104 protein-coding genes and 1 pseudogene (2 of these 105 cut by a window edge) are annotated in these 115,343 nt (G+C 43.1%); 93 read left to right on the top strand and 12 right to left on the bottom strand.

Translation table 11 applies throughout. The features are described 5' to 3' along the window. The 7 genes from NYE69_RS26490 to NYE69_RS26460 all read left to right on the top strand — a co-directional run. Window positions 1–1,022 carry the 3' portion of an MFS transporter gene (locus tag NYE69_RS26490; RefSeq protein WP_340928759.1) on the top strand. It extends 238 nt beyond the left edge of the window, so 1,022 of the gene's 1,260 nt are visible here — the last part of the coding sequence; its start codon lies off the left edge, out of view; it ends in the stop codon at window positions 1,020–1,022. A 25-nt stretch (window positions 1,023–1,047) separates the two neighbouring features. Further along, entirely contained in the window at window positions 1,048–1,479 is a 432-nt protein-coding gene (locus NYE69_RS26485) for an Lrp/AsnC family transcriptional regulator (RefSeq protein ID WP_340928757.1), read from the top strand. 15 nt (window positions 1,480–1,494) lie between these two features. Continuing rightward, window positions 1,495–2,124: a LysE family translocator gene (locus NYE69_RS26480; protein ID WP_340928755.1), complete on the top strand. Its 630-nt coding sequence runs from the start codon at window positions 1,495–1,497 to the stop codon at window positions 2,122–2,124. A 124-nt stretch (window positions 2,125–2,248) separates the two neighbouring features. Next, the gene (locus tag NYE69_RS26475) at window positions 2,249–2,689 is read left to right on the top strand and encodes a MarR family winged helix-turn-helix transcriptional regulator (RefSeq protein ID WP_326044331.1); all 441 of its coding nucleotides are present in this window, start codon (window positions 2,249–2,251) and stop codon (window positions 2,687–2,689) included. Window positions 2,690–2,709: 20 nt separating this feature from the next. After that, window positions 2,710–4,344, top strand: a complete 1,635-nt coding sequence (locus tag NYE69_RS26470; RefSeq protein ID WP_340928752.1) for an MDR family MFS transporter — start codon at window positions 2,710–2,712, stop codon at window positions 4,342–4,344. A gap of 161 nt (window positions 4,345–4,505) precedes the next feature. Further along, window positions 4,506–5,093, top strand: coding sequence for a response regulator (locus NYE69_RS26465; RefSeq protein WP_340928750.1), 588 nt, complete (start codon window positions 4,506–4,508; stop codon window positions 5,091–5,093). A gap of 84 nt (window positions 5,094–5,177) precedes the next feature. After that, the gene (locus tag NYE69_RS26460; protein WP_340928748.1) at window positions 5,178–5,657 is read left to right on the top strand and encodes a bacterial transcriptional activator domain-containing protein; all 480 of its coding nucleotides are present in this window, start codon (window positions 5,178–5,180) and stop codon (window positions 5,655–5,657) included. 21 nt (window positions 5,658–5,678) lie between these two features. Here NYE69_RS26460 and NYE69_RS26455 read toward each other — a convergent pair whose 3' ends face one another. Both NYE69_RS26455 and NYE69_RS26450 read right to left on the bottom strand, forming a co-directional pair. Then, entirely contained in the window at window positions 5,679–8,780 is a 3,102-nt protein-coding gene (locus NYE69_RS26455; RefSeq protein ID WP_340928746.1) for an ATP-binding protein, read from the bottom strand. A 98-nt stretch (window positions 8,781–8,878) separates the two neighbouring features. Continuing rightward, window positions 8,879–9,331: a flagellar brake protein gene (locus NYE69_RS26450; RefSeq protein WP_340928744.1), complete on the bottom strand. Its 453-nt coding sequence runs from the start codon at window positions 9,329–9,331 to the stop codon at window positions 8,879–8,881. Window positions 9,332–9,515: 184 nt separating this feature from the next. Here NYE69_RS26450 and rbsK point away from each other — a divergent pair, with 184 nt between their 5' ends. Together rbsK and NYE69_RS26440 are read left to right on the top strand one after the other, a co-directional pair. Beyond that, window positions 9,516–10,448, top strand: a complete 933-nt coding sequence (gene rbsK / locus NYE69_RS26445) for a ribokinase (protein WP_340928742.1) — start codon at window positions 9,516–9,518, stop codon at window positions 10,446–10,448. A gap of 339 nt (window positions 10,449–10,787) precedes the next feature. After that, window positions 10,788–11,159, top strand: a complete 372-nt coding sequence (locus NYE69_RS26440; RefSeq protein WP_340928740.1) for a DUF488 domain-containing protein — start codon at window positions 10,788–10,790, stop codon at window positions 11,157–11,159. A gap of 60 nt (window positions 11,160–11,219) precedes the next feature. On the opposite strand, the gene NYE69_RS26435 is transcribed toward NYE69_RS26440, so the two are convergent. Then, window positions 11,220–11,939 carry a gamma-glutamyl-gamma-aminobutyrate hydrolase family protein gene (locus NYE69_RS26435; RefSeq protein ID WP_340928738.1) on the bottom strand — a complete coding sequence of 240 codons (720 nt, stop codon included), beginning with the start codon at window positions 11,937–11,939 and terminating at the stop codon, window positions 11,220–11,222. 332 nt (window positions 11,940–12,271) lie between these two features. Between NYE69_RS26435 and NYE69_RS26430 the strand changes: the two genes are divergently transcribed. The 61 genes and pseudogenes from NYE69_RS26430 to NYE69_RS26130 all read left to right on the top strand — a co-directional run bounded on the left by NYE69_RS26430 (window position 12,272) and on the right by NYE69_RS26130 (window position 80,853). Further along, the gene (locus NYE69_RS26430; protein ID WP_340928736.1) at window positions 12,272–13,474 is read left to right on the top strand and encodes a hypothetical protein; all 1,203 of its coding nucleotides are present in this window, start codon (window positions 12,272–12,274) and stop codon (window positions 13,472–13,474) included. Between the two features lie 972 nt (window positions 13,475–14,446). Beyond that, a pseudogene (locus tag NYE69_RS26425) lies at window positions 14,447–14,650 on the top strand (RNA polymerase subunit sigma-70); the annotation flags it as partial. Window positions 14,651–14,999: 349 nt separating this feature from the next. Then, the gene (locus NYE69_RS26420) at window positions 15,000–16,568 is read left to right on the top strand and encodes a copper amine oxidase N-terminal domain-containing protein (RefSeq protein WP_340928734.1); all 1,569 of its coding nucleotides are present in this window, start codon (window positions 15,000–15,002) and stop codon (window positions 16,566–16,568) included. Between the two features lie 463 nt (window positions 16,569–17,031). Beyond that, window positions 17,032–22,290: a hypothetical protein gene (locus NYE69_RS26415; RefSeq protein ID WP_340928732.1), complete on the top strand. Its 5,259-nt coding sequence runs from the start codon at window positions 17,032–17,034 to the stop codon at window positions 22,288–22,290. Window positions 22,291–22,457: 167 nt separating this feature from the next. Then, window positions 22,458–22,802, top strand: coding sequence for a hypothetical protein (locus tag NYE69_RS26410; protein ID WP_340928730.1), 345 nt, complete (start codon window positions 22,458–22,460; stop codon window positions 22,800–22,802). Window positions 22,803–22,815: 13 nt separating this feature from the next. Beyond that, complete coding sequence (locus NYE69_RS26405; RefSeq protein WP_340928728.1) at window positions 22,816–22,971, top strand: hypothetical protein; 156 nt, start codon at window positions 22,816–22,818, stop codon at window positions 22,969–22,971. A 27-nt stretch (window positions 22,972–22,998) separates the two neighbouring features. Further along, on the top strand, window positions 22,999–23,823 hold the full coding sequence (locus NYE69_RS26400) for a hypothetical protein (protein WP_340928726.1): 825 nt from the start codon (window positions 22,999–23,001) through the stop codon (window positions 23,821–23,823). Beyond that, window positions 23,801–24,679 carry a hypothetical protein gene (locus NYE69_RS26395; protein WP_340928724.1) on the top strand — a complete coding sequence of 293 codons (879 nt, stop codon included), beginning with the start codon at window positions 23,801–23,803 and terminating at the stop codon, window positions 24,677–24,679. The genes NYE69_RS26400 and NYE69_RS26395 overlap by 23 nt, the downstream gene beginning before the upstream one ends. A 1,474-nt stretch (window positions 24,680–26,153) precedes the next feature. Next, window positions 26,154–26,327, top strand: coding sequence for a hypothetical protein (locus tag NYE69_RS26390; protein WP_340928723.1), 174 nt, complete (start codon window positions 26,154–26,156; stop codon window positions 26,325–26,327). An 85-nt stretch (window positions 26,328–26,412) separates the two neighbouring features. Next, entirely contained in the window at window positions 26,413–26,619 is a 207-nt protein-coding gene (locus NYE69_RS26385) for a DUF5348 domain-containing protein (RefSeq protein WP_340930541.1), read from the top strand. A 16-nt stretch (window positions 26,620–26,635) separates the two neighbouring features. Beyond that, window positions 26,636–27,190, top strand: coding sequence for a hypothetical protein (locus NYE69_RS26380; protein WP_340928721.1), 555 nt, complete (start codon window positions 26,636–26,638; stop codon window positions 27,188–27,190). A gap of 33 nt (window positions 27,191–27,223) precedes the next feature. Beyond that, window positions 27,224–27,916, top strand: a complete 693-nt coding sequence (locus NYE69_RS26375) for a hypothetical protein (protein ID WP_340928719.1) — start codon at window positions 27,224–27,226, stop codon at window positions 27,914–27,916. 28 nt (window positions 27,917–27,944) lie between these two features. Then, the gene (locus NYE69_RS26370; protein WP_340928718.1) at window positions 27,945–28,688 is read left to right on the top strand and encodes an HNH endonuclease; all 744 of its coding nucleotides are present in this window, start codon (window positions 27,945–27,947) and stop codon (window positions 28,686–28,688) included. A 1,290-nt stretch (window positions 28,689–29,978) separates the two neighbouring features. After that, the gene (locus NYE69_RS26365) at window positions 29,979–30,428 is read left to right on the top strand and encodes a hypothetical protein (protein WP_340928717.1); all 450 of its coding nucleotides are present in this window, start codon (window positions 29,979–29,981) and stop codon (window positions 30,426–30,428) included. A 16-nt stretch (window positions 30,429–30,444) separates the two neighbouring features. Further along, on the top strand, window positions 30,445–31,218 hold the full coding sequence (locus NYE69_RS26360) for a hypothetical protein (RefSeq protein ID WP_340928716.1): 774 nt from the start codon (window positions 30,445–30,447) through the stop codon (window positions 31,216–31,218). After that, window positions 31,199–31,909: a hypothetical protein gene (locus NYE69_RS26355; RefSeq protein ID WP_340928715.1), complete on the top strand. Its 711-nt coding sequence runs from the start codon at window positions 31,199–31,201 to the stop codon at window positions 31,907–31,909. Before NYE69_RS26360 ends, NYE69_RS26355 begins: the two co-directional genes overlap by 20 nt. Window positions 31,910–32,895: 986 nt before the next feature. Then, complete coding sequence (locus NYE69_RS26350) at window positions 32,896–33,456, top strand: hypothetical protein (protein ID WP_340928713.1); 561 nt, start codon at window positions 32,896–32,898, stop codon at window positions 33,454–33,456. Beyond that, window positions 33,453–34,562: a leucine-rich repeat domain-containing protein gene (locus NYE69_RS26345; RefSeq protein WP_340928711.1), complete on the top strand. Its 1,110-nt coding sequence runs from the start codon at window positions 33,453–33,455 to the stop codon at window positions 34,560–34,562. The genes NYE69_RS26350 and NYE69_RS26345 overlap by 4 nt, the downstream gene beginning before the upstream one ends. A gap of 266 nt (window positions 34,563–34,828) precedes the next feature. Then, window positions 34,829–35,125 (top strand): hypothetical protein, encoded by a 297-nt coding sequence (locus NYE69_RS26340; protein WP_340928709.1) that lies wholly within the window; start codon window positions 34,829–34,831, stop codon window positions 35,123–35,125. Window positions 35,126–35,148: 23 nt separating this feature from the next. After that, window positions 35,149–36,000: a hypothetical protein gene (locus NYE69_RS26335; RefSeq protein WP_340928707.1), complete on the top strand. Its 852-nt coding sequence runs from the start codon at window positions 35,149–35,151 to the stop codon at window positions 35,998–36,000. Between the two features lie 54 nt (window positions 36,001–36,054). Further along, window positions 36,055–36,471: a hypothetical protein gene (locus tag NYE69_RS26330; RefSeq protein WP_340928706.1), complete on the top strand. Its 417-nt coding sequence runs from the start codon at window positions 36,055–36,057 to the stop codon at window positions 36,469–36,471. 251 nt (window positions 36,472–36,722) lie between these two features. Then, on the top strand, window positions 36,723–37,124 hold the full coding sequence (locus NYE69_RS26325; protein WP_340928704.1) for a hypothetical protein: 402 nt from the start codon (window positions 36,723–36,725) through the stop codon (window positions 37,122–37,124). A gap of 43 nt (window positions 37,125–37,167) precedes the next feature. Next, on the top strand, window positions 37,168–42,708 hold the full coding sequence (locus tag NYE69_RS26320; protein WP_340928702.1) for a hypothetical protein: 5,541 nt from the start codon (window positions 37,168–37,170) through the stop codon (window positions 42,706–42,708). A 307-nt stretch (window positions 42,709–43,015) separates the two neighbouring features. Continuing rightward, entirely contained in the window at window positions 43,016–43,978 is a 963-nt protein-coding gene (locus NYE69_RS26315) for an amidoligase family protein (RefSeq protein WP_340928700.1), read from the top strand. Between the two features lie 77 nt (window positions 43,979–44,055). After that, complete coding sequence (locus NYE69_RS26310) at window positions 44,056–44,568, top strand: gamma-glutamylcyclotransferase family protein (RefSeq protein ID WP_340928698.1); 513 nt, start codon at window positions 44,056–44,058, stop codon at window positions 44,566–44,568. A gap of 122 nt (window positions 44,569–44,690) precedes the next feature. After that, window positions 44,691–44,963 (top strand): hypothetical protein, encoded by a 273-nt coding sequence (locus NYE69_RS26305; RefSeq protein ID WP_340928697.1) that lies wholly within the window; start codon window positions 44,691–44,693, stop codon window positions 44,961–44,963. Between the two features lie 23 nt (window positions 44,964–44,986). Next, a complete protein-coding gene (locus NYE69_RS26300) occupies window positions 44,987–45,178 on the top strand; it encodes a hypothetical protein (protein ID WP_340928695.1) in 192 nt (63 codons plus the stop codon). Window positions 45,179–45,458: 280 nt separating this feature from the next. Beyond that, entirely contained in the window at window positions 45,459–49,580 is a 4,122-nt protein-coding gene (locus tag NYE69_RS26295) for an InlB B-repeat-containing protein (protein WP_340928694.1), read from the top strand. 394 nt (window positions 49,581–49,974) lie between these two features. Further along, window positions 49,975–50,961 carry a hypothetical protein gene (locus NYE69_RS26290; RefSeq protein WP_340928692.1) on the top strand — a complete coding sequence of 329 codons (987 nt, stop codon included), beginning with the start codon at window positions 49,975–49,977 and terminating at the stop codon, window positions 50,959–50,961. 103 nt (window positions 50,962–51,064) lie between these two features. Next, window positions 51,065–52,111 (top strand): Kiwa anti-phage protein KwaB-like domain-containing protein, encoded by a 1,047-nt coding sequence (locus NYE69_RS26285; RefSeq protein ID WP_340928690.1) that lies wholly within the window; start codon window positions 51,065–51,067, stop codon window positions 52,109–52,111. 42 nt (window positions 52,112–52,153) lie between these two features. Beyond that, the gene (locus tag NYE69_RS26280) at window positions 52,154–52,819 is read left to right on the top strand and encodes a hypothetical protein (protein ID WP_340928689.1); all 666 of its coding nucleotides are present in this window, start codon (window positions 52,154–52,156) and stop codon (window positions 52,817–52,819) included. A 462-nt stretch (window positions 52,820–53,281) separates the two neighbouring features. Then, window positions 53,282–53,650 carry a YxiJ family protein gene (locus tag NYE69_RS26275; protein ID WP_340928687.1) on the top strand — a complete coding sequence of 123 codons (369 nt, stop codon included), beginning with the start codon at window positions 53,282–53,284 and terminating at the stop codon, window positions 53,648–53,650. Between the two features lie 367 nt (window positions 53,651–54,017). After that, entirely contained in the window at window positions 54,018–55,514 is a 1,497-nt protein-coding gene (locus NYE69_RS26270) for a CAP domain-containing protein (protein ID WP_340928685.1), read from the top strand. A 113-nt stretch (window positions 55,515–55,627) separates the two neighbouring features. Further along, window positions 55,628–55,807, top strand: coding sequence for a hypothetical protein (locus NYE69_RS26265; RefSeq protein WP_340928683.1), 180 nt, complete (start codon window positions 55,628–55,630; stop codon window positions 55,805–55,807). A gap of 372 nt (window positions 55,808–56,179) precedes the next feature. Next, complete coding sequence (locus tag NYE69_RS26260) at window positions 56,180–56,584, top strand: hypothetical protein (protein WP_340928681.1); 405 nt, start codon at window positions 56,180–56,182, stop codon at window positions 56,582–56,584. 187 nt (window positions 56,585–56,771) lie between these two features. After that, complete coding sequence (locus tag NYE69_RS26255) at window positions 56,772–57,182, top strand: hypothetical protein (RefSeq protein WP_340928679.1); 411 nt, start codon at window positions 56,772–56,774, stop codon at window positions 57,180–57,182. 137 nt (window positions 57,183–57,319) lie between these two features. After that, on the top strand, window positions 57,320–57,889 hold the full coding sequence (locus tag NYE69_RS26250; RefSeq protein ID WP_340928677.1) for a hypothetical protein: 570 nt from the start codon (window positions 57,320–57,322) through the stop codon (window positions 57,887–57,889). 646 nt (window positions 57,890–58,535) lie between these two features. Beyond that, on the top strand, window positions 58,536–59,030 hold the full coding sequence (locus NYE69_RS26245) for a hypothetical protein (protein ID WP_340928675.1): 495 nt from the start codon (window positions 58,536–58,538) through the stop codon (window positions 59,028–59,030). Window positions 59,031–59,514: 484 nt separating this feature from the next. Beyond that, a complete protein-coding gene (locus tag NYE69_RS26240) occupies window positions 59,515–60,099 on the top strand; it encodes a recombinase family protein (protein WP_340928673.1) in 585 nt (194 codons plus the stop codon). Beyond that, window positions 60,096–60,842 (top strand): hypothetical protein, encoded by a 747-nt coding sequence (locus tag NYE69_RS26235; protein WP_340928671.1) that lies wholly within the window; start codon window positions 60,096–60,098, stop codon window positions 60,840–60,842. The genes NYE69_RS26240 and NYE69_RS26235 overlap by 4 nt, the downstream gene beginning before the upstream one ends. A 36-nt stretch (window positions 60,843–60,878) precedes the next feature. Further along, window positions 60,879–61,547, top strand: a complete 669-nt coding sequence (locus NYE69_RS26230) for an EAL domain-containing protein (protein ID WP_340928669.1) — start codon at window positions 60,879–60,881, stop codon at window positions 61,545–61,547. Window positions 61,548–61,581: 34 nt separating this feature from the next. Beyond that, on the top strand, window positions 61,582–61,902 hold the full coding sequence (locus NYE69_RS26225) for a hypothetical protein (RefSeq protein ID WP_340928667.1): 321 nt from the start codon (window positions 61,582–61,584) through the stop codon (window positions 61,900–61,902). 31 nt (window positions 61,903–61,933) lie between these two features. After that, a complete protein-coding gene (locus NYE69_RS26220; RefSeq protein WP_340928665.1) occupies window positions 61,934–62,272 on the top strand; it encodes a hypothetical protein in 339 nt (112 codons plus the stop codon). Window positions 62,273–62,284: 12 nt separating this feature from the next. Beyond that, window positions 62,285–62,788, top strand: coding sequence for a hypothetical protein (locus tag NYE69_RS26215; RefSeq protein WP_340928663.1), 504 nt, complete (start codon window positions 62,285–62,287; stop codon window positions 62,786–62,788). A 498-nt stretch (window positions 62,789–63,286) separates the two neighbouring features. Further along, window positions 63,287–63,961, top strand: a complete 675-nt coding sequence (locus tag NYE69_RS26210) for an EAL domain-containing protein (RefSeq protein ID WP_340928661.1) — start codon at window positions 63,287–63,289, stop codon at window positions 63,959–63,961. Window positions 63,962–64,321: 360 nt separating this feature from the next. Continuing rightward, window positions 64,322–64,678 (top strand): hypothetical protein, encoded by a 357-nt coding sequence (locus NYE69_RS26205; protein ID WP_340928659.1) that lies wholly within the window; start codon window positions 64,322–64,324, stop codon window positions 64,676–64,678. A gap of 355 nt (window positions 64,679–65,033) precedes the next feature. Beyond that, on the top strand, window positions 65,034–65,621 hold the full coding sequence (locus NYE69_RS26200; RefSeq protein ID WP_340928657.1) for a hypothetical protein: 588 nt from the start codon (window positions 65,034–65,036) through the stop codon (window positions 65,619–65,621). A 325-nt stretch (window positions 65,622–65,946) separates the two neighbouring features. Next, complete coding sequence (locus NYE69_RS26195; RefSeq protein WP_340928655.1) at window positions 65,947–66,738, top strand: WG repeat-containing protein; 792 nt, start codon at window positions 65,947–65,949, stop codon at window positions 66,736–66,738. A 332-nt stretch (window positions 66,739–67,070) separates the two neighbouring features. Continuing rightward, entirely contained in the window at window positions 67,071–67,370 is a 300-nt protein-coding gene (locus NYE69_RS26190; RefSeq protein ID WP_340928652.1) for a recombinase family protein, read from the top strand. A gap of 260 nt (window positions 67,371–67,630) precedes the next feature. Then, complete coding sequence (locus NYE69_RS26185) at window positions 67,631–70,384, top strand: type I restriction endonuclease subunit R (RefSeq protein ID WP_340928649.1); 2,754 nt, start codon at window positions 67,631–67,633, stop codon at window positions 70,382–70,384. 110 nt (window positions 70,385–70,494) lie between these two features. Then, entirely contained in the window at window positions 70,495–71,085 is a 591-nt protein-coding gene (locus tag NYE69_RS26180) for a hypothetical protein (protein WP_340928647.1), read from the top strand. After that, window positions 71,082–72,635, top strand: coding sequence for a type I restriction-modification system subunit M (locus NYE69_RS26175; RefSeq protein ID WP_340928645.1), 1,554 nt, complete (start codon window positions 71,082–71,084; stop codon window positions 72,633–72,635). Before NYE69_RS26180 ends, NYE69_RS26175 begins: the two co-directional genes overlap by 4 nt. Before the next feature lie 3 nt (window positions 72,636–72,638). Continuing rightward, window positions 72,639–73,814: a restriction endonuclease subunit S gene (locus tag NYE69_RS26170; protein ID WP_340928643.1), complete on the top strand. Its 1,176-nt coding sequence runs from the start codon at window positions 72,639–72,641 to the stop codon at window positions 73,812–73,814. 176 nt (window positions 73,815–73,990) lie between these two features. Further along, window positions 73,991–74,596 (top strand): hypothetical protein, encoded by a 606-nt coding sequence (locus tag NYE69_RS26165; RefSeq protein ID WP_340928641.1) that lies wholly within the window; start codon window positions 73,991–73,993, stop codon window positions 74,594–74,596. A gap of 189 nt (window positions 74,597–74,785) precedes the next feature. Further along, window positions 74,786–75,619: a hypothetical protein gene (locus tag NYE69_RS26160; protein WP_340928639.1), complete on the top strand. Its 834-nt coding sequence runs from the start codon at window positions 74,786–74,788 to the stop codon at window positions 75,617–75,619. Window positions 75,620–75,766: 147 nt separating this feature from the next. Then, window positions 75,767–77,065: a hypothetical protein gene (locus tag NYE69_RS26155; RefSeq protein ID WP_340928638.1), complete on the top strand. Its 1,299-nt coding sequence runs from the start codon at window positions 75,767–75,769 to the stop codon at window positions 77,063–77,065. Next, window positions 77,062–78,360 carry a hypothetical protein gene (locus NYE69_RS26150; RefSeq protein ID WP_340928636.1) on the top strand — a complete coding sequence of 433 codons (1,299 nt, stop codon included), beginning with the start codon at window positions 77,062–77,064 and terminating at the stop codon, window positions 78,358–78,360. The genes NYE69_RS26155 and NYE69_RS26150 overlap by 4 nt, the downstream gene beginning before the upstream one ends. A 111-nt stretch (window positions 78,361–78,471) precedes the next feature. Next, window positions 78,472–78,834, top strand: coding sequence for a hypothetical protein (locus NYE69_RS26145; RefSeq protein ID WP_340928634.1), 363 nt, complete (start codon window positions 78,472–78,474; stop codon window positions 78,832–78,834). Between the two features lie 169 nt (window positions 78,835–79,003). After that, window positions 79,004–79,372, top strand: coding sequence for a hypothetical protein (locus NYE69_RS26140; RefSeq protein WP_340928632.1), 369 nt, complete (start codon window positions 79,004–79,006; stop codon window positions 79,370–79,372). Between the two features lie 16 nt (window positions 79,373–79,388). Beyond that, entirely contained in the window at window positions 79,389–79,709 is a 321-nt protein-coding gene (locus tag NYE69_RS26135) for a hypothetical protein (RefSeq protein WP_340928630.1), read from the top strand. A gap of 109 nt (window positions 79,710–79,818) precedes the next feature. Next, a complete protein-coding gene (locus tag NYE69_RS26130; protein ID WP_340928628.1) occupies window positions 79,819–80,853 on the top strand; it encodes a DUF262 domain-containing protein in 1,035 nt (344 codons plus the stop codon). Between the two features lie 186 nt (window positions 80,854–81,039). On the opposite strand, the gene NYE69_RS26125 is transcribed toward NYE69_RS26130, so the two are convergent. Next, window positions 81,040–81,738 (bottom strand): helix-turn-helix domain-containing protein, encoded by a 699-nt coding sequence (locus tag NYE69_RS26125; RefSeq protein WP_340928626.1) that lies wholly within the window; start codon window positions 81,736–81,738, stop codon window positions 81,040–81,042. Between the two features lie 273 nt (window positions 81,739–82,011). Between NYE69_RS26125 and NYE69_RS26120 the strand changes: the two genes are divergently transcribed. The 7 genes from NYE69_RS26120 (at window position 82,012) to sigK (ending at window position 89,141) form a co-directional block, all read left to right on the top strand. Next, window positions 82,012–82,914 carry a stalk domain-containing protein gene (locus NYE69_RS26120; RefSeq protein ID WP_340928623.1) on the top strand — a complete coding sequence of 301 codons (903 nt, stop codon included), beginning with the start codon at window positions 82,012–82,014 and terminating at the stop codon, window positions 82,912–82,914. Window positions 82,915–83,059: 145 nt separating this feature from the next. Then, window positions 83,060–84,415, top strand: a complete 1,356-nt coding sequence (locus tag NYE69_RS26115) for a hypothetical protein (RefSeq protein ID WP_340928621.1) — start codon at window positions 83,060–83,062, stop codon at window positions 84,413–84,415. Next, the gene (locus NYE69_RS26110) at window positions 84,402–85,115 is read left to right on the top strand and encodes a hypothetical protein (RefSeq protein WP_340928619.1); all 714 of its coding nucleotides are present in this window, start codon (window positions 84,402–84,404) and stop codon (window positions 85,113–85,115) included. The genes NYE69_RS26115 and NYE69_RS26110 overlap by 14 nt, the downstream gene beginning before the upstream one ends. A gap of 574 nt (window positions 85,116–85,689) precedes the next feature. Further along, entirely contained in the window at window positions 85,690–86,265 is a 576-nt protein-coding gene (locus tag NYE69_RS26105; RefSeq protein ID WP_340928618.1) for a hypothetical protein, read from the top strand. A 396-nt stretch (window positions 86,266–86,661) separates the two neighbouring features. After that, window positions 86,662–86,910, top strand: coding sequence for a hypothetical protein (locus tag NYE69_RS26100; RefSeq protein WP_340928616.1), 249 nt, complete (start codon window positions 86,662–86,664; stop codon window positions 86,908–86,910). Window positions 86,911–86,986: 76 nt separating this feature from the next. Next, window positions 86,987–88,705, top strand: a complete 1,719-nt coding sequence (locus NYE69_RS26095; protein WP_340928614.1) for a recombinase family protein — start codon at window positions 86,987–86,989, stop codon at window positions 88,703–88,705. Next, window positions 88,587–89,141: an RNA polymerase sporulation sigma factor SigK gene (sigK, locus tag NYE69_RS26090; protein ID WP_340928612.1), complete on the top strand. Its 555-nt coding sequence runs from the start codon at window positions 88,587–88,589 to the stop codon at window positions 89,139–89,141. Before NYE69_RS26095 ends, sigK begins: the two co-directional genes overlap by 119 nt. Before the next feature lie 80 nt (window positions 89,142–89,221). On the opposite strand, the gene NYE69_RS26085 is transcribed toward sigK, so the two are convergent. Then, entirely contained in the window at window positions 89,222–90,400 is a 1,179-nt protein-coding gene (locus NYE69_RS26085; RefSeq protein WP_340928610.1) for an MFS transporter, read from the bottom strand. A 147-nt stretch (window positions 90,401–90,547) separates the two neighbouring features. On the opposite strand from NYE69_RS26085, the gene NYE69_RS26080 reads away from it, so the two are divergent. Further along, on the top strand, window positions 90,548–91,426 hold the full coding sequence (locus tag NYE69_RS26080) for a helix-turn-helix transcriptional regulator (RefSeq protein ID WP_340928607.1): 879 nt from the start codon (window positions 90,548–90,550) through the stop codon (window positions 91,424–91,426). 139 nt (window positions 91,427–91,565) lie between these two features. On the opposite strand, the gene NYE69_RS26075 is transcribed toward NYE69_RS26080, so the two are convergent. Continuing rightward, window positions 91,566–92,330: a MurR/RpiR family transcriptional regulator gene (locus tag NYE69_RS26075; RefSeq protein ID WP_340928606.1), complete on the bottom strand. Its 765-nt coding sequence runs from the start codon at window positions 92,328–92,330 to the stop codon at window positions 91,566–91,568. A gap of 180 nt (window positions 92,331–92,510) precedes the next feature. On the opposite strand from NYE69_RS26075, the gene NYE69_RS26070 reads away from it, so the two are divergent. The 3 genes from NYE69_RS26070 to NYE69_RS26060 are packed head-to-tail and all read left to right on the top strand — an operon-like array spanning window position 92,511 to window position 95,985. Further along, the gene (locus tag NYE69_RS26070) at window positions 92,511–93,950 is read left to right on the top strand and encodes a PTS transporter subunit EIIC (protein ID WP_340928604.1); all 1,440 of its coding nucleotides are present in this window, start codon (window positions 92,511–92,513) and stop codon (window positions 93,948–93,950) included. Further along, the gene (locus tag NYE69_RS26065; RefSeq protein ID WP_340928602.1) at window positions 93,937–95,472 is read left to right on the top strand and encodes a sulfatase; all 1,536 of its coding nucleotides are present in this window, start codon (window positions 93,937–93,939) and stop codon (window positions 95,470–95,472) included. Before NYE69_RS26070 ends, NYE69_RS26065 begins: the two co-directional genes overlap by 14 nt. Before the next feature lie 15 nt (window positions 95,473–95,487). Beyond that, the gene (locus NYE69_RS26060; RefSeq protein WP_340928600.1) at window positions 95,488–95,985 is read left to right on the top strand and encodes a PTS sugar transporter subunit IIA; all 498 of its coding nucleotides are present in this window, start codon (window positions 95,488–95,490) and stop codon (window positions 95,983–95,985) included. A gap of 159 nt (window positions 95,986–96,144) precedes the next feature. On the opposite strand, the gene NYE69_RS26055 is transcribed toward NYE69_RS26060, so the two are convergent. Further along, window positions 96,145–97,635, bottom strand: a complete 1,491-nt coding sequence (locus NYE69_RS26055) for a glycoside hydrolase family 43 protein (protein WP_340928598.1) — start codon at window positions 97,633–97,635, stop codon at window positions 96,145–96,147. A 173-nt stretch (window positions 97,636–97,808) separates the two neighbouring features. On the opposite strand from NYE69_RS26055, the gene NYE69_RS26050 reads away from it, so the two are divergent. Next, the gene (locus tag NYE69_RS26050) at window positions 97,809–98,723 is read left to right on the top strand and encodes an ArsR/SmtB family transcription factor (RefSeq protein WP_340930539.1); all 915 of its coding nucleotides are present in this window, start codon (window positions 97,809–97,811) and stop codon (window positions 98,721–98,723) included. A 48-nt stretch (window positions 98,724–98,771) separates the two neighbouring features. Here the strand turns inward: NYE69_RS26050 and NYE69_RS26045 are convergent, their stop codons facing one another. Together NYE69_RS26045 and NYE69_RS26040 are read right to left on the bottom strand one after the other, a co-directional pair. Then, the gene (locus NYE69_RS26045; RefSeq protein WP_340928597.1) at window positions 98,772–100,052 is read right to left on the bottom strand and encodes a glycoside hydrolase family 27 protein; all 1,281 of its coding nucleotides are present in this window, start codon (window positions 100,050–100,052) and stop codon (window positions 98,772–98,774) included. Between the two features lie 108 nt (window positions 100,053–100,160). Beyond that, window positions 100,161–101,042: an AraC family transcriptional regulator gene (locus tag NYE69_RS26040; RefSeq protein WP_340928595.1), complete on the bottom strand. Its 882-nt coding sequence runs from the start codon at window positions 101,040–101,042 to the stop codon at window positions 100,161–100,163. 128 nt (window positions 101,043–101,170) lie between these two features. On the opposite strand from NYE69_RS26040, the gene NYE69_RS26035 reads away from it, so the two are divergent. The 9 genes from NYE69_RS26035 to bla all read left to right on the top strand — a co-directional run bounded on the left by NYE69_RS26035 (window position 101,171) and on the right by bla (window position 110,763). After that, entirely contained in the window at window positions 101,171–102,169 is a 999-nt protein-coding gene (locus NYE69_RS26035) for an MFS transporter (RefSeq protein ID WP_340928594.1), read from the top strand. A 276-nt stretch (window positions 102,170–102,445) separates the two neighbouring features. Then, a complete protein-coding gene (locus NYE69_RS26030) occupies window positions 102,446–103,258 on the top strand; it encodes an alpha/beta hydrolase (RefSeq protein ID WP_196427561.1) in 813 nt (270 codons plus the stop codon). Between the two features lie 164 nt (window positions 103,259–103,422). Then, window positions 103,423–103,875 carry an arginine repressor gene (gene argR, locus NYE69_RS26025; RefSeq protein WP_340928593.1) on the top strand — a complete coding sequence of 151 codons (453 nt, stop codon included), beginning with the start codon at window positions 103,423–103,425 and terminating at the stop codon, window positions 103,873–103,875. Between the two features lie 294 nt (window positions 103,876–104,169). Next, window positions 104,170–105,402 (top strand): arginine deiminase, encoded by a 1,233-nt coding sequence (gene arcA, locus NYE69_RS26020; protein WP_316560805.1) that lies wholly within the window; start codon window positions 104,170–104,172, stop codon window positions 105,400–105,402. A 24-nt stretch (window positions 105,403–105,426) separates the two neighbouring features. Then, a complete protein-coding gene (argF, locus tag NYE69_RS26015) occupies window positions 105,427–106,431 on the top strand; it encodes an ornithine carbamoyltransferase (RefSeq protein WP_316560806.1) in 1,005 nt (334 codons plus the stop codon). After that, complete coding sequence (gene arcD / locus NYE69_RS26010) at window positions 106,424–107,839, top strand: arginine-ornithine antiporter (RefSeq protein WP_036620880.1); 1,416 nt, start codon at window positions 106,424–106,426, stop codon at window positions 107,837–107,839. The genes argF and arcD overlap by 8 nt, the downstream gene beginning before the upstream one ends. Before the next feature lie 37 nt (window positions 107,840–107,876). Further along, window positions 107,877–108,839, top strand: coding sequence for a carbamate kinase (gene arcC / locus NYE69_RS26005; RefSeq protein WP_340928592.1), 963 nt, complete (start codon window positions 107,877–107,879; stop codon window positions 108,837–108,839). A gap of 147 nt (window positions 108,840–108,986) precedes the next feature. After that, on the top strand, window positions 108,987–109,676 hold the full coding sequence (locus NYE69_RS26000) for a Crp/Fnr family transcriptional regulator (protein WP_036620885.1): 690 nt from the start codon (window positions 108,987–108,989) through the stop codon (window positions 109,674–109,676). 148 nt (window positions 109,677–109,824) lie between these two features. Continuing rightward, window positions 109,825–110,763 (top strand): class A beta-lactamase, encoded by a 939-nt coding sequence (bla, locus tag NYE69_RS25995; protein ID WP_445744847.1) that lies wholly within the window; start codon window positions 109,825–109,827, stop codon window positions 110,761–110,763. Between the two features lie 38 nt (window positions 110,764–110,801). Here bla and NYE69_RS25990 read toward each other — a convergent pair whose 3' ends face one another. Both NYE69_RS25990 and NYE69_RS25985 read right to left on the bottom strand, forming a co-directional pair. After that, window positions 110,802–112,211 (bottom strand): HAMP domain-containing sensor histidine kinase, encoded by a 1,410-nt coding sequence (locus NYE69_RS25990; RefSeq protein WP_340928590.1) that lies wholly within the window; start codon window positions 112,209–112,211, stop codon window positions 110,802–110,804. After that, complete coding sequence (locus NYE69_RS25985) at window positions 112,196–112,879, bottom strand: response regulator transcription factor (RefSeq protein WP_340928589.1); 684 nt, start codon at window positions 112,877–112,879, stop codon at window positions 112,196–112,198. The genes NYE69_RS25990 and NYE69_RS25985 overlap by 16 nt, the downstream gene beginning before the upstream one ends. 185 nt (window positions 112,880–113,064) lie before the next feature. Here NYE69_RS25985 and NYE69_RS25980 point away from each other — a divergent pair, with 185 nt between their 5' ends. Then, the gene (locus NYE69_RS25980; RefSeq protein WP_340928588.1) at window positions 113,065–113,769 is read left to right on the top strand and encodes a YceI family protein; all 705 of its coding nucleotides are present in this window, start codon (window positions 113,065–113,067) and stop codon (window positions 113,767–113,769) included. A gap of 99 nt (window positions 113,770–113,868) precedes the next feature. Continuing rightward, on the top strand, window positions 113,869–115,044 hold the full coding sequence (locus tag NYE69_RS25975) for an oxalate decarboxylase family bicupin (protein ID WP_340928587.1): 1,176 nt from the start codon (window positions 113,869–113,871) through the stop codon (window positions 115,042–115,044). Here NYE69_RS25975 and NYE69_RS25970 read toward each other — a convergent pair. Then, window positions 115,041–115,343: the 3' portion of a hypothetical protein gene (locus NYE69_RS25970; RefSeq protein ID WP_316561843.1), read on the bottom strand. It continues 72 nt past the right edge of the window; the window shows 303 of its 375 coding nt (coding positions 73–375); the start codon falls outside the window, past its right edge — the gene reads right to left on this strand; it ends in the stop codon at window positions 115,041–115,043. The genes NYE69_RS25975 and NYE69_RS25970 overlap by 4 nt on opposite strands.

The raw sequence follows: 115,343 nt of genomic DNA, 5'->3' as shown, positions 1-115,343 counted from the left end.
TTCTGTTTGGCCCGGTTGTAGGCAGTATGGTTGACCGCTGGGAACGAAAAAAGTTGATGATCCTTACCGATATTTTAAGAGCGTTGCTTGTCGCTTTGATTCCGGTCTTACATTTTATGGGTCTACTGCAGATTTGGCATCTGTATGCCATTTCATTTGTACTCACGATACTCTCACTGATGTTTGATGTATCGATTGTAGCAATTATTCCATCTTTGGCTCCAAAGCAGTTGACCCGTGCCAATGCTTCTTACCAGTTCATCAATCAAATTGCGGAGTTGACGGGTCCTTTGCTGGCTGGGGTGCTGATCGTGTCCATTGGCGGGTTTAATGTTCTTTGGCTAGACGCCATTTCATTCTCGGGCACATTTATTGTTCTTATGCTGATGCCAAGCTTTAGTAAGCCCGAGTCATTGACAAGTGTTGCGCAAATTTTTAAAGATATCAAAGACGGGTTTTGGTGGCTGATTCGTTCCAGAATAAATTTATCATTTTCTTTACAAGCGATGATCGGAAATTTTGGGTTCAGTGCAGCATTCGGTGTGCTGATGTTCTATTTGCTCAACACACTTCAGTTGAACACGCAGCAAAGCAGCATGAACTATACGTTGCTAGGATTAGGAGGGGTTATCGGCAGTTTATTGGCCGTGCCGTTGGAGAAACGATTTCGCCGGGGGGCGTTAATCCCGGCTCTTCTGGGCATAGGAACATTGGGCTTTGTTTTTGCTTCTATCAGCCAATTCCGGCTGACGCCCGGTATAGCTTTTTTAGCGGTAACCGTGTGTAATGTCGCCTGGAATACGATCGTCACATCAGTCCGTCAAGAAACGATTCCTTCCGAAATGCTTGGCCGCGTGCTGGGATTTTCCTGGGTGCTGACCCGTCTAGCGATGCCTTTAGGTGCAATGATGGGAGCCGCGCTCGCGGAATGGACGGATCCACAAGTGGTATTCGCTGTTGCAGCTGGAGCAAAAGCTCTGAAAGTCGTTATAGCCCTTGTCACACCGATTCGAAAGCTTTAGTTTAAGGAGTTAGGAGGAGCAGAGAATGGATGAAATCGACCTGCAGATTTTGCAAATTTTAAAAGCTAATAGCCGTACTACCAGTTCCGACATCAGCAAAATGATTCATTTGTCCGTTCCTTCCATTGCGGAAAGAATCCGGAAATTGGAGAAAAACGGAGTCATCGATCAATTTACCGTCAAGCTGAACCGGCGGGCGATGGGGCAGCATTGTATCGTGTATATTTTCGTGCAGTTGGACGGTTCGGCGGAAACCCACAAATTTCGCGAAGCCATCGTTCAATCGGAACATGTGCGGGAATGCCATCACACCTCCGGAGAATACGATTATTTGCTAAAAGTGGCGCTTGCGGAAATTTCCGAACTTGAGGGGTTTATCATGCACACTTTAAAAGCTAACCACAATATCGTCAGATCCAACACCGTCTTTATTCTCTCCACATTGAAAGAAGAGTAGGGGGGAGTAGGCGGTATGGCTTGGGAATGGTTGTTCAAAGGCGTATTATTGGGTCTTGCGATTGCTGCGCCGCTCGGTCCGATCGGCATCTACTGCATTCAAAAAACCTTGTCATCGGGATTTAAAAGCGGACTGTTTAGCGGTCTGGGGGCGGCAACGGCAGATGCCGTTTACGGCAGCATCGCCGGGCTTGGCCTATCCTCCTTCATCAGTTATTTGATGGGGTATAAAGCCCTTTTTCAAGGTTTAGGCGGATTGTTTATTTGTTACCTCGGCATCAAATTTTTTATTAATACTCCACAAGTTCATCTCCAAAAACAACCGGTGCAAAAAAGCACACTAAACTCTTATACTGTAACCTTCCTTCTCACCTTATCCAATCCGATGACGATCGTATCTTTTCTGGGGATTTTCGGTGTTTCCGGCGTTGTTTCTTCATCGGCCAGCGGCAAAGGAATTCTTTTGCTGATCGGCGGTGTTTTCCTGGGATCGGTGCTTTGGTGGCTTTTTCTGGTAAGTGCGGTAAGTTTCTTCCGGGCAAAGATTCTAAATGGCCCCAGACTATCTATTTTCAACAAACTGTCAGGCCTCGTTATGTTAGGATTTGGCGTCAGCGCGCTCATCCAATTCATAAAAGGGGCATAAAAAATCGGCTTGACGTACCGTTTCAACAGCGCTATAGTATGTAAATGCTCTAATATTTAAGTTCTAAATTAATTAGTTATTAAATAGTTTTGAACTACCTCTAGAATGAAGGGAGGAGGAATGCATGGTCAAAAAAGAAGAGTTGTTCGAAGTGACCTCGATGTTCCGCACCCTGCTCAAATCGATCTCACAGGAATGGAACAAGCGCGGCGGGGAATATAACCTAAGTTTCCCGCAGTACAAAATGCTCTATATTCTGGATGTATCGGGAACGCAAAAAGTGTCGCAGCTTGCAGAGTGTCTTGGAATCACGCCGGCCGCCATCACCGGGATTACCGACAAACTGCTTACCGAAGGTTACGTTAAACGCGAACGCGCGGAACATGACCGCAGGGTCGTTAATATTACGATTACGGAACCGGGCAAAGAAATCATGCGGAAAGTGAACGAAAACCAAAAGGAGATGATTGACGGGATGTTCAATCAGCTCCAGGAGGAAGATTTGCAGCATTTACGGCGGATATTCGGCCAATTGCTTGCGAGCTTAGAGCAAACCAAAAATTAATGGAGATGAAACAGACAACAATGGAACACCTTTCTATAAAGCGGAAAATCACGATTATGATCGCCATTATGGCGGCGATGTTCTTCGCCGCGATCAACCAGACGATCGTAAGCACGGCGATGCCGCGGATTATTTCGATTCTTGACGGCATGGACTATTATACCTGGACGATCAACATTTACTTGTTAACCTCGACGATCGCCACCGTTCTGGTCGGCAAGCTGTCCGATATTTACGGGCGGAAGCCTTTTTTGTTGATCGGGATATTATTTTTTATGGCCGGGGCCTTCCTGACCGGGACTTCATCCAATGTGTTTCAGTTTATCGCTTACCGGGGGATTCAGGGGATCGGCGCCGGGATCATTCAATCAACGGCCTTTACGGCGGTCGGCGACTTGTTCCCGCCGCGTGAACGCGGTAAATGGATGGGCCTGATGACCGCGGTGTTCGGCTTCTCCAGCGTACTTGGGCCGACGCTTGGCGGATATTTGGTCGATCATATGGATTGGCATTGGCTGTTCTGGATTTTCCTCCCGCTCGGCATTGTGGCTTTCTTCATGATCCTTACTTTGTTTCCAAAAATGGAACGCGGCAAGTCGCAAGCCATCGACTACCTCGGTTCGCTGTTTATGACGACGACGCTCGTGCCGCTGCTGCTCACATTCTCTTGGGGAGGCACGGAATATGCCTGGAATTCGGCGCCGATTATCGGCTTGATCGCAGCCACGGTGATTTCCGCCATCATTTTCATATTCGTTGAATCCAAGGTGAAAAATCCGATCCTGCCGCTTCGCTTATTCAAAAACAGCATCGTCACCATCTCAAATATTATCGGCTTCCTGATGAACTTCGGGATGATGGGCGCGTTGGTTTATCTGTCCTTTTTCGTGCAAGGCGTGCTTGGCATTTCGCCGACCTATGCCGGTTACGTAACGATGCCGATGTCGATCGTGATGGTCGTATCCAGCGCGATTACCGGGCAGTTGATTGCCAGAAAAGGAAAATACAAATCGTTTGCTTTGATTGGGGTTCCGATCATGATTGCCGGCATGGCCATTATGATCTTTATGAACAACGTGCCGCTGGCCGTCCTGAGCATGATCGTGTTCGGCTTCGGGCTTGGCCTGGGGATGCCGGTGTTCTCGCTCGCTGCGCAAAACGCGGTGCCGCATCAGGAGCTTGGGGTCGTCACCGCTTCGACCCAACTGTTCCGTAACCTCGGGGGAACGATCGGGATCGCGGTCATGGGGATGGTGATGTCCAACAACCTGACGAAAAATTTGCAGGTGGCGCTGCAGTCCTCTTCCGCTCCGGATTTGAGCCAGGTGGATCCGAAAATGTCCGAGCAGATTCTGGCCTTTGCCAATCCGCAGACCTTGATGAACAAACCGCTGCTGGAGCAAACGCAGGCCGGCCTGCCCGCCGATGTGCAGCCGCTGTTCGCGCAGATGATTCAAGGGATCCGCGATGCGCTCGGAACGACGTTGTCCACGGTGTTTTTGACCGGGACGCTCGTACTCGTGGCAGCGTTTATTCTGGTGTTTCTCCTGAAGGAGCTGCCGCTGCGGTCCACGAACCAGACGCCAAGCTCATCGGCCGCCGCGAACGGTGGACCGGAAGGCGCAGTTCAAACCGCCGCCCCCAATCAAGCGTAAATAGGTTTTTGCATACGAAAGAGCCACGTCTTTTTGAGACGCGGCTCTTTTTTTCATAGGTATTTTTTCTTAATTTTATTTTGTTGAGAAATTGTCTAGTTCTATTAAATATATGTATACTTGATGTAATATATATCATATACATACTCGAGGAGAATAAGATGAATGTTGTCCTAATCGATGATGAGAACTTGGCTTTGAATTATTTGGAGCATCATTTGCAAAGCATATTCGGGATTCATGTCGCCGGCAAGTTTATCAACCCGGTCGAGGGCAAGGAATTCATTCTGCAAACGGACATCGATGTCGTGTTTTTGGATATTCATCTGCCCGAAATTAGCGGCATTGAACTGGCAGGACAGCTGCTGCAGTTTAAGCCTAGGCTTAATATCGTCTTCGTTACGGCCTATGACGACTATGCCGTTAAAGCTTTTGAGTTAAATGCGCTTGACTATGTCATGAAACCGCTGCGAAAAGAACGTCTGACGATCACCCTGGAACGAATCCGGGAGCGTCTGGAAGGAGTTCCGGCGGCGCCGCCCGCGGCCAAAGAAGAGCTGCACGTATGCTTGTTTCAGCAGCTGCAAATGACAGCGAAGGGCCGTACGTTTGCGCCGATCCGGTGGCGAACGTCCCGGGCTCAGGAGCTGTTCCTTTATATGCTGCAGCATCGCGGCCAGCTTGTGCGAAAATCGGCCTTGATCGAATTGCTCTGGCCGGAATACGAGCCGGGCAAAGCGTATTCCTAATTATATACGGCAATTTACCATATCCGGAGAACCATTGAGCCCTTTGGTCCTTATTTTCATATTTCGAACGCAACGGACGGGTACGTGCTGAGCCTGGACTGTGTACGGCTGGACGTGGAGGTATGGGAACGTTTCATCCTTTCGGGGTATCCGGTGAACGAAGCAACGATCGGCGAATACGAAGGAGTCATGGATTTGTATCAGGGAGATTATATGCAGAATTATGAGTACTGGTGGGCGGAGAGCGAAAGATTCCGGTTAAAGATGCTATGGCTCCGCGCCTCCTTCCAAATGGCCGAGTGGTACGATTCCAGCGGATACCGGGACAAAGCGGTCGAAAAATATCTGGAAATTTGCAACAGGTATCCCTTGGCGGAGGAAGCGCATTTTGCGCTGATGAAAATTTACGGCTCGCTGGATAATCACCTTTCCGTCCATCGTCAGTACCGTTTGTTGACCGCGATTCTGGCGGAGGAATTAAATGAACGGCCAAGTCCATACATAACCGAGTGGTACCGGCAGTGGGCCGGCGAAAACAAAAGGGCTCTCCCTGAACAGCTTTAAGCTGGGGGAGAGTCCTTTGGATTATGTCGGAATGCAAAAACGTACGGTCGTTCCTTGACCGGGGGCGCTTGCGATTTCCAAACGGCGGCCGTACAGCTGCGTAAGGCGCCGATCGGTGTTGCGGAGGCCAACTCCCATGCCGCGATGATCCGGCGAAGCAAAGACCTGGCGGATTCGTTCTTCGCTCATGCCGAGGCCGTCATCGCTGACGCACACCTCATATTCGCCGGCCGAACGCTTGATGCGAATCATCACTTTGCCGCCGCGGGAACGCTTAAGAATACCGTGATTCACGGCGTTTTCCACCAGCGTTTGGATGGACAGCGGCGGCAGGAAAAAGTGCAGATCCGGGTCCAACTCCCACTGTACCTGAAGCCGTTCGCCAAATCGTTCCTTCTCGATAAACAGATACGAGCGGACCAGGGAAAGCTCGCGGTAGACTGGAACCTCCAAGTCGAAATTGTGAAAATCGAAGCTCGTCCGCAAATAGTTGCTGAATTCCTCCAGCAGTGCCTGCATTTTGGACAGATCCATGGTTGCCAGCGCGGCGATGGAATTGATTGTGTTGTACAGGAAATGCGGTCTGATTTGGGCTTGCAGCCAAGCCGCTTCCAGGCGCAGCCGCTCTTCAATCGACAGCTTCAATTGCGTTAATGCCTGAACCCGCGACTTTAATTCCCAGGAATCCACCGGCTTGGTGACATAATCGTTGGCGCCCGACTGAAAGCCGGTAAAAATATCCTCCGCACGATTCCGCGCCGTAAGAATCAGGATCGGCAACTCGGAGATCGAAAACCGCTGGCGAATCGCCCGCGTCAATTCGTATCCCGACATGCCGGGCATCATGACGTCCGTAATGATGAGATCGAACCGCGCGTTGTCGAGAAGGGGCAGCGCTTCGTCGGCGCTTGCGGCCGTAGTGATGTTATATTGGACCGGCCCGAGAATGTCCGCGAGGATTTTCAGGTTCAGAAGGTCGTCGTCTATGATAAGTACCTTCGGTTTGTTGCCCGCCTCCAGCGGATGCTCCGCGTCACCTCCGGCCTCATTGCCCCGCGCGCTTCGGTTCCCGGCTTCATCGGCAAGCGCCGCCGCAGTTTTGGCATAAGAATAAAAAGGGACATGGGCGGGAACAGCTTGCACCGAAGCCTCGCCGTCTTCTCCGGCAGCCGGAAGCGTAAAGGTGAATTCCGATCCTTGGCCGAGAACGGACCGCACCGTAATCGTCCCACTGTGAAGCTCCACCAGCTGCTTGCAGATGCTAAGGCCCAGTCCGAGCCCCCCGCCGGCTCTTGCGGCGGTCGATTCCCCCTGCTCATAAGGCAAAAAGATCCGCTGCAGGGTTTCCTCATCCATGCCGATCCCCGTATCCCGGATGTGAATATAAGCCATACCGTCCACGACTTCCGCATCCAGGGAAATTTTCCCGCGGTCCGTGAACTTGATCGCATTGTGCAGCAAATTGAACAAAATTTGAATGAGCCGGTTTTCGTCCGCTTTTACGGCGGGAAACCGGTCCGAGATATTCACCTCAAGCTCGATCGTTTTACCGTTTAACATGAACCTGAGCATTTCAAAAATACCGCCGATAACGGATTGGAGGCGAACCGGTTTGATTTGCAGCCGGACGGTGTTTTGCTTCAGCCGGCCGATGTCCACCAGGTCGTCCAGCAGCAGCGACATGCGTCTGGCGACGGACAGCTGTATTTCCAGCCTTTGGCGGTGCTCTTCGCTCGTCTGGTGAACCGGATCGTCCAGCACGCTTTGCGTAATATTCATAATCCCGTGCAGCGGATTTCGCAGTTCATGCGACGTATTGACGAGAAAGTCGTCTTTCTGCCGGTTGGCCAGCTGCAGTTTGTCGGCGAGCCGCTTCGTTTGCGCCGTCGCCTTGAAAAACCGCCTGAACCAAAAGGCCGCAAAGGCCAGCATGGTAAAGATCAGGTCAAATGGATAAAACGTCATTTCAACGGAAAGCTTCGCCGCCGCAACGATCCAAACGATATTGTTTCCAAGAATGGTGCAGGCCAGCAGCAGGAAGAAGACATCCTTCTGCTTTCGGGCGGCGGCTTGCAGAATGTAAACGGCGATCGAGACGGACACCAGTAAAATCGGCGCCAAAAAAATTTTTTCCGACGGAATGACGTACTTTGGCGGAGCGATCAGCACAAACAGCGCGTAACATGAAGCAAAATAGGCAAACCAGCGAACTATTTTCAACTGGCCGTATTCGGGAAACATGTTTTTGATGAACGGCGGGATGAAGGAAACAACCCCGACATAAGACAACAGGACGATTTTAAGGTCGGCTGCATACGGCATGGACGGCAATAATATGAACAAAATCTTATCGTCAACACCCAAAACGCTGATCACCGCGCACACGATGACCGCCGAAAAGTACAACAGTCCCTTATTGGCCGCTCCCAAAAAATACAGCATTACGGCGTACAGGCCATGCACCAGAAAAACGACGCTAAGCAAGCCTTGCAGTGCCATGGAAAGCGTGGTTCGCTGATTGATCGCATCCAGCGTGCCGAACCGGATCGATTTGGTGATTCCTCCTTTACCGGCATGGTTTGCGGCCTGAATCACGATTTCGTAGGAATCGCCGCCTTTGGGAAGGTTTATGGTGTAAGGACGGTGCCCCGGCTTGTACGACTCGCTTTGAGCCGAAGGGTTCCCTTTGCTGCCGGCGGGTTGTCCGTTGATATAAACGGCGGAGGCCCGCGTTATTTCGGCGATTCGCAGCGCGAGCGTTTGGGAAGCCGGTTCGTCCAGGAAAATCCGCAGCCGGTATGTTCCGTAAGTATACCTCCCATGCTGATCGTCCGGAAAATATTTATCCCAAGCGCCAGGCACCGGAATAAAGACTTTCCCGGAGTTAGCGGATACAGGGTTCGTTGAGACCGAATCCAACGCCGAATCCGGTACGGATGTCAGCCTTTGATTCGGATAAAATTCCCACTCCCCGTTCAGTGTGATCGTATGGTTTGGGGGAAGCTTCCATCCCCGCAAATCGAGAATGCCGTTCTCGGCCGCCACCGGTTGCTCGATCGTTTGGTGGAAGCTGTTCCAGGTAACCCGGATTCCGTTGATCGCGGCAATAACAAGCAAAATCATGAATATCTGTTTTTTGTACGTTCTCATAATCTATGAAGATTCGACATTTGCGGCGGAATTCCTTTTGTCCCTGCTTGACGGCGGGCGTAAAACCGGGGTTATATGGGATAGTTTTTGAATTTATTGCGCATTTCCGTTTGTTTATACAAGCAAAAGCGGATGATGTCGGAACGAAAGGTGTCTTTGATTTCGACAAACTTCAGGGCAACGCGGTATTTCTGATCGGTATGTCTTGTGCAGCTGATTATTTTACCGGTAAACGGAATATGCTTCTGGTAGATGTTCGTTCTTAAATATACGGACCCTTGAACTTCTTTGCCCCGTTCCAACGGATCCGGGCAAAGAAACGAAAGACCGCCTCCACTGATGTCAAGGGTGGTCAAAACTAGCGGCTCATCCTTGCCGGCGGCGCGGTCAGCCGGTTTCGGCTGCAGCTTTAATTCGATCTCCAGAGCAACGCGAAAAAAATGGCGGTGCTGGTTTTTTTCCCGCTCGGTTTGAAGATGTCTCAAATATGCGAAATCGGCATCATCGCCTTCGCCGATGTTCATTGCGGCCCCTCCTTTTTCGTCTGTTTCATTTGGAAGCTGCAGACTATACTCTAGTAGACCATACGAAACTCGACAATTTCTAAAAAACGATCCGGCGAGCCGGCCTGGCGTGAATGGGGACGTTTTTTTTGATAAAATTACATATGTCATTCATGTACATTTAAATTTAAAGGAAGTAATGTTAATGAACCATACGAAAGTGGCGGTTATCGGCAGTCTGAATATGGATATCGTCGTGGAGACCCCGCGTCACCCGCAGGTGGGAGAAACGCTGCTTGGCGACCGGGTCCGGTTTGTTCCCGGAGGAAAAGGGGCCAATCAGGCGGTTGCGGCGGCACGCCTCGGGGCGGAAGCCGCGATGATCGGAGCCGTGGGGGACGACGCTTTTGGGCTGGAGCTGCTGAACGCTCTAGGGCGGGACGGTGTTGACGTAACCGGCGTAAAACGCTTGAGCGGGACGGCGACGGGCATCGCTTCGATTTATGTGAGCGAGGGCGATAACAGCATCGTGGTGGTCCCCGGGGCAAACGACCGGGTGCGGCCGGAGGACATCGACCGGAACGAGGCGAAGCTGAAGGAGGCGGACATCGTGATGCTGCAGCTGGAAATTCCGGTCGAAACGGCGCTATACGCCGCCCGGAAAGCGAAGTTGCTCGGCAAAACGGTCGTGCTGAACCCCGCCCCCGCGCAGCCGTTGCCGGAAGAACTGTTTCGCTGCACCGACTTTATGACGCCGAACCGGACCGAGCTGAGCGGCTATACCGGCATTGCCGCCGACGGAACTACGCTTGGTGCGGCCATGCGGCGCTTGAAGGAGCTGGGAGCCGCCAACGTCGTTACGACGCTGGGGGCCGGCGGATCGGCTTATTTGGACGAAAGCGGCGAGGTGCGTTTCGTTATGGGCCATCCGGTACCGGTGATCGATACAACGGGGGCGGGCGATTGCTTTAACGCCGCGCTGGCCGTTTCGATCGCACGGGGACGGAGCCTGCGGGAAGCGGTCGAATACGCCGGGCTGGCTTCCGCGCTGGCCGTCACCAAATTCGGCGCCCAGGCAGGGATGCCTACCCAGGAAGAAGTCCGCATGTTTGCGGCCAAGCGGAATGCTGGCGGGTGACTTCCTCCAGGTCCAGGGCTACTGGACCCTTAGCGGGGTCCTTTAGCGGGGACCCTTAGCAGGCCCAGGAGGAAGCCCCACGTTCCCATGGCCGTCCGAGAAAAAAATCCGGTTGTGAGCGTTGTTATCTGCTAAAATCTAAGCCCAAATCGCCGGGTTTTAGCTAAATAAGCGTTATGGCAACCGTTAGAATTTGAAAACGACGATATTGGAGCAAATAGCGGCTGTGGCAACCGTTAGCGTAGAGAAATTTAGCGTAGAAAGTTAGCGTAGAAAGTTAGCACAGAAGGTTAACTTAGAAGTTTAGTGCAAAAAATATGGAAAGGATGCGAATGTCGGATGGATTCAGCAATGGAAAGCCGGATTGCCGTGAAGCGTATTTACGAAGCGCCTGCTTCGGGGGACGGGTATCGCATTTTGGTGGACAGGCTGTGGCCGCGCGGCGTAAAGAAGGAACAAGCCGCGATCGACGAATGGATGAAAGCCGTCGCGCCCAGCCCCGAGCTTCGCAAATGGTTTAACCACCAGCCGGAGCGTTTTGCGGCTTTTAGCGATAGCTATGTCCGGGAATTGGAGACGGACCCGGAGCGGGCCGTACTTGCGGCCCGCATCCGCGAGTTAGCGGAGAAGCAGCGTGTGACGCTCGTTTATGCCGCCAAGGATCCGGCCTGCAATCATGCGGTTGTACTGCAGCGCTGGTTAACCGGCTAAGCGGGTTATCAGTGTCTCAAATACATATCGGTTGTATGACCGGCTTTGTGAAGGACGGTTTCATTGCTCTGGGCGGCACGCCTGCACGAATGCTTTAAAAAGCCGAAAGCTGCTGTCGTCGATGTTATAGTTGAATTCCGGATGCCACTGCACGGCCAGGACAAAGCTTTTGTCCGGCATAACGACCGCTTCGATCAGCCCGTCCTCCGCAACTGCGGCGGCCATAAGCTGCCCTGACAATTTTTTGATCCCCTGGTGATGGTAGCTGTTGACCTTTAAGGACTCGGTCTGTACGATCTCATACAGGACATTTCCTTTTTCGATGTGAACGTCGTGGACGGGGATGGTGTATGGCGGGGTTTGCTTATGTCCGATCCGCACGGCGCTTGCTCGCTGGGTTGGAAGGTCCTGGTACAGCGTCCCGCCGAGCAAAGCGTTAAACAACTGCAAGCCGCGGCAGATGCCGAATGCGGGCTTATCCTGCTCGATCGCCCGGTTAAACAGCAGCTTTTCCATAACGTCTCTTTCCTCGCACCTTGCCCCGCACACCGGCTCGACCTTCTCCCCGTAAATTTCAGGGTTAACATCATGCCCGCCCGTAAACAAAAAACCGTCAAACGTTTCGGCGATGCCTGCAATGGTTTCCGGGTCCGTCGTTAACGGAAGCATAAACGGAATCCCCCCGGCTTCCTCGACGCCTTTCATGTAACCGGGCAGCATCCAATAGCTATCCTTTTCCTCGTCGTACAACGGCAAAACCCCGATCAGCGGTTTTTTCATATAAATGCCCTCCCCACCCCTATAAGGGTCGAATCTATAAGTTTAGTAGATATTATACATGATTGGCGGGGATAAAGAGACGAGTTCATGGAGGACGGGGGGGTTTCACTTTACCGGACAGACAACCCTATCCATACACTTGATAATATGGTAGTCTATCTTGAAAGAATGGAGCGCAACGCGACTTTAGGAAAGGTGAACAGATGAAAAGTTACACGGTACTTCAAACCCTCTGCATCATAGGGATTATTTTAGCGGTTTGTATTCTGGTTGCCGGATGCTCCGGCTCGAGGGAGGCAAAGGAAAAACAAATAAAAAAAGAGTTGGCCCAAATGGCTCAAAATTACGTCATGGAAAAGTACGGGATGGACGATGCGAAAGTGGTGGAAGTGAAGTTGTCCTACGCCGGGCTGAACGGGCCGATTCCCGTTTTCAAGCGTGAAGTCCCCAAAAGCGGAACGGTTACGTTGGAGTTTAACGGTGCCTCTTTTCGAGTGTTGGCCGGCCCCACATGGAACCGGTACAGCGATGAGTTAAAAAATGTGCTTTCGGACAATTATCAAACTGAACGGATCAAAGCCGATATTCAAGAACAGCTGATTGACAAATTTAAAGTAACGGATGAGTATTACGTCCAAAAGTACAGCATCTCCAGCGAACTTGACTACGGAGGTATCGATTATTTTACGCTGAAGCAAAAATATGACGGGGATTTGGAGACATTTTTGCAGAACAGCCATTTCGGCTTGGAGCTGGAGATTTTCTTCAAAGGCGGCAAGGCGAATCAGAACCAATATTTCGATCAAACCAAGGAACTGTTTCACCAATTGGCAAGCCGTTTCAGCAACGGAGAAAGCGAGATTTCCCTATACGTCAACAAGGAAGACAAATATATGGACGCTAGAATGAAGGAAATTCTGGACATCAGAAATCCCCAAGCGATCGATCCGATTATTTATGGCCCCGCGTATAATTACTGCAGGCTCACTGGAGAAATTCATAACACCCAATACATAGAACGTATCAAGAAAGAATTTCCCGAAACCGACATGAAGCCGCTGGAAATGAAAGAAAACCGTTTTGAATATGTTGATGTCGGAGAGGGGATCAGCCTGGCCTCTATGCTGGAGAATGTAGAATTCCGAACTCCCGAAGACGTCGTTTTTTCCGCTCGACCGCTGACGGAAGACGATTCCTTTACAAAGGCCGATTATAGTGTCCTGGATCCGGACAAAGAAGATCAGTTTGACTACAAGCTGCTGAGCGATAACGTTTACCGCGTGAGCTATCCCAAGCAAGAATATAATGGCAACGAAGTAGACTGGGATGATCCGATTGCCGTAAAAATAAACCGAAGCCAAGTGCCTCAAACGGCCGATCGACTTTTTCTGGTTCACGGTGGAGTATCCGATGAAAACTCCGGGAATTTAATCATCGATTTGGATGATCCGAACTTTCTTACCAGCGCTGATTCCTGGATCGCCCCTGCGAGGACGGACAGCGATTTTGTGATCGTTTACCGGTCGAAGAAGTGAGCGGGGATCGACTAAATTATTGTGAAAGGGTCAGGTGAGCAAAATGAATAGTGAAACAAAAATAGGCCTAGGACGCCAAGAAAGTATTTTGCAATTTTTGTACTCGTTTGTATTCTGTCGAATATACTGCCAAGCGGCCGCGGCCGAAGAGCAGAGTTGCAGCTGATTAACCTGCACTTTGATAATGGTGTTGTCTGCTCTCTCCCCTTATGGAGAGTTTTTTTGTTCATCGCGAATATCAAAAAATTGTCGTTTACTTAAGGCTCAAAACTGAGATTAGTGCTTGATAAAATAAATTATGATAGCGTTCGTGGCTTGGTATCCCTGCATGCTGCTTTACACGATTATCCCTCTTGTTCAGGGGGGAGGAGGGGGCTAATCATATCACGGTCCTTTCCTTTTTCCCGGTGCCTTGCCCCCATTCCTCCCGTCAGGTCTGCTTCACTTCTCCTAAACCTCCTGCTCACAAACCTGTCTAACGATCTCGAACAGGTCTGCTTCTCCCAAACCTATTTTCTTCTCCTGAATTTATCTTCCTCTCTGCTTCCGGATCAAACGGGATAATCGTGCAAAGCGTCTGGACAGCGGATATTGATCTGCCGATATTTCTTGCTTATTAATAGGATTTTTTCAATACGTTTTATAGTCATTTCCAGTGTAAAATGTGTCTCGATCGAAGTTAAGCAATCGGTACTAAATTTAGAAAAGGAGAATTCAGTTTGAATAAATGGATTAAAATCCTTCTGTTTATATTGGTTATCTTTTGGCTTGGGGGGAGTAGTAACGGAACAGGTTGGGGAGCCACTCGTCTATGCTAAGAAAGAAGAAAAAGGATGCCGTCACCGGGCAATTAACCTAGTCAAAATTCCCCCCGTACAGGCACGGTTGGGCCTCTGCCCACATACAATGAAATGACCCAAAATGAAGCAGGTTTATTTTCATTGCCATGTGATTCAGCAGGAGGTGTCATCTATGCCAGGATTATTTACCGCCATAGCACTGTTCATCAAACAGTTGACGTTGCTCGTCTCTTACGTGAAAAACAACGCATTTCCCCAGCCGCTCACGGAGGAGGAGGAGACGAAGCATCTTCAGCGGATGGCTGAAGGGGATGCGGTTTCCCGCAACATTTTGATTGAGCACAATTTACGGCTTGTGGCGCATATCGTGAAGAGATTATAAACAAAGTCCGGCGTAAATTTTTTATGTTTACTGAGAATGTATTGATTAAGCGAGTTGGTAAAGAAAATGCTTTTGTATCAGGGTTTTAGGAACAAATTGAGATAGTTAGGTGTCATTATTTTGGCACCTTTATTGTTTTGGGGGTTGTAGCAAAAATTAACAATTTATAAGAGTAAATTATTGAGATGAGCATAGAATTACAGGATTAGAAATCAAAGAGAAGTGTTCTAATTATAGGGACATTTTTTTTTTTTTGATAGGAATTTTGTCTTAATTTTTAGATAAGAAAATTGATATTAATTACATTACATAAAGTACATGTTCGATGAAGGAGGTCAGCCTAATGAGAAACAAGCCATATGTAAATGAGGATGTTAAATTGCAGATGGAAGCTACGTATACTCGACATAGTAAGCCGAAACGTTCATTCGATCTCGTTATAAAGGGAATCCTGATAAGTTCGTTCATGCTGAGCAATTTCGCTATGGGAGGGGTATCCGCTTTTGCAACGACCTCACCCGATCTTCCCAATTCCCCAACCTCTGTTCAAGCTTCACAGCAAATCCAAGTCCAAGAAGATGAGCTTGTGGTCAATTTACGATTGGCGATCAAAGCCATCGAAGAGATCGGATGGAGTCCGAAGACTCTGCAAGCGATATCGAATAGCCTTCATGCTATTGATGACAAATTGAATGACGATATCAGCTATAGGTTCACATTTGGATTGAAGGATGCCATCTTGGACACTAAGTTAGTGATTGCTCAATATGGCGGGGATGGTTTGACGGAGCTTAGGGGAAAAGGGAATTCGATCAACGAGACATTACAAAGCATTGAGGCAAAAATGGGGATGTCCACTCCTTCAAATCATGCTACCCCACCGCCAGTTCGTAAAAAGGCTGAAGTACGAATCGCGTCCGTAGCCGAGAATAACGTCACCGTAGTCATGGACGGTCAGATCCAATCCTTCCCCCAACCTGCAGTTATCATCGATGGCAGTACGATGGTTCCAATGAGAGCAATCTTTGAGAAATTGGGAGCCGAGATCAAATGGGACGGGGAAACCCGAACTGTCACCGCAACCAAGGGCAATACCGTAATAAGATTAACGTTAGATAGAGACATTGCTTATATCAATGGTAGTCCGGTGAAACTGACCGCCAAGGCTCAGTCTTTGAACGGTCACACGATGGTTCCCCTCCGTTTCGTAAGCGAAGCCCTTGGCTCGGGGGTAAAATGGGATGGGTCAACAATGACCGCTTACATTGAAAGTGCAGGACATACCGATCAAGCTTCACAACAGGTAATTAACGGAATTAAGGTAAAGTATGGTCGTCATACGTATGGAGTATCAACTCAATCGGAATATGACCAGTCTCTCGCGATTGTAGAGGACGCTTTAAAGGGGTTTGACGATGTTGTCTTTGGTGGAATGTACAACGAGTATTTCGAGTTATTTCTTGAAGGTGAGAGATGGTCAGGAGACCGGAGGGATCGATCCGAACGAAATATTGGTCTTAAAATTGCTGAAGGAAGTATCGGTGAACTTGTTAAAGCGGGCGTTAGTAAAGATGTGATCAGAACAGTAAGTAAGGCATCAACAGTTGCAATTGATTTGCTCAGGGGTAAGACTGATCCGCTTGACGGCACACCTCGTTCTATCTATGATGCACTAATTTTGAACAGAATTGATTGTGATCCAATAGCCGAGACGTATTCAGCCGTTTTCGACAGTCTAGGCTTTAACACCATGATTATTGGTGGAAACAACCACGCAGAAGTGTTGATTCAAATCAACGGAGAATGGTGGGAAACGGGTTCGGGGGCATTTAGGAAAGCAGATCCTAAAAAAGCCATAGCCAACGGGTCATATGTTATTTCGCAGCCCACTTTTGGAACCATATTTGAATAGGGTAATGAGTACTAAGGCGATGTCTTGAGCGACATCGCCTTAGTATTTTCCGAAAAAATTCTTCAGAGATTTTTTCTACTTTTGGACATTGGAATTAAGTAGAAATACAAATAGTAACGATAGGACTGATTAATATTCAGTAGTACGAACAACGGACTTGATAAACAGGTTGAGACTTGGAACGTAATCGTGAACCAATATTTTCTCGAGGGGGTATATCCACCCGATTTTAGGATATTGCACTCAGTGCATTTTGCAAAGCAGATGTTGTTGAAGAAACACTTTACCCCGCATCCCGAGACGGTGTCCCACCCGGCACCGTCTTTTTCAATTCCCGATATTACATATGGAGTTCATTTACTTTTTCGAGATGAATTCCCATCAATTTTATAAATAGCAGGAAGATTAAATGCCTAATCTTCAAGGCATTCCAACCAATCAGATTTTTCGAGGAGGAGAGAGCATGAGGAAATTATGCAGCTTCATGGCTTCACTGGCTCTATGTTTCTCGCTGTTCTCAGCTTCAGCTTTCGCCGCTGAGTCAACCGGAAACATAGAGACCGCAGTTCCCACAAATCCCACTCTGACCAGTCTATCCAATCTGACGGACAATAGCCAAAGGGTTGTCACTGACGGTCTGTATGTGGACATTTACTACCCAACCTATACCAACACCTACATCCCCGAGTTCACCTTGGAGCTTTGGGATGTCCAGACCGACAAGTTGATCAGTACCGCCATAGGTAACAGCCAGAATTACCAAGACGGGAAGTACCGCCTGATCTTTAATCATCCGGGGTATCGACTTGGTGATGAATTGGCTTTAATCCTGCGAAAGACGGACGGCATCATCGAGGAGATTAACTTCAATGGCTACCATCTCAAATTGAACACTCACGTCAAGTTCACTATCGACTCCTTCGATTATTACGAGGGCGACAATGATGAGCGAGCTTTCCGAGACCTGACCGCAACCAAGCTCCACCCGCTCACAGCATCTTTGGTAACCAACCCAAAGAAGATTGGTCTGTCGCTCCAATCGGAGTCCGGCGTTCCGTTAAGGAAGACACCTGTCGAGATCAAGCTGTTGGAGGGTAAAGGTTCATTCCAAGCGACTTCGGACGACCACGGTATGATTTGGCTCGACACCGACAAGTTGACATGGAAGTTCCTCGTATCCGCAAAGGGGTTGACTGCATTAGACGGCTCCAATGGCAAAGCCGAGGTCGAGTTACCGGCACCAGTGGTTGCAGGAACACAGAAGTCTGCGGTCATCCTGCCCATCATTTTCAAATCGGCAACTTCTGAATCCGATAGCAAGATTGCTGTATCTCTATCGACCGATGCCAATACCGACTTGAGCAAAGCTTGGTCGGAGTTCGACCTCACCCTAACGGATGCAAATGGGGTGACGAGCACTCACACGCTCAATCTTGACAGCACGACCATCCAAGGATTAGCGGACGGTCAGTACAAACTCCAGGTTTCCAACGCCAAGTACGCCGATGTCAAGCTCGATTCCGCTTCCCTCACTATCCAAGGGGGTAAAGGGGGCATCAAGGGCACCATTCAGCCGAAACATGTTCTCGAAATCAGCAAGGATGGGGACCCTTATAACTTCTCGGTCATCAACGTCACCAAGATCGCTGACAAGAAGTACACGGGAACAAAGCCACAGACCTTCGCCGTAACACCAGGCGAGTCATACATGATCAAGGACAACGATACGGGTAAAGTGGAGACGGTCGCTATTGACGCCAAATCCCCGATTACCAAAGTCGTTTTAGGTGCTGGAGTGGTATTTGGAGGTTCAGCAAGCACACCGCATACCGGCGACCCAATCATTTATTTAGTCATCCTGTTCGTCATGGCAGCAATGGGAGCGTGTTTAATGATGATGGGGTATTTGAAGACCCGCAAAAAATCTGGACTTACAACCAAAACGATGAGTCTTTTATTAGCCGCGGCACTCTTAACCACTGTTTTTTCAGCGGTATCACCGACATCAGCTTTCGCCGCCGAGTCTACTACAAGTGTTAGCGAAGCAACTATCCATGTGGATGGGGGTAATATTCATATTCAGTTGTTTCTAGCTATCGCATTGATCGTAATGGTGATAGTAAATACTGCAATACTTATTTGGTATGTGCGATATCAGAAAAAGAGATTAAAGGACTTAGACGAACTCCGTAACATCCTTAATAACATTCGCAACACCAATGATCGTAAAGTGGTTGCTATACCCAGGGAGAAAGATTCCTCATCCAAAACCAAGTTACTGGGCTATTTATTGATTGCGACACTTGTAACTTCACTTTTTTCAGCGGTAATGCCGACATCAGCCTACGCATCAGATGCGAATGTCGGAGGAACTGATCCTGCAACAGGAAATGCGACTTCATCGACTCCAGCGGGAACATTCCAAGTATCAGATCAAATTGCAGTCCTTCAGTTCGGATTCATTCCTAACAAGGTAAAGCCAAGTGGCGAGAAGGTCTTATCGGCTTCCTCAGGGGTTGCTGATCTTGAAGATCCATTCAAGTTCGATTATGAAGACTTGATGTTCTACATGGCTCCAAGTAAGGTATCGGACACCCTGTGGAGAAAGCAAGGCTCGGGCTTAATCACCTTCAAACGGGGTATCGGAGTGAAGACCCTCTATGGAAATAACCCACTCTACCCGAATAGTCCTGCCGGAAAGAGCCATGAAGACTTGATGAAGCGCACATTAGAGTATGCCGACCTTGCTCGTAATAGAGATCCGAATTATAAAACCAACTACTTCAAACAGATTATTGGTGAGGTTCTCTACAACATTGATCCTAATAACCCGAATAGATCGTTATCCGGTCTAGGAAATGATCGGGTTATCGGTGAAGCCTTGAAAACCATGATCGAAGATTATATCACCAATCGGAAAGATGAAAGTGAAATCGATGCTCAAATCATTGGTAGTTTAATGTTTGGGGGGTATCTGGATCTTATTAAATCCAGAGGCATCCTAACTGGCGATGAATTTATCGCTTTTGAACAGTTGATGAGGGACAAATTTAAGAAGGGTGAGCTGATCTTTTTTGCTCAAGTCGTAGTGGGAATAAGTGTTAAGGACAATCGCTCTGCCTTTGACCGAGATTATGCCTTCATCCCAATGCACCAAGCGACCGACTGGTATCTTTGGACAAGACAAGTTGCTCGTCCGACCGATACGGTCGTTCAGGGGTTGACCGCAAATCGGGAATATGAAGCTGTATCGAAAGGCGGGGCTACCACCGCTGAACAAGGTTCACTTTCTCCGTACAAGGAAAATGGTAACCTGCCGTTCAGTTTCCGTACCTATGCGCGGGATTACTACGCCAGAACCTTAAAGCCGGTAACCGACAGCGTACCGATGTCGACCGATGCTTCCGTTAATCCGTTCGGTGGTTGGGGCTTCCAACCTTGGGGGTATGGGGATTCTGAGCAAGCCAATACGCCAGCAATCGATGCACAATTGAATGTCACAGTGGTCGATAAAGATGGCAATCCTACGAACGAGGTTTTCAATGTTCCAGTAAACGGATGGACGGAACATAGTGAAAGATATTTAGGTGTTCTTGGTGTCGGTAATGATTCGGATTCCGTGATTCGAGGTGGAATGGAAGTAACTTATAAAGGGAAGACTTATAAAATTCTCCCTGACGAAGACGCCAGATTTACATTAGTTGATAAGAAGGACAATGAGAATATCAATAAAGCGGTATTAACAAAGGAAGCTGTAGGCGAAGATTTAACCATTCCTGTTCCTTCTCCGGGGGCGAGTACTTGGGAGATCCGTTTGGGGTATGATACTCCCTTGCCGCTCGATCTGAACAAGTATTTGGGCGGAGACGAATCATCGGGATCGTCATCGGTAGAAAACAAATATGAAGGCACTGGTGAGTTCTCCAATGCTCAAATCACCTTATTCGTTCAAGCGCGAGAAGCCGCTCCAAAAAATGAAAAAGTCGAGAGCAAACTTGAAGTCCCGCAATGGCGACTGTCGAAGTATTGGGGAGATATTTCTCCATCGGCTAAGAATCCGGCAACGTTCAGTCTCCAACTTCCGATTGAGACGTTCAGAAACCCAAGCGTATCGCCATCAGATGTGACCTTTAAGTTACTCAATCCTAATCTGAGCCAAGTTCCTTGGGCGATCAGCCGAGCGAAGTTGTTCAACGACACACCGTATCGCAGCTTCTCGCCTTACAATACTTCAGCCGAGTTCAACCTTGCCGGAGACCTGTTAGCCCTAAAAGACAACGGCACAATCAGCAACAATAAATTTGCATCTTGGATAAACGACATCACCTTATTCGATAATCGTATCGGTTCTGCCAGTGTTGGTTCTCCAGAAGGACAAGCAACGGTAACCAAGAGCTTCTTGTTCCAATATGGGGTCGATAGCGGTGTTGATCCGTTCCGTTACACTGAGGACAAACAAGTTCCTGATTATTATCATGACACTCCATTCGGGGGTCACTGGCATTATAAGTGGGAGCCAAGAACCGCTAACGCCATAAGCAATTACGATACAGCGGACTATGATACAACCGTAACCTTCCAACGTTACATTCCGAAGGACAGCACCGCCCCGAAGACCTTTGAAAATGCTTCGGAGTCAGTCAACGGCAAGCATTGGGAGACGAATCAAAGTACGGAGACCTTGAAGGTTAATCCGGAAGTGTTGATGGCGTATGACGATCATAACGGTAACACGAGTGTCGCCTTTGTCGCAGGAGATAGACTTCGCCCGATCAAGCCAGTCACTTACAATGTGGCGCAGTTTGTTAACGTTGAAGTTGAACCGATGGTCACGGGAACTTCGGTAGCAACCGATTCGAATGCGAAGCAGTTGGCAACAAGCCTTAATGCATCAGGCAAAGAGGTTCTTTATAAAGGCAGCGGGGTAACCACGAGCTTCGATGTTAAAGGTCAGCTTGAACTGAAGACCTTCGCTTTGGACATTGGTAACTCCGCATTGAAAAATGCTTGGAATCCGGGCACAACCTACTCGACCGATGCAATCAATGAAGCTTTCGTATCCAAATATGCAACTAAGGATGAAGCTACGGGCAAGTGGAAGGTGATGCTCGATGCGGATGGAAAGCTGGTGATTGGCGGTAAGGAGTATGGTGGCAAACAAGGAAAAGTTGTGGCGGAGCAGTCGAATCAAGATGTAAAGATGTACGTTCTTGAAGTGCGCGGCGGTAAGTTGATCGGGGTAAATGGCAACCGCAACTTGGGCAGCTTGCCGACCGAATTGAAGGAAGCTTTGACTCGCATGCACATCATGGGTGAAGACAACATCTTTAACGCCTTTGAGCGTAATGCTGGTGCTGAACTGACAGAGGATATTGTAGCCAACCTTGGTAATGCAGTTCGAGGAACGAATGATCTTGCAGTCGATAAAGGTTTCTACAATGAAGATTCGACTGTCTTAATTGTAAAAGAGTATACTACGACCTTTAATCTTCCTTCCTACATGACAGTCGATAAAGTTCCGATGGAGATTGACGGTTTGGAAGTTCCGGTAGATAAGAACCAGTTCTTCTCTAAAGGAAAAACGGGGCATACTTTACTCCAGTACAAGGTGGCTGTTGTCGAAATGGTTGCCGATTCCTCCAAGGGTGATTTCGGGGTCAAGAAATCCACGCAGTTTGTGGTTGGCAACGCGAGTGTTTTAGACAGTTTCTCCAGTCCGTAATGGTTGTCTGTTCGGGGGTTGTAAAAGGCTTGGCATTGAATTGGATATAGCAGTCTTGAAATGAAGGTGTCGAAAAAATCGGCACCTTCTTTTCTTGCGATGATGTTTCGATTTACGGTATAGTACCACAACACCAATTTTTCTATTATTTTGCGAGGGGTGTTGTCATGTCCAGCATATCTGAATCAGATCTGCACACTCGATTTCCTTGGTCGAAACCGGTTTCTCCTTTGCTAACAGACCATGAAAAATCGGAAGGTTATTTCTGCGATCCGATCCCTTGGAACTTTGACGAACCTGTCTTAAGGTTAATCGAGCAAATGTTTACAGAGATCGAGGCGTACTTCTTCAAAAAGAATCAGCCTGTCGAAATTGCGATCTACGGGATGCATGAATTATTTGGCGAACTCCAGGTTGAAATGTACAGTCCTCATCCTGAAGTCTATCGGATCGTGAAGAAGTACCAAAGACTATCGAGGAATTTATTATCAAACGATGATGAAGTAGGTTAAAGGAAATCCACTGATGGGTGTCGTGAATAGCGGCGCCTTTTTTTTATGGGATGTCTTGAAGGGAGGGGGGGGAGCTGAAAAATATATTGAGGGAGATGAGATATATGTGACGGAGTTGAAATTAAGTTTTCGATCTGGATTAAGAGATTTTTTCTCTTCTAGTGAATAAAAAATTCACTAGTCGAGGTGGCTGGAAATGAGCAAAGTTAGTGTGGATTTAGATCAAGTGAAAGTTAAAAATGGAGTATTACCCAAACCTGATGAACTGAATACAAAAGAAGATGTGTTTCCTAAAGGCTTGCGGGAGATGGTTGAAGAAAATTTGCAAGTAGAACTCTTACATGTGGAGTACCCAAATTATGATGGTAAGATTTTTGTACCAAAGATAACCAGCGTATGGGGAGAGTCAAAACCGGTATTTTTCCCTCTCTCTGATCTAATAGATAAAAAGAAAAGAGAGCAAGTAGTCATTCAATTAGTGAATCGGGGTATTTTTGATCCCGAAAGAGACTTTGAACCCCTTTTGGAATATATTAGGTGTTTAATTCGTGCAGGTTTATATAAAACGCACGATACAGCATTTCAACATTATATTTCTGAAACTGAGGATCTTTCCGAAAACGAAGATAGCTTGGAGTATTACAAACTAGTTGTCGAATATATTGAGGAGAATCGTTCGGTATTTCCGAAAAGAAGTAGTAATGCCTTCAATAAAGAATGGTGTCATGGTGTTCAGTTAGATAAGCCGGAACAAGTGAAGAAATTTGGCAAAAATGCTTATGCGATCATACCTGAATACCTTCGTGAGTTATTTCAAATACCATATACTAATAAGTATGGTGCTATCCTTGATGACCTCGTTAAGAAAGGGCTTCTGTATTGCGGAGGGGGTAAAAAACCAAGAAAGGACATTGTGGTCTCGCTTTCTGATACGGTTGCGATGAAAGCATATGTCTTTAAGATTGATCCTTCAGTATCATCTGAAGGAGGGAATGTGGATGATAAAGATAAAGTTTATTAAAACACTAAAAACTATAGGCGGTAAGATCCGCTTATTGAAGAAGCTTATCCCTATCATTCGTTTTGTAGTGAAATCCTATCAAATGATTGGTGTACTCGATCTTTTTGGTGGAGGGAATAAGTTCATTCCACAATTAGATAGATTCTCAATACCTATTCGAATATACAATGAGCTAGACGAAGGTATCTCAAATTTGATGGCTTGTCTCGCTGATGAAAATAAAGCGAAAGCTGTGATTGATTTAGCATTTCAATTGCAGGATGAATATAAAACTAAAGAAGCATTTCATGAGGCGCGAAAGAAGAGACGTTCTAAGGACACACCGCAAATCGAATCAGCTGCACTTACACTTATTGTAGCAGAGTTCAGTAGAGCTGGAGATAGGATCAAGTATTATAGACCAAATGTTGAACGAGGAATAAAGCATAAGAGTCTAATGCGTTTTATGGAACTTGTCCCGATCATGCGAGATGTTTGTGTGACCTGTGCTAGTTATAAGATTTTCTTTGAGATTTATGGTCATAGAAGTGATTTTCTAGCGATTTTAGACCCGCCATATGTTAATGCTGACTGCTACGAAGATTCATTTCCTAACTGGATGCATGAGGAGATGGTCAGAACTATCGTGGACACCCAAATGAAGGTCATCCTTTGTGGGACTGATAACACTATATATGACTATCTTTCTCCAGAAAGAGGATGGTATAAGTATAAACTTGGGGAAATACCGCGAAGTAATGTAGGTAAGGCGGATACAGTACAGGAAGAATTTATTTGGACAAATTTTGTAATTCCGCACTTCTTACTTTCAAGGTTAGATATTCAACCAGTCTACCCAATCAATCCAATCAAATAAAATAGTTGAATGATATCCCCAAATCGGTTGTTTTACTTCGATTTGGGGATATCAACTTTGATAACAGTTTGATCGACAGGTTAAATAAGCATCGCTAAAATCACACTTGAGGATGACAGTTGGACAACAGGATCTAAATTCCACGCTAAAAGCACACTTGTGCCGGTATACTTGGACTCATTCTGACGGCATGTTGTCGCAAATCCGTCTTGAAATCGGGGTTAATTAACACATTCGGAGGTAAATTGTCAGTGATCTTGCGGAGCACTGTTGATATTTGTTGAAGAATGAGAGTTAAGGATCACTGCATCGAGGTTTTTATTATTCGCATTTTCGTAAACCGAATTTTTTCGTATTAGGTCAGGGTGATTTTTCTCCCCATATCGGGGGTCGTCCACGCCCTTCACAAAGGCTCCAAAATCGCCCTTACAACCCCCTCGGCTGTCATAGGTCTACCCCGCCTTCAAAAGCGTTACAAAACGACAGACAGGTGGCTCATACCGTTCGTTTGAATGGCGGCTCTGGTTCATTGTCGGCACTTAGCTTCATCCTGTTCGATTCCGAAAGGTTTAATCATGCTCTTTCTAAGGCAGTTGGCTTCAATCGGTGGATGGAAGGTCAAGGTTCAAATGGCTCATGCAACTCTGCAGCTTTTAGAACGTCCAGCAGCGGTTTTATAAAAACACCTGAAAGTTCAATGAAGTCCCCCAGGTTGATTTGGTAGTGGATGAGCTGTCAAGTCTGAATCTTACTGACAGCATGTTGTCGCAAACCTATGGTAAAAGCACAGTTTTCGCCAATACGGTTTTCGATAGTTCAGGACGCAGTAACGACATCAGGTTCTAAAAGCACACTTCTCGATGGAGGGGTTGCCATGACAAATGATTTTGCACAACCTGTCGTTGCGAGAGGAGGTATGGACAGAGGGTTAAATGCCATTTCGTGGAGTAAGATCTGCAATCTACAAAGGAAAAGGTACTCTGATCAACTTGAGATGATATAAATTTCGAGAGTTAACTTAAACCAAATCGATATTTGAATGTTCATCAGACGCTAAACTCGTATTTTTCCGCAATGGTATGAAATGGTATCTTAGTCCCCTCCCCCTTCATTACGGGGTCGCCCCTGTTCGCTTCTTGTTCGCCTTTTGCTCTGCCCTCCATATTTGCCCTCTGCGCCTTCTGCCCTCGCTTAGGGCTATGTCCTATTACCCTCCCCCTGAAAATCGTACACAGGGGCGTACAGGCTCGTCACGCGCTGTGGTCGCTTCTCGGTCGATGGTCGGTCGCCCAAAATCCAGTCGTATCAAGGGTTTTCGGCTCTTTGGTTTAGTCAAAATATTATTAAATTAGTTAAAAAACAACTTGCTTAGTGACTAAATCAGAGCTATACTCGTAATACGAACGAAATAGGTAAATTGTACTAGAAAAGGAAAAATAAAGAAAATATTATTGAGGGAGAAAGGATGATTGAAATGATGGAGCAATTGTTGATTATGTTTTGGGGTTTACTGAGCTTTTTCCTTGGGTTTCGTTTCTTCACCGTTGCGATGGATGATTTAGGCGAGACTGTTAGAGGACGCGTTTCAGGTGTGTTGGCATTTGGGTTCTTCATTATGATGATTGTTACCAAATTTCTCGTTGGTTGATTTGCAACAGTGAACGCACCTTGTTGTTAAAGAACACAAGTTGATTTGAAAGGAGGTGAGCAGTTCGGTGCAGAGAAAGGTTCCGATGTTTTACGATCCAGATACAGATCGCTGGTGTGTTGGACAAGATGGAGATAGTTATGGACTCCATTGTGGTGAATGTTTCGAGATCTATTTGGGCGAGAGTGCCATTCCTTGCCGGATTGAGATGGATCGAGACTGGTATCTGATCATTAATGGGGTTAGTTTTAACCTTCGGAAATCGAATAGATATCTGGTGAACATGAAATAAAAGTGAGGTCGAGAATATGGCAAGAGTTGGTTACCTTCGTGTAAGACGGAAACAGGAGATTGAAGAATTTGAGAACAAAGCAAAAGTGGACAAAATTTTTATAGACTTGACGGACGAGTTCGGGTTCACGAATGGTGAATCTTTGAAATCAATGTTGGAGCAACTTGAAGTTCAGGATACTGTCGTAATTCGTAATTTATGCGATGTTGCAGATGATGTTACCGAATTACGTAAATTTATTGTCACTTTGAGGGATATTGATGTAGCCTTGGTAATGCTTGAGTCGAATGATTTGAGTATCTTGACGCAACAGGGGTATGAAACACTTTCTATGATTGTAGAATTTCAAAAGGACAAGGCTAAGGGTCAACAATCGAAACAAATGAAAGCTGGTCGACCTTCCAAGCCTTATCCACCAAATTTTCTGGAGGTATATGAAGCCTACCGTACCAAGAATGTTAACGGATCAAAATCAGTAAAGGGATTATCGGGACCGGAAGCCGCAAAGAAATTGTCGATAAGCTACAATAAGTTCCGCGAATTGGTCAAGATTTTCGAATTAAAGGTTTAAGTTCTGCTTTTTAGAGAGAGAGGGGAAGGGAGAATGCGTTCGGTGATTAGCTTTTCTATCAATAAGACGGATAAAGAAGTATTTGAAGCATCAATGATTGCCCTTGGTTACAATCGGGAAAATCGGTCTTTGCGGGGTAAGGAATGGCAAAGCGAGGTCATTCTTGCCTGTCTTGAAAGAAGACTTGATAGTAGTGATTATGTCAATGTAGAAGGTTATTCGGTAAGATGCGAACACTATTCGAACCTTCAAAAGTTTAGTCGTGAGGTTAACTTTATTAATGATGATGAATGGGAACAGGGATATAAAGGCATCACTGAATCGACTTTTAGTAAAGGTTCAAGATTTAACAAAAAAACGGAAGTGGATCTTCTAATTGAGCAACTTGATAAGGAAATGATTATCGCTGAGTTCAATGAATTTGCATCAGAAGTGGCAATTGTTGATGGTAAGAACATTCGAACACTGCTAAGAAATGCCTTGACCACAGGGTATAAGAGATACATCAATCCGATTATCTTTCTGATTAAAAAGTATCAAAAGGAAGAACTGTTTGAGACAGTCCTTAATAGTAGAAAGTTAATGGATGCACTGGACATATTGGATGAAGACTATGAATTAAGGGCAGTCATAGGAGGTGATGATCGAAACGAAGCCGGTTATGAAACTTTAGGGCGGAGGAAGTATATCGTTGATGTTGATGAGAGGGGTAAGAGAGTGGTTTGAAAAAATAAAACATGAGGAGTGTTATCTTATGAATATCACAAATATTGTTAATACAATAACACTTCCCCGTATTGAAGATTGGGAAGTTAAAGAGCATTGGCGTAAAGAATGGACTCCAGTTTTAGATGAAAAGAGTACAGATATTGAAATCAATGATAACTATACGATAAAACAACGTGCACTTGCTTTAATGAGACGCCGTAAGACATGGTTGATGAATAGGGTTTATTCCACGTATTACGATGAGTACACACTTTTGGTTTGTTTTGATACAGGAGGGGTTTATTATTTCAATAATAAAAAGTACGAATTGGTAATTCAAAATAACCAGATTTATTTAAGAGATTATATAACGGGTGAAACCAAACTTGTGTATGATGGTGAGTTCTTCGATCCTACTCCGAAAAAATGGCTGATGAAAAGTAGTTCAAGATTAAGTAGGTCACATCGTTATGGAATAGAATGGGGGAAAAATGGTTTTAGAGCAGATAGAATTTTTATAAAGGATCATCAGCTAATTGCAGTTTTATATTTCGGACAAGAGGCGATATATGCTGTTGAAGAGTTTCATAGTTTAGTCGTAAACCATCGGAATCTAAATAAGCATGATAATCGTCCTGAAAACTTAGAGCTTTGTACAGATGAAGAAAATACTGAGCACTACCTTACTATGAAACCAATTCTTGAAGCAAAAAAGTTGGAGTTTACAAGATTAGTGGTAAGCACAATTCAACAAATGTATGGGAACGAGAGTCAACCTATTGTAAGTTAAATACTAACAAAAGGATAGAGGTATATGGCGAATGGTAATATTATGTAGTATTTGAAGCGCAGGATCAGGGTTGTTGATTCTGCGCTTTATAAATATAAACGTACAAGTTGTAAGGTTACGGTTTTTAACTCATAGGCAGAACAAGATTTGATTAGTAAACAAACCGAGAATCGGTTAGAAATCGATCATAAGCTCTAAATGATTATAACTTACTTTATTTTTCGGAGTTAACAAACAGCGCGGGGACATTATATTAACTCTTTAAATGTTAATCGGAGTTTTTCCTTTGAATCGTAAAAGTAGAAATAGTCGGGCGGTAATTCATTTTTATTACAAACTGGAGTGGTTTTAGCTCGACAATGAGAATCTATTAAAATATCAGGACTGGTTTTAGCTCACAAATGTGTATCTGTATAAAAATCAGGACTGGTTTTATAAAAAGAAAGACTTCTTTTAGAAAAAGTGTGAGTATTTTAGAACGATGCAGATTACTATTATAACAACAATGAGTGGATTTATAATATGTTAATACTTTTTAGAATTAGCACGACTTCGATTATAAAAAGACTGAGTTCTCTAATAAAATTGCGGAGTAGTTTTACAAAAGTTTCTGTTATGTCTTATTTTTGAACGAGTTATGCTTTGTATAGAAGGAGTGTTTTATAAAATTTTGGTTTTCAAGTATGGGTCATGCTGAGTACCGCATTCCAATTTGGGGTATGAATTGCATGTTTCTTCAAAAATGGTTGTTCCTTCGTTTAAGTTGCTTTTCCTCGGTTTCATCAATTTACCCCAAACGTAGACCTTCTATCAACAGAGATTAAGATTTCGTTCAAGTATTTTTCAGGTGTCTTACATGGAGCAAAGAACAAATGCGCTTTATTGTGTTGTTTTCTGCTTACTTCCTCAAGAATCCTATCTTCGATTGGTCACATCTAGTCATATTTCACCCCGTTTTTGATTGCGACATTCCCCGAGCAATAATTTTTATTTTCAAGGGCATGTTAGTTCGATTTAGACAGTTTGAAAGTGAGCAATTTTATATTACTGAGGGTTGGCTACTTGTATAAAATTATTCAGCTCATCCCCCTCGGGCGGTTTTCCCTTTATGCGTCTAGGAATTTCACGAAAATCTAAACCTCCACAAGCCTAAAAGTACGGCAAAAAACGATTATTTCCCTAAGTTGGGGGTCGGTTCAACATGTAAAGAGTTGATTTTGTTGTTTTCAGAGGACTTGATTGAGCAAAATTGGAGATCCATTTGAAAAACACCAGAAGGGATGTTGGGACATGACTGATGTGAGATCACAGATTGTGACCGATTTCAACTCGTTAGTTGAAGTTTCTTCACAGATTAGTGCCAAGTTGACTTCACCGAACCTGACAGACAATGAACGCCAACTCTATATATTAAAGCTCTCTGTAATAAAGATGATTACCGGATTTTTAAAGGCACTCATGGATCAATCGCCCAAGCTGAAGGCTCTAGTAATGATTTGTTTGACTGATGGCAGATGCAGCAGTGAAGAAGCGGAAAAACTAGGCTTTCGCAGTATCGGTCATATGCGTTTTGTTAGGGATCAGTTGAGGACTTTGTTGGCATCGTCTGTCTTGGAGACTGGAATCATAAATCTACTTTTTCGGACGAATTCCATTGCTGAGGTTCAAGAGATTATCAATTGGTATAAAGCAAATGTTATTGAAAATGTCCAATTAAGACGTTTTATCGCGCGGAATTAAGGGAGGGGGTATCATAATGGCACACCAACCCAATATCTTTCGTAAAGTAAGAGATGCCCGGCAAGATGTAATTAGTCGTTTGAATGATGAGATTTACAGTGATCAGTATGAATTGGAAAAGAGCAGATTAGATGCATTGGATGAGTTGATTCGGTATGTACGATCCCTTTCCTATATCAAACATAAGGATACGAAGAAGAGACTTGAGGAATATTTCAAGTCGGGTTTGAATTGCCGAACAACTGCAGCCCGACTTGGGATCGATAATATAAATGCTGTAGAGCAAACAGTCAAAAATGCTTCAGATAAGGTTAGACGAATCATTGAGCAGCCGTTAGACAATGTGATGCAAGCCAAAACTGTAGATGCCATCAATGAAGCTGTCCAAATGTTTCGAGTAAAAACGGATCAACCAGACACATACGGATACTTCTTACCGGGACTCTCGCGCTTTCTACCTTCGCCTAAGTACAATCCAATTTATAAGCTTAGGGATTGTGAGAAGGAGTTAACATGGCTTGGGGTATTTGCTCATTTTGCAGAATTTTTACTCACCCAGTTTTGTAATCCAGAAAAAATCGCTCATATTCTCTCTTTAATAAGCAGTCGTAACGGATCAGCCTTGGATCGTGAGGCATTAAAACTTTTCTTTAGCGGTAAGTTTAGCCAAAATGAAACGGGAAAACAACGCACCATCCAGCAACAGGTGAGCCATATGCTTGAGTGGCTCGAAAAACAGAATCCTTATATGAATGAGGAGGATGAGGTAAATGCGCCCGATGCGGATTAATGATTTATTGAAATACCGTTTTCCTTCTCCTGAAGAGGTGTATTTTCTTGATGGGGTATTGTTCGAGCCTTTAACTCCTGATCAAATGCTTCAATTAGCTTCTCTTCCTTATAGAGATGATTATTTTATTAGGTTGGCGTATTCTGTTTCGTATCGCTCACTTCGTCATTTTATTGATGAGGATTTTATTGAACTGATCAAGAAGATTCCACACGATTCAAGCAACTTTACGAGTTCAGTTACCGAGACACCAATTCGTTGCCTGACCATACTTACAAACCTAAAATCTCCGCTTTATCAAGTACGGGAAATGAAATGGATCAAAGGAACGTACCTTCTTGGTTGTTATGGAATGTATACTATTCAATGGGAGTTTGACTATAGTGAAGAATTATTGCTGATGGTAGCGACTCGAATTGTCCAGTATAGTTTGGAGTCTTGTAACCCTTACAAGCGACTGTTTATCGGTTTGATCGAACCCGATAACAGATGGCAGCTAATGTTAGTCAACATGAGTATTTCCCCATTTCTTATGCAAGATGGTGGTAGTCCCGTGAGTGCGTTAGTTCGGGTTTATGACCCAACAACTTTTGTTAAGATGGTTTCTGGTGAGTTAAATCCGAACGATGTTCCTTGTCAGGAACTAAGGCTAATCACAAAAGTGGCAGTAAGTTTACAGCATTTTAAGTAGCTGTTTTTAGTTGAATTATCGGCACTTTAATCCTTATGGTTGGAAATCTGGTTGTAATGAAAGATAAGATAAAAGTTCCATTAATGAAAGAATTTAAGTTGGTGATCAGTATAAGGATGATTAGTTTTTTATTGATTGTAGTCTTATCTTTAATGATGGAGGTTATGTAAGTACGGCTATTGATGCAACAGTCGTGGTTAACCAGATTGGGGTAAACCAGCGGTCGTAACTGACCTTTCTTTTATAATGGAGTTTTTCATCAAAGGTTGGAGAGTATTTTGTGGTTCGATACGAATAGAGAGAAGTTTTCGTATTATAATACATCTCCCTCTGGGTAGGTGTCATCCTCTCTTCCCTTCTCTTTAATCCACTCTTGCAGTTAAATCCGCGAGAGTGGATCTTTTTATGTGTTAAAGCTATCAGGATTCAATGAATTAGGGCGCAGTGGGCATTTGGGGGGGTTGAATGTTGAAAACTATTTTTGAAAATTGATTTTTACTCAGATTCTAAAGAAGCCCCTAAATTTTCGACTTATTATTTTTGAATAGGAGTTTTAATCAAGTGCGAAATCTATTCATGTCATTTTTATTAGGATTTTGTACTTATCAGGTGTTTAGGTCACATCAGTAACAATCGTGAGAGTGGGTTTCTGTTAATAATTAAGGACTTATCATTAAAGTATCGAATTTTCGATATGCAATCTGTTTTAAGCAAAGTGCCTTACCTTAATGGGGGTAAAGGCACTTTGTCTTTTTTGAATGACCGGATTCCAATTTGCTGTAACAATTTTTGTTCAGGGGATATTTTTTAACTTTTCGAGTTTATGACTAAGAAATTTTATAAGGTGTGAGTAAAAAGCAAGCTGTTCCTCCCTTGCTTTTTTACTCCCTCCTTTATATTCGTTTCACTTGCGGTTGACCTAACTCCAATCGCAAGTGAAACGCAAATTAAAACGGATGTTACTTTTGAAGGGAGAAGTGATGTGATTGAGTGCAAATGAAGCTGATCTTGCAAGGAAAAGAAAACGAAGGTGGATTATTGCACTGATCCTCTTGTTGTTGGTCACTCTGATCGGAGTGTTTGTCTTTGCTCCACAGGGGAAAGATAATCAGCCGGTGGATTCAATCGACCCTCCGAAGATGGAGGATCGAGGTTTTGGTGAAGATGGCGAACTGGATATGACCAACGCCGAGACCATTCGAGCTGGAGTTCAACAAAAAGCGGATGAGTCGATGGTTCGCTTCAAGATTAACACGAATCCGGTTTATTCGAATGGTGAGGTCAACTGGATGATCGAAAATCCCGCTCAAAATAAGTATTTGGCTCAAGTGGATATCATGAAAGACGGTGAAGTGATCTACAAAAGTCCAACTCTAAAGCCAAACCAAAAAGTCCAGAGCGATAAGGTTGATTTAAGCTTTTTGAGTCCAGGGACACATGAAGTTTTAGCGGTCTTTTATATTTACGACGAAGAGACCAAGTATTTGATAGGGAAACAATTCGTAGACAAAGTTAACTTAACCATTTCAGGAGGTTCAGGGGTATGAAAAGTGTAAATAAACTATTGGTTTTAGTCATGCTGTTTACTTTGGCTTTTGCGGGGAATGCATTCGCGGCGGAATCTGATTACAGTTATATAGATAATGGAGATGGAACAGCGACAATTACAGGTTATTCGGGGACAGATACAAATCTTGTTATTCCCAGTAGTGTGGGTGGTTTAACTGTAACAAGTATTGGTGCTAGTGCGTTTGAATTTCTAGGGATATCAGCGGTTACAATACCTAACACTGTACAAACTATTGGAAGTAGTGCATTTAAGAGTAATAGTTTAACATCGATCATTATTCCAGATAGTGTTATTACTATTGGTGACCGGGCGTTTGCAAAAAACTCTTTAACCAGTGTTACTATCCCTGAAAATGTTGCTAATATTGGAGCTATGGCATTTGCGGATAACCAGATTACAAGTGCAACATTTTTGAGCGTTTCCACAGTACTGCCTAATTCACCTGCTGATGATATATTTTCCAACAACGTAACGGTACCAAGTTATCTAACGATTTTTGGTTACGACGGTTCAACGGCTGAAACTTATGCAACATCAAATAGTTATACGTTTTCTTCACTTGGACCTGCACCTGCACCTGCACCAGAGCCGGTTTCCAAGGATGTAACTGTAACAGGTAATGTTTATGCTACCGTTCTTGATTTTTCTGTTCCGCTTGAAGTGACGTTTGTTATCGACCCTAACCAAAGCAATCCACAAGACCGATTCATTTCTCCTGTATTAACGGTTCAAAATTTAACCAATGCACCTGTGAAATTGTCGATTGCAAGTTTTGAAATGAAACAAGAATCTATCGATAAAGGATTTCAAAGTGTTGCTCCAAGTCTTTATTCGGATGACGTGTGGTCAAAATTAAACAAAGCGGACAGTAAAAAGTTGGCGGTTGGTATCAAGGCAAATAATAACTGGCAACATCTAGACAATGCAAGCTCACTTTATGCAAATGGTTTCTCTAATCAGGTAATTGGGACGATTGCAGCCAATGCCACAGCTGACTTCGTCTTTGAGGCTAAACACGGTAACGCCTTCGATAAAGCGGAAACGATTAAGTATACCGTTTCATTTGTCATTGAATTGGATTAATGGTGAGTTGAAAGCTGGCATCCCTCTCATTCGAGAGGGATACTCGCTTTAATAGTTGTTACGGTAAAGAATTGAGACGAAATGTCGACTATTTATACGAATCTTGAGTTTCTAAAAATTTCTTGAGTTTGAAAGTCTCGTCTTGATGTTTTTTATCACATTTATTTTTTTAATGCGGGATTTTATCTTACTTTTTCGAGTGAAAAGTGTAGAAACTTTACAGTTACTATAAGAAAAATCTTAATTCTAATGAGGAGGAAAGCATTATGCGTAAATTCTTATCAAAAGCGATTGTAGAGGTTATGTACAGTCAAAAAACGTGGAATGTTTACAAGACCGGTGTATGGTTGATGGAGACTGCATTGTTGTTTGTGGGGTTACTTGCTCTTTACGCAGGGTCATTGTTGTGCATGTACTTTACTAACATGCAATTGCCAAGCAACATATACAGTCCTGCGCACTTAGCATTATTAGCTGTGATTGCAGCAATTATTGCCTTCTACCGTTCACTTGGTTTCAAACCTGAGCAAAAGGTTCTTCAAGCATATCAGAAGAGTTCATAATTCTGAAAAGAAGGTGTGAAGGAATGACAAGAAAAATTCCTTTGATGGTTGTGTTGGTCGTGATCCTATCGTTCTGTTTCAGTGCTGTTGGGGTATTTGCAGCAGAAGAAGAAGCTGGAGTGAGAAATATTCTGATTCCTCCAGGTGATAGAAAGTATATGGAAGAAGTTTGGGCAAAAATGGGGGTTGATGGTGACTACCTTAGAATGGAATTCAAAGAGAACTCCCGAAATTTAAGTTCGGATACTCGATTATTGGTATACGACCAACAAAGGGGAGAATTAGAATTCCGTTTAGGGAATTTCCAATCTGCGACTGATGGATCTCGATTAAGAGCGTTGGAAATCTTCGTCTCCACTTTACAAGAGTCAAGGGTGTCCGCTCAAACACAACAAAATATCATTGATACAATGTCCGCAATGGATAGAGATGTTTCATTTCTGTTAATTCCGATTGTCATGGAGTCAACAAAAGCAGACGTCTACACGGCGATGAAATGGGTTAGTCCATTGTTGGGAATTATTCGTGTAATCTTCGGGCTTGGTGCTATTGTAATATCCGTTTTTTTAATTGCATCAACCATCTTAGATTTAGTTTTTATTGGGTTACCATTTGCTCGAGAAAGAATTCTTGATAGAAGTCAAGAAAAAGGGAAGACTAAACCGTTATTCATTACTACTGACGCTATGTCTGTGATTCAAGAAGTAGAATCATCATTAAATTCAAGCGGGAGCTACAAAAACGCGTACCTATTGTATTTTAAACGGAGATTCGTGACATACATTATCCTTTCAATATGCTTACTGTATTTAGTTCTTGGCGAGTTGAGCGGGTTCATTTCTTGGCTCCTGAAACTTGGAAGTGGTGTTTTTTAATACGAGTTACCCCTCTTTTGGGAGGGGTATTCTCATTAGAAGGGAATGATCAGCTTGAGATTTATAAAAAGTTTAGAGCAAGCTGAACAAATGCTTGTGAAAAGAATACATCAAAATATGTATGATACTCGAGCAAGAATGCTCGACACAACTAAATTACAAGCTATTCATGAGATTTCGGAGTTTGTATCGAAGAAGTTGATTGATTTACTTCCGAATGACATTTCAAAGTATCGGTTTTTGGTTTGGCAGAAGAACGGTCGCAATATCAAGGTGACTGCATCGGAACTTGGGGTGTCTGAAAGTGCAGTTCGGCAATCATTAAATAACGTAGATCAAAAATTAGAGTCAGCAGTTGGTCGGGATACTGTAAAGCAAGTATTAAAGAGTAAAGCTCCTGAGGCTATAAAGTATATTCTTGAACATGCTTTAAAGTATGCGATTATTTACTTTTTGAAGAAGAAACTATAAGGTATTTCTTTTGTTTTAAGGGGTTAATTTTCATTGAGTGTTTGTATGACCGCCTTTTTTAGGGCGGCTTTCTTTTTGGGAATTTTCGACTTTCAGTAAAGGTGCTTTTAGTTCTGGATGTATTTTTATATATCAATTCAAGTTTTGGATATGTTTTGGGATCGAATTCACAAGTATCAAAAAGAATTAGTCTTTTATTCACGCTTTCAGGTTACGTAAGAGGTCTTAATTTTGAGTAGGGGTGAGGATGAATGGTTAAAGAGAAAGTCGAAGTGTTTGTGACGATTATTGTTAACTATGAACAAGATGATACATCTAATGATCTGACTGAGTTCGAAGATTTGAAATTATGTAATGATCAGTTTAAGTTCGATGCTTTTAAATCAGGTAATGATCAGACTGAGGACGAAGCTTTGAAACCAAGCAATGATCAGACTAAGTTCGATACTTTGAAAACAAGTAATGAACTAACTTGGTGGCAAAAGAAATCAGGGGTTATGAGATTCGAAGAATTGACTAGATATCAACAGTGTGTAGTTAGAATTATTGATTACTTGAATAAGTTATTAGACTCTTGGTCTGATAAATGTGAACAAATGGCGGCATGGGCAAATGAGAAATTGGAGCAACAGAGAAGAAACAATGGTTATTGAGAATCTATAAATTTTTTCTGAATTACTCGGAGGGGTTGGTAAAATGATACTAAGATTGATTAAAAAGACACTTATATTATTTTGTTGCATATTAACTCTTTCTAGTAGTTTTATAACTACGAATTTTTCTTATGCCGCAGAGAATGCTAATGCCCTTGGTAGAGCTATGATGAATTTCTTTAGGCAAACTCAGACGGAGTTAGACCCGGCATCGGTATCAGATAGCGAATTATTGGTGTATGGGGTATTTATTTCTAACTTCTTTATACCGGGCAAGACTACTTTGAAGGATTTAGTTAAAATGGAAGGGGATGAATCAATCCCTAATCGTATTAGTTTGAAGTTTTTTGGGACAGGCGGAGAAAATGGGAATGCTAATCAAGTTTTGAAATTGAATGAGAAGTTGTTAAAGGGGATAAAGGACGGTTTTCGTTTAAGTAATAATTACTTTGGTCTTTTTAGTACAGGAAAATTGACTGATGCTTCAGTACCGATGAGTGGGGAAGACTTGCTTAAAAAATTAGCAGGTCTAGATTCTGACGGTAAAATTTACAACTCTCAGGGTGTTGCGGTACTTGATTTTAAGAATCCCAATAACCAAGCCGCTAAAGGGGCTTTTCAGATTCTGTTCGGTGTAATGCCGGATTTTGTTCTGTCACCTTCAGGTTTGAAGTCGATGAAGCATTTGTATATGGATGGTTTGGGTAATATTTGGGGTGCTTATGAGAAGGATGGAGCTTTGGTTTCTTTAGATGATTACGTGTTGGTTTTTCCTGCAGCTTTGAACCCTGCGGTTTTTAATGATAATATTGCTGATCAGCGACTTCCTTTGAATAACGTGTTTGCTATGGGGGGTATTGTTAAGTTAACCGACCCTTATATCTTATCGAATAAGCATTTTGCTTTTCCTTACTATAATCTTAAGGAAGCTTTGACTACGGGTTCGGCTGGTTCACATGGGTGGTTGAATAGAGAGAATTTTATGAGTATTTTTGGTATTGAGAGTGCTTCAAGATCTTATAAAGCGGGTGGAAGCTCTTATCCTGCTGTTGGAAATACTAATGGTGTGTTCTTCCATGCAACTGAAATAACTTCTAATCCTATTGCTGATGGTGCGTTACAGAGGTTTTTGAATAGTAATGATACTACAACTTTTAGTGAGTATGATTCGGCAATCATACTTACTTTTGACGCAAGTAAGTTTGGAAATTTAAATCTTTATTTTGATGAGAAGAATAAGGATACTGTAGTTTTTTCTGATAATGATGCTAGGTCAAATTTATTTAGTTATCTTTTTAGTTCTTCGGTATTCTCCTTCAGTCAGATCTCTGATATGATGTATTACTTTGATCTCACAGGCATGGGTTCAAGTTATAAAGGGGCTAGTGGTGATAATGGTAGTTGGTTTAAATCCGATTCTATCGATAACTTGGTTATCGGACAAAGGATGTTTGCGGAAGAGATTAAGAGTGAAACAGGTTCGTCTTATAAGTTGTATAATAATTCGTATGTTTCCTCGCCTTTTAATATCTTCATGAAGAATTTTTATAAGAGTCTTGATGAGGGGACTTCTTATTCTTATTTGTTAGATTATATCAATACTCACAATGGTCGAAATATCTCGAAGGGTTCCGGTACTTCGGTTTCTTTTGATAAGTTTATGGCTGATACACCTATCGATAATTTGAAGGGTGATTTACAAAATTTAAAGGCTTTGCATAGCTTTTTAGCAACAGGTAAGTTTGGTACAGATAAAGAAGAGATCATTGATAAAGCTTTAAATCTTTTATCGGATGCAGATGGCGATAAGTTTGTTATGGATACACTACCTCCAAGTCATCTTTCTTTGAGGGTGATGTTGGAGAAGCTTGGTTTTTGGGCGAGTTTATTTTCTTGGCTTACTGGAGCTAAGGATGATAAAACTCATATGAGTTGGGCTTTAACTGAGTATGATTCAATCTTGTCTAAGTTGTCTTTGAATTATTTGAAGGGTGATGATTTCAAGGTATCACCAACAGACGGAAATAGTTTGAAGGGGTTTACTCCTAATAGTAATCATGCATGTTTACAGTGGAGTCCCGGACCATTTCCTGTTTGTCTCTCAGAGCAAGAGCCTGAGGGTAAGCAAGGCGGTTTAGAGGGTATTCTAACTGATTTGAATAAAGAGGGTAAGACCTATCTTGTACCTGATAATCTGCAAAATTCTATTGCAGTTCTTTTGAATACTGCTCTTTCGTACAGACTGTTTAGCGTTAATAGTACTTTTGCTGAGGCATTAACACCTGATCTCTCTGAAAGTGCTTTAAGTTTAATTCCCGGAGAAAAAGTAGAGGGGTTAATCGGTACTTATAATGTAGAGACAGCCATTATAAATGGTGTCAATAACTATCCCGGTATTTTTTGGGGTTATATGGTTGATCTCCTTGATATTACTGAGGATTCTATTAAAAATAATGCATACCTCCAGTGGCAGAATGAGCTTCTGTTGTATATGCCTATTGAATCATCTAGTCCGGGGTTCAATATTGGTGACGCGATAGGATCAACAGGGGTTGTTGCTTCTGAAGAAAAAACTATGGAGGAAATGCAAAAAGATATCGTTAAGAAGGTCTATGGTCTTTTGACAGACGGACCGAGTGCTTATCGTGATAAGTTAGTGAAATCAACGCAGGATAGTTGGATCATTTCTACTCATAGAAGTATTACGGGATCATGGGTAGGGAATGTCCTTAGTGTGAGTGCAGGGGGTAATCACTCCTACGCTTCGATTGTAGGATATATCAATTCTCCAAGTTTACATGATTTACCGTTGACTTCATGGTTGTTAGATGATTACATGTATGTTTACCTGTTTTTCTACATTCTTATTCTTGTCATGGTTATTCTAATGGCGATATCTCATATAAGGTCTTTGAGAGAAGGCGTTTTAATTCTGATTTTAATGGCTTTCATTCTACTACTTCCTCAATTCTTTGTAGGTAATGTTATAAATATTTCGAATTCATTTGGAGATAAGATTTATTCTTCGAGATTTGATTATTGGGCTATAACTCAGCATCAGCAGTCTTTTGAGACTTTGTTGAATGCTCAAAGCAGTGGAGATGAATTGAATTATATTATTGCCCAAAATGCTATGAGTTTGGAGAACGTCTATACGACAGATGTAGGTGTTAGGGTCAAATGGATGGCTCCCAAGCGCGAGGGGGTATTTGATAGTCTGTTCACTGAAGGAAGTCCGGCTTCGAGTTTGACTTCTAATTTGACTGTATTTCGTTGGTTGTTTAATTCTTTCTTAAGTCAACAGGAGTATGTTTTTAATGATCCTTTGGCTACTTATCTTTATAGACCGTATAATGCGATAGCGGAGGAAGCAAGAGCTTCTTATGAATCTTTGGAAGCGTTTGATGAGAGTGTAATTTCACTCAATAAGGTTGCTTCCAATATTTCGACTCATTCTAACAAAGTAATGGGATTACCAAGCCATCGTTTTATGTTGTTTAATAGTCCCGAGGGGTTAGTACCTTATAGTGATGAGCAAAAAGAATTGATAAGTAGAGCCGCTGTGTTTCCGACTTCTGAATCAGGGGTTTTTGATGATAAGCTTAATAGGTACAGATTTTGGGCTTTAGGGAATGAGAACGTCACAAAGGCAATCTTTAATAGTGAGTTTACGTTAGATCCGACTGTAAGTGGTATTTCAGGTGATTTGAGTAATCCTTTCTATAAGGCTTATGTTTTATCTACAGAGAGTCCGTTTTATTACTTCTATAACGTCTTTAAGATGCGGTATTCTTCAGGGACATCAGGGTTACCTGACTTCAAGTCGGCTTTGTTGAAGAGAGAGGTTTTTCAGGTAGAAAATAGTGGTGATCCGAGAGTCGATGGTAAGCTTAGAGACTTCTTGGATTTAGAAGGTTTGTTTAAGTATGTCATACCGTATTTACATCAAGGTAACGAGTATGTTGATGGTTGGACAGCTCGGTTTGGGACGGATGTTCAGGGGTTTGATTTTGATAATGCGGAAAGTAGTGCTTCTCTTGGTCAATCTTCGGACTTCCAGTTCCAACAAAAGAAGAAACAAACCCTTAAAAATGTTTGGAATTTGTATGCACCTTGGGTAGATCAGTTATACGATTTGGATTCAGTCTCGCAAGAAATCGAAATCGCGGGTAAAAAGGTATATCTTGATGATACTTTGAATCCCGGTGCTTACGAGCTTTTGGGTCGCTCTATGATTTTCTCTCCTGCGGATATGGCGGCTAAGAGCTATCACTACGGGGATTTGACTGATGTTGAGAGAAGAATTCAAGCTACTTTGGAAGCTACCTATAAGGATCTTCTCTATTTAACAAATTATCGAGATTTCGACAATGAGGTCTTAATAACAGCTGCGGCTATGGCGGCTACATTTAATTTTAATAGGGAATTTTCGGAGTACAAGTTCTTGGGTGAGAGTTCAATTCTCTACCCTCAAAACTTCGAGTTGAAGAATTTCAACTATGATGCTTTCATGCGTTTGCTTTTGCTTAATGCAACTGGTGAGCCTTTGATGGCAGATAAGGATTTGTATGTGCGTATTTTGGATAAGACGTCTTTCTTTACAGGTTTGGTGTTACTTGCTTGCGATATAATGGCGGTTTTTGCTGTTCCTGCGTTTAAGGTTATAGTATTACTCCTTCTGTTATTGCTCAGTTTTGTTATCGCGGTATCGTGCGTATTATCCCCGCCACCTAAGATAGTAAGTGTTATTTTGAAGAATTTAGGGCTTCCAGCGGTGCTGTTTATGGTAGCAAGCACGATTTTTGCCTTTGTAATCTCGTTGTTCATGGGAGAAGGTCAAACAGCCTATGTTGGAGGAAGGGTTCCAAGTTTAGGGCTTACTGATCCGACAATAATGATGTCGTTAATGCTGGTAGTAGACGTGGTTTATTTGTACGTTCTTTGGAGAATTATTAAGCTCTTACTTGATTCCTTTAAGGTTCATTTGTCTACAACTTTCGCAAGTTCGGTGGCTCTATTTGCTAGTGCAGGAGCAATGTTAAAACAAATGAGTGGAAGGGTATTAGGGAACACCTTAGGTACCTTAGGTCCTTTAGGTACCATAGGTTATGGTGTGTATCGTCTTGCTAAATTCGGTAATAAGAGACGTAAGTTTAATAAGATCCATGATGCAGTAGAGAATGTTGGAGGGGTATCTAGTTCTCCTACTACGAGTAGCGCAGGTGGATCAGGTGGAGCAAGGGGTTCAAGAGGAGGATTCAAGTCAAGATCCACGAAATTTTCTAAATCTTCCGGTGGCTTCGGACAAGAGGATATCGATGCTTTGGCTTCAAAACCTGTTTATAATGAGAGCAAACCTTCTCCTTCAATACAAAAGCGTTCCATTGGTGAACGTGTAATTGATTTCAAATACGGAGTAAGGGATAAGTATCGTGATGTAAGAGATTCCGTTTCGGAGTTTAGTGGAAGCGTAAAAAGCACGAAGTGGTATATTCGTTCTAAAACTGAAAAGGTTATTGAACATAATAGAAAGTCGAAAATGTTAAGAAATAAGTTAAGATTAGATACCGAGTCTCAGGGTTAAGAGAATAAGAAATGCCAGTAAACTTTGTGTTGGTACAGTAAACAGATAGTGAAAAGAAATCGGATATGTGATTGTGTCAATTTTATTATTTTGTTGGTTAACCGCCTTATTTAGGGCGGTTTTTTATTGTTCTTTTTCCGCCATTACAATTTCTCTAACTTGACCTCCATTCTGTTTCAACGAAGAATCCTCTATTTCTTCAGATATTTTTTCAAAATCCTCTTGAGATGGCTTAAAAAAGGCATATGAAATCAGAGCTTTTTTACAACATACAGGAAGGAATTTTCTATGAAAGGAGCTTTGAAATGTGTCAGTTGATCTCTCGAGTCTTACGTTTGGCTTGGAGATCGAGTTCACTCGTATCCAAAGATATTTTGCCGCTAGAGTTATCGCGGACTTTTTTGACACCAGTCCGATCTCTCGAATGATGTGGGGATATGAAGTCTATGATATTCAAGATCGGTCAGGACGAATATGGAAAGTCATTCGTGATGCTTCAATTGAACCCGAGAGAAGGAGCGGAGGTGAAATTGTTATCGCTGATGACAATTATCAATGTGAGTTAGTTTCACCCATATTGAATTATTCTGATCTTCCAATGGTTCAAGAGCTTATTCGTCAACTTAGAGCAGCTGGAGCCAGAGTAAATCGATCTTGTGGGTTGCATGTTCATGTTGGAGCGGAGAAGTTCACACCGAATCAACTTCGAATCTTATGCAATATCGTATACGCTAAACAAGATTTGCTGATCAAAGCCTTACAAGTCAGAAGTGATCGTCAGCGATATTGCCAGAAATTATCCGAGGATTTCATTCGAAGGTTAAATATAAAGAAGCCTAAGACGATGAGTCATCTCTCCGATTGTTGGTATCACGGGGTTAGCGGAAGCAGATCTGACCGCTATAACCAAAGCCGGTATCGAGTATTGAATTTACACCAATTGTTAAGCGGCAGGCTCAAGACCGTAGAATTTAGACTTTTCAACAGTACATTGCATGCCGGTAAAGTCAAGTCCTATATCCAATTGAGTTTGCTTATTGTTAATCAAGCCTTGAATCAAAGAAAGGCTACCAGTCGAGTGACTGTATCGGGTTATGGGAATGACAAGTATACCATGAGAGTTTGGTTATTGCGGATGGGAGCGATATCGGATGAGTTCAAAACCATGCGGCTCCATCTGCTAAAGTTCCTTCAAGGTGATTCGGCTTGGAGAGATCCATTAAGACGTGTGGAGTTAGAAGATCCGGAATTAGAGGCGAGTTTAACCTGACTTAACCTGAATCGGGACTACACATTTCTGCGAAGAGTACGGTAAAGTAACATATCAAGCCAGAAAGGGTGTTGGAAATGAGAAGGAAGATCTATGCAGCTTACGGTTCGAATTTACATATCCATCAAATGAGGCGGAGATGTCCCGATGCTTACGTTATCGGACAAGGTTACATTGATGATTATGAGTTGGAGTTTCGAGGCGTTGCCACCATTAAACCTAGCCCAGGTCAAAAAGTTCCGGTAGTTTTATGGAGTATCTCCCAAAAGGACGAAGTAGCATTGGATCGCTATGAAGGGGTTGCCAGCGGTTTATATCGGAAAGAGACGCTTGAGGTGATTATGGAACTTGGAAAGAAAGGATCAAGTCAACAGTTTAAGAAAGTAGCGGCGATGGTTTATATCATGAATGTTAATGAATCGAAGCCCATCGCACCACCGAGTTCATATTACTACAATGTCATTCGAGAAGGGTATATGCATCATGGAATTCACCCCCATCCACTCGCAGTAGCGGCGATCTTGTCGGGAGCTAAATTCATCGATGAAGCAAATCCTAGTGCCCGGTGTCCATTTGAGAGAAATTTTTGAGTTTATATGTTTCGGATGGATTACTTTTCATATCCGACTATTACAAATGTCTAAATTTATGAGTTGTATGGTGCAGTATTACACTAATCTTGGATATGTTCTGTTAGAGAGGAGATAGGAAGTTGAGTTTTAGAATCTTTATGACACAAGGGGTCAACGAAATCGGGTGTAACGATTGGGACTTGACGATTCAGCTTATTTTTCAATTATATAAGCAAGGTAATGAATTCATCTCTTTCAAAAATGTTGATGGCAACACGGTTATCACAGATGGGGACGACAACCATTTGGTTACTGTCGATAACAAGCAATTATTTTCTGAGAAAGTATGGGCGATCTACGGTGACGATGGGAAGACAAAATACTTCACCATCATGCTTCCGAGTGAGTATTAAATCTTCATGTGGGGGTAATGAATTTGACAAAACCTGTTGCTCGTTTAATTGGAGAGAATGGAAACATCTACAACCTACTCGGTATCGCTTCTAGAGCTTTAAGAAGTGCCGGACTAGATGAGCAAGCAATCGAGATGAAGAAAAAGGTCTTTACCGAAGCACGCAGTTACGATGAAGCATTACGGATCATCATGGAATACGTTGAAGTTGAGTAGCATGGACAACCTGTCTAACAATACATCCCTTTATAATGTTTCAAAAGATCGACTTCGATTGTAAGCATCTCATATTATCATGAAAAGTAAAAATAATAGTAATGTGCTGTACTTCTTATCGGAGTGCAGCACTTTTTTTATGTCTAAACCTTATCGAAAGATCCCCTTGATGCTCCGAGCTATACCAGAGAATAAGAACATTTTTGCAGTTATTAACTGATTAATTTCACACCTTTATAGACCAGTGAAATGTTTATTCTATCGTGAGGGGATGATTGAAGTGTCAAAAAAGAGGAAGTTGTTTAGCGGTATTGCAATACTACTAGTCATTGCTTTAATGATATCTTTATTCCCGCTTGGGGTATTCGCTGATGGAGCAACCGTAACGGATGCTGTATATGGTGACAGCAGCGTTACCGATTCGGTCTACAGTAATCTGACGGTTACAAATGCGGTCTATTCTGACCCGAGTCATTTTAGTTACGAGATATCTGGATCTGATGCAATAATTACAGGCTATACAGGACCAGGTGGTAATATTGTTATCCCTGATTCAATAGAAGGATATTCAGTTGTTGGTATCAAAGGTTCATACCGTGGCACTTCGTATAAACCAGGCGCATTTGAAAATAATCCTAATATTGTAAGTGTTGTTATTCCTGATGGAGTAACATTTATTGGAGAAAATGCCTTTAGCGGAAGTGTAAATTTGACCAGTGTAACACTTCCAAGCACCTTAAATAATATTGCTGATGGTGTCTTTGCTAATACTTCGCTTACAAGTATTGTAATACCCTCGAATGTCACCAGAATCGGCATGAGCGCATTTAAAGGAACTAAACTTGAGTCAGTAGTAATCCCGCCAACAGTCACAGAGATTGGTATCGGTGCGTTTGAACATTGCTATAACCTGAAAAGCATTATTATTGAAAATCCAAACACAATTGTAAGCAGTTTTATTGGAACAATCCCACAGCAGACGACTATTGTAGGTCATGTTGGTTCATCTGCCGAAGAGTATGCTATCGCCAACAATATTAACTTTAAAGATATTACCACTGGCACTGATGTTCCTGAAATCGACAATGGCGGTCAAGATCCGATCTCAAGATATCATCGTGGGGAAGATGTAGCTATCAAAGATTTATTTGAAGACGAGGATTTAGCGACTTATTTTGCTGAATGGGTATCTTATGAATTTGGACAACAATGGTCGGTAACTGATTTGATCAATAAAGTAGATGTCGAAACAAGAATCATGGATTTATACATTGATAGTGGTTTCAGTTATGTTAGTTTCGGTGACCCTGCAAGCAATATGGGGGTCTCGAGCCTTGAGGGAATGCAGATATTTGACAAAGGACTTTTCAAAAATCCGCGAATTGCAAAGAATATTTACTTCCCGAACAGTAGTTTAACAGATGTTGATCCATTAAGCTTTTTGGAAGATGCCAAAAACATATTTTTAAATGACGGACAGCTTACTAATGTGGATGGATTAATCAATCTGCGGACAGTAGACACGCTGGATCTAGGACGGAATAAGTTGACCGATATTAGTGGCTTAACAAGCTTAACTTCAATTGACACGTTGAGGTTAAACGATAACCAACTAACAAACAATGATATGGCAACTTTAACATCAGTGTTCAACAGCGCGAATCCGAATTATGTGGATGCAGCTTATAACTACTTTGTCTTAGGCGATGCGGAGAGCACGCAATTTTTTAATAATCTGATGGAGATTACTTCATATGTCGGGGCTCGTAGCCCACAGTATAACTTTGAGTTCGTTCCAATTGGAAGTGTAAAGGTCGAATATCGAGACAGGGATACCAATGAAATCATTGATTCCGAAGTGTTTACAAATGTTGATATTTTGAAACCACAAACTTACTATGCGAAAGATATTGATGGATATTCCTTGGATGATGATTTTGAAAAAACGGTATCAGGATTCGATGCAACTGAAAGTGCAGTATTAACTCCAAAGTTTTTGCTGAGGGGTATCTATGCACCAAACCCTAATACTTCTGTGGACGGTCTTGTTGATTGGAATTCTGTCACTTATACAATAAAAGATAATTCCGTTTTGAAGTATGATGCAGTTAGTACAAATATCGAAGTGATTGGTTCTGGTAATACTGAAATTGATGTTTTTGAAAAAGGAGAATATCGAGGCACATATTCCGTTGATACAGGAGCATTTGGTAGTAATCCAGTAGTATTTTATTACAAAAAATTGCCACCGTCTCATTATACAGTAACAGTTCAAGTAGAAGGACAGGGAACAACAAATCCAAGTGCAGGAACATATCAGTATCCAGCTGGAGAATGGGTAAATTTAATTGCAATAAGTGCTGAGGATGGATATGTATTTGAAAAATGGGTAATCAATGGCAAGGAGTACTTCTTCAAAACGCCAGGTTTCACGTTGGATGAAGATATAGTGGCTATTGCTTATTTTAAGCCGACCGCATCAGAACAATATACGTTGACTGTTAATCAGATCGGAGATGGTAATGTCTCCCCTGCAGGTGTATCAAAATTTTATGAGTTTGAAACGGTTGAGTTGACTGCTAACCCTGCGGACGGATATAAATTCGTAAAATGGGTCGTTAATGGGCAAGATGTTTTGAACGCTAACTTTACTCTCACGATGGTGGAGGATGCTACGGCGATTGCCCACTTTGAACCGCTACCTCCGAAAGAACCTCGCCTGTTTACGTTGACAGTAAACCAGGTCGGAGAAGGGACGATCACACCAAGTTCGAGTGATGGAAAATTGGTGTATAAAGAAAACGAGAAAGTTGTTTTAAACGCTGAACCGGCTGATGGATATCAATTTGTGAAGTGGGTTGTTGATGGTCAAGAATATACGGACGCTGAAATCACCATTAAAATGGACAAGGATAAAACCGCGACCGCTTATTTTGAGAAAGTAACACCACCGCCAGTTATCAAGGGTAAAATAACGGTCGAGTTCAGAGATGCGGTAACCAATGAGAAGATTAAGGAAGATGAAGTCTTAACTGATTTAGATCTGGGCGAACATTCGTATATTGCCGAAACGCAGATTGGGGTATACGAGCTTGTGGGCGAAGCTTTGAAAAAGGTCGTGCTAACCGTAGCCGAGCCAATCCAAAAGATTACTTACTTCTACAAAGAGAAGGTTATTACTCCACCTGCAGATGATGATCCAGTTGAACCACCAGTGGATGATGATGATCCGGTCGAGCCGCCAGTAGTTCAGGAACCACCTACACCACCAGTGGTTGAAGAACCTGCTGAGCCGCCTGTAGTTGATGTTCCAGCCGAACCTCCTGTTGTTGAGCAGCCGGAGGAACCTATTAGCAATGAAAAGCCGGTTGTCGAAGATCCAATTGCTGACGAACCTGTAGAAAATGAACCTGTTATCGTTCAAGAGCCGGTAAGTGATGAAGGTTCATCAGAGGATGTTCCGGTTTCGAATGATGTTTCGATAGTTGAAAAGGCTCCAGAATTGGATCAGGTTCGTATTGTTGCGATTGACGTTGAAACGGATGAAGTCTTGACAGAAGAGATTCTGCGGGATTTACCACTCGGTAAGCAAGTGATTTCTGCTCCTGCTATAGAGGGGTATGAACCCTTAGCTCCTATTATCCAAAGTGTAACAGTCGCAGCTCAAGGTCGTCAGTTGGTAGTTGAATTCAGGTATCAAAAGCTGAAGCAATTTGGAACAGTCTTTGGGGTTGTTACGGATGTCAGGGGTAATCCGATAAAAGGGATTCAAGTTGAACTGCATTCTAATCCTCGAGTCACTTATACTGATCAGAATGGTGAGTACAGATTTGAAGAAGTGGAGTTTGGACAACATACGATCATTCTGAAGAATCCTTTAACCAAAGAGGAGCTTGGTAAAGTCGACATTGTTGTATATCAAGATGGTCAGCAGACTTCTTCCAAGACAGAGTCATTGCAAGATACGAACGAGGTAAAAACGGTAATTGAGTTGAATGAGTCGCAAAGGGTGAAACGGATCGATTTCATTATCGAGTCTGTGGAGTCAGCCGATTTAATCCCACAAATCCCACAGGAACCAGAGCCAATTGAACCACAGAGGAAGTTACCATTCATCCCGATAGCAGTTACGAGCTTACCTTTTATCGTTGCGGTGGTTGTATATTTTAGACGTAAGAACGTTGTGGTTACGAATGAAGATGGACTCATAATTAAGAAGTTAAGATTGAAAGCCAAGCCAGAAACAGTTATTGATCTGACGAGCTTAGAAGCATCAACCTTTATCATCCAGTTCAAAAATCCAGACCCCTTTAGAAATGTGGAGTTGTTCGTTAAACATGGGGATGATTTAACACCTGTTAAACTACAGGATGGTCAAAGTCATATCGAATTTGAATTATAATGAAGAGTAAAGACTAAGAAGCATCTCGTACAACACGAGGTGCTTCTGTCATGAGGTTAATACTGGATATGTTAATGAGAAGTTCGATAAAATGGCACTTTGTACTTCCAAAGATGAGTTTTTCTTGGCTCTAAAATTTTGATGAAGTATTTTTTGGAGTAAGAAGGATTTTGTTGAATGATGTCGAATAATGAATATCAATATCAGAGTAGGAGTCGAGAGTTTCAATATCTTTTGTATGATGTAAAGCACAATTACCTTTAATCGGGGTAATTGTGCTTTTTTGATTTTAGCATGGACGGGAGAATTTTACTGTCGTTTGGGAGTTAGGAATACTTTTGCAGTTTGCATTTGAGATTTAATACATATACCAAGAGAGGTCGGTGAAGAGGTAATGAGTACATCTGCTAAAAATGTAACAAAAAAGAGAGAAACGAACGTTGCTAATCAACCACTAGAAGTTGATGATATCTCCATTTCCTTCTTCGATGATGGTAATGGCGACACCATTAATATCGGCATCGGCACCGAGATTAGCCCAAGTGTCATGATTGAGTCCTCAGCAACACACAATGATGACCAGGAGCAACCTGAACCAGTTGTACCACTTGAACCCGTTGCAGATGATAAGCCGGTTGAAGCCGATTGTACCGATGAGCCTGAAATCGCTATTGATTCAGGGATTCTCTCTGATGAGGACAATACCGATTCCGAAACAAATAAGGAGGACACCAACCTCGACATTCCTCTCTCCGAACCGATGCTTCAAATCGAGGATGGTCAATCCAATACTGAACCTGAACCTCCGCTCACTGACAATATAGATGCTGACATTATCGAAAAAAGTGCCAAACTGTTCGAAGAGACCCGATCATCGATGCAGAGCCGACTATTCACCTTAACCGAGACCGACTCTCTCCGACAGACCAAGCTGAAAAGTGGCTCATTAACGTTACCTGATGTCGAAGCAGACATTCCAATAATCGATGATGCGGAAAAGTTGGATGAGCAATACCGAGACCTTACCACGCCAGTCAAAGAGAAGATCGTTACAGTTGAGGTCGATAAGGTAACAGCAGCCGACCGAGCCGGTAAAGCAGTGAATTGGTTCACCGATATTTTCATTGTGTCACCAATGAAGAAGTTATACCGAGACTTACATAATGGAATAGTTGACTTCATTGGTTTTATCGGTCGTTTACTGATATTTTTATTTATCAGTATTGTTGTCACAGTTGGTATTTACGTCATTATTGCACATTATTCCGATTCTGGTCTTTCACCCTACGAGATGGCGATGCAACATTATGAGGCGATCAAGAAGATCATAGTAACCCTGTATAGTGACATTTCCTCCGAGGTCAGGGGTAAAGATAACTGATTTGCTCAAGTAAGTTTTGTTAGCCCACATGTATAATTCGACAAATTTGAAGAGGAAAACCCTTCCTATTGTCGAATTATTGATGTGCGGGAGGCGGTATTGAATGGATATAAACCACCATGAAAATATAATTTATAAGCTTAGTAATATGCCCGATGATGCTTTAACCGAGGTAGATTTATCATTTCACCTTGTAAGGAAACAAAAGGAATCTGATTCGTACTACCAATCGACATGTATTCAACTTGCACCTGATGTTATTAAGTGGCTCAAGAAAAGTATTGTTAATTCCTTGCAAGAGTTGAAGGAAGTTGATGATGCTGAAAGACAAGTGTTTCTTGTTGGTGACTATAATCATGAAATAAAATTAAATGACCGAATTGCGAAGTTTGTTTTAGATGATGATGATGATCAAGGTCTTATAGATAAAGTAACTAAACTTGTCAAAGCCTTGCGCTGTCCTGATCCTGAGTATCCAGAGAAGCATACTAAGTTTCAAATAGTAAAGTTAACTTTGGGCGAAAAAGATGCATATTTCTGTTATTATCGAGGGGTTAAGAAAAATAGTATAAAATCCTCTAAGAAGATGATGGTAATAAAGAATTCCAATCAATTTGTGTTTGCTGAGGATACAGTAGTTGACCTTGGGGGTAACATTGATTTCTTTATAATTGAAAACTGCATCTTTATCATCAATGTTCGGAGTTTTGAATACGCATTTGAATATAAAGATCATATTACCGAGCGTCGAGATCAAAACATTGCACAAATTATTTCGATGCCATTCTTTCATGGTAAAGATTCCAATAGAGAAGCTTTTGAAAAGTCATGTAAGAAGCATATTTATTCGAGAACATTGGCGCAAATTAAACCTGAAACAATGGCGGCTATTCAGGAAAATTTTGATGCAAGATGTGATGAGTTATCTCAAATTAAAGCTAATGAGCCACAAGATCAAGATGCGAAAGAACAGTACATGGCGAAGTACAGTTCACTATGGGGGTTATTTGAATATATTGATTTGGAGAATCGAAAAATTATTTTTACTGAGGATTCATCTCCCAAACCGCTAATACATTTCTTTGCGGACAAGATCGTAAAGTCCTTCGTGACCGAGAACTACAAGGTAGCGGTTGCTTATGAACAATAATTGTTAGGGGGTATGATTGTCCTCTCTGGGAGGGAGAGTAAAATGTGGGGCAAGAGAGAACAGGTCATTTTATGGGCGACAGCATACCTTCCCTTAGTCCTTATCATGGTCTATAGATTCGTTGACAGTAACGACTTTTTCAAGAAAACTGAATGGGCGAAATGGTTAGCCAAGCAAATTGATAAGACGGTCTTTGACGTAATCGTTATTGCGGGGATAATCGTCTTATCACTGCTCATCTATCGCTTGGTTGCGATGTGGCTTTTCAGTGACTATGATCGCCAATTAAAGGATAAGGAAATAGGTAAGAGTGTCTGGGTTAGGAAGTATGAACGATTAAGTGTAAATGACTATTCATTCTTTTTAATGACCTTGCTGTTGCCATTGATATCTATAGATCAAACTTCAGCGATAAATTTGATGGTGACATTGGCTATCGTAGTGATCGTGATTGTCATATACGTAAAGACGGACTTTATTAGTGTATGTCCAGTGTTCTTTATGTCTGGTCGGCAAGTATATAAGGCAATAATTTCAGACCAGAGTAAAGAGGCGGAAACTGCAGATCCATCGATACGAAAAGATGTCATAATCATAACCCGAGAGAAGTCACTAAATTTGAACTACAGATTTAGGGCAGTGAAGTTAATAAACAATATTTTCTATTTATCCAGTAACAGTAATAATGACGATTCTGATGATATATGAATTAATTCAAGAGCGGACATGCACTTGATATCACTCCACCTTCTCATATTAGTAATCCATAAGGTAATGGTGAAATAATGGTAATGGAGGGGTAAATTGCCCATCTTTTCGATAATCGCATTTTCCGCTTTAGTTGTTGCGATAGTGTCTTTAGTTATAGCGATCAGCGGGAAACATCGTCATTACTGGATATGTGCTATCGCAATCTATATCTTCAGTTTTATTGCAGGGTTTTCTATAGGTCAACTAACAGTTGGGTTGACTTTCATACCACTATCCTTGGCAGTTGGCTTGTCTTTCGGATGGATAAGAAGGAAATCGGATTATCTATGGTCTGTAGGAGCTGGAACCCTTATAGGAGTGATTGTTGTATTGTTCGTTGATGATTACTGGACGTTCTTCCCGTTTTGGATCGTCTCCAAAATAATTTCAATGTAATAATTCGGTTGAGGTGAGCTATCTTTGGACGACATATTAGAACGATTAGTTAATATTAAGACTTCTTTATTTGAACCATTTCCGTATAAGGACACGAAGCAAATGCAGATAGATTTCGAAGACGAATTTTCCAAACTACCCGAAGAGATCAACGATTTTTCGGGCAATTTTAATACCTATTGTATGAACATTGCTGGAACGTTGAGTTATATTCTTAACGGCAAAACAAATGATATTCCACCAAAGCAAATAGAACTTTTGAACTTTTCATTCTTCGAATGGTTTAAACACTATGGTTTCGTCGAAGTTAACCTTTCTAGGTATGAAGAGTTCCACCGAGAATATATGAATTTCGAAGAAGCCAGAAAACTACTATTAGAATACCTTGGCTAATAAAACCTTTTTACCGTTTACCCAATCAACCCAATCGTTCTCTGCACGAAATCTCCCTTACATTTAGTAGAAACTCGGTAGGCTCCCCGCTGTTGTCGACCCTTGGGGGTCGCCTTTTTTATTTCCTCAGGACTGGAACTCCTTATTCAGTTACGCTAAAGTAACAACAACCCTTTGGAAAAGGCAGGATTAATGAGGATTTTGTCGAATTTTTATCCTTGAATGAAAGGTCAGGTGTTGCTTTTGCGGGTAAAACTGCATACCAACGATGTGACTGATAATCGACAGACAATCAAAGTAATTGTTTGCTAATGTAAAGTTAATTTGAAGATGGTTTAGTCTGTAGAGGGATATAGGAGGAAGTGCGATGCGAAAGTTTTTTCTTTTTGTTTTCGCTTTCACATTGGTATTAGGGAGCATTTCATTTGCTCCAGTTCAAGCGAGTGCTGAATCTGATAAGGTGATGGTGGATGGATTTGAGTATCCGAAGACACATCTTGAGGCGCTGGAGTATTTCAATGAAATTCGCAGGAATGTAGGGATTCAGGAGGTTAAGCTTGACCCTTATTTAACTAAGTCGGCTGAGAACCATGCTAATTACCTTTATAAGAATAAAGGGAAGTACAAATTAATAGATGGACATACTGAAGACCCTAAAAGAGATGGTTTTACTGGTGAGGAAGTTTGGGATCGGGCTTATGCGGCTGGTTTAGATAAGAAACATTCTGTTACTGAAGTGATTAGTTTTGGATCTAATTCTTTGAAAACAGGTATAGATCGTCTGTTAAATGCACCTTATCATAGGGTTGCAATGTTAAGTTACTCTCATGAGAAGATAGGTTTTGCTATAGTAGGTGATATTGTTGTAATTAATATGGCTAATATGCCTAAGCAGATGGACCCTCCCCCAATTATGTATCCTTATAACGGTCAGACTGATGTTGATGTAGCTTATTGGGGTCGAGAGATTCCAAACCCTGTAGAAGAGTTTGGTTTAAAGACCTCGGGGTTTATTATTACTTTTTCTCCTGATTATGAGTTAGGGGAGTCTTATATAGATGCTTCTGATACAGTACCGAGTCTCGTAGACAGCAAGGGAAATGAAGTTCCTTTCTTTTTCAATAAGTCTAGGTTTATTATTCCTAAAGAGCCTTTGAAATACGGCGAGACTTATACAGTAAATGTCAAGTATACGAAGGGTCGTAGTCTTACGTGGTCTTTCACCACCAAGAAAGCCCCTGAAGGTTCTAATCCTGATAGTCCTAAGAATGATCCCATCGACATATCTGTTGCCAAGGGGTATGTTGATTTTCAAGAAAATAAGTACTGGTCGGAGAATATGGCTTGGGCAATCAAAGAGGGGTTAATTGCGGGGTATGAGGAAAGGAACCCTAAGACTGGCAAGGTCGAGAAGTTGCTGAAACCTCAAGGACAACTCAGTGAGGCACAATTTCTAACGATCTTGTTCCGTTATAGTGAGTCAAGCGAAATGTTGATTACTACACCTAAAGATCCGAAATGGTGGGCTTCAGTTCCTTATCAGATTGCAGAGAAATTGGGGGTTCCAACCAAGGGTTCTTTGAAGGATAAGGATAAAGCTAATGCTCCAATGACAAGGGGCGAGATGGCTGTTATCTTGGCTTCCTATTACAATATTAAATATAATGGTGGGAAAGCCTTAAATGAGCGTGAAGCTGTTCAAATGATGTACGATATGGGGTTGTCCAATGGGTATCCTGATGCTAATGGCAACACACCGAAGACTTATGAATCATATGGTACAAAAAATATCCTTCTGAGGGAGCATGTAGTTACGTTTATGAAGAATTACGATGACTACCTTCAAAAGAAGTTCTCTCAATAATTATGTCCTCGGGGGTATTATGTCAGGTGCTTCGGCACTTGACTTTTATTTTGATGAATTACGTTTCCAACTTATGCTACAATAGTAAAGACCAAAGTCATAGGTGGTTTGATATGTTTTTAGGATTAATTCAGTCTGACCCCTACTGGCTGTTGTGGATGGCGGCATTTAATCTTGTGCTGATGACAATCCTTTACGGTCGAGGGGAGTTAGTAATCGTTTATAAAGATCGCTACTACGGTGCAACTACTTCCAAGGCTATTGCGGATGTAACCGAATTGTATATGGAGTAAAGTCTTATTACTTGTTGACGATATTTTATAGAGAGTTATTCGGGGGTATTTAATGACAGAGAGGTTATCGGCAAGATCGACAAATTGCTACCGAGACAAAGCAATTGAAAATCGGCTTTGAAGATGATTATGAGTGGATCAAGCTGGAAGATGTGCTGGAGATGGAGATTGTTTAATCAAATTGCAGATTAAAAACGGCAGTATAGAAACTCATCGGTGAGTTTTATACTGCCGTTTTGTATTTACAGTAGAAAATTTCGCGGCGATTTTGATTACTTCTCGTAGGTAGGAGCAAAAGTTAATTTTGGGATATAAACTAAGAGATTTTCCATAGCAGGAGTATACAAAATCGAATGAAGTGAGGCGATCATTTTGAGTACCCGAGCAGTTGTTATCGACAGTCGTGTTGATGGTAAAGGATTTTGGGTTTATGAGGACGGTTATCCTGCTGATCTTGGGGTAACATTGAGAAATTTATTCTCTAAGGACAAGAGCATTGAGCAAATCTTTAATGAACTTGTCCAAATGCGGACAGAGCGTACTCGTCAAATTATGGCTCGAGCAGGTTATCCGATGCCGAATATGAATAATAAGTTCCGTATTCTCACACCTGAGCAAGTCGATGTTGCAAAGAAATCCGGAATTGAAGCTCTGTGGGATCGGTTTAGAATTGGGGCGCAATATATTTACCGTATTCGACAAGATGGGGTCTTTGTATCGGGCGTTGAAATTCCGAAATTACGAAGAGTTCAGGCGAGAGAAACAATTCGGGGGTAACGGCGGGCAAACCCGCCGTTACCCTCTCCCCCATCCTTTCCGATCTAATGTGTCTCTACAATGGTAGATTGTCTAAACCGATAGGGAATATATTCTCTATAACCAGAGTTGATTTACTTTTGCACTTTGTAGGTGAGAAAAACACCTTAATTGTAAGATTTTATTCTACAAAAGTGAGGCGATCTGTATGAGTACTCGAGCAGTTGTCATCGATAGTAGAGTTGATGGTAAAGGTTTTTGGGTTTGGGTTTATCAAGATAGGATAATCATCGAACGTTATCCCGTCGAACTGGCTGAACTGGGGGTAATCTTGAGGAATTTATCCTCTAAAGGTAAAAGCATTGAGCAAATCTACAATGAATTTGTCCCAGTGTGGACAGAGTATACCCGTCAACTTTTAGCTTGGACAGTTCGTCCAATGCCTGATATAAACAAAAGGTTTGGTATTCTTACACCCGAGCAAGTCGAGGTTGCTAAGAAATCCGGTATCAAGGGTTTATGGGATGGGTTTAGAATTGGAGCCGAATATATTTATCATATCCGTCAAGATGGGGTCTATGTGACAGGTGTTAGAATTCCGAAACTTCGGAGGGTCTAAGAAAAGGAAACTAAACGTGGATGAGGGTAGTCTAAATTCGTATCGAGCTGAATATTTGATTCGTAACATTTTAAATTTAGGGAGTTATTGAGGGATCAAGATTATATAGTATGAAACTTAAAAAGGGAGGAATTTGAATGCGTACTTGGCAGGGCGTGATGACAAATGGTGCTGGTGAAGAGGTAACAGTGAACTACGTTTTAATTACTCATGCAGATAGTCGGGCAAATATCAAGGCGAGTAAGTCACTACCAATTGTATTGCATTTCAGCCATTTTGAGGTTGATGAATCTCATCATGTTATAGCAGTAACTCGGGAAGCTTTTAGTGACGAAGATGTTAATCAGTTAGATGAGAATATTTGCGTCAGCACTGTAACGGACTTCCACTACATTCCTAATAAGAATTACACTATTGAAGAACTGCAGAAGTTGGCTAGCGAACTTGCAAATAGAAAATCTGGTCAAATTTCTTTTGGAGTTGAACAAGTAATATCCAGGGAGGATATGGTCGCCTTTGTAAGTAAGTATAAAAAGTCTTTAGATGCTGAGGGTTCGATAAATATCGATATTTACAACGTTCCAAGAGACGAGAGTACCGCTGTTCTCTGGTGTATGTTCTCTGCGGACTATGCGGAATTGTCTCCCGATGAATACCTCTGGGGTATTGTTGATCTAGCAAGTCTTGATATCATTCTTTGTAACTAAATTGCTGATGCGGCAATACCGTTCAACTTCGGTGTTCGGTATTGCCGTTTTTTTTTTTTTTTTTTTTGTTGTTGTTGTTGTTGAAATAGAGTTTGCACTTTGTTGGAGAAATAGCAATTCGAAGTTGAAGTGTTTGCGGTCTACCCACTCCCCCATCCTTTTCTCTCTTACGTGGCTCTACAACCGATTTTATTGTATCAGTTGTTCGGTCTAGAGGGAAAAGTCGATTACAAGCCGTTTCATGCTTAAATGGGTAAGCTCTCCTCTATATTGAACGAAAAATTTCTGCCGGTAACGAGTCCCAAAAACTCCCCATTAGCGCGTTAAAAGCACACTTCTAATGCTGGCTATTTTGCTTTCATTACAATAGTAGAAACTCGTTTTAGGCGTTACCCTCGAAAGCCGCGATGGGTCGCCTTTTTCTTTGTGATTTCTCTTGGCTTCATAATTACTCAATCGACTAAGATCTTATCAAATTTGGCAGTCGGTTTTAGATAAAGAATACATAAATAAGGATACGGTATTGCTGTAACAGTATACGCCTGATGCTCATCCCCATCGGGGTAATACTTCTTCATCATCCCTTCTAAATGAAGTAAGCATACCGTATCCTATTCAAATTGGTAGCGTGAAAGGATTTGATCAAATGAGGTTCCTTTTCAAACTACAGAGGTGTTTATATCATTGTCATGCTGAAAGAAGAGAACGATATAAAACCATTGAAACCCTTTATGACCGATATGACTTAGAGGTTGCAGAAGCAAGATTACGCACAATAGATTATATCTTCGCCTTTATGGGGTCTGCGATTGATCTCAAATATCCGTTTTTGGAGGGTGGTTTCAAGAATAATTTGCCTGATGAGGCGAAAAAATGCTTTGAAGTTTTTTGGTGGGAGTATAGCGATCATGGTTATTTCTTGGGGTTGAGATCAGCATCCCATTATTTGCATTTGCCTACTAACGAACTTAAGAGGAAACTTGACCGAATTGACGCAGTTATGGAGTTTCTCGCCCACAGTGCGGTTAAGGCTATTATGAAAGCGAAAACCGACCGAGAAATCATGTGGGCAAGACACTTCTTCGAGCAGAATGTAGTGAGAAATAAGGAAAAGATCTGGAATCTAAAAATGATCAAATAGCAGCTTAATTTTGGCAGTATCGAATTCGCTGGTCGAGTTCTTTACTGCCCGTTTATTTTTTATCCCGATTATTTATTATTTTGAAAAATAGTTACTCGCATGTCGGTGATCTTATTCTACTTTGGCAGTCAGTTTTAGATTAATAATACACCAAGTAGGATGTGGTATGGTGGTTGGTAATAAATCCCCCTTATAAGGGGGGTATAGCTTTCAAATCAATCTCCCTTCTCCTTTCGATATTAGAACCATACTGCATCCCCACTTGGCAACAGAATTGAAGCATCTGCAAACAGATGGCGTTAAAGAACACAATTCCTTCTTTTCAGAAGAGTCGGTTCTGAAACGGTATTCCAAGGGTTCAAATCTCTTGAGTTTTGCCCCGATCATTTCCGTCCGATTTTTGGACGGTAAAATGCGGGTTTAGGCGGTGTCAAAACTGGGGGTCATAAGTAAACCCGAAAAATCATAGGTGGTGGTTGTAAATATGCCGAAATACGGGTATGCCCGAGTCAGTACGGTTGGACAGTCAAAGCATGGTAATAGCCTTGAACATCAGGTCAATTTACTGCTCGCTGAAGGGGTTGACCAAGCCTATATCTTTGTCGATAGTTTCACTGGTTCAAAAATGGATCGCCCTGAATTCTCCAAACTGTTTCGTTTGCTGAAAGCTGGCGATACCTTGGTCGTAACGAAGCTGGATCGGTTTGCTCGTTCGATGATCGAGGGAGTAAAGATCGTCAATCAGTTAATCGAACGTGGTGTTCGGATTCATATCTTGAACATCGGTATTTTGGATAACACACCAACGAGCAAATTGATCAGAAATATTTTCTTTGCCTTTGCGGAGTTCGAGCGCGATTTGATCATTGAGCGTACCGCTGAAGGTAAAGCCATCGCTAAGCAGAAATCCGGTTTTCGAGAAGGACGCCCACCTAAGTTTACAAAGTTACAACTGGATCATGCGATTAGCTTGCTCCAAACCCACAGTATGAAGGAAGTCGTAAGTATTACTCGCATCAGTGAGAGTACTCTTAAGCGCGAACTTCGACGAAGGAGGAGCCAAAAATGAGCAATGCGATGGTAAGGGCTAGATTAAGAAATAGACCAAGGGATTTAACACCAGAAGAGTTTGAAAAAGTTAGAGAAACCATAGGTAGATTCGAAGAAGAAACTGAACGGGGTGTTCAAAAGTTAAGAGAGGAATGGGAACGAGATAATCAGCGGCGAAGAGCTGAGCAAGAACGTATTAAACGTGAGGAAGAAGAAAGAAAGCATAGAGAATTTCTTGATGATATTCGTGAGCTAATGGCAAAAATTGAATTTGGGTTTCCTGAGTCACCGAATAAAGATTACGGAATTATCAAATCAAACCGTAAGTTCTTTCAGGATATGCTATTGGACGATTGGTCTAAGGAAATGATGAATGAAGCATTGGAGTATTTTGGTGGTTGTGCATTAACGGGGGTTACTGATGATATTCAATTCGATCATTTTATTCCTCTGACATGGGGACATGGTGGGACTTATAAAGGGAACATGATTCCGCTTTGTAAAACGTTAAATTTTAGTAAGAAAGATTTTAATCCGTTCGAATGGATAAAAACTCAAAATGTAGATCCTAAAAAATGGGTTAAGGTAATTAAATATCTCGCAGACTTGAATGGGTTGAGCTTTAATGAGTATCGTTCGTTTGTTTATTGGTGTGACTCCAATCGAAGGGTTACGTCCAGTGATTTTTCAAAATCCTCATTACAACTGTTCAAGGAAAGTATTAGATATTCAGACGACCAGACGATTCATTCAGCAAAATGAGGTTATCAGATCAATATACCAAATGGAGGAGTAAATATGGACAAGTATAATTTATCGAAAATGGGTATTGGTGTGGACTTTCACCCTATTGTTGACGCAGGTCTACAAATCATCGCTTATGAGGGGGTAATAACGTTAGAAGAGAATAATCCTTATCAGGAAGATTTCGAGTTTGCAGCTTCTGAATTTTATAATGTTTTAAGCGCACTTGATTTTTATTATAAGGATCTAGCTTTGAAAACGTATAACGGATCACTCCCTCTTCTATTCACCACCTATCCGAATGTACCTGTTCCGTACCCGAGTGCTTTGCCGATACCCGAGGGTTTTGAGGTAGTCGTAGCAGTAAATCCGCCTAAACCAGTGCTTGATAGTATGTTAGTCGATTTGTATGAACATTTGTCTGAAAATGGGGTCGTCTTGGCTTTTCCTCACTATGGGAAAGGTTTTTTGACTCAGCCCCTTCTGCAAAAACTTCGTCCGAAGTTCATTATTTTAGGAGAGGACGTTGTGAACGCCTGTTTTATTGATGACGAAACCTTAAAGAAAATATCTGCGCAGTTGGAGACGTTTAAGGAAATGGGTATCAAGATCTTGGTAAGGAACATTATGACACACGAGCAGTTCGAACGTTTGACCTCGGTAGCCGATGCCTTTCAAGGCTACTGGTTTTCCAAGATGGGTGGTAAACCTACGATTCTGTAGGTGCAAGCATGTCCGTCCAATTGGGGTTGATGACGTGGATGTGAATGCTGAACTTGAAAAATATGGCGACACCTTCGCCGCGGCGGTGTATCTGTGGTCTGCTTCAGTTAATAAATATGAAGCGAATCGAGAAATCGCAATTATGCTCAAGAAAGTATTCGATTTTAAGTACTCCACGGAAAACATCGTCATCGTTGATTCCTATATAGACCGAGCCGGTTCGAGATCAGAATGGGGTCGTTTGCTTCGGGATGCTGGATCAGGTCATTTCCAAGGGGTCTTGCATTGCGGAGATTTGGTGTCATCTACCAATCTCCATAGTATGGGGTTACTACTCATCGATGTTAGGCGGTGAAGTAGATGTGTCCTTAAGGGTGGTGTAGACATTGGCAAGGGTTAACATGGAAATCAAGGAAGTAAGGCAATGCTTTCAAAAGGCACTAGCAAAAGTGGAGTCATTACAAGCCATCGGGGTTGAGCATGGCTTATGCGCTCCCCAGGATTTATCGGAGCTTAAATCTGAGATTGATAAGATTCATAATTCACTTGATCTTATGACCTTCAAAGCTAACGGTCATTTCCATAAATTATCGGAACTAATGCGTTCCTGTGGCTCAATTTGTTGTAAGAAGGTTGTTCAGCCCAATTCGCTGATGATTTTTATTCAATGCAGTTCATGCCCGATTTTGGAGTTTGAAGAAGCATTTCTAAATGATGATGAATAGGAGATGAGTATTATGTCGACTGCATCAACAACTCTGCGCAGTCCTGATCATTTCTTGGTGGCACTTATCATTGATCTTCGGAAAAAGGTGCATATTCGAACGCTTGTTGGTCATTATAGTGAGCTTCTTCCTGAAATCAATACATTAGATCCAAGGAATATAGCTCAGAACTATATGGATTTAGGTGGACATCGGTTGGTGTTTTTGCAAAATTGCTTAAGAACATTGAAAGATTTCAAACAGTTCTACAACTTCTGTGTAGCTGAAAAGATCATCATCAATATGGAGTCGATCTTTTTTGATCTGTACCAACTCTGTGAGACCTACACCCGTATTAACGAATACGGTAAATTGAAGTATGCAGACGTCTATCATCGAATTAGATGGGAGGCATTAAAAATAAAGTGTCAACTATCGGACTTTGAACGTAAGTTCGATATAAAGCGTATTACTTCACCCAATCATTATGTTCCTATCGAGTTAGGACAGTTCTTAAAGAGTGTTTGGGGTCGCTGAGCACTCTGATTCTTTTTCAATATTAAATAATTTGCAGTTAATTTTCGTTGGATGGATAATTTACCGGTTGCAACGGCGAAAAACGTTATTTCTATTAAGTCAATTGGGAGTTGAATTTATGTTTTGCAGCCACCTAAGTTGGAGTTCTGTATCCTGCTTAGGTGTTTTTATTTCGCTCGGGGGTTGAACTGCTGATGGTCAAATAGATATTTTTGCTCTCCGGGTGGATAAGAAATCATTTTTGGAGTAGGTAAAAGAGCAAATACATAATAAAGGAGAAGAAGTCTAATCACTGACGATAACATCTGGTACTCATATATAGTTAACGGATAGACGAAATCAATCAGGCAGTTGCAGTAATGTGGCTCTGTGACCAATTTAGATATGAAGTCCCCCCATCGAGGTTTTTCCACCCACCCGACCACTCTACCCACTCATCCCACTCTCAAAGTGGTCGACTGCAGTATTCAAACTTATCGGTTACGGAGGTTTCGAATAATGGAGACACCTACACTTCCATCAGCTCTAAACCTATTTCCAGTTTACCAACCAATCGTGGATCGAGATTTATCTGTTATTGGATACGAGTCCTTTATCAGAGGTAACGATGCAAAACAGGTGTTAGAAGGTTTCAATTTCCCTTCAATGGATAAGATAAGTCAGATTGTTTCAATGGACACGTTATGTAAGCAATTGGCATTAGAGCAGTACACGAGCGATGCTCCCCTGTTTCTCAATTCGCACCCGTACTCTGTTAATCCGTTCCCGCCTTCATTACCGTTCCCAAAACAGCATGATCTGGTCATTGAGATTACCGAGCAAGCTTTTCTACACGATGAACCGAGTTTGTCGAACCATGTCGAGCAACTTATAGCCAGAGGTGTCCGTTTTGCCATAGATGATTTCGGATACGGTCATTTCTCCTTACCATTTCTCCTTAACCTTCAACCAACCTATATTAAATTGGCTAAAGAAATTATTCATTCCTGCAATAATGAGAGATCCTTGGATGTGTTGAAAAGACTCACCGAACCATTCAGGGAGATGGGTATTCAAATCATCGCAGAAGGTATCGAGACTGAGGTACAGTTTGAACAGATGCAGTCCGTTGCCGATGCCTTTCAGGGGTATTGGATTGCTCACCCAAGGAGAATGGCGATCTCTAATCTTTAATGAAGTTGTTTTTATGTAAATTAGTAGTTTGCGTTGCTTTGGACAAAGAAACGGTTGTCGGCAAAGGGTTTAGCGGCAAATTATAAATATCGGGATTTTGAGATATAGTACAGCCTTCCAATCACACTTATCAAAGTGTGATTTTCTTATATTTGAATTCGCTCGCTCATGGGGTAACCGGCTTTTAGTGCCCCACCTGACCGTTCTACCCACTCAACCCACTCAACCCACTTGTCCCTGTAATAACGAGTAAGTAAAATGGAAGACGTATACAGCATTTCGTGAGCAAGACATATCGAGCCCAATTCTATAAATTAGTATTATTGACTGGAATAAGTAAACTTCAGGGGGTGATAGCCAATGGCATCAAACATGAAGTACCAAGTTATTAACGGAGATGTAACTATCGACTTTAACAGATTCTGTGATACTGTAGCCAATTGTCAGGAAGAAGAGATCGAGAAGGATTTTGACAAACGGAGCTATCAGGTAAGTGATTCAGAAGTAGCACTTAATGAGATCAGATACTTTATCAAGGATTCCATAGTGCAACTTAAGAAGGGGAACAAGGTTATTTTCACTCGAGCTTACGGTGACCCTCCAAAGGTATTTGAAGATCTGGACAGTTTTGTATCTTGGTTAAATAATTTTTTCAGTATATCCAGATACCAGTTCATCAAGACAAGAGTGGTTGACAAAGTTTTAAGTGATGAATAGGGTTTAATTTATCAATGGAGATGGTGTCCTATGGCACCATCTTTTTATTTGCCTTCATTCGGGGTATCGATTGGAGATGGAAACATTTTCTGCACTTATTGAAGATCGGATGATTATTTCATGATCGGTTCATTGTTTATGGTCTGTTTATTTGAAATGAACGGCAGATTTTTGAACCGTGACGGAGTTGAAAACTACTTACGGATCTGAATTAAGAGATGTTGAAAAATATATGTAGATTCAAAATACAACAACCAATTTCAAGGAGGAAGATCAGTATGAAAAATCAGTAGAACGAAGAGGCGCGGCTTGAGGCGCGGCTATATAAGTAAAATTAATAATTGGAGGTATGACAATGGTAAAGATTGAGGTTATGCAAGGCGAAGGTACTAACATTATCGACTTGTTCAAGCAAGTGTCACCCGGATCAATGGGGTTGGACATGGTATCGACTGACGGAGGCATCAATTGGAGACCAGCCGCCTTTGTTAAGACTACGAAGAGCATGCGTGACAGCTTTGGTTCAAACCCACAAATCGGTATTCGAGTAGCTGCCTTTGCCCTGAATGATGTGTATCTCTTTTCCCTGATGGTGAAGATTGGACGCAGTTCTTATTTTGAATCATGGTTGAATTACCATGCTGAAGGGGGTATCGGAAAAGATTTCTTTGAAGGTTTAGCAAGCCACCTGTACATCCCGGCAGTTTTCCTCGATGAAGGAACCGCCATCGCTTCTGCCTATGAAGTCAAGAATTCAGTTCGGTATGGCTTTAAGGACTATCTAAAAGTTCTTGCAAACGTCAAGCCTTGGACGATGGCTGAGTTTGATGGAGCGAAGGCTATTGCCATGAACATCCTCCCTCCCCTACCTGAAATGTGGGGTATGTATGCCAAGCCGCCTTCACTGAAGATTGGACTCGGTATTGATTTCAACATTCGCTAATTGAAGAAGTTACCTTAGTAGGGAGTGTTCAAGGATTCGTCTACATTGAATCCTTGAAGATCTCCCGAACGATGATTGCAAGCTGCTCTATAGGTAGACAGAGACATCGCAAAAATCATCACCTATCTTATCTCGATTGGATATGTATCGGGTGATTTCTTCTCTAACAGTAAGTTTCCTCCCCCTGAAGGGGTTTCTGAAATCTTAATTCTGGAGTTTTTTAATTCATCGACGGAGTTGAAATCCTCTTACGGAAAATTATCAAGAGATCGTGAAATATATGTAGCCTTATATTTAACAACCAATTTTAAGGAGGAAGCTTAGTATGGGAAATCGTAAGTCGAAGTACGGAAAAATAGTTGGTCGCATCGGTGATTTGCGGATCGTCAAAAACGAGGATAGTGAAGAAGGGCTGGCTTACTATGGTTTGTATGGTTTAGTGGATGAACAGGACAATGTAATTATTCCTTGCGATTTTCTTAATCTTCAAAAGGTAGATCACAATTTGATTAGAGTTGAAAATCAGGACGGTATCTACGCATTTTTAGACCATCAAGGCAAAGAAGTTGTACCCTTCTCAAGGGGTTATAATTTTGCCGGTTCATTCGCTGATGGGAGAGCAATCGTAGGTAAGTACACCGAAAATAGAGATGATTATATTGATGTTTTATTCGAAGACTATACTTTCGATTATTATAATCTGCTTACTGACCCAGTAAATGGAACTTGGCGTTCTCCTATCTACAGTATTAATGAACTCCCGAAGCAATTCGGTTTCATCGATCAATTCGGTAACGAGGTGATCCCATTACAGTATCAAGATGTTAAGAACTTCCACGAGGGGTTAGCCGCAGTTAAAGATACCAGCGGTAAATGGGGTTTCATTGATGTTGCTGGAGAAGTGGTAATTCCTTTCGAGTATGATGGCGTAATCAGTACTAATGATTGTAAATTCAAAGGTTTTCCGAAAGGAACGATAATCGTTAAAAAGAATGGTAAGTGGCTTACAATCACTAAAGAAAATAACCCTGTAGCTCCACTTGATTATGCTGAAGTTTTATCTCGTTATATTGAAACAGCGCGGGTCATAAAGATGAAGAGGAATCGGCTAATATAAGATTAATTATGGGACTTGATTCCAAGGTTTCTTTGAAAACACCAGTAGATAAGCAACTTATCTCAATGTAGCTGGTGTCCTCACTTGGACACCAGCTTAGTTTCCTCTTTTGTATAAAGAAGCAGTGAAGTACGCATACGAGAACGAATTCTTGCTGTTCGTAAGATACAGAATTAAATGGGGTGTCGAAATCATTCTTGAAGTCTCCCTTATTGTATTGTAACAAGGCAAACACTACCGCTTGCCTACAAGCGGTAGTGGTCACGCCTGTCGGGGTATGAGTCAAAGAGACTCGATTATTAAGATCACCTATTTAGGAGGAATGAATAAACATGAGCAACTTTATTTATGCCCGTAGTGCTGTCGGATCAAAATATGCTGTTGAGGTTCAAGTTGAAAATTGTCTTAGGTATGCAGAGCAAATGGGGTTAAAAATTGATGGGATTTTTCAGGATAAAGGCTTCAGTGGGCTGGACAACAACCGTCCGTGTTACTCCAAGCTCTTAGAAGTTGCTGAAGCCGGAGATACTATTATTGTAAGTTCAGCAGGATTAATCCATCGGAACATGCTAACTCTTAAATCATTGGAAGCCAAGTATAATTTGATTTTTCTGGACAGAGCAGGAAATTGATGAGCAATTTGCCCATAAAATATTTTATAGTTGAGGTCAACCTAACCAGCATACTGCCGGTTTTTGTTGTGATTCGTGTAATGTTGGATACATACAGTCGTGATTTGGTAAGGTACACATATCTTAGGGGGATCGATTGAAGCGGTATCTTCTTTGGTTGTTCCAGATCGATTTGGGTCTTTTGAAGGATAAAGATAGGATGTTGTAGAATAATGTAAGAAACCTATGAGGGGTATAATTGACCTAAGGAGGTTCTGTAATTGTCCTATCAATCGGAAGCCCAACTCGAGAAAAATTTGATTGAGCAACTTGTTCGTCAAGGATACGAGCGAGTGACCATAAGTGACTACGATTCAATTATCGAAAACTTTAGACAGCAGTTGAATAGGTTCAATGAGAAGAAATTAAACGGTCAGCCACTGACAGATGCCGAGTTCAGCCGATTCCTGACACAGATTGACGGTAAGAGTATTTTTGAGTCCGCGAAGATTCTCAGGGATAAGCAAGTGTTTCAAAGGGATGATGGGACTGAAGTTTATCTCGAGTTAATGAATACTCGTGAATGGTGCAAGAATATTTTTCAGGTCACTAATCAGACCACTGTTGAAGGTAAATATAAAAATCGTTATGATGTGACAATCCTTATAAACGGCTTACCTGTGGTTCAAATTGAATTAAAGCGCCGCGGCTTAGACTTTAAAGAAGCGTTCAATCAGATTCAAAGGTATCGAAAACATTCCTTTAGGGGGTTATATCGTTATCTTCAGATATTTGTTGTTAGTAATGGGGTTGATACAAAATATTTTGCCAACTCGGATGGTGACATCCTGTTTTCGCATACCTTCTTTTGGTCGGATGCAGAAAACAATCGCATCACTAATCTAAGTGATTTTGCAGCCAGCTTTTTGGAAAGATGTCACATCGCGAAGATGATCGCTCGATACATGGTACTGAATGAGACCGAGAAGCTGTTAATGGTTATGCGCCCCTACCAGGTTTATGCTGTTGAAGCACTTATTAAGCGGGCTTTAGAAACCAAGAACAACGGTTATATCTGGCACACCACTGGTAGCGGTAAGACGTTAACTTCATTTAAGGCGAGTCAGATTCTTGCCAATGAACCGCATATCAAGAAGGTTTTCTTCCTCGTTGACCGCAAGGACTTGGACAGCCAGACCCTTGCTGAATTTAACAAGTTTGAACCCGGTTCAGTGGATATGACGGATGATACGGACAAACTGGTGGCACAAATTTCGGACTTAACGAAGCCGTTGATCGTTACTACGATTCAAAAGATGGCGAACGCTATTAAAAATCCACGTTATGAGCACATCATGAAGCCGTATCAGCATGAACGGGTTGTCTTTATCATTGATGAATGTCACCGTAGTCAATTCGGGAAGATGCATACCTTGATCAATAAGCATTTCAAAGAAGCTCAATACTTTGGTTTCACGGGGACACCTCTGTTCGAGGAGAATAAAAGTCAAGATGGTCGGGTAACTGCCGATATTTTCGAGAAGTGCTTACATACGTATTTGATTAAAGATGCTATTCATGATGGTAATGTCTTGGGGTTTTCGGTGGAGTATATCCAAACGGTTGATGTCTCGATTGATGAAAAGGATCAAACCCGTGTAAAAGGCATTTTAACCGATGAAGTTTGGATGCACGATGATCGTATCCGTATGATTGCCGAACATATTATCACCCACCATAATCGGAAGTCTCGAAGTAAGGGGTATACGGGGTTATTTACTGTTGACAGCATTCCAATGCTGATCAAGTATTACGACACTTTTAAATCGTTGTCTCATAATTTCAAGATTGCTGCTATCTTCACTTATGGTCAGAATGAAGATAGTGAGGGTGACGGACAAGACGAGCATTCGCGGGATAGTCTTGAACGCATTATCAAGGACTACAATGCTATGTTTGGTACCAATTTTTCTACTGAAAAATTCCAGGGGTATTTTGCCGATGTTTCGAAGCGAGTCAAAACTGCTCAAATCGATATTTTGTTGGTGGTCAACATCTTTTTGACAGGATTCGACAGTAAGACCTTGAATATTCTCTACATTGATCGTTTCTTGAAGTATCATAATTTGATTCAAGCCTTCTCCCGTACCAATCGGACGGAGAAAGCGACTAAGCCTTACGGTAATATCGTCTGTTTCCGTAACTTGAAGGAAGATACGGATGAAGCGATTAAATTATTCTCGAAGACGGACAATGTTGATGACGTTTTAATGAAGAGTTATGAAGAGTACCTTCAAATGTTTAGAGCAGCACTTGCAAAGGTAAAAGTTCTCGCTACTACACCTGCAACAGTAGATGCTTTGGAGCGAGAGGAAGAAAAACAGGAGTTTGTTATTAGCTTTCGAGATCTAACCAAACTGTTGACCCGATTACAAACATTTACCGAGTTCGAATTTGATCCAGCGCGACTGGGTATTACCGAACAGGAGTACCAGGACTACAGGAGCAAGTATCTTCGTATTTATGACGAAGTTAAGCGCGGCGGGGGTAAGGAATCGATCTTGGCGAATGTTGATTTCCTAATTGAACTGATGCATACTGACAGAATAAATGTCAGCTACATCATGAATTTGATTAGGAACATCGATTTCGATAATCAGGAAGAGCGAGACAAGTCGATAAAAGACATTGAAGATGAGATTGATCGGGCTGATAATGAGCAACTCCGTCTCAAGGCAAACTTGCTGAAGGACTTCTTGAGGAAAGTTGTACCGACCTTAACCAATGCTGATTCAGTCGATGATAACTATAATGCTTTTGAGCAAGAAGAACGTATGAAGGAAATTGAGGCATTCGCTGATGAAGTGGGGTTATCACCTGAAGAGATCCAGGGCTTTGTGCAGGAATATGAGTATTGTGGGATTGTGAATCAACAAGAAATAAGTGATGCAGTCAAGCTACCCTTCCTTCAAAAGCGAGCGATGATTCAACGGATTATTGAATTCATCACTGAACATACCAAACGATTTTCATGATGCTATTTGAAGAAATAGCAGAAAAGGAATTGCCTTTTCTGCTGTTTTTTATTATGATGGAGATGTTTGAATTGATGCTATTTACTTAAATAGCAAAGGGGAGGGCTGGTTTGAATTTAGAACAATGTGCATCGGTAGTGCAAGGGGCATTTCTATCTCGTATCCAGACATCGCCTTCAATGGAAGCAGTCAAGCTTCCAGTCTACACGTTGAAGGAAATGAATGAGTGGTTGAGTCCTGATCCAACATCGTCAGAATACCAGCAAGATATTCATGTTGCTAAGGATCGGTTAGGATCTTTACCGCTTGCCAAAGAGGGGTTAGTCTTAATCAGTTTGACTGGACAAAGGGCAGTGGCGTTACAACAGGAGCATGTTGGCAAACTGATTCCATCAAACTTTGCGATTATTGAACCTTTATGCGAGTTGCATCCTGATTATCTGGAGTGGTTTATTAACGAGCATCCAGATTGTCGCAAGCAATTAAAGATCGCCACGCAAGGCTCGAGTGTAACAGCTCTATCAATTCAAATGCTTAGGACATTAGATATTATTTTGCCACCTATGGACGTTCAAATGAAGATTGGTAGTATCCACAGATTATTACACCGAAAAAATCGACTACTTCAGGAGAGAATGGTATGGGAACAGCAGTATATCAAACAGTTACTAATGGGGTATCTAGAGGAGGAAAGCAGATGACAACGACTGAGTTGCAGCGTCATCAACAAGCCGAGTTACATAAAAAGCTTTGGGATATGGCGAATGATCTTCGAGGTCAACTTGAAGCTTATGAGTTCAAAAACTATATTCTCGGGTTGATCTTTTATCGTTACTTATCAGAGAAAACGGAGACTCGGGTCAAAAATCTGCTTGAAGAAGACAATATTTCTTATCGGGAAGCGTGGAAAAATCAAACTTACCGTGACGCCTTAAAAGATCAACTCATTCAGGAAATAGGTTACGTTATCGAGCCCGATTACCTTTTTTCGAGCATGATTGAAGAGATTCGTAAAGGCGAGCAAGGTAAGTTTGACATTGAAATGTTACAGAAAGCAATTAACAAAGTGACCGAATCAACTCTTGGAGCGGCGAGTCAGGAAGACTTCCAAAATCTTTTCGATGATATGGATTTGAGTTCCTCAAAATTGGGTCGTGATGTTAAGTCTCGTTCCAAGCTGATCGCAAAGGTCATGGTTAATATCAATGATATTCCTTTCATGCATAATGATGCGGACATAGATGTTTTGGGAGACGCCTATGAGTATTTGATTGGGCAATTTGCAGCCAATGCGGGTAAAAAAGCTGGTGAGTTCTATACTCCACCGCAAGTTTCAAAAATTATTGCTAAGATAGTGACATTGGGGAAGAAGGATTTGAGAAATGTCTATGACCCGACTTGTGGTTCGGGGTCATTGCTCTTGAGGGTTGCCAAAGAAGCGAATGTACGGAAGTTTTACGGGCAAGAGAAAACCTCAACTACCTATAATTTGGCTCGTATGAACATGCTTTTGCATGGTGTGTCTTATCACAACTTCGACATCCAGAATGCTGATAGTTTAGAAGAGCCACGACATCTTGGTATGCGCTTCGAAGCTGTAGTTGCGAATCCCCCCTACTCTGCTAAATGGAGTGCAGATGAGAAGTTTTTGCAAGACGAGCGTTTCAGTGCTTATGGTAAGCTGGCTCCCAAGTCCAAAGCTGATTTCGCCTTTGTTCAACATATGATTCACCACCTTGACGATAATGGAACAATGGCAGTTGTCCTTCCTCATGGGGTATTGTTCCGCGGCGCGGCTGAAGGGGTTATTCGCAAATACTTGATTGAAGAGAAGAATTACTTGGATGCGGTGATCGGTTTGCCTGCCAATATCTTCTTCGGGACAACGATTCCAACATGCATTTTGGTGTTCAAAAAATGCCGAGAAGCGAATGATAATATTCTGTTCATTGATGCTTCCAACGATTTTGAGAAAGGGAAGAACCAGAACCGCTTGCGTGACGAAGATGTTGAGAAGATTGTAGAAACCTATAAGACACGTCAGACCATTGAAAAGTACTCCAATGCAGTATCGCTAGCGGATATTCGACAAAACAATTATAACCTCAATATCCCACGTTATGTAGATACCTTCGAAAAAGAAGAGCCAGTTGATCTGGATTTGATTCAGGCTCGTCTAAAAGAAATCGACGCCGAGATTACTAAAATCGATATTGAGCTTGAAAAGTACCTCAGGGAATTGGGGGAATAGAGGATGGCTTGTGTTCCAAAGTTAAGATTTAAAGGGTTTGAAGATGAATGGGATAATGCTACACTTGGAGATCTAGGGACGGTTTTAATGTGTAGACGGATATTTGAACACCAAACAAGTAGTACTGGAGAGGTTCCATTTTATAAAATAGGGACGTTTGGTAGAACTCCGGACGCTTTTATTTCTAGAAAGTTATTTTCTGAGTACAAAGAAAAGTATCCTTATCCCAAAAAAGGGGATATTCTGATATCGGCAGCTGGAACAATCGGGAGAATTGTTGAATATAAGGGTGAGGATGCCTATTACCAAGATTCAAATATTGTTTGGTTAAACGTTACAAGTGATAGATTATTAAACAAATATCTCTATTATTACTACCAGACGATTGTTTGGAGTAAATTGGAAGGCGGAACTGTTAAGAGGTTGTATAACAAAGATTTGTTGGATACAAAAATACATTTACCAAGCATCGAAGAACAACAAAAAATCGCTTCTTTCTTCTCCCTCCTCGATCAAAAGATCGAGAAGCAACAGGAGAAGATCGAGCAGTTGGAGTTGTTCAAGAAAGGTATGCTCCAGAAGATTTTCTCGCAGGAAATTCGGTTCAAAGATGAGAATGGACAGGATTTTCCTGAATGGGACAGTGAATTGTTCGAGCAAGTTGCCACAAACAATTCTAATAAGATCATTCCACAAAGTAAGACGAACGTGCCATGTATTGAACTGGAGAATATTGTCGGTAATAGGGGGCGAATCAACGGTTTTTACTTATCACAGGAGCAACAAAGTACTAAAAATGAGTTTGCTAAAGGCTCCGTTTTATTTGGGAAATTACGACCGTACCTTAAGAAGTATTGGTATGCAACATTTGATGGTATTTGCTCATCAGAAATTTGGGTTTTGACATCAAAAAGTCCTAGAATTACTAATGAATTTTTGTATTTCATAATTCAAAGTGATACTTTTCAACAGGCAGCGAATATATCGTCAGGTTCCAAGATGCCGAGAACTGAGTGGGATTCCATCAGAAGTCTTGAGATCCCTCTGCCTTCGATTGAGGAACAGAAGAAGATTGCTTCGTTTCTGTTTACCTTAGAAGAAAAAATCTCCAAGGAAGAATCGAAATTCGAATCCCTCATACAGTTGAAAAATGGTTTGTTGCAGCAGATGTTCGTTTGATATCAGGAAACGGTATTGGTGGAAGTCAAACGTTTTTAAAGATCGATCTCAATAGGGGTCGATCTTTTTTAACTATACTACGACTTACAACACTCCAGTCACAAACCCCAATTACTTACAGGAAATTTGCTTCTCTTGTATAATGGTCTTAATTTGATCATCGGGGGTTGTTATTGATGAATCAACAGTATAATCGAGAAGCCGAACTGAAAGAACGCTTCAACCGATTCATCGCGGACAAAATAACCGGCAGTAACGACGATTACTATTCCAGGCTATCAGTTGAGGATTTCGAGGACATCAAGACCGCTCTGAAGGACATACATAACATCCTTACATATAAGACAACGATCCGTTTCATCGAATGGCTGAGCGACCGATTCCCTTATGTTAAGGAGAATTATCAGGTTTACTTGGATCAGGTGCTTAACACCAAGCCAAGCAATAATGGTTATGATCTAATGGTCATCGGAGATATAAAGATCGTAGCCGAGATCAAATGTAATAAACCGATCAATAACGGCTACGTATTTGGTTCCAACCAGAAAAGGGGTATCATTGATGATATTAAGGGGTTGCTTACAGGCAAAACCAAAATGAAGTCGCTTGATCCGACCGAAGCTTATAAATTTTTGGTGATCTATGACTTTGGCGACCATACTTTATCCGCCGCGCAGCACTTAATCAAGAATTTATCGGCTGAAATGAAGGATAGGGTAACGATTTACGAGGAAGGTCAGCCTTTGAAGTTGGATAAGGTTTATATCGTATTTATCAAATAGCACGTAAATGCCCTAATGAGGTAACTCTTTTCGAAGGTAATTGAGTTGGTAATCACAACGCTTCCTCAAATTTGCTTTTCCTTGGGGTATATCCAAAAAGCTTTGAACGGAGCCTATTATTTTTTTCTTCATAAATTAATATATTTAGTGATTAAAGACCTTCTTTTATAAAGAGGAGGTGAGAGTTTTATGCAAACAAATGACGTAATCTTTGCGAAAGAGTTTAGAGATATGATGAATGGTCGTAGAAGTATGGCACATTCATTTAAGATTACGGATTTGCCATTACCTCGATTGGATACTATGATTAACGGCATCCCAAAGGGTCGTATGGCTCTCGTTAAAGGGGTAACGGAGATGTTTTTTGATCGTTTGAATGAGCAAGAAGTTCAGTTAGTCGGTCGGACGACTCTGAAGAAGCGTCAAGTTCTCTCGGATGGGTCATTTCGTCGGGATAGCTCGGGTAATTATGTTTACGATCAAATCCCGGTTAGTCATGATTGTGTAGCGGTGGTCAGTAAGATTTCGATTGGCTTGAGAAGGTTTGTGGATGGAAGGGAGCATAAGCCATCCGAGGGGTTTAAGTACGTGGATTACGTTGATACCAGTTTCGGACGTAAGTACATCTATATCCTCCCGAGAAAACATGTTTACCGTCTAAACATGTGTGCCTTAATTTTAACTCCAAATAAGCGTCGAGTTTATTTCAAGGGTTGTAAGTTAGCTTTGCAGAATGGGAACTACGTGTATCTTTACGTGATTCCCTACACGTATAGGGAATACCTTGATGTTCGAGTCCTTGGGGTAAAGTCCTCTTATAATTTCGACAAAGAGGTCACAGCAATCCTGAATTACTGGGTGGAACAAGGGGTTATTTTCCATCCAAGTCTAACGGCTCTCGAAAGTCAAGTGAATGGGCAAACGAACCTTGGCATTATTGACCTAGAGGGAACCATCATTTATGATGAATATCGCCGTTATGGAGTATCAATGGCGGAAGAGCGAGAGGAATTCATAGGTTAATTTGCGAATACAGATGAGCGATTAAGATGACCACCCAGAGTGAGGGTCATCTTTTTGTTTTTATGATCGGGGAATCCATTATAGAGGAAAATCGTAGAAATGTGTCGAACTTCTTTTCAGAAAATGGTTGAGGGGTGTGGAGTGTTTATGGACAAGTTGACAAAGGGGACTTGGATAGTAAATACAATCAAACACTTATCGGAAATAAAGCAGAATACGACCGAGTTAACTTATTATGAAGCGACCGAACAGGCAGGAAAAGCCGGTGCATTTCTTGGAAGATTGATTGCTGACAAACAAGAAATTGTGCCGTATGAAAAAGCCAGAATATTCGCCCGTCAGTCTAGTATCACTAGTGGGGAATTGATCACTTACTTAAATTATTTACGACAAGCTGAAAAAATAGATTTTATAGTTGATGATATGGGGAAACCAAAGGAAATAGAGGTATATTGTTTTTCCGGCAAGGAAGCATTGGAGACGGTTTCTACAATATATGATAAGCTTGAGCCGCAGGAAGAGGAGCAAGCTAGTTTATTAGGATTGAATCATACTTTTGAATTACCTAGAGTCCCTGATGAACTCAAAGAATATTTAACGCAAAATGGAATATCTGAGGAATGTGCTGTCACCACAATTGAACTTCAACAGACATTCGGTCTTGTAAAAACGAGTGGTGAAGGTTCCGATCAAGTTTTGTATAACGAGTACTCTTTTAATGGAGATCCACAGCGAGTAGTAAAGGCTTTATCTGCTTTGGATAATGAAGAACGTGATATGGTAATGGAAGTCCTGCGGTTAGTCTCGGAGACTCCAGGATTCTTGATCGAGGATATACCTTCAACGATTAAACCTCATATAGTAGTAATGATGGAAGGCGTTGGATTACTTGATGGGATTACAGTCCAATCTTCGATTGGTTCGGCTACTTTTCTGACAACTCCTCAGTTAAGGGGTCAGGGGGTTGGGAGCTTCTCACTTTCCGAAGATGTGTTTCATAAGGCAAAAATTTTGTTAAGCTGTCTGAGATTTGGGCAAACCAAGTCCTCATTTGGAAGAGGAAGGATTTCGACTCTAGAAAAGATGTTGAATATAATAAACAAATTACTGCGTGGAGAATGGGTTGGACCCGCAACAGCAATCGGTGAGGACTATGCTTTATTAGAGATGGATGGTGTAATCCAGACAAGCCCTGCTGAGCCATATGGTTTCTATATGAAATTAAGACAACGCGAGGTTGGAGAACTGGTTCGACAAATGATAACCTATAATAAGGTTGCTCTAGAGGCAGAATCGAACATCGGAGACCTGTTCAAAGAACAACCGAGCAGTTGTATAATTCCTGAAACAAGAAAGAGTCAGATTATAGCTAAATCTACAGCTCCAGTTGAAGCCTTAAGAAACAAAATGCTTACTACTCTAAGGACAGGGGGTGTTTATAGGTGATAAATGAAGATAAATCGGCTAAGAAAGGTATTGGTTTTGAGTACCTAGTTTCAGGTATGTTTCAGAGCCAAGGTTACCTAACAAGGAGGGGTATCCCCCTTCAATATGGGGTTTCAAATCATGATGCAACTGATATTGATGTATTAGGAATAATTTTCACCAATCCTTTTCAGGGACACAGAATAATCTGTGATTGTAAGAATAAAGCCAGATCGAAGCCTTATGAACGGATATTTTGGGCAAAAGGACTTGGGGAATTTGTGAAAGCGAATAATGTATTTGTTGCTTTAAATAAGACCCAATGGGAAATTATTCGCTTTGCGTCCACTGGAGGCGTTAAAGTGCTAACCAGTGAAATACTGGAGGAATATAAAGACGAAAAATATGCTTTTGGTTTAGCTGATGGAGATTTCTATAGTAAATATGAAGGTATTATTCAAAGAGTAGCAAAGTCCAACGCAACCGTTAATAATATTTTGTCTAACACAAGAAAGCTATATTTATATGAGAATCCTTACGTTGCTATAAATATTTGTTTGGAGTCCTTGAATACTGTTGCTCGGGGGCTTGATCACGCTGGTAACCATAGTAAAGATCACCGAGATACATTGAAATTTCTTGCGTGTGAGTTAACTGTTTTGGTAGGACTTCAAATCCTTTGGATTTGTTCCGATGTCCTGGGGTTGCCCGAACGAGCAAGACGGGATCACATTACATCGAAACTTACATATGGAGATTTAGACCCAAGAACTGCAAATGAATTAATTAGGACTGCGAGAGACTTGGCGAATGAAATAATCAGATCTTCAGTGCCTAAATCAGTAGCTCCACAAAGTGTTGAGTTCGGTCCGATTGATCCACCGCCATATACAGCAAGTCTGATAGGGTTAGTCGATAGAGCGTTAGCTCGTCCGAATTTATATCTATCGATGCCGCAACACCTTGACTTTCTTCTTTTCGAACAAGGATTAAAAGGAAAGGAATATTCGGAAGAGGGGTTAATGAAAGTATTCGGCTATGGTTTATCTGATGAGAGATTTAAGGTCGCGCGAAATATACTTTCCTTTGTTAGAGAATCCTGTAGCTTAGATTGGAAATCTATGTGGGGTAAGGGAGATAGTATAAAATCAGAGCAACCTTATCTTTCTAAGACTAGTGAGGCGGTTATTACTGTTAAAGATGAGAAACGGTCTATAACTAAGGATCTCACTAATTCAGAAACTAAGCCCCAACAAGTGACAATGGAGGTTGAAAGTGCACCTCTGAATAAAGTAGATGATCAGAAAGAGTCATAGGAAAATTTAGAAGGTTTACTCCCAGATCAAGGGGAGTCAACCTTTTACTCTTTTTGGAGCCGGATCGCCATCAGATTTACATAGGTATAGCAAAAATCAGGAGGCGATCTAATGCTTCAGCTTTCAACAGAAGATATGATTTTGTTGGTAAACAAGTGGGTATCTGACTTGGCAAGGGAGAACCATATTACTCCTGTTTTCAAAGGGTATCACAATGGTCAATACGGCAGCTACACGAAGAATCCTGGCTTCTACAAGAGCATTCGATTTCAAAAGGATGACCTTGATGTCTACATCGATTACGATGATGAAGATGAAAGTGGGCTGTTTAAAGTCACTATTCTAAATGATGTTGTTGGCGAGCAATTGAAGTGGGCTAATCCGACTTCCCTATCTAAATTGAAAGAGCTTCTTGGGATGATGAAGCAACCGTCCGCCGCGCTTATAAATTACATCAACGAGCAAGCAACTTAGGTAGACCGCTAATCTCAATTTAAAGCCGTTCCTCCCCCCTCAGGGGTATCGAACGGCTTTTTCTATTCTCTTACCTATTCCCCTCACCTATCCATCAATCATAAAGCTCCTTGCAATTACTAAATAATTACGGTAACGTACAAGCACAATTTGCAAAGGAGGGATGAAAATGGTAGGAAATGGTGTCTCACAAGCCGGTAAGATTTTGGCTCTGGACAGCTTTCAGCCATTGCTTTGGTTGCCATCCAAAGAAGCTTGTAATCCAGATGAATTACCTGCTTTAATAAGGCAGTCTCTCGAGGATTGTCGGGATATTGAGCTTGACGCCAAGTCCACCGATGATTTTTCGCTTTTGGAAGACCAGTTTTCGAAGATCATGAAGCAGCTGAAGGATAGCCTGACCGTTTCCCAATATGAACAGTTGCAGATCTGGTGTAAAGTGAACCAAGATAACATGTCTCGAAGGTATGAAGGGGTCTATCTGGCTGGAGCCAGGATCGGGATCAAGTTTGCCAAACAATGCGAAAGCATTGGTTAAAAGGAGGGCATTTTTCTTGGAATGTCACTATCGGAATGTATCTCAAAAGACCTTGACGGAGGACATTGGTTTACCTGCTTGTATTGGAACTGCACTTTTAAATGAGATGAGGTTGATCGTTTTAGCCAATCGGGATAAAGATGTACCTGAGGAAGATCGACATCGTGAGCAGCAGCTTATAGCAGATCTGAAAAAATCCTTGTCTGATGACCAGCTTGAACTGGTAACTGCCCTGCAGGAAGTGATGGACAGGAAGTCATTATTCGTTAAGGAGTTTATGTTTTTCAGCGGGGTCAAGCAGGGGATCAGCTTTTACAAAGCGTATCATTCTACTTAATTTTTCGATCTCCTGTGTGGATGGCTAAAGATGCAATATACGATTGCTCGGATAAGTGGTAAAATAATAAGTAGTTTTAATTAAAGTTCCTCTCAAAGGTGGGGTAATTTTGGCAAGATCAACGGTTCAGTGGTCAACGTATAAAATAATTAACCAAATGAGGAAGCAGATCAATTTCGACCTTCCATTCCAGCGTCGATATGTTCGTCGAAAGGATCGCAGTTGGCAAAGCCTTTTAATGCACACAGTCTTGACCGATGGTTACATTCCGAACTTATTGGTTTGGAAAAACGGTGACGTTCTCGATAGCAATGCAAGAAAGCCCGATCACATCTATTATGCAGTTGATTGTCTCCAACGTTTGAACACTTTGTTTTTATTCGTTGATGACGGTTTTGCTTTGTCCGATGACACACCGATGGTCGGAGACATATCCGTTTCAGGTTTGAAGTTTAGCGAGTTGCCTGAAGACCTTCAGCAAGCAGTGCTAAATTATAGCTTCTCCGTAACGATTTTCGATGAATCGTATTCCCTTGAGGACGTAGAGGAGATTTTCTACCGAGTTAATCAAACCAAGCCGTTATCGGATATTGAGCAGTCTCAAGTTCTACTTGGTGAGGATAACCGTTCAATCCTGAAACGCATCACGGAATCCGAGCTTTTCCAAAGAATCAATTTTACCAAAGCCGATATCGAGAGGTATGTTGATCGGAAAACGGTTGTCCAAGTTATCGCCCTTCTTTCTGGACGAGATATGTCTTTTTCCGGCAAGGATATGAAGTTGTATATGCGTGAGATTGGGAAGACGCCAATTGATCCAGTGATTGTTAGCGAGATTGAAAAAAGTGCTGAATACATGATGGAGGGCTTCCAAGATTGGACTTTGAACATGTTTAAGAGGCTAAAGAAATCGGTTGTTCCCTCCCTCTTTGTTGCAGCACGAAAAGCGCAGGAAAAGAATTTGTCAGCGGCAGAGTTCGGACAGTGGGCGCAAAAATTCCTGATTGATGAATACGACAAGGATTCTGAATTTGGTGAGACCTTAAGCAGAAAAACGGCTAATAAAGAAGTTATACAAAGACGAACGGATCTTATGGTTCAAGATTTAGAAGCCTTTGCCAATTCCTTAGCGCAAGGAAATTGATTTTTTGCGTCATACGACAGTATGGGAACGGTTTGACCATATTTGCTAAAGGGACATTGCGACTGGAGGTCAGCAATATCCCTTTTTTATTGGGAGTTAACCAAATTCAAGACGATTGATAAACCTCTGTTGAATCAAGAAGTGGTATTTTTTCGTTTGGATTAGCAATCCATTCATGGGGGTAACTCATTGAGCTTTGGTTTTGATTAACTCATTATCGTGGATACCCACAAGCTCATAAGCCCTACCGACCATTTCTTTATCTTTTCCATAGAGATGGGTCGCTTTATAGATAATCCCACTTTGTGTAGCTACATGGTTCAGGTTTTGAACCATGTATTCCGAATTGCATAATGCTACGACCCGTTTACTGTATTTCAATAGTTCTTGTTGGAATATTACTGCACGTTCTGCAACCTCTGGAGAATAAACGGCAATTTCACCGTCAGGTGTTTTCATATCCCGATGATCGACTAAGACGTTCAATTCCTCTGTCCCAAACGCAGTGCAAACACCGATGATAACTGAAGATAGATAATCAACATCACGTTTACCTGAAAATAACCCTTCCACCTGAAATGCCAATAGTTTCTTCTCACTGTCAATATGGTATTTAAATCTTTGTTTAAACGGTTTCTCAAAATCTTTAGGTTGATATGCAGGGGTTGTCGAAAATCTTTCGTTAGAGAATAGATATTCGACTGATACACAGAGTGCTGACGCGATCTTCTCAATATTGACGATACTGATATTTCGTTCCCCGCGCTCCACTCCGCTGATGTATGTTCGATCCAGCCCCGCTCGATGAGCCAGCATTTCTTGTGACATTCCGCATCTGGCTCGAAGTTCCCTAACCCTTTGACCAAATTCTGCTCGAATGTCCAATTAAATTTAACCTCCCGTCTTACGAAAACATATCTATTTAATTTTATCGGTATAAAGAGTCACGAATTGTACAATTTCAGTCGATGATGTGACTTAAAGTCAACAGACGAATTTAACGGTTTTCATTAAAATATGGGTTAAAAATTTTGTCGTAAGAGGGTGGTTCAAAAGTCATGTTTCAATCGGGGGTATAGTGTAGTTGTTTCAATATACTTGAAGTATTTTTGAAAATCAGGACTGTTGTTAACAATGGAGAAAAGGAGTCGATAAAAGATGAAGAGAATTTCTACAGTTCTAGTTTTCACCTTGATGATTTCTTTATTCGCATCGGTATCTGTTTTTGCAGCAAGTGAGACCAAGATTGAAACTGAACAAGGCGGATATGTGACTTTATCTAATATTGTTAAAGAAGTTGAACTGATTAGAGAAGATCCTCAAGGAAGTGATAAGGCTTATATTTCTGATGGTGCAGTCACCTTAAAAATCGTAGGTGATGACCCCCATCCTACTATTAATTATTATAAAGATGCGGAAATAACTGATGGTTTCTTCGTACCTGCAGGCGAAAGCAAATCTGTTGAGGTAACCGGCAACAGTGTTACCTTCACTGAACCGGGATATTATTCCGGATTTGTTTACTTTGGTGGTGACTTCTCTTTTTCCAGTACTGCAACCTTCGTTATTCAAGTAGTTGGAGGGTCGGCAGATAAACCGGCTTCTTCATCTGAGAAAATCCCTGCGACTGCGACTGCAAAACCAACTAATTCTAAAGTACTGGTCAATGGTAAGGAAGTTTCCTTCCAAGCCTACAACATCAACGGTAACAACTACTTCAAACTCCGCGACATCGCAATGGTTTTGAATGGAACCGAAAAGAGCTTTGAAGTGGGATGGGACGGGAAGAAGAATGCGATCTCTCTCGAATCGGGTAAAGCGTATACGGCAGTTGGAGGCGAGTTGGTAGTTGCCGAAAAACCTGCAACGGCGGAGGCGAAACTTTCCACTTCGACAATTTATCTTGATGGTAAGGAAGTCAAACTGACAGCCTATTTGATCAACGGTAACAATTATTTCAAATTGCGGGATGTAGCGGCGGTCATCGATTTTGGGGTAACTTGGGACGGAGCAACGAATACCATTAGTATTGATTCCTCGACGGGGTATGTAGAGGATTAATTGTGATTTGCTATGTAGTTACTGTATAGGAAGAATGACATACTCCTTTTGTCGGACGAGATCTGTTCTGATAGAAGGAGTATTTCAATTTATATTGAATTATTGTGTATACCTTTCTTCGATACCAGATGAAAGAGGGAGAAACATGTCGAAAATTCATCTTAATGAATTGTTGCCTGATAATTTTAATCGAGTGACAAAAATATATAATGGCACAGAATTGTTGTTTGTATATGAATTAGGAAAGTATTCCAAACTGTTGTTGGGTAAAGAATTGGATTTATCAAATGTAACAATTGAAGAGAGTATTAAGAATAGTGAGTATTTTAGTTTTGTTGTTTATAACGGTTTGAATGTGGGAGGTAATTTTGAAAAATCCAAACTGGTAGCATTTGATGAGAGGAAATTTTTCACTGAATCGGTTGAAGGGGTTGTATTCAAAAAAGAAAATGAGAACGAAGTTATATATGATTTCCACTATGACGTAGTATCAAATTCATTGATGAATGATAGTTTTAACAAATCAGCAGCATATATAAGTCTAGTGGCTTTTATAATCGTAAAAAGAGTCAGAGATAGGATCAAGATTCCGAGAATTGTTATTGATCATGCAAATTATCTTCCTCAAAGATTTGAGTACGTTGATTTACAGATATTAATGACTTACGGGAATAAGCTGTTAGATGGTATAGTTGAATTTCCATTTAAACAAAAAGAGAATCCCTATGATAATTTTTTTGATATGATGCGTGATTTTGTGGACAATAAATTAAAGGTTCATTTCTTAAACCTTGATTGGCTTGCATTTGTGATGCATAATCGTCAACTTGGAACGATGAATAGAAGTTACGGTATGAAGGAAAAATACCAGTATTTACGAGGTAACTTTGAAATTGGGGATGTAGTACTTCTTTATGAAAGAGTTAATGTAAAGAAAAGTGATCCAGGTGATTTGATCTCTTGCTACCCTGCTGTCTTAAGAGAGTTTGGTGAAGATTATCTGACTTTAGAATACTATCCCATTATTCGCTCCAAAGTTACTCAATATGTAATACATAATTCTTTTAATGCATTACCTAAAGAGTCTCGAATGGCTAAAAATGTTCCAACAAATAAGGTAACAAAATATGATGGTATTGTAACTGTATTGGAAGATAAGGAGTTACGGTTTGAAAATGACAGTTATTTTATTAGTAGGGTCGAGAAGTTACATTTGCTAGATATAGGGATTGACACAAGTACTTATATGGAAACAAGGTTTTTCATAAAGCCGATAGAGGTTCTAGAGGGCGATGGGTCAAAGCAGTATTTGGCTACAGAGCTTGGGATAGGTCAGTATTGGTTATCTACTCTTGATACTATATATCTGATATTTGAGGAACACAAAGTGGATTACAATAAAGAAAGGTTCCGTAAATTGTATTATGAAAGTTTCAATCGGGAGCCGGGGTATTCTATCAAAGAACTTCAATTTTGGGAGTGGAATAATGGCATACGGTAAGAAAACGACCTATTATTTGAAAATGTTAGCAATGGGTCAAGAGATTATAGATTCGTTATCAGAAGAGCAATACAAATATCTATCAAGCAAGTCAGGAACCTTACACTTCAAACGGTTATTGGGATTTCAATCGATACTGGATAAGCGTTCAAAAGGCGGTAATGGAGAAAAGGAAGATTGTCCAACAAAAGTGGGTATTACATTAACATCAGATGAAGATATTGAAGTTCCCGTGATAAATATCTTATTAAATAATAAAACAGGTATTGATTATAAGCGCGATGTTTCATTACGAAAAGTAAAAGCAAACGAAGAATTTGATTTATCTTATTACGAGATGATGTTTCTTATTATCAGAGATGAATACTGTGGATATTTTGAGGCGAACGGTGATCCGCGCGGTGGATACGTTGCATTTAATTGGAGAGCGTATTCTAATGGAAAAGCAAAATTACCGACTCCAATGATACAATTTAAGCGTAATAGACCAGAAAAAACGAGAAGTGTTTACGAGAAACTAATTCGACCGATTACTTCCTTCATTGTTCCAATTGATGAAAAAGGTCCAGATGGTAGTTGGATAGTTCAGCCGCGATATCGTGAGAAGTTTGGACCTTTATTGGAAAAAATGTTAAAGGATAAAGTGAAGGGGAAAGAACGTTCTAAACAGGCATTAAGAGAGTACCGATTAACGCATTAATTATATGGATCGGTATTCGTCACTATGGATGGGGTTGGGTAATATGGGGTGAATACGGCTTGAAAAAGAGAAAAGTTTGTATTGATGATGCAGATTTTCAACGAGCGATTATATTCCAAAGAGATTTAGAAGTATGGATCGCTGGAGAGTTGGACACCGTTGGGAAGATTGAATCGTTCACTAATGATTCAGTCAAAATGGCAGATGGTAATCATTACTTGAGAATGAATTGTAAATTCTTCATGGTGTGAGTTAAGAATGATTTGGATGCGCCGCGGCACTATCAATAGTTATTTTTAATTGAGTTCAGATAATCTGATTCTCGGTCGGATATTGAAATCCGACTTTTTTCATTTGAGTAATCTGAAGGCGTTGTATGGGGATTATGTTCATTTACAGACACTTCGTAAAATTTCTACAGAGAAATCTTTGAAAAGTATCGAGAAACCCTCTGAATTTGGAGTGTAAAGCAGAGCTTTTTTATATAGTATAACCAACCATTATCCCTGCTTTCAGGCAATTTCAATGTGTATCGGATTATGAGTTGGAATCTATATGAAGGAGCTGATTTTTTATGGCGGACGATAATGGAAAAGTTGATCCGAGGGTGGTCAGAAGCAGGAAAATAATACCTTTTGTCACGAGAAGTCAAAGACTGGCTGAGGATATCATGAGAATTTTCGGGATAAAAGAGAGTATCATTGAATCTTTCAAAGAAGGTCGTGTTCTTAGGACGAACTACATTCATTACAATAAGATTTTTCAATCCGAACCAACTGAACAAGATCTTGAGGTAATATCTGATTTGCTGGAACAAGGACAACTTGTGTATCACATCTTGCTTGCAATTGATATGGACGGAAAGGAAATCGACATTTCGAGTGAGTATCCTACATATGTTTTTGATAACTTAATCACGAAGAAATGTTATCTTTGCGTTCCGACAAATATTTATGAAGAAGCACTTCATGAAGAGGGATATGAAGGAAGTACTCGTCAGGAAACAATTCAAAATTATATCGATCAGACACTTTTTGAGGCTCAACAAGGCGTCCTTAATGCGTATGTAACGGATGACTCCAATGAAAAATATTCTTTCTGCAAAATTGAGGTAACTGTTATCAGAGAAAATTTAGTGTTGGTGACATGATGGTTTTGGTTTTGTTTGAATTATGGTGAAATAGTCCGATTTTCCGTTTTAGTGACGGAGAATCGGACTTTTTTGTTTTTCATAAAATTTTTTACATATCTAACGAGAAAATCGGATCTAAGACTTTGTAATTGGTATTTTTGTATTTTGGGAAGGGCTTAAATATAAAATTTTGATCGTTTATATGAAGTCGGTAATGGGTCTTGTCATAATTCTGGGAGTCATGTTTCTTCGGGGGTGTATGTTCTGTTTTTATGAGGGGGTCTGTTTATTATTCAAGGGGTTTATTTTCATTTGGATAGGGTGTTGAAATCATTATTCGGAGAATGAATAAGAGATTTTTCACATAGGACATGGGGTTATTGCTCCAAATCGCTTTAAGGAGTAGTGATACGCATGTCTAGTGTTAAAGATCTAAATAAAAAGGTTGTAGGACAAAATCCGAATGGCATAGGGATTGGTGATGGGAGTGTGATCACCAAGATGAGTAAAAAGAAAAGGCAAAAGAAAATTACTTTCACGTATGTTCCGAATGGGACAAAATACACTCCAAAACAGATCGCTGAGTATGAAGCTAAGGAAGAGCAATTGATTAAATATATTATGGAACATTTATTATTCACTGAGAAGGCTTCTGTAAATTGAGAAGCCTTCTTTTCTTTACTCTTTCCCATACTTTGATTATAATGATGACAAATCATTGTAAACAAGGTGATATTTAATGGCGATTGGAATTTATGCACGGGTTTCAACATTACAACAAACAGATAATACAAGTCTCGATGAACAGATTAGACTTTGTAAAGAGAAAGCAAAGGAACTGGGTTATTTTGAATCAAACATAATCATTTATAGGGAAGAGGGACGAAGTGGTGAAGATATTGATACAAGGGTTGAACTCACAAAGTTACGAGAAGATGTTGCGAGTGGTCGAGTCTCAGCAATTATTTGTACTCACCCAGACCGTTTCAGCAGAGATCTTACAGATAAACTAATTGCATGTCGTGAGTTTGAAAAGAATGGTGCGAAGTTATATTTTACCGATACACAATTTAATGATTCGCCTGAAGGTCAGTTGTTTTTTAATATTATGTCCGCAATTGCGTCTTATGAATTGGCGTTGATCAGGAAAAGAACGATTCGGGGAAGATTGTCCAAAGTTAAAAATGCAAAAAAGATAATGCCAATGAGAGTTGCACCGTTTGGTTACGACAAAGATGAAAATGGACAGCTTGTTATCAATGATGTTGAACGACAATATGTCCAAATGATTTATGAGTGGTATGTTTTTGAGAAATTGACACTAAGGGAAATTGGAGAACGTCTCTACGGAAAGATAGAGCCTAAACGAGGAGAAAGTCCGAATTGGAATGCATCAAGTATTAGACGGATTTTAACATCAGAAATATACATAGGTAAGTATTACTACAATCGTAGAGCCACTGAGAAAAAACGGGGTGAATTGACAGTCGGGGGTAATCCGAAGAAAACATACAAAATTAGACCTGAAGAAGAATGGTTAACAGTTGATGTCACTCCAATTGTTGATGAGGAGCTCTGGAAATTGGCACAGCAGCAAAGAATACAAAATGATACGACTAAACATGTTGGGAACAAGAAGTATGAGTACCTGTTGAAATCCTTGTTAAAGTGCGGTCACTGTGGGAGAACATATCAAGCGACAACGTACAAAGGAGCTAAGAATAAAGAAACTGGGGAAATAATGAAGAGTCGGAGTTACAGATGTCCTAATAAAAACCCAAGAAAATATGGACCAGAAGTCAAAAAGTGTGAAGCTCCAGCTTTAAATGCTGATCTAATCGAGGATTTTATTTGGAATCAGGTACTTGAGATAGTTACTAATCCTGAGAAGTTTGTATCACGTATCAAAAATAAAGGTAATGATTCGATTTCAGGTGTTAGAGAAAAGTTGGCTGTATTAGAAAAGCAGTTGCTAAAGAAAAAGCAAGCACTTGAGAAGGCAGAACGTTCTTATTTTGAAGCAGAGACTTTAGAAGATGAGAAGCGATATGACAATCATCGGAAAATATATAAGAAAGAAATCGCAGCGTTAGAAGATGAGATTGTGAATTATCAGTCCAAAATCGATTCTCATCGGATGGAGGAACTAACAGTCGATCAAATAATGAGTCAGGTTGAAAAGTTACGTGAAAGAATATCAAACAGCAGTGAAGTACCTTTTGAGTTAAAGCGAAACATTATTGAAATGTTATATGATGAGATTATTATCACTGTTAAAAAGCCAGCAGATGGTGATACAGCAGATGGGACAGAGTTAAGTATTACATCCGTTGGACTTTTTGATAAGTGGTATCAAGAAGAAAAAAATACCGGACTTTGTTCACAATCTCAAGAAGTTCGACAACACCGGCGAGGATCTGGAGGATTTGATCTCGATCGGCACGATCGGGCTGATTAAGGCCATCGAAAGCTTCCGTCTAGGAAAAGGCACAAAATTGGCAACGTTTGCGGCGCGGTGTATCGAAAACGAGATTCTCATGCATTTGAGATCGCTGAAAAAAACGCGGAAGGACGTATCTTTGCATGATCCGATCGGGACGGATAAGGAAGGCAATGAGATTACCCTGATCGATATTTTGGGGACGGAAGCGGATGACGTGGTGGATCGGGTACAGCTCAAAATGGAAAAGAGCAAAATATACCGGAACCTCGATATATTGGACGCACGGGAGCAGGAAGTGATCAAAGGGCGGTTCGGGCTGGAGCATGGGGGAGAAGAACGGACCCAGCGCGAAATCGCCAAGGAACTGGGGATCAGCCGCAGTTACGTGTCCCGGATCGAAAAAAGAGCGCTCATGAAGCTGTATCATGAGTTTTATAAGCAGAAGAAGTGAGATTATTTTAAGCGAATGATTAGTGCTGATAAGAAAAAGTCCAATATTTATTAAGGACTTTTTCTTATTTTTGCTTTAGCCTAGTCATAACTATTTTGCTTTTTTAATATTGCTGTCAGGCGGGCCATGGACAAGAACATGACCGCGAATAGCACCATCAGATAATATGGGAACATACTAACGCCAAGCGTTTGTGCCAGCAAGCCAAACAGCGGAGGCATTAGTGCGATTCCCACGTAGGAGACGGCCATCTGAGCGCCCATCATCGACTGTGAGATTTCTTTCCCGAAGTTTTTTGGCGTCAAGTGGAGGAGATTCGGGAAGATCGGTGCGTTGCCAAGGCCGACCAAAAACAGGGCGGCAGCCGATACAGCTGTGGGCAATGGCAGCATGAGCACCACAATCGCGGCAACGAGGATACTTTGTCCGATATGAATCAATTTCCAACTCGTCAGCTTATCCGCCAATAAGCCTGACAGCAACCTTCCCGCCGCCATTCCGACGTAATACAAAGTAAGGCTTTTGGCTGCGCTCTCTGCAGACAAGCCTTTGGTATATACCAGAAAGGTGCTTCCCCAAACGCCGGCAGTGTATTCAATCGCACAGGAACTGATGAGTATCAACCACACCGCTCTTGCCGAAGACAGCTTAAACAGATATGCGATACTGACCGTTTTAAAAACTTCATCCTTCGCCTCCTGCTTGTTCTGGTTGGCTTTCTTCCATATCGGCAACGAAAACAGGGCAATCAATGCGATGACACTTTGTATGATGAATACAGTGTAGTAGCCGCCCCGCCAGTTGTTCTGCTCCGAAAGCGCAAGCGACATCAAATACGGGCTTAAAGAAACCCCGATACCATAAAAGCAATGCAGAAAATTCATATGGGTGGACTTATAGTGGAGCGCCACGTAATTGTTGAGCGCTGAATCTACAGCCCCAGCCCCTAGTCCGAGCGGAATGGCAAACAGGCAAAACCACGCCAGGTTTTGCGAAAAAGAAAAGCCAAGCAGAGCAACAGAGGTCATAACGACGCTTATTGCCGTGACCTTGCCCGTTCCGTATTTGTTAATCACCTTTGCACTTACCAGACTGGAAATAATTGTACATCCTGAAATGGTAAACGTAACATACCCCGCCGCCGAAACCGGCAAGCCGAATTCCTGATTAATCGCAGGCCAGGCGGTCCCGAACAATGAATCCGGTATCCCCAAACTGATGAATGCGATGTAGATGATCATTAAAAGCAGTGTAGCCATAATTCCCTCCTGTGATATTGTAAAATAAAGGGATTTCATACCAAGTTGCCTGGACAGGAATTTAAATATATCACAAAATGATGTCGATTTTCTTGCAGAATTACGCGAAATTATAGTACAATATCGCAAAAAAAGGGGGTGCTTGAATTGCAGTCAGCGGTTGTTACGGATGAACGGCTTCGGGAGTTGGCAACACATGGCTCCAAACAATTCCCGATCCAATATTACCTGGACGATACTGACAATTTCCCGAATCACAACGTCAATCGACATTGGCATGACGAATTGGAGTTTGCCGTCATTCAGGAAGGAACGGCGGATTATCTGATCGGAGAAGAAATCGTGCAGCTCGGCAAAGGGGATGGAATTTTCATTAATTCGAGAATAATTCACGGTTATGAGGCAGGGGGAAGAGCGGTTGTGCCCAATATCGTATTTTCTCCGGAGCTGATTTCGGGCGGAAATCAAATGGTATACCAAAAATTTATACAACCTATATTATGCTCTCGAATCTCTTGCTTATATTTAAGCAGCCAGATAGATTGGCAAAATGAGATTCTGCAATCCTTGCAACAGATATTCCACTTATTGAATTCAGAGGAAGAGACAAGGGAAATCGACGTACAGATCAATATCGCCTCCATCTGGCGCACATTGTATCTGCATCAGCAGTCCTGCATGGAATTGCCGCAAACCGCGGGTTTTCTGACCACTCAGGAACGGTTGCGGCTAATGCTGGAGTTCATTTATGAGAATTATACGGAAAGAATCCGCCTTGCGGATATAGCGTCTGCCGCCAAGGTAAGCAGAAGCGAGGCGCTGCGCTGCTTCAAGGAAGGAGCAGATGCTTCTCCTGTAGACTATCTGATCCAATTCCGCTTGAATAAAGCCAGAGAACTGCTGCAAACCACAGAAAATACCGTTACGGAAATTGCCGCAACGGTCGGTTTTGAGAATGCCGGATATTTTGGCCGGATGTTTAAGAAGGCATTTGGGGTCACACCAAAATATCTGCGAAAGCACTAGCGCAGCAAGAAGGGGTGCAAGGCAGTGGGGGTTAGACTGGTATTAAATTATTTTCAGCAGGCTACGATGAAGAAGAGGATCATGTTTGTTTTCGCAACTGGCACATTGGTTCCCTTTATTTGTGTACGGGAATTTCCTATTATAAACGGGCACTCATTTTCTCCTTAAGATATTGCTCAAACTCAAATGTAATAAAATCAATAATATTGTGTATGAAACTGGAGGTGAAATGAGTCTCATCAGAGTCTTCAGAATAAGTTGAAATATTAAAGACAGAATGATGACTAAGCCAGTTTTGACTGGTGTTTGTAAAGGATATAACCGGAATTTTTTTAAGTAAAGGTATGGCCAAGGCTTCTTTCATGGCATGATTTTCGCCGGAAAACGAAAATACAATCAACAGATCCTCGGGTTCCAATTTTTCGATGACCGCGCTTGTTAAATGAGTTCCGATGTCTAACGGGATCAGGCTCATGCTGATGCCCATTTTTAAGAAATTGCGTTGCAGCATCTGCGCTTGAAGCTGCTGGGTCAATCCTGTAGACAGCAAATAAATACGCTTACTATTATAGATTTTGTCATACAGCTTTAATAAATCCATTTGCTTTGTTTTATTCAAGATATTAATCAATTGCTGCCCAACATGCTCAATCGGAATGACCGGAGGAGTCTGATTATTGTGATTGTCCCATTGAATCAGATATTTAAATTCCGAGTAGCCTGAAAAGCCCAGCTTTTGTACAAATCTGAATATGGAGGACTTGGAGGTAAAGCTTTTTTCAGCCAGTTCCACAATACTGAGGTTAGAAATCTCCGCTTTGTGGCTCAGAATAAAAGCAGCGATTTGGTGATCCAGTTCATTTAGTTTGGCATAGTGCTTCTCTAAGATTTTTTCAAACTTCATCGTAAATCCTTTCTTTCCCAATCATTTTCTGAATGTTGGACAATTTCCCAAGGTTCCTTGAAAGTGTTTTTTTTCGTTTGCAGCGACTTTATACTAAGTTTATCGTAAGCGCTTGCTTAAATGCAATGGTTCGACTAATCCGGATTAGAACTACTTGCAGCTACGGAAGGAGCAAACAGGATGAGCTATGAAGCACTGGCTAAGGAAATCATTAAAAACGTAGGCGGGTCCGGAAATATTTCAAGTTTGGAACACTGTGCGACACGCTTGAGGTTTAAATTACATGACGACGGGCAAGCACAGACAGAAGATTTAAAGAAATTAGATGGGGTAGTAACGGTTGTAAAAAGTGGAGGACAATATCAAGTTGTCATTGGGCCGCATGTAGCCGATGTGTATAAGGAAGTTGTGAAGGCAAGACAACAAGGCGGTGATGCTCCAGTTGAAGGTGAAGGTGCGTCAGCCGCTCAAAAACCCGCCAAGAAGGCAAAGGTACTTGATCGCTTTATCAATGTGATCTCGGGCGTATTCACACCGGCATTAGGTCTTTTGGCAGCTTCAGGTATCGCCAAAGGCCTGGCGGCGGTCTTATTGGCTACGAACGTATTGTCCGCGCAATCCGGGGCTTATATTTTATTATGGGCGATTGGGGATACCTTCTTTTATTTCTTCCCGATCATCTTGGCCTATACTTCCGCAAACAAGTTCGGACTGTCTCCCATTTTGGGCATTATCATCGGAGCTTCCCTGGTCTATCCAAGTTTGACCGCTTTACTGAGTGAAGGAAAACCAATCTATACCCTCTTTGAGGGAACGATTTTTCAGGCGCCTGTATACTTTGAGGTATTCGGAGTACCGATCTTGTTAATGAAATATGCGCAATCGGTCATTCCTTCAATTATAGCCGTTTTCTTTGCTGCCAAAATCGAGAATTGGTTAAAAAGGGTTCTGCCCAAGGTGATTCAAATGTTTATGGTGCCTTTTGCCACCCTGATTATTATTGTTCCGCTCACTTTTTTAATTATTGGTCCTGCGGCGACCTGGTTAGGAGCTATGTTGGGCTTTTTGGCCAAGGGAGCATATGATTTGAATCCAACGCTTGCGGGTTTGTTTATCGGGGGATTATGGCAGGTGTTTGTCATGTTCGGTCTGCATTGGGGATTGATACCTATTAGCTTAATTACAATAGCCCAATTCGGCTTCGATCCACTTCTGGCTTTAATGCTGGGAACGCCATTCGCAACATTGGGTGCGGTGCTGGGCGTCTTTTTGAAAACCAAAAACTCCAAGCTGAAGACACTATGTGTTCCATGTTTTGCGACGGGGATTTTTGGCATATCGGAACCTGCCATTTATGGAATAACGTTACCCAATAAGTATCCTTTTATCTTTACTCTTGCAGGGGCTTCCATCGGCGGAGGGGTCATGGGATTCCTGGGTTCCAAAGCTTATGTGGTCGGCGGTATGGGGATCTTGGCGTTGCCTAATTACATTAACCACGGGAGCTTCGACATGGGCTTTTTCGGGGCTGTCATCGGAATTACGATGGCCTTCATCGTCACTTGCTTGCTTACCCTTTTCTTCTGGAATGACAGCAAAAGCGTAAATGCCGTTAAATAATCGCCGTGAAAATAAAGAAGCAATTCAAAAGGATGGAGAAACCATGAGAGCTCTTATGATTATGTTTGATACATTAACCCGCAGTTTTTTGCCTAACTATGGAAACGATTGGGTCAAAGCGCCTAACTTTGAACGTTTAAGAGAGAAAACCGTGACTTTTGCCAACTTCTATGGCGGAAGCATGCCGTGCATGCCGGCAAGAAGAGAGCTGCATACAGGGAGATATAACTTCCTTCATCGTGGCTGGGGGCCGCTGGAAAGCTTTGATAACTCGGTTTTTGAGAGGCTGCAAGAAAAGGGGGTTTACTGTCATCTGGTTACGGATCATTCTCATTATTTCGAGGATGGCGGAGCTACGTACCATAACCGTTATTCGACGTGGGAAGGGTTTAGAGGGCAGGAAGGCGACCGTTGGGTTCCGCGCAGCCAAGCGATGTCCATGGATAATCAAAACCCGTTCAATAAAGCAGGAATTTCGGCAGTACAGCATTACGCCAACAGAACCAGACAATTAAACGAAGAGGATATGTCCAGCGTTCAAACGATTCAGGCAGGCTTGGATTTTCTTGCTCACCATCATGATAAGGATAACTGGTTTTTGCAAATTGAATGCTTCGATCCCCATGAGCCTTTTTATGTTCCGGAGAAGTACCGGCAGCTTTATGATTGCAAGGAAGATAAAGACATCCCCTTTTGGCCAAAGTATCAAAAAATGGATGCGGACAGTAATCATGAACAAATCGACGGGATGAGAAAAGAATATGCTGCATTGCTCAGCATGTGTGACTATCATTTGGGCCGGGTGCTGGACTTCTTGGACGATCACAATATGTGGGAAGATACCTTGGTTATCGTCAATACGGATCACGGCTTCCTGCTGGGAGAACATGACTGGGTGGGCAAAAATATTGCACCCATGTATGAAGAAATTATTCACCTTCCGTTCTTTATGCATATACCCGGAGAAGATCATGATGACGGAAAAGTCTACGATGGACTGTGTCAAACCATAGACATTGCGGCAACCCTGTTAGATTACTTCAATGTTTCCGACGGTTACAGTCGTGACGGCAGGTCTTTGATCTCCATGATCAAAGAGGAAATGGGTCATCATGCTGAAATTCTTTTTGGGGTCAACGGCGGACATGTTAGCATATTTGATGGCAGATACGTGTATATGCGCAGCTCGGCTAAACCGGATAATGGCCCTTTGGTTAATCAGACACTTGCGATGACAAGAATGAGGGGGTTCTTTGCCGATGATTCCTTGTCACAAGTGAAACTTGTCCCAGGAAATCGTTTTACCAACGGCATGCCTGTATTGCAGTTGCCTGTTGAAAACTATATTAATTCTTACGGAATCGGAAATTTACTGTTTGACATGGAAAAGGATCCAAAGCAAGAAAATGCGCTGGATGATTCAGAAATTGAAAAAGTCATGGTCCAAAAACTAGTTAATAAAATGAAGGAAATCGAGGCGCCGCCGGAAGAATTCGAACGACTTGGCCTAATCAAGAAATAAGAAGGGATAAATCTTATGTTTGGACGTAAAAAGAAAAGCACTCCCCAAGAGGTGTTGGTTGCCGCTCCATTAATCGGAAAAGTGGTTTCTATTGAACAAGTGGAAGACGAGGCCTTTTCAAGTAAAGCCATGGGGGAAGGAATAGCCATTAACCCCTATGAAGGGAAGGTTGTTGCCCCTTTTGACGGAACTGTGGCCCATATTATGGAGAAGAGCAAGCACGCACTGGTTTTAGAACATGAATCCGGAATACAAATTCTCATCCATGTTGGCATGAACACAGTTTCCCTTAAGGGGGAAGGTTTTACAGCTCATGCAGGTACCGGCGAAAAAATGAAAAAAGGCCAGTTGCTGCTTGAGTTTGATATCGAGCATATTCAACAGGCCGGCTATCCTGTCGTTACACCGGTCATCGTGCCGGTTGGCCAAGAGTTAATTAAGCGAGTTGACATTTTACAGAGTAGTAACGATGATACACGGGCAGACATGGATATGTTGCGTATCGTTTTATGATTCTGCCCCAGTGTAGCAAAGAGCTTATCCGTACAGGATGAGATCAACTCTATTTTGGAGGCTCCGTTTATGAGCGGGGGCATCTATACGCCGATATAATGAGGAGGACGCAGCCCGAGCGAAGGCAAGGGAGCGTCCTTTAATATGAGGAGAAGAGTTTTAAAGATACTCACACTTAAATGTTGAAAACTCAGCCATAGATCCTTCCCCACAGGCATATAAACCGATGAGCACGCCAGTAAATCCTCCCGCAACTTCGGAGGAAAGGTATCTGGTTTGCGCCGTGCCTAAGAGGATGTCCTCGCCGTTTGCATGAAGGAAGAAGCTATAGCGCTCATGGGCTGCCCGTATCATCACAGTAGCATGATTGCTGTTTCTCAGGTCAACTTCATTTTCAATGGATTTAATATCCCCAATATTCAGGCGCTCGATCACTTTATACCCGTGCTCATCTTTACGTACAGCTAAATCATAATGATGATGTTCATCCATATACAGCGTGATGCCGGCTTCTCCGCTTGTCAGCTGTACATCGCAAGAGATTTCCGCGTTAAAGTCCCTTTGGCGAATGCCGATAAATGTCGGGGATTCCGGCATATCCAGCGTCACTCCGGTCCCTTTCAGCGTTGCCTTATCGAATTCCAACCGATAGTTCTCCACAACAGGATGACGGAGATAACACCAGTCCAGATTCCACTTCGTGTTCTCGAAAGTGTAAATCTTTTTCTCCTGCTGGATAACATGACATGCGATCCGATCGGTTTCAAAACTCGTAAGGGTCGTGCCGTTATGTCCTGCCGTAAACCAGCCATCCTCGCCAAAAGTAACCGGCGTAAGGAAAACTTCGCGGCCAAGGTGATGGTAGGTAAGCCAACGTCCGATTTGACGGAAGCCCAGATGGAGCATCCACCAATTTCCGTCGTGATCTTGAATCAGATCGCCATGGCCAACCCCCTGCAGCTCATAACCGCCCAGATTGCGATTGGTCAGTACGGGATTGTGCGGATAAGCTTCGAACGGACCGGAGATGGAATCTCCCCGTGCATAAGTGACCATATGTCCATATTCAGTTCCGCCTTCAGCCGCCATAAGGTAATACCGGCCATTGATTTTATACATATGCGGGCTTTCCAAATATCGTCCGCCTGTACCTTGCCAAATCGAACGGCTTGCCGACAGCTTGCCGCCCGTTTCAATGTCAATTTCACACTGAACAATGCCGTAGGTCCCGTTATCGTCTTTCCCGTTGCTCATAAAGAAGACCTTTCCGTCTTCGAAATACAAATCGGGATCGATTCCCCCCTGATCCACATAGATCGGTTCGGACCATTCACCGTAAATATCGTCAGTCCAAACATAGAAATTTTGACGAGTGGTGTCGTTGGTCGTGGTCATGTAGAATCTCCCGTTGTTATGCCGGATCGTAGGAGCGAAAACGCCGCCGGAACTGCTTACCTTGCCGAGCTGAATCTGGCTCTCTCGGGTTAGGCAGTGACCGATTTGCTTCCAGTTAATCAGGTCTTTGCTCTCAAAAATCGGAACACCGGGAAAGTATTGAAAGGAACTGCAGACCAGATAATAGGTATCTGCTACTTTGCATACACTGGGGTCGGGATAAAATCCTTTGATGACCGGGTTATTGTATTTCATAGGTCCACCTCTTTCATAAATTCACATATATATAAATCTAATGTGATTAGCAGCTAAGAAAATTAAACACCATGGTTTAATATCAAGCAATGGATTAGGCTTGATGATTCATGTTAAATCTTTTAAATTAATATATATGTGAATTAAATTGTTACGGTCAGGAGATTATGATGATCATTAAAGCGAACGGAGAACCGAAGTTTATGCCGCTATACGAAGCATTGGCCAGCGAAGTCCGCTGGAAAATGATGAGTCTCCTTGCCGATTGCGAGATGAATGTGAAGGATATTGCGAACCGGTTGGAGCTCAGCCCCTCGATCGTTACCATGCACATCCGAAAACTCGAACAGGCCGGGCTCGTCGGAAGCCGCAGGGTACGGCTGAACGGGGGGACGCACAAAATCTGTTTCCTCAAGCAAAAAACCGTCGAAATTGAGCTGCCGTCTGCCGGCCCCACCGCAAAGATCAGGGAGCAAAGTATTTCCGTCGGTCATTACACCGCTTTTGAAGTTTATCCTACTTGCGGGCTCGGTACACGCGAGAAAGAAATCGGAGTTTGGGACGATCCGCGCTATTTCCTCGATCCCGAGCGGGTTCACGCCGCCATTTTGTGGTTTGGGTGGGGGTATGTGGAATACAAAATGCCTAACTTTTTGCTGGCCGATCAAACCGCGGACGCCATCGAAATCTCCATGGAGATCGCTTCGGAAGCTCCCGGTTTAAGAGATTATTGGCCTTCTGATATTGAATTCATCTTCAACGGCATCTCCCTTGGCACATGGACAAGTCCGGCTGATTTCGGAAGGGCTGCACGGGGGAAATTTACACCCGAATGGTGGCATCGTAATGTGAATCAATACGGGTTATTGAAGACGATCCGCATCGACGTGTCGGGTACATTTATCGATGATGAGCGGATGTCGGCGGTGACCCTCGCGGATATCAAGCTGCGGGAACCGTTCTGGACGCTTCGTTTCGCGGTGGATGAGCGGGCTGTTAACGTAGGGGGCTTGACAATGTATGGTTCCGGATTCGGCAATCACGATCAAGACATTGTCATCCGCGCGTATCTTAACGATAATCATTAATTGGAAAAGAGATCTGCCTCCCCTGCGGGCAGATCTCTTCGTTATTTCTCAAAAGAACCGATAGAGTCGCACCCCGTGCGGCGGCACAGTGGCCCGCAGCGTGCCTGCCGTAAGCTCGGCGGGCGCTCCGCTCCATAGCTCGGTGCCTGCGGCGATACCTGTCAGGCCGACCTGTTCCAGGGCCAGGTCGAGCGGCAGCGGGTTTTCGCCGATGTTGAATACGGCAGCGTAGCGGGAGCCTTCGGCGTCTTCGGCCGTCCAGACGATAAGATCTCCTTGGCGCAACGCTTCCTTGGCTCCGCGGCTCTCCTGGTGCATGCGCAGAACCTCGCGGTTGGTCAGCAGCGACAGCGTCCAGTCGTCGCAGTCCCGCAATTCGCCGCCAAAGATGAGCGGCGAGCGGAAGATGCTCCAGAGCGACATCATCGTTAGCTGCTCGTCGCGCGTGAACCGGGTCCAGCGGTCTGAACCCCCGCCATCGACCGAGCGAATGCCGATGTGGCCGAGTGGCAGCATGTCACAGTCCGGCCAGGAACCTCCCCCCGGTACGCCCTGCCAAGCCCGGCAACGGTCGAACATATCCAGCAGGAGCGGCCACTGGTCCCAGAAGTCATCCGTGACACGCCACATGTTGGCATGCTCGGCGAAGAACGCCGAGTATTCCACCGGAGCGGGTCCGGGTGATAGGCTCAGCACCATGGGCCGGCCGCAGCGCTCGATCGCTTTGGAGATCAGAGCGATCTCCGGCTGATGAGTGTCATACAGCTTGGAAGCCGCGATGTCGTCCACCTTCACCAGGTCGACGCCCCACTCTGCGTACAGTTCAAAGAGAGAATCGTAATAGGCCTGGGCCCCTTCCTTCGAGGCATCCACACCGTACATATCCGTGTTCCATGGACAGATTGAGTTCGTATGCGCAATATCGCGCGCCGTCGCGGCTGTACCCAGAATTGGAGTGGCGGCATGAACTGCCTGCCGCGGAATGCCGCGCATGATATGAATGCCAAATTGCAGTCCAAGGCTGTGAACATAATCGGCTAACGGCTTAAAGCCTTGGCCGCCCGCCGCGGAGGGGAACCGGTTTTCGGCAGGCATGACCCGGGAATAGCCGTCCATCACAAGCGGAACAAACGGCCGGTATTGGGAGGAATGCGCATAGGGCTCGTACCATTGAATATCGACGGTAATGTAGCTCCAGCCGAATGCTTTAAGATGCTTTGCCATGTATTCCGCATTGCCCCGAATCTCATCTTCCGTTACGGCCGCGCCGTAGCAGTCCCAACTGTTCCAGCCCAGCGGCGGAGTAGGCGCTGCAAGCTTATGATCCATTGTTAAGCTCCTTTACTGATTAATTATTGCTCTTGCCATGTTCATCATAATAAAGGAGATTAGCGATATCTATAGTAATCTTGAAAGCCCGATAGTACAATATTGCGGTCAATCGAAGAACAACTTGCGATAAGCAAGGCTTTGGCCCCCGCTGCGGAATTCTCCCGGGGTAAGCCCGGTCAAACTGCGGAACGCTTTGATAAAATAACTTCCGCTGGAGTAGCCGATCCGCTCGGCTATCGCCTCAATGCTAAGGCCGGTTCCCCGCAGCAGCTCCATGGCTTTCTCGGTGCGGACGCGGGTTAAGTAAGCGCCGGGCGTCAGGCCGGTGCTGGCCGAAAAGCGGCGGATCAAGTGGTATTTGGACAGGGAGACATGCTCGGAAAGCTGATCGATGCTGATCATCCGCGAATAATTGTGCTCTATAAATTCAGCTGCGCGCCTCACATTCTCCGGCCAGTTCTCCCTGTCCCGCAGCGTGGTGACCTGCAGTCTGGCCAGTTCCGTCATGAACTGGTAGACGCAGGACGACGAGATCAAGGGATCGGTGATTCTGCCCGCTGCCGCATCGGCCACAATCATTCGCAATAACCGGACTGGCGCACAGTCTGCCGGCAGCTGCGGAACCTCCCCCGCTTCACGCAGGAACTTACGCCAATGGGGTAATATCAGATCGGGCCGAAACAGCAGGAACAGAAACTCCCAAGGCTCTTTAGATTCCGGGGGATAATAATAGCGATGGGGTCCCGGAATTTCGGCGAGAAAAGCCTGTCCGGCGGTGACGCGGAAAGCCCGGTCCCCCGACTCATATACACCTTCGCCGGAAAGGGTGTACTGGAACAGCAGGAGAGGCCCATCAGTCCGCACCAGTCCGTCCCAACGATAAGAAGGAGTAGTGATAGAATCACAGCCGGCCGCAAATAATCTGCATAACTGGAGCTCCCGATCTTCCGCGAACCGAAAGCCGTAGGTGCCTTTGGGGATGTCCATAAATGTCCCTCCTTTGGTGAGAAATCAATCACATATTTACAGCTGGCCTATGAGGTAGAATTCACGGGTAGATGCAGCCCTTTCTTTAATCAGAAGTTGATATTAAGGTTATGAAGTGAGGTGGGGAAATGCCGTATAAAAAACTATCGATCCCAGTTTTAATTATATCTTTACCCTTTATCTTTTTTGATGTTTTGTTGCCGCTGTATACTGAGGAACTCGGATATACTACATTTCAATTTACCCTTCTGGTTTCCGTGTTCTCGCTCGTCCAATTGATTATGCGGCTTGTGCTTGGCAAAGTGTCGGATAAATATAGCAGACGCTCCATCTTTATTGCGTCCTTCTTGTTTTTTGTCGCAGCTTATTTTACATTTGCTATGGCCGGTCAATTATCGCTTTTGCTGACCGCAAGAGTGTTGAACGGCATCGCAAATATTCTGCTGACCCTTTCCGTCTTCGGGCTTATCGCCGATGCCAATACAAATGTAGCACAACAACTGGGGCGCTTTAACAGCAACCGCAATCTTGGCGGGTTCATCGGCGTCGGATTAAGCTTCTACATATTAAGCAACTACGAATTGCTGCAGGGATGGAAGGTGTTGTTCGCAGCTTGTGGAGCAGCCGCCTTGTTGGCGCTTCTGTATGCTCTTACTTTAAGACCGGAAGAGCCAAAGCGAATGATGAATCCGCAAAGTGTTGCTTTATCACCCGAGAAACGCAAAGTCTGGACGGTGAATGTACTGTTCCAGTTGATCTCCAGCATGATTATCGTTTTGTTGATTCCTTACCTGCAAGATGTTTTTGAAGCAGACATTGAAGAGATCGCCATCACCTTCTTGGTGCCCTTGCTGGTGTCTTCATTTTCGGGCACTTATCTGGGCAAACTTGGCGATCGGATGGGTTACCGCAAGTCGGTTGTTATATCAACCGTGATGTCCGGCATAACGGTTGCCGCCCTTCTGTTTTCCTCCAGGCTGAGCATATTCGCCTTGTTTTGGACGGTCTTTATCCTTTCATTTTCGATGCTGGAATTCTCGCTGGATGCAATGTATATGAAGGGCATTTCCGAGCATAACATTGGCGATGCCTACGGCAAATATTCCACAGGCTCCAAATCGGCATGATTGTCGGACCCGCGCTGGGGGGCTTTTTATTTGATTCCTTCGGCCATGTTGTCCCTTATATCGTGTTCGTGGCAGGGATGGCCGCATTGATTCCGTTTGTGCTCGTTGCGCTTCCCAAAGACCCCAGTGCTACCCATCAAGACAACTTAATAAAGCCAGGCCATTCCTGACCGGAGGTTAAGCATTGATGGTACCCCTGTTACATTCTTCCTAACAAATCCCGCTGAGCTTAGTATAATAGACTATGAATAAATTTCGAGATGGGGGCGGCAAAAAATGAGGATCGTTAACTTGAACCCGAATCCCGGCAGCGGGGCCAGACTGGTCGGTTATTTGCACGATATCGAAAAAGAAAGCATGGGCAACCGTTTGGAGCGGCCCTGCGTGGTGATCTGCCCCGGCGGCGGCTTTGAGATGCTTTCGCCGCGGGAAGCGGACCCGCCGGCTACGGCTTTTTTTGCCAAAGGGTATCATGTGTTTACGCTGTATTATTCCATTCGCGAGAATGCGAGCGAGCTGCGGCCGGTCATAGACATCTCTCGAGCGATCGGGAAAATCAGGGAAAACGCCGCGGAGTGGGGCATTATCCCCAACAAGATCGCCGTTTGCGGTTTTTCGGCAGGCGGGTATGTGGCGGCTTCGTCGGGGACCTTATGGGACCATGCCAAGCTGCAGGAAGCCACTGGCGGCAAAGGCGAACAAGGCCGGCCGGATGCGATGGTGCTGTGTTATCCGGTTATTACGGCGGGCGAATTTGCGCACCGGGGTTCCATTGAACGTCTGGGTCCCGGATGGAGTGATGCAGAACGGGAAGCGTCGTTTTCGCTGGAGAAATATGTAACCGCCTCAACGCCTCCCGCTTTTTTGTGGCATACAGTGGAGGACGCTGCCGTGCCGGTGGAAAATTCCATGCTGTTCGCTTCGGCGCTGCGGCGAGCCGGCGTGCCTTTCGAATGCCATCTCTACCAAAACGGCAGACACGGGATGTCGATGTGCAGCACGGAGGTAGGCGATCCCGACGACCATCTGGCCACCTGGTTTCCGTTATGCTTGGAGTGGCTGGGCCGGCAGTTTGCATTTGAATATTAAACGGTTATGTTTCCCGGAGGTTGCCATGTGTAAGAACATGGCAGCCTTTTTTTAGTTCGGGACAAGGTATGATGTGGAATTTCTGCATCCCTCTTAATAGCAAATAATAGAAAATTAGAGCAAGATTGTGATAATGCTATAAATATAAAAAGGAGTGCCTTTCTATGAAAAAAGAAAAAAGACAAAGATTAATTAAGCAATTGGTGAGCGAATATGAAATAGAAACCCAAGAGAAGTTGGTAGAATTGTTGGCAGAACAAGATGTGATGGTAACGCAAGCTACGATTTCACGGGATATCCGTGAGCTGAATTTAATCAAAATAGCTTCTCCGAAAGGACTTATGATATATCATGCTTCTTCAGAAATGGCTTTGCAAACGGATTTGAAGTTAAAGAGGAAGTTGCAAGAAGTGGTTATAAGGATTGATTATGTTGATCAATTAACGATTATTAAAACGTTGCCTGGCAATGCGCATGTTATCGGTGTTTTATTGGATAATCTAAATTGGAAAGAAATGGCGGGTTGCATATGCGGGAATGATACCTGTCTTGTCATTTCCCGGAACCGATCGGAGCGAAAGATTTTAGAAGAAAGATTTAATTTGATTTTTAGATAAAATCAGCTGGTAGATGGTCAATTGAGAATACGAGATTGCTTGAAAAGAGCGTAGGCTGCCTGAAGCGGGCATGCCTTCGCTCTTTTTCTTGTTATTCATCATATATGCGCAGTATAAAATAGGTTTCGCAAAAAAATGGAAAAAATCCTTTATAAAAATACAGATTTTTATGATTTTAAAAATAAAATTGTGCAATATTTCACGACAAATATGCTGGCGTTTTCACGAGGCGGAAAGCATGGACCCTTTATGATGTCCTTGTAAACATCAAAGCCTACAAAGGAGGTACAGCAAATGGAGCATCCCATGCATGTTGCTTCGGAAATTGGGGAATTACAAACGGTTTTATTAAAACGCCCTGGACAGGAATTGGAAAACTTAACGCCGGATTATTTGCAGCCGTTATTATTTGACGATATCCCCTATTTGCCGGTGATTCAAAAAGAACATGATTATTTTGCCCAAACATTACGCAATCGGGGAATTGAAGTTCTTTATTTGGAAAAACTCGCGGCTGAGGCGTTGGCGGATAAGAAATTGAGAGAAGAATTTGTTGACCGTGTTTTAGAGGAAGCAAGGGCTGAAGGAGATGTTTCACAGCAAATTTTAAAAGAATATTTACTTTCCTTCGCCAATGAAGATTTAGTTCAAAAAATAATGAGCGGGGTAAGGAAAAACGAAATTGAAACGAGCCAGAAAATGCAACTCTATGAATTTATGGAGGATCATTCCCCGTTTTATTTGGTTCCCATGCCGAATTTGTATTTTACCCGTGATCCCGCAGCGGTTATTGGCGACGGATTAACGATTAATAAAATGAGAGAAACCGCACGCAGACGTGAATCATTGTTTATGGAGTACATTATCAATCATCACCCGAGATTTGCCGGTCATCATGTGCCGGTTTGGCTGGATCGCAACTATCAATCTCCCATTGAAGGCGGCGATGAGCTCATTTTGAATGAAGAAACGATTGCCATTGGCGTGTCTGCCCGCACTTCAGCTAAAGCCATCGAACGATTAGCCCTAAATCTATTTAGCCGCCAAGAAAAGTTCAAGCGAGTGCTGGCCATAGAAATCCCAAAATGCCGGGCATTTATGCATTTGGACACCGTATTTACGATGGTTGATTATGATAAATTTACCATTCATCCGGCGATCCAGGGACCGCAAGGGAATATGAATATTTATGTTTTGGAGCAAGGTCCGGATGAAGAAACGCTTAAAATTACCCGCCACACTTCTTTAATAGAATCGCTAAAAGAGGTATTGGGCTTAAAGGATTTGGTTCTCATTCCTTGCGGAGGAGGAGATGAAATCGCCTCGGCTCGCGAACAATGGAATGACGGATCCAATACACTGGCCATTGCGCCGGGGGTAGTTGTTACGTATGACCGCAACTATGTATCAAACGCTTTATTGCGTGAACACGGCATCGAGGTTATTGAAATATTGAGCTCGGAATTATCCCGTGGCCGTGGGGGTCCGCGTTGCATGAGCATGCCAATCGTTCGCAAAGATATTTAAATTTCGGAGAAAGCAGGGATAGATATGAGAACTATAAATTCAAGCTTAAAAGGCAGAAGTTTTCTGGCGGAGATCGATTTTACGGAACAGGAATTGTTGTATCTCCTGGATTTAGCGGCAGATTTAAAGGAAAAGAAGAAAAACGGTATTCCCCATCGTTATTTGGAAGGAAAAAATATAGCTCTTTTATTTGAAAAAACTTCTACTCGCACCCGGTGTGCCTTTACAGTAGCTTGTACGGATTTAGGCGCGCATCCCGAATATTTGGGGAAAGGCGATATCCAGCTCGGTAAAAAAGAATCCGTAGAAGACACGGCGAAAGTGTTAGGCCGGATGTTTGACGGCATCGAGTTCCGCGGCTTTGCCCATAAAACAGTGGAATCATTAGCTCAGCACTCGGGTGTACCGGTATGGAACGGTTTAACGGATCTGTGGCATCCCACCCAAACGCTCGCGGATTTGTTAACCATCCGGGAACATATAGGGCACTTGCGGAATGTAAAGCTCGTTTATGTTGGCGATGGCCGGAACAATGTGGCCAACAGCTTATTGGTCGGCGGTTCAATCGTTGGCATGGAAGTTCGGATTTGTGCGCCAAAAACATTATGGCCGGCACAAGAAGTCGTTTATTTGGCCAAAAAATTCAGCGACCGGGTCATGGTAACCAGCAGTATTGAAGAGGCCGCTTTCGGCGCGGATGTAATCTACACGGATGTTTGGGTATCTATGGGGGAAGAAGATAAATTTGCCGAGCGTATTGAACTGCTTTCCCCTTATCAAGTAAATAGGCAAATGATTAAAGAAACGGGGAATAGCGATGTGATTTTCTTGCATTGTTTGCCTGCCTTTCATGATCTGGAAACCGCGTATGGCAAAGAAATTTACGAAAAACATGGATTAAGAGAAATGGAAGTCACCGATGAGATATTCCGCAGCAAGCATTCCAAAGTATTCGATCAAGCGGAAAATAGAATGCACACCATTAAAGCGGTTTTAGCAGCTACTTTGGGAAGTGAGCGCAATGGGTGAAGATAACAAATTAGGATTATTTACACTAACGGCTCTAGTTGTCGGTTCGATGATCGGCGGCGGAGCGTTTAACCTGGCAAGCGATATGGCCAAAGAAGCCGGCGCCGGAGCGATGATTATCGGATGGATTATCACAGGAATCGGCATGATTGCGCTTGGATTATCCTTTCAGAATTTAACTAACAAAAGACCGGATTTGGATGGCGGTATTTTTAGCTACGCCAAAGCCGGGTTTGGAAACTTTATGGGATTTAACAGCGCATGGGGGTATTGGGTAGCCGCTTGGCTTGGCAATGTAGCTTACGCGACCTTATTATTTAGTGCGTTGGGGTATTTTTTTCCCATTTTTGATGGGGGGCAAAATATAGCCTCGATTATTGGGGCGAGCATATTGCTCTGGTGTGTTCACCTGCTGATTTTACGAGGCGTACAATCGGCGGCGCTTATCAACTTAGTAACCACAATCGCGAAATTAGTACCTGTGTTTGTGTTTATTATTGTGGGAATCTTTGCTTTTCGAATCGATATATTCATAGACGGATTTTGGGGACAAGGCGGTACTTTTGCTTGGGGGGCGGTAGGCAGCCAAGTTAAAAGCACCATGCTTGTAACTCTCTGGGTATTTACTGGTGTTGAAGGGGCTGTTGTCTTATCCGGCCGCGCCAAAAATAAACGTGATGTCGGGAAAGCGACCGTCATTGGATTGATAGGCACACTTATTATTTACGTATTGATTACATTATTATCTCTCGGGCTGATGCAGCAAGCGGATATTGCCCAGTTAAAAAATCCGGCTATGGCCTATTTATTTGAAAGTGTTGTTGGAAAATGGGGCGCTGCATTCATTAACCTGGGTTTGGTTGTTTCCGCCTCAGGCGCTTGGCTAGGCTGGACTTTACTTGCATCTGAAATTCCCTATCTAGCCGCTAAAGATAGTGTATTTCCAAAGTGGTTTGCGAAAGAGAATAAAAACAAAGCTCCTGTAAATTCATTATGGATTACCAATGGTTTAATTCAACTGTTTTTATTAACTTTCATGATTTCGGATCAAGCGTATAATTTTGCGTTTTCTCTAGCATCCTCAGCCATTTTAATTCCCTATGCGTTTTCGGCGTTCTATCAATTGAAGTATAGCTTGCGATCCAAAGAAAAAGACCGAACCATCAATATAATCATTGGTATAGTCGCAAGTATTTATGGAATTTGGTTGGTTTATGCGGCTGGGCTGGATTACTTGTTATTGGCCATGACCTTATATGCACCAGGCATTTTCATCTATTATAAGCTGCAAAAGAAAAGTAAACCAAAGCGGATCTTTACTCGGGCGGAACTGATCTTATCCGTTGCTATTGCCGCTTTAGCAATATTCACCATCTATGAATTAGTTACGGGGAACATTACGATTTGAAGTTTTTGGAAGTAAAAAACTATTGGAGGGTTGAAGCATGGCACGAAGAAAAATTGTAGTGGCACTGGGCGGAAATGCGATACAATCCGGTAATGCTACGGCAAAGGCACAGCAAGAAGCATTGGAAAAAACAGCGGAACAACTTGTAAAAATTATAGAAAATGATGTGGATGTCGTATTTGTCCATGGGAACGGTCCGCAAGTGGGGAATATTTTATTGCAGCAAAAGGCGGCCGAATCGGAAAAAACGCCCGCCATGCCGTTGGATACTTGCGGTGCGATGAGCCAAGGCATGATCGGCTATTGGATGGGAAATGCGATTGCAAAAGTATTAAGAAAACAAAATATAAATAAAGATGTGGTAACCATCGTAACGCGAGTGGTCGTCGATGAAAAAGACGAAGCCTTTAACAATCCCACAAAACCAATCGGGCCTTTTTATACGGAGGACGAAGCAAGAGCGTTAATGAAGGAAACCAAAGTGGTTTTTAAAGAAGACGCAGGAAGAGGCTGGAGACGGGTTGTACCGTCACCAACGCCTGTAAGCATTCTTGAATATAAAGTGATCGATTCTTTGGTAAAGGCCGGGAATATCGTCATTGCTGTGGGCGGCGGCGGAATTCCGGTCATTCATGGTAAAGAAGGATTAACGGGGACCGAAGCGGTCATTGATAAAGACTTTGCCGCTCAGAAATTAGCGGAATTAGTAGAGGCCGATACGCTGGTCATTTTAACGGCAGTGGATTTTGTATATGTGAATTTCAATAAGCCAAATCAAAAAAGGTTAGAGTCTGTAACCGTAGATGAATTAGAAGGATATGTAAAAGAACAGCATTTTGCGGCGGGAAGTATGCTTCCTAAAATTGAAGCTGCCATCCATTTTGTGAATGCAAATTCAGAACGAAAAGCTATTATTACCTCTCTAGACAAGGTCAATGAAGCGTTGGAAGGAAAAACGGGTACGGTTATTTATAAACAAAAGGGACCTGTGCATGCATAAATAAGATTTTTAAATACACTTTTTAAACAAAATGGTCGAATTTGGGCTCCTATTTGCTCCCGAATTCGGCCTGCTTGTTTCATTGATGATTTCCGGTTTATGATAAAATCCAAATTAATTCCATTACACAACAAGAGAGGTGTATTTATGAATAAAAGGAATGTGATAGAAAATTTAAAACAGTTTGACTTGTTTGCTGATTTATCAGAAAAAAAATTACAAAGCTTAACGGAGTTTGTCTATTGGCGAACTTATAAGAAGGGTCAATTTTTATTTTTGGAAGGGGATTCAAGGGAACGCATTTACCTGATGTTAGATGGGTTTGTAAAGTTGGAGCGGGTCAATCAAAGCGGAAATTTACTCTATGAGGACTATGTGAAACGATATTCAATTTTTCCTTACGGCGGTATGTTTACGGATAAAAGATATACTTACTCGGCAGAAGCTTTGACGGATGTAGATGTGTATTATATTCCAGCGGCGATTTTTGAAGATATGTTGAAGGCCAATCAAAAACAATTAATATTTGTGGTTCAGCAGTTTTCTTTGATCTTAAAACTTCATGAACATCGTGTACAATATATTACAACACCCAATGCACAGGATCGGGTAATTCAGTCACTTAATTATTTAAGACAGGATTTGGGGGAACAAAACGGTGAAGAGATTGTCATTTCGTGTCCACTGACAACCATCGAAATCTCCAAAATATCCGGAACGTCGCGAGAAACGGTTAGCTGCGTGTTAAATCAGTTAAAGAAAGATCATATTATCACCGTATCAGGTAAAAAAATTATAATACATGACCCGGCTTATTTCGAGAAAATCTCGATATGAAAAAAAAGATGAACGTCTTCAAAAAGAAGTCGTTCATCAACAGGCAAATCGATGGCAAACGGCGGCCGTTGCGATACTAAATTTATGCGGAAAGAGGGACTTAAGAATGTTGAAGAAACTACGCAAATCCAGGTTGTATACGGGAAAAATGGGGCTAGCTTGGCTTTTGCTCGCACTGCTCCCGTTGGCTGGCTGCTCGACGGGTGTACCTTCGGCTGAGAAAGGGGGATTACAACTGGAGACTGGGGCTGAGGCACAGACCGAGACAAGCAAGGGGACCGGGACGCAGAAAAAAAACGCACTCCGGACCGATCAAAACTTTATACGGTTGGAGCAAAAATTTAACGCCAGGCTGGGCGTGTATGCCATCGATACCGGCACCAATCGCACGGTTGCTTACCGTGCCGATGAGCGGTTTGCTTATGCATCCACATTTAAAGCGTTGGCCGCAGGCGTATTGTTGCAGCAGAATTCGCTTGAAAAACTCGACGAGATCATTACATACACACAAGACGATCTGGTCAGTCATTCGCCAATCACCGAGCAGCATGTAGATACCGGTATGACCCTGGGAGAAATTTGCAAAGCGGCCATTCAATATAGCGACAACACCGCGGCGAATTTGTTGCTCACAAGTTTGGGCGGCCCCGAGGGTTTCGCAACCGCTTTGCAGCGGATCGGCGACGATCAAACCAAGCCGGCGCGATACGAAACCGAGTTGAACGAAGCCGTCCCGGGAGACATTCGTGACACCAGCACGCCGCGAGCGCTTGCCACAAGCCTTAAATCCTTTACGTTGGACGACACGATCTTGCCCGAGAAGCGTTCAATCCTTACGGATTGGCTGATTGGAAACACCACCGGAGATCATTTGATCCGCGCGGGTGTACCCGTAGGCTGGAAGGTTGGAGATAAGTCCGGGGGCGGCTATTATGGAACGAGAAACGACATCGCTATCGTTTGGCCTCCGGGCAAAGATCCGCTTATCATCGCCATCCTGTCCAGCCGGGACACGCAGGACGCCGGCTATGACGACGCTTTAATTGCCGAGGCCGCCGAGGTCGTTGTTGGCGCCTTCCATGAATGACTTTTCGTATACTGTTGCGGCGAACGGCCGATAGGAGGTTATATGACCCGCCGCAGCTTAAGCATAAACGTACTCCCCGCGTCCGAACTGCCGGCAAGCGTAAGGTCGCCGCCTTGGGCGCGGGCGAGCAGCCTGCTGTAGGTCAAGCCGAGGCCCAGCCCGCGCACTTTCCGCTTCTTGGCTTGCCCGCGGTAGAACTGCTCGAAGATGTGCGGCCGCTCCTCCGCCGGGATGCCGCCGCCGTTGTCGCGGACGAGGATGTCCATGTATCTGTCGTGCGAAATCAGCCGGATACCGACGCGGAGCGGGCGTTCGTCCGCCGCGGCTTGCAGGGCGTTGTTCAGCAGATTCACCACGATTTGCTGAATCCGCAGGGCGTCCCCGAGGGCGACAATCTCCTCCCCGCCGGGTTCAATCGCAACGGAGGCCTGTTCCTCCTCATGGAGCAGCCCCCATTGATAGACGATTTCCTCCACGAGCAGCTTCACATTGAGCGGGCTGCTCTTCACTTCCAGGCTGCCGGAGGAAAGGGCGTTGTAGTTGAGCAGGTCGGCAACCATCCATTCCAGCCGTTCGGACTCCTTTAGGGCGATATCCAAAAATTCCTCGGCTTCCTCCCGGTTCACCACCCCTTCGCGTACCGCCAAAAGCAAACCTTTGATGGAGGTGACCGGGGTTTTCAACTCATGGGTCACTCCGGCCAGCTGCAGCGCCCGCCACGCTTCCAGCTGCTTAAGACGGACGGCCATGTCCTTAAAGGAGCCGATCAGCTCCTGGATTTCGCGCTCCGGCGTGGCGATATCCAGGTTGACGTCGTATGAGCCGGCGGCGATCTGCCTGGCGCTCAAGGCGACGCGGCGAATCGGGCGGGACAGCTTGCGGGACAAAGCGTAAAGCGTGATCCACCCGCACAAAACAAGCGTCAGCAGCAGCAGCACGACCAAAATGATTTCGTTCGGACTATAGGTCAGCGAGCGCTTGGATTGAAGCAAGGCGACCTGTCCCTTTTTTTCCCCGCCGCTCATGATCGGAGTCGTCACCGCCATAAACCGGCTGTCGCGCGACTCAGTCAGATCGTCCGTCAGCTTGTGCTTTAGATCTGTATTGCTGATTTTCGGCTTGGAGAACACGAGTTTCCCCTGATCATCGGTAATAATCAGACAAAGCTCGTCTTTGTCCAGATTAAAATAAACAAACCGGCTTTTCAGCAAATGCTCAAAATCGGGCGGAATGACGATCTCCCCGTTTGGGGAGGTGACCCGTTCCGATATTTCCTGACCGAGCAGTCCGGTCGTTTTTAGCCGGCTGTCCCTCGCCGTTTCCCGGATCCAATACACCGCGGCCACGGTGATAATGGCAAGACCCAGGCACAAGATGGCAAAATATCGCAGGGTCCAGTAAGACAGGATCGAGGTTTGCTTAGGCGCAGGTTTTATTCTTTGACCCATAATTGATACCCCATTCCCCGCAGTGTGCGGATTTCTCCATCTTTCGCCGACCAGTGCGACAGCGCCTGGCGCAGCCGCTTAATGGACAGATCGACCGCCCGGTCGCTCCCGTCATAATCCATCCCCCAAACCTGCTCGATCAACTGTTCACGGGTAAAAGTCCGGTTGGGCCGCTCGGCCAGAAAAAGCAGCAAAGCTAATTCACGGGGGTTTAATGCGACCTCGGCCCCGTTGACCAAAACCTGCTTGGCGGCCAAATCAATGTGCAGGTTGCCGTAAATTCTTGTATTGCGGTGGTCATTCCAATGCGGCGGCCGGCGCAGCACAGCGTTGATCCGGGCGATGACCTCCTCCGGGACGAAAGGTTTGACCGTGTAATCGTCGGCCCCTCCGTTCAGGCCGTTGAGCCGGTCCGATATTCCGTCCCTCGCCGTCAGCATAATGACAGGGCAGGCGCTCTTTTTTCGGATTGCGGTCAGCAGGTCCATTCCGTCGGAATCGGGCAGCATGAGATCCAGCAGGATCAAGTCCGGGGCCTTGCGGTCGAATTGCTCCATCGCCTCCGCGCCGGTGGCCGCCCTGACGGGGAGGTGACCCGCTTTTTTCACGTATGCGGCGAGCACGCGCGAAATCGCTTCCTCGTCTTCGATAATCAGTATGCTTTTCACGGGAATCTCCTTTTTCTCCAAATCTCTCGTTGTTTACATCAATACCATATGCTGAATCCAGCCGCAAGCTTTTCCAAACAGAATCATGAAGAACCAAAATGAGGAAATTTAATCGTTTGACATCGTCCCGACACATTCAACTGGTAGTTTATGTGATAAATAGGGATTAGGAGGTTTTCTGAAAAATGAATAAACAAACGAGAAACTGGATCATCGCGGGCGGAACCGCTGCAGTGATTTTGATAGGAGTCGGCGGTTATATGTTTATGGACAGTTACCTGGGGAACAAGGTGGAGATCGTGGAAGCCATTCCGGCAAGCGGGGCTGTGGCCGAAGCTTCACCGGACGGAGAAAAACCGGTCGTAACCGCCGAACAGTTGAACGGGGAATGGAGCACTACCGACGCTTCCAAGGTTTATTTTTCCGTGACGACTTCGCGCGAAACCGTGAACTTTGAAAATGCCGCGGTCAGCGGAACATGGACGATCCAGTTGGACCAGCCCGAAAACATGAAGGCCGAAGGGACCCTGGAGATGAGCGAAGTCAGCTCCGGAAACGGCCAGCGGGACGAACATATTAAAACCGCGGACTTTTTTGATGTAGCGCAGTATCCCCAGGCAACATTTACCGCCGCCTCCTTTGAAGGACTGCCTGGCGAATGGGAGGAAGGGAAGGTTTACGATTTTAAGATGGCCGGAACGATGAACGTCAAAGGGATCGATAAAGAGGTTACATTCGACGGACAAGCGCTTTACCAGGATAATCAGGTGCGATTGTCCGGCACTACGACCGTGACCTTCGCCGATTTCGGCCTGCAAAATCCGCACAATGTCGTCCTGGAAACAGAAAACGATATTTCCGTCCGGTTGGAACTGGTGCTTGAGAAATAGATTCAACGCCAAACAAACATATTTGGCCGGCGGGGTGAATAGGATCAATTGATTAGGGAAAATGATGCCGTACTTTCGGCAGAGGAGTGATTGATCCTTATGGAGAACCGTTTTCCTGGTGAACCTCGTTCCGGAGGCGTGGCTATTCCCGAGCCCATTCGTTCGGATGGCAGCGGGGCGACGGACCCGGGTCCCCGGGACATAATGCGGGACTTGGAAAATCCGGATATGCTGGTTCCTCCGGTCACGGACCAGGGGTTGATTCCCAATTTGAAATTTTCGTTTTCCGATACGCACATGCAATTGGATCAAGGAGGCTGGTCGCGGGAAATCACGATACGCGAGCTTCCCGTCGCGACGACGCTGGCCGGCGTAAACATGAGACTGACGCCGGGCGGGGTGCGGGAGCTCCACTGGCATCAGCAGGCGGAATGGTCGTTTATGATCGACGGGAGAGCCCGGATCACGGCTGTGGATCAAGACGGGAGAAATTTTATCGCCGACGTTGGCGTGGGCGACCTCTGGTATTTTCCGCCCGGCATCCCCCATTCGATTCAAGGGCTGGAAGAGGGATGCGAATTTCTGCTCGTGTTTGACGACGGACATTTCTCCGACATGAATACGCTGTCGATTTCGGATTGGTTTGCGCATACGCCCAAAGAAGTGCTGGCGGCCAATTTCGGGGTTCCCCGCAAAGCGTTTGATCATATCCCGAAAGAGCAGGTATATATTTATCAAGGCCGGGTTCCCGGTCCGCTTGAAAGCCAAAAGATTACTTCACCTTACGGCGAAGTCCCGCTCAGTTTCACGCACCGCATGTTGGCTCAAAAGCCGCTGAAGACCCCGGGCGGAAGCGTCCGCATCGCCGATTCCTCCAACTTCCCGATATCTAAAACGGTCGCCGCCGCCCTGGTTGAAATCAAGCCCGGAGGCATGCGCGAGCTGCACTGGCACCCGAATAACGATGAGTGGCAATATTATTTGTCGGGCCAAGGCCGGATGACCGTTTTTGCCGGACACGGAGCGGCGCGCACGTTTAACGTCCGGGCGGGGGATGTGGGTTATGTACCGTTTGCCTTCGGGCATTACATCCAAAATACGGGCGACAAAAGCATCTGGTTTTTGGAAATCTTCAAAAGCGACCGGTTTGCGGACATCTCCTTAAATCAGTGGATGGCTTTAACGCCCAGAGAGCTGGTCCAGAGCAACCTGCATGCCGGTCCTTTGCTGATGGACGCGCTGCGGAAGGAAAAGTGGCCGGTGGTGAAATATTAGCGGTTCCGCTCGTATTTCAATACTTCTTCCACATCAGCCATCTGGACCACCAGTTGCAGGATGTCCTCCGCATTTTCGTGCCTTTCGGCGATGCTGGAGAGAAGGATGCCGATGATTTTGACCGATGCATGATCGGGGTTGTCCGGCCCTTCCCTCTCCTCCGGCGGCACTTTGGGAAGCACTAAATCCTCCAGCAGGACAGACACGCCGGGAAGGTCGCCAAAATCCTCGAGTTCAAACGGTTCAAACGGGCCGGAAACAGGTATGTATATGGTTTGCGTCCAATCGAGCTCCCCGGG

It is taken from the genome of Paenibacillus sp. FSL R5-0527, assembly GCF_038008055.1.
GTDB lineage: Bacteria > Bacillota > Bacilli > Paenibacillales > Paenibacillaceae > Fontibacillus > Fontibacillus macerans.
This window is presented reverse-complemented; position numbering and strand designations above follow the sequence as displayed.

Coding starts and splice junctions, on each gene's coding strand:
- NYE69_RS26465 (WP_340928750.1), top strand. CDS start 4,506: ATGAATGTTGTCCTAATCGATGATGAGAACTTGGCTTTGAATTATTTG.
- bla (WP_445744847.1), top strand. CDS start 109,825: ATGGGGCTAGCTTGGCTTTTGCTCGCACTGCTCCCGTTGGCTGGCTGC.
- NYE69_RS26170 (WP_340928643.1), top strand. CDS start 72,639: ATGGCTTGTGTTCCAAAGTTAAGATTTAAAGGGTTTGAAGATGAATGG.
- NYE69_RS26345 (WP_340928711.1), top strand. CDS start 33,453: ATGAAAAGTGTAAATAAACTATTGGTTTTAGTCATGCTGTTTACTTTG.
- NYE69_RS26165 (WP_340928641.1), top strand. CDS start 73,991: ATGAATCAACAGTATAATCGAGAAGCCGAACTGAAAGAACGCTTCAAC.
- NYE69_RS26455 (WP_340928746.1), bottom strand. CDS start 8,780: ATGATTTTGCTTGTTATTGCCGCGATCAACGGAATCCGGGTTACCTGG.
- NYE69_RS26205 (WP_340928659.1), top strand. CDS start 64,322: ATGGCATCAAACATGAAGTACCAAGTTATTAACGGAGATGTAACTATC.
- arcC (WP_340928592.1), top strand. CDS start 107,877: ATGGCACGAAGAAAAATTGTAGTGGCACTGGGCGGAAATGCGATACAA.
- NYE69_RS26140 (WP_340928632.1), top strand. CDS start 79,004: ATGGTAGGAAATGGTGTCTCACAAGCCGGTAAGATTTTGGCTCTGGAC.
- NYE69_RS26095 (WP_340928614.1), top strand. CDS start 86,987: ATGGCGATTGGAATTTATGCACGGGTTTCAACATTACAACAAACAGAT.
- NYE69_RS26085 (WP_340928610.1), bottom strand. CDS start 90,400: ATGGCTACACTGCTTTTAATGATCATCTACATCGCATTCATCAGTTTG.
- NYE69_RS26360 (WP_340928716.1), top strand. CDS start 30,445: ATGGCACACCAACCCAATATCTTTCGTAAAGTAAGAGATGCCCGGCAA.
- NYE69_RS26410 (WP_340928730.1), top strand. CDS start 22,458: ATGTCCAGCATATCTGAATCAGATCTGCACACTCGATTTCCTTGGTCG.
- NYE69_RS26155 (WP_340928638.1), top strand. CDS start 75,767: ATGGACAAGTTGACAAAGGGGACTTGGATAGTAAATACAATCAAACAC.
- NYE69_RS26190 (WP_340928652.1), top strand. CDS start 67,071: ATGAGCAACTTTATTTATGCCCGTAGTGCTGTCGGATCAAAATATGCT.
- NYE69_RS26285 (WP_340928690.1), top strand. CDS start 51,065: ATGGATATAAACCACCATGAAAATATAATTTATAAGCTTAGTAATATG.
- NYE69_RS26055 (WP_340928598.1), bottom strand. CDS start 97,635: ATGAAATACAATAACCCGGTCATCAAAGGATTTTATCCCGACCCCAGT.
- NYE69_RS26310 (WP_340928698.1), top strand. CDS start 44,056: ATGAGAAGGAAGATCTATGCAGCTTACGGTTCGAATTTACATATCCAT.
- NYE69_RS26000 (WP_036620885.1), top strand. CDS start 108,987: ATGAATAAAAGGAATGTGATAGAAAATTTAAAACAGTTTGACTTGTTT.
- NYE69_RS26235 (WP_340928671.1), top strand. CDS start 60,096: ATGAGCAATGCGATGGTAAGGGCTAGATTAAGAAATAGACCAAGGGAT.
- arcD (WP_036620880.1), top strand. CDS start 106,424: ATGGGTGAAGATAACAAATTAGGATTATTTACACTAACGGCTCTAGTT.
- rbsK (WP_340928742.1), top strand. CDS start 9,516: ATGAACCATACGAAAGTGGCGGTTATCGGCAGTCTGAATATGGATATC.
- NYE69_RS26265 (WP_340928683.1), top strand. CDS start 55,628: ATGTTTTTAGGATTAATTCAGTCTGACCCCTACTGGCTGTTGTGGATG.
- NYE69_RS26195 (WP_340928655.1), top strand. CDS start 65,947: ATGGGAAATCGTAAGTCGAAGTACGGAAAAATAGTTGGTCGCATCGGT.
- NYE69_RS26255 (WP_340928679.1), top strand. CDS start 56,772: ATGAGTACTCGAGCAGTTGTCATCGATAGTAGAGTTGATGGTAAAGGT.
- NYE69_RS26160 (WP_340928639.1), top strand. CDS start 74,786: ATGCAAACAAATGACGTAATCTTTGCGAAAGAGTTTAGAGATATGATG.
- NYE69_RS26440 (WP_340928740.1), top strand. CDS start 10,788: ATGGATTCAGCAATGGAAAGCCGGATTGCCGTGAAGCGTATTTACGAA.
- NYE69_RS26480 (WP_340928755.1), top strand. CDS start 1,495: ATGGCTTGGGAATGGTTGTTCAAAGGCGTATTATTGGGTCTTGCGATT.
- NYE69_RS26100 (WP_340928616.1), top strand. CDS start 86,662: ATGTCTAGTGTTAAAGATCTAAATAAAAAGGTTGTAGGACAAAATCCG.
- NYE69_RS26420 (WP_340928734.1), top strand. CDS start 15,000: ATGAGAAACAAGCCATATGTAAATGAGGATGTTAAATTGCAGATGGAA.
- NYE69_RS26375 (WP_340928719.1), top strand. CDS start 27,224: ATGCGTTCGGTGATTAGCTTTTCTATCAATAAGACGGATAAAGAAGTA.
- NYE69_RS26320 (WP_340928702.1), top strand. CDS start 37,168: ATGATACTAAGATTGATTAAAAAGACACTTATATTATTTTGTTGCATA.
- NYE69_RS26045 (WP_340928597.1), bottom strand. CDS start 100,052: ATGGATCATAAGCTTGCAGCGCCTACTCCGCCGCTGGGCTGGAACAGT.
- NYE69_RS26035 (WP_340928594.1), top strand. CDS start 101,171: ATGCCGTATAAAAAACTATCGATCCCAGTTTTAATTATATCTTTACCC.
- NYE69_RS26325 (WP_340928704.1), top strand. CDS start 36,723: ATGGTTAAAGAGAAAGTCGAAGTGTTTGTGACGATTATTGTTAACTAT.
- NYE69_RS26475 (WP_326044331.1), top strand. CDS start 2,249: ATGGTCAAAAAAGAAGAGTTGTTCGAAGTGACCTCGATGTTCCGCACC.
- NYE69_RS26470 (WP_340928752.1), top strand. CDS start 2,710: ATGGAACACCTTTCTATAAAGCGGAAAATCACGATTATGATCGCCATT.
- NYE69_RS26415 (WP_340928732.1), top strand. CDS start 17,032: ATGAGGAAATTATGCAGCTTCATGGCTTCACTGGCTCTATGTTTCTCG.
- NYE69_RS25990 (WP_340928590.1), bottom strand. CDS start 112,211: ATGGGTCAAAGAATAAAACCTGCGCCTAAGCAAACCTCGATCCTGTCT.
- NYE69_RS26380 (WP_340928721.1), top strand. CDS start 26,636: ATGGCAAGAGTTGGTTACCTTCGTGTAAGACGGAAACAGGAGATTGAA.
- NYE69_RS26280 (WP_340928689.1), top strand. CDS start 52,154: ATGTGGGGCAAGAGAGAACAGGTCATTTTATGGGCGACAGCATACCTT.
- argF (WP_316560806.1), top strand. CDS start 105,427: ATGAGAACTATAAATTCAAGCTTAAAAGGCAGAAGTTTTCTGGCGGAG.
- NYE69_RS26215 (WP_340928663.1), top strand. CDS start 62,285: ATGTCGACTGCATCAACAACTCTGCGCAGTCCTGATCATTTCTTGGTG.
- NYE69_RS26240 (WP_340928673.1), top strand. CDS start 59,515: ATGCCGAAATACGGGTATGCCCGAGTCAGTACGGTTGGACAGTCAAAG.
- NYE69_RS26335 (WP_340928707.1), top strand. CDS start 35,149: ATGACAAGAAAAATTCCTTTGATGGTTGTGTTGGTCGTGATCCTATCG.
- NYE69_RS26075 (WP_340928606.1), bottom strand. CDS start 92,330: ATGAAGTTTGAAAAAATCTTAGAGAAGCACTATGCCAAACTAAATGAA.
- NYE69_RS26405 (WP_340928728.1), top strand. CDS start 22,816: ATGGGTGTCGTGAATAGCGGCGCCTTTTTTTTATGGGATGTCTTGAAG.
- NYE69_RS26115 (WP_340928621.1), top strand. CDS start 83,060: ATGTCGAAAATTCATCTTAATGAATTGTTGCCTGATAATTTTAATCGA.
- NYE69_RS26365 (WP_340928717.1), top strand. CDS start 29,979: ATGACTGATGTGAGATCACAGATTGTGACCGATTTCAACTCGTTAGTT.
- NYE69_RS26040 (WP_340928595.1), bottom strand. CDS start 101,042: ATGGACATCCCCAAAGGCACCTACGGCTTTCGGTTCGCGGAAGATCGG.
- NYE69_RS26030 (WP_196427561.1), top strand. CDS start 102,446: ATGAGGATCGTTAACTTGAACCCGAATCCCGGCAGCGGGGCCAGACTG.
- NYE69_RS26200 (WP_340928657.1), top strand. CDS start 65,034: ATGGTAAAGATTGAGGTTATGCAAGGCGAAGGTACTAACATTATCGAC.
- NYE69_RS26250 (WP_340928677.1), top strand. CDS start 57,320: ATGCGTACTTGGCAGGGCGTGATGACAAATGGTGCTGGTGAAGAGGTA.
- NYE69_RS26230 (WP_340928669.1), top strand. CDS start 60,879: ATGGACAAGTATAATTTATCGAAAATGGGTATTGGTGTGGACTTTCAC.
- NYE69_RS25975 (WP_340928587.1), top strand. CDS start 113,869: ATGGAGAACCGTTTTCCTGGTGAACCTCGTTCCGGAGGCGTGGCTATT.
- NYE69_RS26145 (WP_340928634.1), top strand. CDS start 78,472: ATGCTTCAGCTTTCAACAGAAGATATGATTTTGTTGGTAAACAAGTGG.
- NYE69_RS26450 (WP_340928744.1), bottom strand. CDS start 9,331: ATGAACATCGGCGAAGGCGATGATGCCGATTTCGCATATTTGAGACAT.
- argR (WP_340928593.1), top strand. CDS start 103,423: ATGAAAAAAGAAAAAAGACAAAGATTAATTAAGCAATTGGTGAGCGAA.
- NYE69_RS26120 (WP_340928623.1), top strand. CDS start 82,012: ATGAAGAGAATTTCTACAGTTCTAGTTTTCACCTTGATGATTTCTTTA.
- NYE69_RS26070 (WP_340928604.1), top strand. CDS start 92,511: ATGAGCTATGAAGCACTGGCTAAGGAAATCATTAAAAACGTAGGCGGG.
- NYE69_RS26065 (WP_340928602.1), top strand. CDS start 93,937: ATGCCGTTAAATAATCGCCGTGAAAATAAAGAAGCAATTCAAAAGGAT.
- NYE69_RS26400 (WP_340928726.1), top strand. CDS start 22,999: ATGAGCAAAGTTAGTGTGGATTTAGATCAAGTGAAAGTTAAAAATGGA.
- NYE69_RS26385 (WP_340930541.1), top strand. CDS start 26,413: ATGTTTTACGATCCAGATACAGATCGCTGGTGTGTTGGACAAGATGGA.
- NYE69_RS26430 (WP_340928736.1), top strand. CDS start 12,272: ATGGCTCAAAATTACGTCATGGAAAAGTACGGGATGGACGATGCGAAA.
- NYE69_RS26060 (WP_340928600.1), top strand. CDS start 95,488: ATGTTTGGACGTAAAAAGAAAAGCACTCCCCAAGAGGTGTTGGTTGCC.
- NYE69_RS26485 (WP_340928757.1), top strand. CDS start 1,048: ATGGATGAAATCGACCTGCAGATTTTGCAAATTTTAAAAGCTAATAGC.
- NYE69_RS26390 (WP_340928723.1), top strand. CDS start 26,154: ATGATGGAGCAATTGTTGATTATGTTTTGGGGTTTACTGAGCTTTTTC.
- NYE69_RS26290 (WP_340928692.1), top strand. CDS start 49,975: ATGAGTACATCTGCTAAAAATGTAACAAAAAAGAGAGAAACGAACGTT.
- NYE69_RS26395 (WP_340928724.1), top strand. CDS start 23,801: ATGATAAAGATAAAGTTTATTAAAACACTAAAAACTATAGGCGGTAAG.
- arcA (WP_316560805.1), top strand. CDS start 104,170: ATGGAGCATCCCATGCATGTTGCTTCGGAAATTGGGGAATTACAAACG.
- NYE69_RS26370 (WP_340928718.1), top strand. CDS start 27,945: ATGAATATCACAAATATTGTTAATACAATAACACTTCCCCGTATTGAA.
- NYE69_RS26175 (WP_340928645.1), top strand. CDS start 71,082: ATGACAACGACTGAGTTGCAGCGTCATCAACAAGCCGAGTTACATAAA.
- NYE69_RS26340 (WP_340928709.1), top strand. CDS start 34,829: ATGCGTAAATTCTTATCAAAAGCGATTGTAGAGGTTATGTACAGTCAA.
- NYE69_RS25980 (WP_340928588.1), top strand. CDS start 113,065: ATGAATAAACAAACGAGAAACTGGATCATCGCGGGCGGAACCGCTGCA.
- NYE69_RS26435 (WP_340928738.1), bottom strand. CDS start 11,939: ATGAAAAAACCGCTGATCGGGGTTTTGCCGTTGTACGACGAGGAAAAG.
- NYE69_RS26270 (WP_340928685.1), top strand. CDS start 54,018: ATGCGAAAGTTTTTTCTTTTTGTTTTCGCTTTCACATTGGTATTAGGG.
- NYE69_RS26210 (WP_340928661.1), top strand. CDS start 63,287: ATGGAGACACCTACACTTCCATCAGCTCTAAACCTATTTCCAGTTTAC.
- NYE69_RS26355 (WP_340928715.1), top strand. CDS start 31,199: ATGCGCCCGATGCGGATTAATGATTTATTGAAATACCGTTTTCCTTCT.
- NYE69_RS26110 (WP_340928619.1), top strand. CDS start 84,402: ATGGCATACGGTAAGAAAACGACCTATTATTTGAAAATGTTAGCAATG.
- NYE69_RS26245 (WP_340928675.1), top strand. CDS start 58,536: ATGAGGTTCCTTTTCAAACTACAGAGGTGTTTATATCATTGTCATGCT.
- NYE69_RS26105 (WP_340928618.1), top strand. CDS start 85,690: ATGGCGGACGATAATGGAAAAGTTGATCCGAGGGTGGTCAGAAGCAGG.